Origin of the sequence: Neptunitalea chrysea (genome assembly GCF_027924145.1) — a bacterium.
GTDB classification, from domain to species: Bacteria; Bacteroidota; Bacteroidia; order Flavobacteriales; family Flavobacteriaceae; genus Neptunitalea; species Neptunitalea chrysea.
Genome location: NZ_BRVP01000016.1, coordinates 1 through 87,699, shown reverse-complemented (window position 1 = coordinate 87,699; position 87,699 = coordinate 1). Strand labels below are relative to the sequence as shown.

The following is an 87,699-nucleotide window of genomic DNA, read 5'->3' as shown; positions in this document are numbered from 1 at the left end:
GTTATGAATATAACTAGTATACATCATATTGCCATTATTTGTAGTGACTATACAACATCTAAGGATTTTTACACAAATATTCTAGGTCTTAAAATCATACAAGAAGTATATAGAACAGAACGAGATTCTTATAAACTAGATCTTTCTTTAAACGGTGTCTATGTTATTGAATTATTCTCTTTTCCAAACCCACCTAAAAGAGCTTCTCGTCCAGAAGCACAAGGCCTAAGACACCTTGCTTTTGAAGTAGAGGACATAGAAGAAACACATGGCTACTTACAAGACAAAAAAATCTTTACAGAAGCCATTCGCATTGATGAATTTACAGGAAAAAATTTCTTTTTTATTGAAGATCCTGATAAATTACCTATTGAATTTTATGAAAAATAACTTCTAAAAAACAACACGTTACTAGTTCAACCAAGCCTAATTTTAACATTTAAGCTAGCACGTAAAAGAGATGCTTATATTTTGTTTAGCTCTTAAAAAGGCTTCTACTTCACTCTTATTTTAGATAACAAAATCTTACTGCTTTAAGAATACTATTAGCAGAATTAATTCAAGGTATTATTATAGGAGTATATTTATCTGATTTTATGGAAATGGAGGTAGCCTCGGCACTTCCCATGAAACACCTTAAAAGTTAAAAGCTCATGACAAAAAAAACCGCCATAAGGCGGTTTCTATATAAATAACAATCTACTTTATTTCTTTGCATTATGACGCTCTCTTGCTAATAATGTATTTTTCAATAACATTGCAATTGTCATAGGGCCTACCCCTCCAGGAACCGGTGTAATAAAACTAGCTTTTGGTGACACCTCAGCAAAGTCTACATCTCCTGTAATACGATATCCCTTAGCTACTGTTTCATCAGGTACTCGGGTTATTCCAACATCAATAATCACCACCCCGTCTTTTACCATATCTGCTTTTAAGAAATCAGGACTTCCTAAAGCTGTAATAACTATATCAGCATCTTTTGTAAAAGTAGCTAAATCCTTGGTTCTACTATGCGTTAAGGTTACGGTAGCATCTCCCGGATATCCTTTTCTACTCATTAAAATACTCATTGGTCTACCTACAATATGAGAACGCCCGATAACAACAGTGTTTTTACCACTTGTTTCTACATTATATCTCTTTAACAACTCTAAAATACCAAAAGGAGTAGCCGGAATAAATGTTTGTAATTCCAATGCCATTTTACCAAAGTTGGTTGGGTGAAAACCATCTACATCTTTATCAGGGTCAATAGCCATTAATACCTTTTGCTCATCAATATGTTTAGGCAACGGCAACTGAACTATAAATCCGTCGATAGCAACATCATCATTTAATTCCTTAATTTTTAACAACAGCTCTTCTTCAGTGGTTGTATCAGGCAATTTAACAAGTGTAGACTCAAAACCAATTCTTTCACACGATCTTACTTTACTACCTACATAGGTTAAACTCGCACCATCATTACCTACCAATACCGCCGCTAAATGCGGAACCTTTTCCCCTCTTTCTTTCATAGCACTTACTTCAAGTGCTATTTCATCCTTTATTTGCTCAGAAATCTTTTTTCCGTCTAATATCTCCATACTTCGTTGTGTTGTTGCTTAGTTAATAAAAGAACGCCTGAAAATTACAGGCGTTAATATGATATTATCTTTTCATTTTTCCCATCATCTGCATCATCTGGCGGCCTCCGCCTCCTTGCATCATCTTCATCATTTTGCTCATCTGATCAAATTGCTTAAGTAACTGGTTTACCTCTTGAACAGTACGTCCGCTACCTTTAGCTATTCTCTTCTTTCTGCTTGCATTTAAGACGGTTGGTGTGGTACGCTCATCAGGTGTCATAGAATGTATAATAGCTTCTACATGTTTAAAAGCATCATCATCAATATCAATTCCTTTAAGAGCTTTCCCTGCACCAGGTATCATTTCAAGTAAATCTTTCATGCTACCCATCTTCTTAATCTGCTGAATTTGCGATAAGAAATCATCAAAACCAAACTGGTTTTTAGCAATTTTCTTCTGAAGTTTTCTAGCTTCTTCTTCGTCATATTGTTCCTGAGCACGTTCTACTAACGACACAACGTCTCCCATACCCAATATACGATCGGCCATACGAGCAGGATAGAATACATCAATAGCATCCATCTTTTCACCCGTACCAATAAACTTAATTGGTTTATCTACTACCGACTTAATAGAAATTGCTGCACCACCACGTGTATCCCCATCTAACTTGGTTAAAATAACCCCGTCAAAATTTAATACATCGTTAAAAGCTTTAGCTGTATTCACAGCATCTTGCCCTGTCATTGCATCAACCACAAATAATGTTTCCTCTGGAGTAATTGCCTTATGAATTTCAGCAATTTCTTTCATCATTTGTTCGTCTACTGCTAAACGACCTGCGGTATCTATAATAACTACATTATTTCCGTTTTGCTTTGCATGTGCAATACCAGCCTTTGCAATAGCAACCGGATCAGTATTTCCTTTATCAGAATATACTTCTACTCCAACTTGTTCTCCTACCACATGTAACTGATCTACCGCCGCTGGACGGTATACATCACAGGCTACTAATAATGGTTTTTTGGTTTTTTTATTTTTAAGAAAACTAGCTAATTTTCCTGAAAAGGTAGTCTTACCAGACCCTTGTAAACCAGACATTAAAATTACAGAAGGATTTCCTGAAAGGTTTATACCTTCCGCATCACCTCCCATTAATTGGGTAAGTTGGTCTTTAACAATCTTAACCATTAACTGCCCTGGCTGTAAGGTAGTCAATACGTTTTCTCCAAGCGCTTTTTCCTTTACACGATTGGTAAACTCCTTGGCTATCTTAAAGTTAACATCGGCATCTAAGAGCGCTCTACGAACTTCTTTTATCGTTTCAGCAACATTAATTTCGGTAATTTGCCCATGTCCTTTTAATACATGTAGGGCTTTATCTAACTTTTCACTTAAATTATCAAACATAAAACTGCTCTTTTTAGAGAATGGCAAAGTTAATAATTTGGTTCTTAAGTAAGAAACGCTAATTCCAGATTTTAATAGATATTGGAGATTAAATACGTTTATACCTTTATAAAACTAATCTTTTAAAAGAAAAAGAGGCTGTCCTAAATACTTTTAAGACGGCCTCTTTACTAATTGATAAACAATAATAATTAGAAACGAACCAATTCTAAACACTATAAACGCTGTTTACCTCTTTATTTTAATACAACTTTTTTAGTTATAGACGTATCTCCGGTTTGAAATTTAAGTAAGTACATCCCATTAGTTAAAGAAGACAAATCCAGGTCTGTATTATAAAAACCTGCAGTATCATTAATTGTTTTCTCAAAAACAACCGCTCCATTAACTGAATAAATAGTTACTTTATTTTCAGTATTCACCCCTGTTGGTATATCATATACAAGACTTACCTGCTTGTTGATTGTTGGATTAGGGTAAATTCCAAAAGAAATATCATTATCAAAAGTTTCGGTATCTAACGCATTGGTAACATCGCTATAATTGAATGTTATAACTCCTGTTAAACTTCCTTCATAAGTTGCAAATACCAACCTGTAAATAGTTCCATCTGCATATTTCACATAGTAAGCCATTCCTGTTGCTACTACATAAGTACTCCCAGTGTAATTTTTCCAGTCATACCCAATAGTATTAATATCGGCATTATATGTTAAGTTCGAAGTATCTGTAGAAGTTGTCTCATCATTTTTGGCAACTTCAATATCTGGGTGATGTAAAACACCAATTACAGGGTACATCATAGAACCATCTCCCATAATATCTGTATTGTATTTTGTAAACAACAAATCCCAATCGGTACTTGCTGGTTCAACAGTTACCTCAGAAGAAGTTTCTAAATTATAATAATTAAATAAATTAGATGTATTAGTAGTATTACTAATAGTATGTGTAGTATCTGCACTCCAGTTGGTTCCATCCCATGTAGCAAATTTAAAGGTATAACCACCATAATAATCTTCAATCATAAATTTACGGTAGGTTCCATCTGCATACTCTAAAACAAAAATTACTTTACCAGTTATATGGTGAGTAGTAAAGTTATATTCACCCCAACCATATCCGAACGTATATCCATTTGCTGGACTATACGAACCGTTATCAAAAGCACCGGTTGTCCATTCTGTTTCACTATTATACAACTGTGTCCAGTTATCAATATTAGCTACATCAATAGTTGACCAATCACTCGGAGCTATAGAAGCTTCAAAAACACTTATTGCTTTATGATCATTTATTCTCACCGCAGCATCATAATTATTTTCTCTATAAAAAGCTATATCCCAAGTAGAAGCATCTAAAGAAGCTTCGGTAGAAGTAGATAATTTATAGTACGATTCATTCACATATGCTGCCCCTAAAGTTACAGAGCCAGACACCTGAGTTTGCGCTTGTAAAGTAGAACAAAGCACCCCCAATACAATTAATAATGGTAGTATTCTCTTCATAATTTCAATTTATTTTGGTTTTATATTTACTGTTAATTAATTAATTTATATTCAAATTTTGGATATCCGCGTTCCCCACTTTCACTAAGTAATTCTAGCATTTTTATTTTGTAATAATTACCATCTACATCTTTTAACACATAATATTTATCGGTGTATACACTTCCCGAAAATACATCTCTCCAATCGGCTCCTATTACACGCTGATCATTTTCAAATAAGCTTTCATCTATAGCTGCAACATCAAAATCAGCGTACGTTACATCTGTAGTTTCAACCTCATACACCTTAACTCCTGCTTTTATATTGTTGATTACAAAATCGGAGTACCCGTAAGAACCAGCACCATCAATAACATTGGTAAATACGGTAAAACTTAAATCCCATAAGGCTTTTTCAGGCTCAACAGTAACTTCCATTTCATTTTCCAGACTAAAGAAGATAAAGTTGTACGCTGAATCTTTAGCGATTGTCACCTCTTGATGGGTAGTAGCATCTATATCTGCATATTGTAATATGTACCCTTCTCCACTTCTTAGCACACGTATTTTTTTCCATCCTCTATGATCCCCTGCTATAGCAACACTTCCCGTAAGCGCTTCATCAGTTCCTATGTAATACCCCATATTTACCAGATATACTTTATTCTCTGAGTCTACATCTGATATTTCATCTATAGCCGTTCCTGTAATAAGTCCATCAGGACTATCTATATAGGCTTCATTAGTTGGATCGAAAGTACCAACTGCCACCTGACTTTGAAGTGTAGCAACGTCATCTGCTGTAACAGCATCAATATCTGTTGCATCAATAGCACCTGCCGCCATATAAATAGATCCGTTGATACCTACTCTAAAGTCACTTCCCCCATAGAAACCTAAGTCCCATGAATCTCTTTGAGCAGTAGTTACCACTTCGGTACTTAAATCAATAAACACCTGATCACCTTCATTAGGGCCGCCAACCTCAGCAATTGTTGTTGCTCCAAGGGAAGTTTCAAAAGAAACAACTGCGCTTGTATATCCCTGAATATTATGATACCCGGTATACGATATATCTATAATCTCAAAAGTCACCGATTTATCATTATCAGTTACTTCATAAGGATAGATTAAACTTCCAAAATTGAATGATATAGATTCATCTCCTTTTGAGAAACTAATAGTTAGCTGACTATTTTCTGCTGATGGAGTAGTCGTAAAATCTGTTCCGTAAGTTGTATTCTCAGTGATTACTTGTATAGTAACCTGACCATCATAAGATGCAGCCTCAGAAAAAACAATAGTTACATCCTCACTACTTGTTATAGCCGAAAAATTGACCGATAACTTCTCAAAAGCAGCTACAAATGGTTGTGCCGGTATATCATCATTCTCTTTACAGCTTATGAATGCTAGTATGAAAAATATATATGTAATGTATCTTTTCTTCATTTATTAAAAATTGAATTTGTATAAGAGTTTTATAAAGTATGATCTACCGTAACCTAATAATTGCGAAGAAGCCGGATCTGAATGCGCTGCTCCCTCTACAGCTGTAGTTCTCACAGAAGTTATATCGAGTAGGTTTCGGGCTCCTAGAGTTGCCTCTAGTTTATTATCATAAAATGATTTCTTTACAGTTGCATCTACCCAAGTAAATTCAGACTGTTTCCCCTTAATCACAATAGTTTCCCCTGCATCATTCGTATTTTGTACATATTGATATTGCGGTCCGGTATATTTTAAATATGCAGAAAAGGTTGTGTTCCATTTAGGAACCGTATAAGAAGCATTGGTATTCAATTGAAGCCCATACAAATAATCATCGTTATAATCTTCTTCAGAAGCAATCACTTTAGAAATTCCTGAAAAAGTAGCTCCGGCATTGATTCTAAAATTATGCAACATAGCCCCTTCAGTAAGGGTTAACCCCCAAGCATTATAGGTATCTATATTACTGTATTGGTACTGTAAGGGAGAACTATTAATAATAATTAACTCAATACGATCTTTTACATTCATAAACCACCCTGAAAGCTTCGAGCTTAAATACCACTCTTTTACTTTATACTTTTTCTTTAAGTGAAGAAAAGCTGAAACACCTTGCTCAGGATTAAGATTTGCATTTCCTCTTACATCATGGTTTACATCAACAAAATAGGTATACAATTCTTCATAGCTAGGTAAACGAGGAGAAGTTCCTAAGATTCCTCTCAACTCCAACCCATTTTTAAAAATGTATTTGGTACTTAAAGATAGTGCTGCTTGTGTATTAAAATTTGAAGAAAACAATACACGAGCCCCAGGACGAACAGAAAATTGATCAGACACAACCCATTCCGACGAAGCAAATACATCGTATGAATCTAATGTTCTTGAAATGTTTTCTGAAGAATACAACCCAGATATAGCAGAAGCAAAACCTTTTATACTAGTAATTTCATATCCTAATTGAATATCCGATTGTTTTGTAGGTAATAAATTGCTTAGATTCCCCTTAGAATACCAAGCCTTTCTAGATTCGTATTCATAAGATTCTATATCAAATTGCTCACCAGTTCGAATTCTATAATTATAGTTTTCTACATTTCGTTTTTGTTGCTGATATGAAAGTGACACATCATAATGTGCAGTACCCCATAGTTGACCACTCGCATTTAAATGGTTTAAAATTCTTTGGGATGTAAAAATTTCATCAGTGGCTACCGGCTGGTTAGTTTCTGTAGCAGGATTATAATTTTCTCTTACCTCTTCGGCATACTTATTTGTAGTTTCATCAAAATACTCAAACTTGTAAAATAGTTTAAACTTATCAGTTGTATAATTCCACAATGATTTTACGGTATATTGCTCTTTTGGCAACCACTCATACCCTCTTAATTCATCATTATACAAGTAACTCTTTCCTTTTTTGCTTCCCCAGTAGCCATTAAAATTGTTACGAGTAACAATACCATTGACATATAATTTATCAGAAAAGTTATGTCCTATTTTAATAGACTGAATATGGCGCCCTTCATCTACCCAGTCATATTCATCTCCAATAGTTTCCTCTTGTATGTAAGGCACTACTTCCCATTTAGATTTGGCAGATTTTTTAGTAATAATATTTATGATACCCGAAACTGCATTAGCTCCGTATTGTACTCCCATAGCTCCTTCAACAATCTCTACGCGTTCTATATCATCCAAATTAATTTGTGTGAGATCTGTATTATTACCCATCCCTTCATCATTAATAAGTGGAATATTATCTACTAATATCTTAAAGTATTGCGCATCTAACCCAAAGAGCTGAACCCCAGATTTACCCGTTGAAGCATTAGGTATAATAGTTATGTTAAGTGTTTGGTTTAATATATCGGCAAGATTATTACCTCCTCTTAAGGCAATCTCTTTTTGGGTAATTACTTTAACTTCAAAAACCGACTTGTTTACAGATTGCGGGTTATACTGTCCGCTAACCACTACCTCTTCCAAATCTTTTACATTTTCTGGTATGCTATCATTCGTTTGTGCTTGCAATACATTTAATACCCCACACAGCATGAATATTAGATAAACCTTAGAAATACATTTGCTCATTAATGTTATTTTTATTTAGATCCATTTTCAATAACCGTGCAAATATATTTATTATTTTTATTGAATCTAAATAAAATTATTATTTTTGTCACAGAAATCTAAAATATAAATTAATTTCATTACTATGAACCGAAAATTATCCAACATCTTTTTCGCACTGATTATCAGTACACTTGGAGCATACGCTCAAGAAAAGAAAGCAGAAGACATAAAATCTATTAAGAGTATGTGCGGATGCTATGAAGTACAATTTAATTTTGCAGAAACCTTTAGCTATTCTAAAGATTCACTTTACTTACCTTCTAAAACTAAACACGACCGTGGTTTAGAATGGGTACAACTAGTAGAAGACTCTAATGACAAAATTTCTATGCAGCACCTTTTAATTGTTGGTGACAATATGATTATTAAGCACTGGAGACAAGATTGGTTATTTGAGAACACTAAGTTTTACCAATTTGACAAAGAAACTACATGGAAGTTTGAGGAACTTTCTAAAAAAGATGTTACCGGACAATGGACTCAAAAAGTTTATCAGGTAGATGATAGCCCAAGATATGAAGGTACTGCTACTTGGGTACATGTAGACGGAAAACACTATTGGGCAAATACAACCGATGCTCCTCTACCAAGAAGAGAATACACAAAACGCCATGATTATAACGTTCTTAACAGAAGAAACATTCATGCTATCACCGATTTTGGATGGACTCATGAGCAAGATAACAAGAAACTAATTAGAGAAACTAACAAGCCTGATTTTCTGTTAGCTGAGGAAAAAGGATTTGACGTATATACTAAAGTAGACGATTCTAAATGTAAAGCTGCTCAGGAATGGTGGGCTAAAAACAAAGACTTATGGGCTAACGTTCGCGTTAAATGGGCCAAAGTATTTGATAAAAACCAAGACCTTACGCTACAAAAAATAGTTGAAGGTAAGCCTCTATATAAGCATTTATTTAGTTTACCTGCAGATGCTTCTAAAAAAGAAACCGATAAAATTATTGACAGTTTTGTAGAATAATCACTTTACTTATTCTATTTTTTATTGTTTAAATAACAGAAAACCATCGTTTTAAAACGGTGGTTTTTTTATGATTCTAATTTTAACTTCAAATAACTTACCAACCCTTCTAGATTGTTTTTAGAAAACTTAGCTCCTTTTAATTTATTCAGCTCAGGGTTTATTGCAAAATTTGTTGCCGTTCTAAAATCGGCCCCCTCTAAATTACATTGTTCAAAAATAGTTCCGGTTAAATCTGTAGTATCAAATTGGGCACTGCTTAGGTTTGCTTCACTAAAATCGCTCATCGTAAGTTTACAACCTGTAAAGAATCCTTTTTTTAAATTCAATTTATAAAAACTGCAATGCGATAATATACAATGGGAAAAAGACATCTCAAGATTAAACAAATCGCATTTATCAAATGGTAACCCCAATAGCTTACAATCGGCAAAGTTCACTTGTTTAAAAGCAGTATCAGTCAAACTTATATTACTGAGGTTACACCCTTCAAATTCACACTCCAAAAATTTGAATCCAGCTAAGCTGGTTTCACTAAAGTCACAATTTATAAAGGTGCAATATTCATATTCCGCTTTTTCAAAAGGTTGTTGACTCGCCTTAATACTTTTATATGTTTTATCTTCTATATACATCCGCTTGGTTTAATTCCTAAAACAAATCTACACAGAGAAAATAAAAAAGGGAAATAGACTTTCTCTATCTCCCTCAATATATTTTATTTATAGTTATCTATAACTTACATTCTATCAGGCACCTGAATACCTAATAAAGCAAAACCATTTTTAATAGTTACCCCTACTAATTTAGATAACTGCACTCTAAAGATCTTTAAGTGTTCATTTTCTTCTCCAAGTATCGATACATTTTGGTAGAACGAGTTAAACTCTTTCACCAAATCATACGTATAGTTAGCAATTAATGCCGGACTATAATTATCTGCCGCGTTTTGAACTACTTCAGGGAACAATTGTAATTGCTTTAATAATTCTTTCTCTTTCTCGTGCAATTCAATCCCTTCTACAGTCGTATTTAACTCAAAATCAGCTTTTCTAAGTATCGATTGAATTCTAGCATGTGTATACTGAATAAAAGGTCCTGTATTCCCTTGAAAATCTATAGACTCTTTAGGGTCAAACAAAATTCGTTTTTTCGGGTCTACTTTTAATATGTAATATTTAAGTGCTCCTAAACCAATAGTTTTATACAACTCTTTCTTTTCTTCTTCTGTAAAACCATCAAGTTTACCAAGCTCTCTAGAAATTTCCTCAGCTGTACCAGCCATTTCAGTTACTAAATCATCTGCATCTACTACAGTACCCTCTCTACTCTTCATTTTTCCACTAGGTAAATCAACCATACCATAGCTTAGGTGATATAATTTTTCCGCCCAATCAAACCCCAGTTTTTTAAGTATTAAAAACAATACCTTGAAGTGGTAATCTTGCTCGTTACCCACTGTATATACCATACCTCCAACATCCGGATGATCTTTTACTCGTTGTATAGCAGTACCAATATCTTGAGTCATGTACACTGCAGTTCCATCTGCTCTAAGTACAATCTTTTCGTCTAATCCTTCCTCTGTAAGATCGCACCAAACAGAACCATCTTCTTTTTTATAGAACACCCCTTTTTCTAATCCTTCTGCTACAAACTCTTTCCCTAACAAATACGTATTACTTTCATAGTAATAAGAATCAAAATCAACCCCAAGGTTGTTATAGGTTACAGTAAAACCATCATATACCCATTGATTCATGGTTTTCCATAAAGAAACTACTTCTTCGTCTCCAGCCTCCCACTTTCTAAGCATGTCCTGAGCTTCTAAAAGTAAGGGAGCTTGCTTTTCAGCTTCCTCTTTAGTCTTTCCTTCATCAACTAAGGCAGCTATTTCTTTTTTGTATTCAACATCAAACTTAACATAGTAATTACCTACTAGCTTATCCCCTTTTAATCCGGTAGATTCTGGCGTCTCTCCTTCTCCAAACTTTTGCCAAGCCAACATACTTTTACAAATATGTATCCCTCTATCATTAATAATTTGGGTTTTATACACCTTATTACCCGCTGCCTTAATAATTTCAGCAACAGAATATCCTAATAAGTTATTTCTAATATGCCCTAAGTGCAATGGCTTATTTGTGTTTGGCGAAGAATACTCTACCATAACAGCCTTTGCATCGTCTGCTGCCGTCAACAATCCATAAGCAACATTGTCTTTTGCTGCATTAAAGAAATTAAGATAAAAAGAAGTATCAATGGTTAAGTTTAAAAAACCTTTAACTACATTAAAATCACTCACCTCAGCAACTTGCTCTTTAAGGTAGGTACCTATTTGCTCTCCTATCACTTGCGGATTTCCTTTTACAAAGCGTAACATAGGAAATACTACTACTGTTATATCTCCTGCAAATTCTTTTCGTGTAGCCTGAAATTCTACTGACTCCAATTCTACATCAAAAACAACCTTTACGGCTTCCTGTACCTTTTTAGTTAACAAATCCTGAATATTCATGAGTATTTACGTTTTTCGAGCTGCAAAGATAAGGTTTACTTATAAAAATCTAAATGGTTCGTTAATAGAATATATAGAAACCTTTTTATGTTGTATCTTTAAGAGAAAAGATGCTTGCAAACGTTTCTATAAAACGACTTCTCTAACTCAAACCATTAATAGTTTAGTTGGCAAGCCTTTAACTATTAGACAACGTAACCTGATAGGAGGTGCACTGTCTCCTAAGTTATTAATCACTAAATGTAGTAGTAACCTGCACAACCTTTTAATTCTAGATGCTAACTCCATTAAAACCTGCTGGATTGAATTACGCCCTAAAGGGATCATAGCACATTTTGTAAATCTACTAAACAAGTATATGTTTATAGCTCCTTACTATAACCTAGATATTAAAAAACAAACGGCAGGAGAATATACCCTAGCGTTAAAACACAACTATATCAATGTTTTAGTTTCAGGGAAATCACAAGACTTTATGGAAAAGCTCATCCAACAAAAATTAATACAACCCACTAAAAAACCGGAAGACTTTTAAACAACTATTTCTTAACTATCCGATAAAGCTACATCTGTGTTTTCTGTTCATTTTTGCGCAAAAAAAATGGAACTATTCATTTATACATTTGCAGCACTATTTTCGGTAATCAATCCCTTAGGTACAGTTCCTGTTTTTGTGGGTTTAACTCAGGAAGACAGTCCTAAAGAACAATCTAGAATCTCTTCATGGACGGCTATTAACACCCTTATTATTTTAGTACTCGCTTTCTTCTCTGGAAAGTATATTTTAGGATTCTTCGGAATTACTATAGACTCTCTGCGTATTGCAGGCGGACTTATTATTGTAACCTCCGGCTTTGCTTTACTAACAGGTACCTTCTCTAAACACAAGGGAATGGAGAAACCAAGAGTTAAAGAAGACATTAAAGACCGAAATGATATTGCCCTTACTCCACTAGCTATACCCATGCTGGCTGGCCCAGGTTCTATTTCGTTATTAATTACCCTTAACCAAACGTATACAGAAATAATAGATAAGGGAATTACTGTTCTTGCGATTATAAGTGTTTGTACAGCCGTTTACATTATGCTAAAATTTGCACACCCTATTGTAAAGTTCTTAGGTGCTTCGGGGATTAATGCAATCTCAAGAATTATTGGTTTTATAGTTATAGCTATTGGGATAGAATATATAAGCAGCTCTGTACTAGCCTTATTATCCAGTATTAAATAATTTATTGGTATCTTAGAAAAAAAAGATACTATGAACATATTGCTTACCGGTGCCAATGGTTATATAGGCATGCGACTACTTCCTTATTTACTTGAAGCTGGGCATACAGTTATTTGCGCGGTAAGAGATGCCAATAGGTTTGCTCTTGATGACAATACAAAAAAACAGGTGACCATTATTGAGGTTGATTTTTTATCTCCTGAAACCTCTAATCCTATACCCAAGGATATAGATTACGCCTACTATCTTATACATTCCATGACTTCATCAACTACAGATTTTGATGAAAAAGAAGCTCAAGCTGCCCATAACTTTATTGCAATGGTAGCCAAAACAAATGTTCAGCAAGTAATTTATCTAAGTGGAATTGTAAATGAAAAAAAACTTTCTAAACATCTTTCTTCAAGAAAAAACGTAGAAGATATTTTGAGTAAAGCAGATTTCAATCTTACCGTCTTAAGAGCGGGTATCATAGTAGGTTCTGGTAGTTCTTCTTTTGAAATAATAAGAGATTTATGTGAAAAGCTTCCTATAATGATTACCCCAAAATGGGTGCTTACCAAAACACATCCCATTGCAATACGAGACATTCTTTTCTATCTAACCAATGTATTAGGAACATCTTTTTGTTTTAATAAATCATTTGATGTGGGAGGTAAAGATATACTCACCTATAAAGAAATGATTAAACAATACGGTAAAGTACGCGGGATAAACATTTATATAATTACCGTTCCGGTTATGACACCTAAACTATCTAGTTATTGGTTATACTTTGTAACAGCTACCTCTTATAAACTAGCAGTAAATTTGGTAGACAGCATGAAAATGGAAGTAATAGCAAAAGACAATGAGCTAGAGAAGTTCTTTAAACATACGCCAATAGGATATGAAGATGCTATTAAAGCTGCATTTACCAAAATAGAACAAAACGAAGTTATTAGTAGCTGGAAAGATTCTATGTCAAGCGGTCGCGTTAAGAAACAACTAGGCAAATACATTCAAGTCCCTAAGAACGGAGTAATCACAGATAAAAAACAAATACCTATAGAAGATCCTGAAAAAGTTTTAAAAAACATATGGAAAATTGGTGGTGATAACGGTTGGTATTACGGTAACCAATTATGGCACCTAAGAGGTTTTCTAGATAAACTAGTGGGTGGTGTTGGTTTACGACGTGGTAGAACACACCCTGATAAAATAACCCCTGGTGATGCTCTTGACTTTTGGCGTGTTCTACATGCAGATAGTAAAGAAAAAAGATTGCTTCTTTTTGCAGAAATGAAATTACCCGGAGAAGCTTGGTTAGAGTTTAAGATAGATAAAAACAATGTATTGCACCAAACAGCTACCTTTAGACCTAAAGGTATATGGGGCAGACTATACTGGTACAGTCTGCTACCCTTTCATTTTTTTATATTTGACGGTATGATTAAGAATCTAGCAACTAGATAAGGTCGGCAAGCGTTTTGTTTTCCAATACAGCTAAGGTACTATCTCTAACCTCAATCATTACCTTATTTAGCATGCAGGTTTCTTCACTTTTACAATCATCACACTTTTCGTAATAATTAAGACTTACACAAGGTAGTAATGCTATAGGTCCTTCTAGAATACGATACATAGATGCCAATCGTATATCAGCTGGCTCCTTGAGTAGATAATAACCGCCTCCTTTTCCCATTTTAGAACCCAAAAAACCATTGTTCTTAAGTTGAAGTAAAATAGACTCTAAAAACTTTTTAGATATATTTTCATCTGTCGCTATTTGGGAAATAAGCACCGGTGTACCTTTACCTTTTTTTGCCAAATAGGACAGCGCTTTTAATCCGTATTTTGTCTTTTTACTAAGCATTATATAAAGATACTTTAAAATTTACTCGATTAGAAAAATTGTATTGCATAGGTGACTAAATAGCTATACTTCTTTTGGTAAAAACACCTCAGCCAACATACATCTAGCACTTCCACCTCCACAGGTTTCAATAGTTTCTAAATTCGTATGAAGAATTTTGCTATGTTTTTCTATAGTTGTTATTTGTTCTTGATTTAAACTCTTATAAGCCGTTGTACTCATTACCAAAAAAGGACGGTTATCGCTTCCCATAACCTGCAACATATTCCCTGCAAATTGGTGCATTTGAGCTTCCGTAATAGCTATAATTTCCTTACCAGATTCCTTTAAATGCTTAACCACCTCTTTCTTTTCCTTCTTATCATCAATAGCGTCCAGACAAATTACCGCAAAGGTTTCTGCTATAGCCATCATTACATTGGTATGGTAAATAGGCTTTCTTATATTTTCTACTGTTTGGTAGGCCGAAAATACCACCGGGAAATATTCAAAATCTTCACAGAACTCAATAAACAACTCTTCATCTGCTCTATCCGATAAAGCACAATATGCTTTGTGATTAACCCTATCTAACACAATGCTTCCTGTACCTTCTAAAAATAGCTTCTCATCCTCTGCCTCGGTATAGTCTACAATATCATTTATTGCAAATCCATTCGATTCAACAATAGATAACACATCTTCTCTACGTTCTAACCTTCTATTTTCTGCAAACATTGGATATACACCCACTTCTCCGTTCTCATGAAAAGATATCCAGTTATTAGGAAATACAGCATCTGGAGTATCAGGTGCAGTCGTATCTTGTACTACAATTACGTTTACCCCAATCATTTTAAGCTTCTGAACAAATTCATCAAACTCATCAAACGCTCTATTAGCTATTTCTTCGGCTGAATCCTGAGTGGTTTCTTGAAAATAATTATTTATAGCCGTTTGCTCGTTCATCCTAAAATTTGCAGGACGAATCATTAATACCGTATTTGTTATTTGTGACATTTTATTCTCTTATTAAAGGCATCGTAGAACATCTTAATAAACCTTCTTGCTTAGAAATTTCAGCATACGGAATTTCTTCCACAGTCATTCCATGCTCTCTTAACCAGTTGTTCAATCTTGTGAAATTACGCTCTGTTATTACCACATCAGGAGCAATGGAAAATACATTACTATACATATGGTACATTTCTTCTCTATCTATATGAAACAGATTTTCTTTTCCAAAGAGCTCTACTAAATACATATAATCTTGCTCCTCTCTAAATCCATTTTTAAAAATAATACCTTTATTGCTACCAATAGGCTGAAAACAACAATCTAAATGCAATGCATTGTCTCTAGGCTCCAATTTAGATTTTACTAAATCGAACTCCTTTACTGTTTTATTAGGAAACAATTCCTTTATAAAATCTACGCCATACATATTGGTACGTGCAGTGATATAATTTTTATAATCGCTCCCCTTATAGGTTCCAACAAAAATATGATCATCCCAAAGCATTACATCACCACCTTCTATATGTACTTTTTCAGGCGGAGTTATCACTTTAGAGGTGTCTATCTGATCTATTATATATTGTATAGCCTCTACTTCTTGCTCTCTATCTGGTAATATATTAGCCTTTATAAACAAATCATCTATTACAAAAGCTATATCTCTAGCAAATATCTGATTGTAATCCTTTATAAGATGCGGTCTATAGACATCTACACCATATTTTTCAAAAACACCGTTTAAAGCTTTCATCTCTTTTACCATATCTGACTCTACAGGATACGTACCAGCCAAGATGTGTTCTTTAGACTTGGGGTCATAAGCTTCCTCTAACTTGGGTGTTGGACCATTACTGTTGGCAATACCTAACACCACAGCTTTTAATCTGGAAGTTTCATTTTTTACATTTAACTCTAACATAATTTTGTTTTGCAGTTGGGCAAATATAAAAAAAGCCTTGCTAAGTTAGCAAGGCTTTTATATATCGTTAGCTTCAAATATTATCTATCGGCTATATCTTTATAATCTCTGGCGTTTTCACCAATATAAACCTGTCTTGGTCTTCCAATAGGTTCATTACGTAAACGCATCTCTCTCCATTGAGAAATCCAACCAGGTAGTCTACCAAGAGCAAACATAACGGTAAACATTTCTACCGGAATTCCTAAAGCTCTATAAATAATACCAGAGTAGAAATCTACGTTCGGATATAATTTTCTATCTACAAAGTACTGATCTTCTAAAGCCTCTTTTTCAAGTCCTTTAGCAATATCAAGAATAGGATCACTTACTCCTAAACTTTCTAGTACTTCATCTGCAGCTTTTTTAATGATACGAGCACGAGGATCAAAATTTTTGTAAACTCTGTGTCCAAATCCCATTAAACGGAACGGATCATCTTTATCCTTAGCCTTAGCCATATATTTTTTAGTGTCACCACCATCTGCTTTAATAGCTTCAAGCATTTCTAATACTGCTTGGTTAGCACCACCATGAAGTGGCCCCCAAAGAGCAGAAATACCTGCCGAAATAGAAGCAAAAAGACCCGCATGAGAAGAACCTACGATTCTCACTGTAGATGTAGAACAGTTTTGTTCGTGGTCACCATGCAAAATTAATAACTTTTGTAAAGCATCAATTACTACCTGATTTGGTTCATAAGCACGGTTTGGCTTCTGGAACATCATTTTAGCGAAGTTCTCTACATAACCTAAACTAGAATCCCCATAATCTAATGGCAAACCAGTTCTTTTATGATATGTCCAAGCTACTAAAATAGGGAACTTAGCTAACAATTTCACAATTGCTTTATACATATCACCTTCTGAAGCTACATTCACAGAAGATGGGTTAAAAGCAATAAGCGCGCTTGTTAACGAAGATAATACCCCCATTGGGTGTGCATACTTAGGGAAACCATCGATGATCTTCTTCATATCCTGATCAACAATAGCCTCATCATCTATATCTGATTTAAATTTTTTCAGCTGGTCTGAAGTTGGTAGCTCCCCAAATATTAATAGGTAAATTACTTCTAAAAAGGTAGCTTTCTCGGCTAAGTCTTCAATAGAGTACCCTCTATATCTCAAAATACCTTTTTCCCCATCTAAGTAGGTAATGGCACTTTCACAAGCTCCAGTATTTTTATACCCAGGGTCTATAGTAATTATACCTGAACCAGCACGTAATGTTTTAATATCAACAGCTATTTCATCTTCAGTTCCTTTAATTATGGGAAATTCAAATTTTTCACCATTGTATTCTAACGTTGCTTTATCTGACATTTTTTTATTTAAAAATTTTTAGTGAAGTATTTTATAAAAGATTTCTATTGCGAATTTACGAAAATAAACTGAATTGAATTGCGTATTCAAATCGTTCTTTGCTAATTTAGAATACAATATGTTTATTATCTCACAATATTCTCCTTAGAATTGCTTTCTGCACGGGGTTTTCTGCGCTTATTCTGTATTGGGGCATGATACGCCATTTTATACAACAACGTATAATAACGCTCTACAGAATTTTCCCAGGTGAATTTTTGACGTTTTGCAGCTCTAGATATACTTCTCCATCTAGTTTTATCATTAAAAAACAAATTAAGTAGCTCATCAAAAACTTGCATAAAGTTTATCTTCTTTTCCTCAAAGGTATCTCCTTCAAAAACAAAACCTGTTTTTTGATGTACAACAGTATCTTTTAACCCACCTGTATTATGTACTAAACATGGCTGTCCGCTTCTCATTGCCAACATCTGACTAATACCGCAAGGTTCAAATAAACTCGGCATTAAATAAAGTTTAGATTCCAGATATAAAGAATCTATCACCTCCTCAGACTGAACATTTACAAAAATAAAGTTATCATGTGCATAACTAAAGCTTCTAAACAACTCCTCGTAGTCTGGAGCACCTGTTCCTAAAAGGATATATATACCCTCATCCTTTTTGAGCCTTCTAAGCATACTTTCAAGCAGTGCAGGGTCTTCTTTAAAGAAATAAAACTTCTGCTCTGTTAATCTAGCCACACTAGAACAAATGAAAGCAGGCTTAACCTCTATTAGATTTACTACTTTTTCTGCGGTATGTTTTAAAAAGTCATGCTTATAAGATTTCTCTTCATCGTCTAAGCCCTTAAACAAAGCTCTTAAAATGTTTGGGTATAACTTACCTCTTTTAGCTATCGTATAGTTTTTGTAATTACATCCATTCAATATACCAAACAACCTACCCTCTAACTGAGCATTCTTTAAATCATTCTCTAAACCTTCGCCTCCTATAAAATGAGGAAAGTTACTAGGCTCTTGAATATTTTCTTTATAGGAATCAGAAACAGTATGTACAGTATCTGCAAACCTAATACCAACTGCCATTAAATTTATACAATCAGGATACCTAGGATCCTTCAATTTATCGTTATCGAAACTTATATATGGAAAGAACGCCTTCATAGATGAATAATTCCCATCAAAAGGACGAATTCCTTGTATGGCTAAATTATGTATGGAATACACAAATCTAATGTCATTTAAGGTCTGTTGATAATCTGGATGATATCTTCTCAATAATAACAATAAACTGGTATGCCAATCATGCAAATGGCAAATATCAAGTACATTAAAACTTTTCTGCTTTATAGCTTGAGCAACGGCGACCGTAAATAATGAAAAGGTACATGCATCAGTAAAAAATGGTTGGGTAAAATCATTCATATAGATGTCTGCTATATTTCCAGATTTAATATCTGGATGATCTATAACATAGTGACGTATATTTGGAATCTTTTTTTTACCCGGAACTTCATATAAATATGCTACAGTAGGCTGCCCTCTGTAAACAAAATGTAATTCTTCTATAAAGGTTCCTTTTAAATGCAATCTCCCATAAGCAGGAGTAACAACACTAACCATATCACCAGAAGCAGCTATATGGCGTGGAATGTCTCTAACTACGTCGCCCATCCCTCCAGCTTTACATAAAGGTATGGCATCATTTTCAGCGGATACAAATAAAAAATTTCGTTGCAAGATAACAGATTTTGAGTTTGATTTACAGCTCCGTTAAATTATTGATTATAAATCAAATAAAAAACCTTCTCACTATTAAAAAACTATTAAATACTAAATTTTAACGTTTTAAAATAAAAAAGCCTCTTAACAAGAGGCTTTTCATTAATTCTATGTACAATATTTCTTATTGCTGAACTTTAAAAGCTTTGGCTTGAGGATAGTAAGCTACCTTACCTAACTCTTCCTCAATTCTTAACAATTGATTGTATTTAGCCATACGGTCAGATCTTGAAGCTGAACCAGTTTTAATTTGACCACAATTTAAAGCAACTGCTAAATCTGCAATAGTATTATCTTCTGTTTCACCAGATCTGTGAGACATTACTGAAGTATACCCAGCGTTTTTAGCCATATTTACGGCAGCAATTGTTTCTGTTAAAGTACCAATCTGGTTTACTTTAATTAAGATAGAGTTACCAATACTTTGATCTATACCTCTTTCTAATCTTTCAACGTTAGTTACAAATAAATCATCACCTACTAATTGAACTTTATCCCCAACTTTTTCAGTTAAGTATTTCCAACCTTCCCAGTCGTTTTCATCCATACCATCTTCTATAGATAGAATTGGATATTTTTCACTAAGCTCAGCTAAATAATCTGCTTGCTCTTTAGAAGTTCTTACAACACCGGTTTCTCCTTCAAATTTAGTATAGTCATATTTTCCATCTACAAAAAACTCAGAAGCAGCACAGTCTAACGCAATTTTAATATCATCACCAAAAGTGTATCCTGCATTAGAAACAGCTTTAGCAATAGTATCAATAGCGTCTTCAGTACCTTCAAAAGTAGGAGCGAAACCTCCTTCATCACCTACAGCAGTACTTAAACCTCTGTCATGTAAAACTTTTTTAAGGTTATGGAATACTTCAGACCCCATTTGCATAGCATGTGTAAAGCTAGTTGCTTTAACAGGCATAATCATAAACTCTTGGAATGCTATAGGTGCATCAGAGTGAGAACCACCATTAATAATGTTCATCATAGGAACAGGAAGTGTGTTTGCACTAACACCACCTACGTAACGATAAAGCGGCATACCTAACTCATTAGCTGCAGCTTTAGCTGTTGCTAAAGAAACACCTAAAATAGCGTTAGCTCCTAATTTTCCTTTGTTAGGAGTACCGTCTAAAGCAATCATAGTATCGTCAATAAGATTTTGTTCAAATACCGACATACCTACTAATTCTTCAGCAATTACTTCATTAACATTTTTAACAGCGTTTAAAACACCTTTACCCATATAGTCTTTACCACCATCACGCAACTCAACAGCTTCGTGCTCTCCAGTTGATGCTCCTGATGGAACAGCAGCTCTACCAAGAATACCATTTTCTGTAACTACATCTACTTCTACAGTAGGGTTACCTCTTGAATCTAAAATTTGACGAGCGTGTACATTTACTATAATACTCATATTATTGTTATTTTAGTTAGTTTTAATATTTTCCAAAAATTGATCGAATAAATAAGAAGCATCGTGTGGTCCCGGACTAGCCTCAGGGTGGTATTGTACCGAGAATACTTTCTGATTCTTCATTTTTAATCCTGCAATTGTATTATCATTTAAATGTAAATGAGTAATCTCAACTTCAGGATGTTTTTCGGTTTCTTCACTACTTACAGCAAAACCGTGGTTTTGAGAAGTAATTTCTCCTTTTCCGCTTTCAAGATTCTTAACCGGGTGATTAATTCCTCTGTGTCCGTGGTGCATTTTATAAGTAGATATCCCATTTGCCAAAGCAATAATTTGGTGCCCTAAACAGATTCCAAACATTGGTGCATCTTCCTTAATCACCTCTTTAGCTACATTTATAGCCCCAGATAACGGTTGAGGGTCACCAGGTCCATTAGACAAGAAATAACCATTAGGCTCCCATGCCTTCATTTCTTCAAATGGAGTGTTGTACGGAAATACTTTTATATAGCAATCTCTTTGAGCTAAATTTCTTAGAATATTAGTTTTAATACCCAAATCTAGCGCAGCCACTTTATACGTAGCATCTTCGTTACCATAAAAATAAGGCTCTTTAGTTGATACTTTAGAAGCCAACTCCAAACCATTCATATCCGGTACTTGGGAAAGTTTTTCTCTTAATGCTTCTAACTGATCAACTTCTGTAGAAATAACAGCATTTTGTGCTCCATTATCTCTAATATATGCCACTAACGCTCTGGTGTCAACGTCTGATATAGCAAACAAATTATTATTTTCTAAAAAATCCTCTAAAGAAAGATCGGCAGCTACTCTTGAATAATCAAAACTGAAATTTTTACAAACCAGACCAGCAATTTTAACGCCGTCAGATTCAATTTCGTCTTTATTAGTTCCGTAATTACCAATATGGGCATTTGTAGTAACCATTATTTGCCCAAAATAAGAAGGATCGGTAAAAATTTCCTGATAACCGGTCATTCCGGTGTTAAAACAAACCTCTCCAAATGCAGTACCTTCTCGGCCTACAGCTTTTCCATAAAAAACAGTACCATCTGCTAATAATAGAACTGCCTTTTTTCTCGCTTTATATTTCATCTATATAGGTCTAAAAGTGATGTTTGAAATATGATACAAAATAACACAAAAAAAAGGATAAACTAAAAAGTTTATCCTTCTAAAATTTAATAATATTTAAAAACAAATGTTATTCATTCGTTTTGTCATTAGCTTCTTCGTTAGTAGCCTCTGTAGCTGGTTGCTCAGCACCTTCTTCAGCTTTTTTAGATCTACCTCTACGAGTAGATTTCTTCTTAGCTGGTTTACCTGCATTGTAAAGTTCGTTAAAATCAACTAACTCTATCATTGCCATATCAGCGTTATCCCCTAAACGATTACCTAGTTTAATAATTCTAGTATATCCTCCTGGTCTATCACCAACTTTATCAGCTACAGCACCAAATAATTCAGTAACTGCATATTTACTTCTTAATTCACTAAAAACAATTCTTTTATTGTGAGTGCTACCAGCAATCTCCTTATTGTTTTCAGTTTTAGCCTTAGTAATAAGAGGCTCCACAAACTGCTTAAGTGCTTTAGCTTTGGCAACAGTAGTATTAATACGCTTATGTTCTATTAAAGAACATGCCATATTAGCTAGCATAGCTTTTCTATGAGCAGTTTTTCTTCCTAAATTATTGATCTTATTTCCGTGTCTCATTTTCCTATGTATTACACTTTAGCCAACAGCTAATCTTTATCTAATTTATATTTTGATAAATCCATTCCGAAGTGTAGGCTCTTATTATGAACAAGCTCTTCTAACTCTGTTAAAGATTTTTTACCAAAGTTTCGGAATTTCATTAAGTCATTCTTATTGAAAGATACTAAATCTCCTAGTGTATCAACTTCTGCAGCTTTTAAACAGTTTAATGCTCTTACAGAAAGATCCATATCTACCAACTTAGTTTTAAGTAACTGGCGCATATGTAATGATTCTTCATCATATGTTTCTGTTTGTGCAATTTCATCTGCTTCTAATGTTATACGTTCATCTGAGAATAACATGAAGTGGTGAATTAATGTTTTTGCAGCTTCAGTTAAAGCATCCTTTGGATGAATAGAACCATCGGTGATGATTTCAAAAACTAATTTTTCATAATCAGTTTTTTGTTCTACACGATAGTTTTCTATACTATATTTTACGTTCTTAACAGGAGTGTAGATAGAATCGGTAGCTATAACACCTAGCGGCGCATTTGGCTTTTTGTTCTCTTCAGCAGGAACATAACCTCTACCTTTTTCTATAGTGATTTCCATGTTTAGTGTAATATCAGATTCCATATTACAGATAACTAAATCCGGATTCAAAACTTGAAATCCGGAAATAAATTTTTGGAAATCGCCAGCAGTTAATTGTTCTGTTCCTCCTACTGAAATAGACACTGTTTCATTGTCAATATCTTCAATCTGTCTCTTAAAACGTACTTGTTTTAAATTCAGAATAATTTCTGTAACATCTTCAACTACTCCGGGAATAGTAGAGAACTCATGCTCTACTTTATCAATTCTTATCGAACTGATAGCGAACCCTTCAAGCGAAGATAATAGAACTCTTCGTAATGCGTTACCAACGGTCAATCCATATCCAGGTTCTAAAGGGCGGAATTCAAACTTCCCTTCAAAATCTGAAGAATCAATCATTATAACTTTATCGGGCTTTTGAAAATTAAATAATGCCATAGTATGACTGCTGTCTTTTATTTATTATTTAGAGTATAACTCGACGATTAACTGTTCTTTAATGTTTTCAGGAATCTGAAGTCTTTCAGGAACAGCTACAAATGTACCTTCTTTCTTTTCCGTATTCCAAGTAATCCATTCGTAAACAGTACTGTTCGCAGCTAATGAGTTTTCAATTACCTCTAAAGATTTAGATTTTTCTCTTACACCTACAACATCACCTGCTTTCATTGCATAAGATGGTATATTTACAATCTCTCCGTTAACTGTAATGTGACGGTGTGAAACTAATTGACGAGCACCTCTTCTTGATGGAGCTACTCCCATTCTGTAAACAACGTTATCTAAACGAGACTCGCATAATTGTAATAATACCTCACCTGTAACCCCTTTGCTACGGTTAGCTTTTTCGAATAGGTTTCTGAACTGACGCTCTAATATACCATATGTATATTTTGCTTTTTGCTTCTCCATTAACTGGATTGCATATTCAGATTTTTTACCTCTTCTACGGTTATTACCATGTTGACCTGGAGGATAATTTCTTTTTTCGAAAGATTTATCATCTCCAAAAATTGCTTCACCAAACTTACGAGCAATTTTAGTTTTTGGACCAGTATATCTTGCCATTTCTTTAAAAATTATTAAGGGCGATTATGAATTAAGGCTATCCTTCGATAATCGTATCAGCGCCCTTAAATGTTATGAATTATAATTAAACTCTTCTTCTTTTTGGAGGACGACATCCATTATGAGGTAGTGGAGTAACGTCTATTATTTCTGTAACTTCAATCCCTGTGTTATGAAGAGATCTGATTGCAGATTCTCTACCATTACCAGGTCCTTTTACAAAAACTTTAACCTTGCGTAAACCAGCTTCATTTGCAACTTTAGCAGCATCTTCGGCAGCTACCTGAGCAGCGTAAGGAGTATTCTTTTTAGAACCTCTGAACCCCATTTTACCGGCAGATGACCAAGAAATAACGTCACCTTTCTTATTTGTTAAAGAAATAATGATATTATTAAAAGTAGCAGAAATGTGTGCCTCACCAACTGATTCTACTATAACTTTACGCTTTTTAGAACTTTTTGCAGTTTTATTCGACTTTGCCATTGTAACTACTTATTATTTGGTTGCCTTCTTCTTGTTAGCAACAGTTTTTCTTTTACCTTTTCTAGTTCTAGAGTTATTCTTAGTACGCTGACCACGTAACGGTAAACCAGCTCTATGACGAATTCCTCTTTGACATCCAATATCCATTAAACGTTTAATGTTTAATTGAATTTCTGAACGTAATTCTCCTTCTATTGTGAAAATACCAACAGCATCACGAATACGACCTATTTCGTCATCATTCCAATCTGATACTTTTTTATTCTCATCTACTTGAGCTGTTTCTAAGATTTCTTTAGCTCTACTTTTACCTATACCAAAGATATATGTTAAAGATATAACACCTCTTTTGTTGTTTGGTATATCTACACCTGCGATTCTAGCCATAATTATCCTTGTCTTTGTTTAAATCTAGGATTCTTTTTGTTAATTACGTACAATCTCCCCTTACGACGCACAATCTTGCACTCGGGACTTCTCTTTTTCAGTGATGCTCTTACTTTCATCTAACTACTATTTAATATCTATAAGTAATTCTTGCTTTTGAAAGATCATATGGGCTCATTTCAAGCTTCACTTTATCTCCAGGTAATAACTTAATGTAATGCATACGCATTTTACCAGAGATGTGTGCTGTTACCACATGACCATTTTCTAACTCTACTCTAAACATTGCATTAGACAATGCTTCAATAATGGTTCCGTCTTGTTCTATTGCCGACTGTTTTGCCATATTATGCTGATACTTTTCTGTTTTTACCAGTTTTCATTAAACCATCATAATGTCTATTCAACAAGTATGAATTCACTTGTTGCATCGTATCTATAGCAACACCTACCATAATTAACAAGGAAGTACCACCATAAAACATAGCCCAAGCTTGTTGAATACCAGCATTATTTGCTAATGCAGGCAGAACCGCTATACAAACTAAGAATAATGAGCCAGGGAATGTGATTAACGACATAATTTTGTCTAAATAATCAGCTGTTTCTGTACCAGGACGTACTCCAGGAATAAACCCTTGACTTCTCTTAAGATCATCTGCCATTTTACTAGTTGGCACCATGATAGCTGTATAAAAGTATGTGAAAATGATTATCAACAATGCAAATACTAAGTTATACCAAAACCCGAACATGTTACTGAAGGCTGTTTTAACCCCCTGTGCTGTTTCAGAATCTGATAAACCTGCTAATAAGCCTGGCACAAACATAATTGCTTGAGCAAAGATAATTGGCATAACCCCAGAAGAGTTAAGTTTAAGAGGGATAAACTGACGAGCTCCACCCATCACATTTTTCTCCTCATATCCTCCAGTTGCAGTTCTTCTTGCATACTGAACACCAATTTGCCTAACAGCCATTACCAGCATAATACTTAGTAATATAACCACAAACCAAACAATAACTTCAATTAAAATTACCATCCATCCACCGTTGTTCTCGGTAACTCTAGAGGCAATTTCTTGCATGAATGCTTGTGGAAGTCTAGCAATAATACCTACCATGATTAATAAAGAGATACCATTACCAATACCTTTATCCGTAATCTTTTCACCCAGCCACATTGCAACAATGGTACCCGTTACTAAGATAATTACAGAAGGTATAATGAAATCAAGACCTTGACCTTTAACAAAAGCTGATTCTGGAACACCTAATTGTTTTAATCCCCAAAGGTAAGCTGGTGCCTGAACAATACAAATACCAATAGTTAACCATCTGGTAATTTGGTTGATTGTTTTTCTTCCGCTTTCCCCTTCATTTTGTAATTTTTGAAGATAAGGAATTGCAAGGCCCATTAACTGTACTACAATTGAAGCCGAAATATACGGCATAATACCTAACGCAAACACAGATGCTTTTGCAAATGCCCCACCAGTAAAGGCGTTAAGAATATCTAACAATCCTCCACCACTGGTTTTATTTGTAAGTTCAGATAATTGCGCAGTGTCAATACCTGGAAGAGCTACATGAGATCCAAATCTATACACTAATAACAAAGTTAATGTAAGAATTACTCTCTCACGCAATTCTTTAATGTTCCAAATATTGGTTAATGTCTCAAAAAATTTTTTCATGGTTGCTTATTGGTTATAAACTCACAGCTTCACCACCAGCCGCTTCAATAGCAGCTTTAGCGCTAGCAGTAAATTTATGAACGGTTACTTTTAATTTAGATTTTAATTCTCCTCCTCCAAGGATTTTAACTAACTCAGTTTTCTTGGCTAAACCATTAGCTACAATAACATCTAAATCTACAGTGTCTGTTACAACACCGTTATCAACCATTTCTTGTAATTTACCTAAATTGATACCAACATACTCCTTGCGGTTAAAGTTTTTAAACCCAAACTTAGGAACACGTCTTTGAAGTGGCATTTGCCCACCTTCAAAACCAATCTTTTTAGAATAACCAGAACGAGATTTAGCTCCTTTATGACCTCTTGTAGCTGTGCCTCCTTTTCCGGAACCTTCACCTCTACCAACTCTTTTTCCGTCTTTGTGAACTGAACCTTCTGCCGGTTGTAAGTTACTTAAACTCATAATACACTATCTATTATTAAGCTTCCTCAACAGAAACTAAGTGTTTAACTTTATTTACCATACCAAGGATATTTGAAGTAGCTTCATGTTCCACTACCTGACCAATACCTTTAAGACCAAGTGCCTCAAGCGTTCTTTTTTGGTTTTCAGGACGCTTAATTTTACTTTTTACTTGTGTAACTTTAATCTTTGCCATTTTATCCTTGTTTTATCCTTTAAAAACTTTTTCTAAAGAAACTCCTCTTTGAGCTGCTATCGTACGAGCGTCTCTTAATTGTAATAAAGCATCAAAAGTTGCTTTTACAACATTGTGAGGGTTAGATGATCCTTGAGATTTCGATAATACATCGTGTACACCTACAGCTTCTAATACTGAACGTACTGCACCACCTGCAATTACCCCAGTACCATGAGAAGCCGGTTGAATATAAACTCTTGCTCCACCGTATTTACCTTTTTGCTCATGAGGTAATGTACCTTTATTTAAAGGAATTCTTACTAAGTTCTTTTTAGCATCCTCAACCGCTTTAGAAATAGCGTCTGCAACTTCTTTAGATTTACCTAAACCATGTCCTACAACACCATTCTCATCACCTACTACTACAATAGCAGAAAATCCGAATGCTCTACCACCTTTGGTTACTTTGGTAACTCTTTGTACGCCTACTAAACGATCTTTTAATTCAAGCCCGCTAGGTTTAACTAGTTCTACGTTTTTATAATTCTGATACATAATTTCTTAGAATTTAAGTCCTGCTTCTCTAGCTCCTTCAGCTAATGATTTAACTCTACCATGGTATAAATATCCACCTCTATCAAAAGAGATTGAATCTACACCTGCTTTTAAAGCCTTCTCTGCAATCGACTTACCTACAAGCGCAGCTTTCTCACTTTTAGTTGCTTTTACAGAACTGATATCTTTATCTCTTGAAGATGCAGCAGTAATGGTAACACCATTTACATCATCCACTAATTGAGCATAGATCTCATTATTACTTCTAAAAACAGCCAATCTTGGTTTCTCAGTGGTTCCATTAACCACTTTTCTGATTCTGTTCTTAATACGTTGTCTTCTTTCAGTCTTTGATAATGCCATATTGCTAATTATTAAGCTGATTTACCTGCTTTTCTTCTTATTACTTCACCTACAAACTTAACACCTTTACCTTTATATGGTTCTGGCTTACGGAATGAACGGATTTTAGCCGCTACTAAACCTACTAATTGTTTATCGTGTGAAGTTAATTTAACGATTGGGTTTTTACCTTTTTCAGATACGGTCTCCACTTTTACTTCTGGCGCTAACTCTAATACAATATTATGAGAAAAACCTAAAGCTAAGTCTAACTTCTGACCTTGATTACTAGCTCTGTAACCTACCCCAACTAATTCTAATTCTTTAGTAAAACCTTCTGAAACTCCAACAACCATATTATTGATTAAAGCTCTGTACAAACCATGTTTAGCACTATGAGCTTTTGTTTCTCCATTTGGTTCTAAAACTAATTGTCCATCCTCTTGCTTTACAGCAACGTCTTTAACTTCCTGAGTTAATTCGCCTAATTTCCCTTTTACTGTAATTAGTTCACCATTAATGGTTACTGTAACACCTGCAGGTACTTTAATTGGACTTTTACCTATTCTTGACATTTCTTCTTGTCTTTAAATTTTAGTAAACGTAACACAAAACTTCACCACCAACATTATCAAGCTTAGCTTGTTTGCTTGTCATTACCCCATGAGAAGTAGAAACAATAGCAATACCTAAACCATTTAAAACTCTTGGCAATTCCGATTTACCAGCATATTTACGTAAACCTGGTTTACTAACACGCTCAATCTTTCTAATTACAGGCTCTTTAGTAGCTTTATTATATTTCAAAGCAATTTTAATAGAACCTTGTACTGAATTATCTTCAAACTTATAGCTTAAGATATACCCCTGATCAAATAAGATCTTAGTAATTTCTTTTTTAAGGTTTGAAGCAGGTATTTCTACCACTCTGTGCCCTGCGCTATTAGCGTTTCTAATTCTTGTTAAATAATCTGCAATAGGATCTGTATACATCTATATTAATTTGCGGTAATAGTTTTCTAAAAGAACTTACTACCAATTTATAATCTTACCAACTTGCCTTTTTAACTCCAGGAATTAACCCTTTGTTAGCCATTTCTCTAAACATTACACGAGAAACGCCAAAAGTACGCATATACCCTTTTGGTCTACCAGTTAATTTACAACGATTATGTAAACGAACAGGTGAAGAATTTTTTGGTAATTTTTGTAATGCTTCGTAATCTCCAGCTTCTTTTAAAGCTTTTCTTTTCTCTGCATATTTATCTACCAATGCCTGTCTTTTAACCTCGCGGGCTTTCATTGATTCTTTAGCCATACTTAATTCTTTTTAAAAGGTAATCCTAATTCGGTTAATAGTGATTTAGCTTCTTTATCTGTTTCTGCAGATGTAACAAATGTTATATCCATACCAGAAATTCTGTGAATTTTATCAATATTGATTTCTGGGAAAATAATTTGCTCAGTAACACCTAAGTTATAATTTCCTCTACCATCAAATCCGGTAGCGTTAATCCCATGAAAATCTCTTACCCTTGGTAGTGCAGATGTAATAAGTCTATCTAAAAACTCATACATTCTTTCACCACGTAAAGTAACTTTTGCACCGATAGGCATACCTTTACGTAATTTAAAAGTAGCAACGTCCTTTTTAGAAATAGTAGCAACCGCTTTCTGGCCAGTGATTTTAGTTAACTCTTCAACAGCATAATCAATCATCTTCTTATCAGCAACTGCTGCACCAACACCACGGCTAACAACTATTTTGTTAAGAACAGGAACCTGCATCACGTTCTTATATCCGAATTCTTCTGTAAGAGCAGCAACAACTTTGTCCTTATACTCTTGTTTTAATCTTGGAACGTAAGCCATAATTATAATACTTCTTTAGATTTTTTTGAAAATCTTACTTTCTTACCATCACGTTCTTCAAAACCAACTCTGGTAGCCTCGTTTGACTTAGGATCTAACAAAGATAAGTTTGAAATATGTATTGGTGCTTCCTTCTCTACGATTCCACCTTGAGGATTAGTAGCACTAGGCTTTGTATGCTTAGACACTTTGTTTAACCCTTCAACAATCGCTTTATTCTTTTCACGATCTACTTTTAGTACAGTACCTGTTTGACCTTTATGATCTCCGGCAATAACTTTAACAGTATCTCCTGATTTTATTTTAAGCTTTATCATTTCTATACATCAGTATTAAAGCACCTCTGGTGCTAATGATACAATCTTCATAAATTGTTTATCACGAAGTTCTCTGGCAACAGGACCAAATACACGTGTACCTCTCATTTCGCCAGCAGGGTTTAATAAAACACAAGCATTATCATCGAAACGGATATAAGAACCATCAGGTCTTCTTACTTCTTTTCTGGTACGTACAACAACTGCAGTAGAAACTTGTCCTTTTTTAACGCTACCGTTAGGAGTTGAATCTTTTACTGTAACAACTATCTTGTCACCTACAGAAGCATATCTTCTTTTTGTACCACCTAAAATACGGATTGCTAAAACCTCTTTAGCTCCAGTATTATCAGCTACTTTTAATCTAGACTCTTGTTGTACCATAATTACTTCGCTCTTTCAAGGATTTCAACTAACCTCCAACATTTGGTTTTACTCAATGGACGAGTCTCCATTATTTTTACTGTATCACCAATATTGCAATCGTTCTTTTCGTCGTGTGCAACATATTTTTTTGTTTTCAACACGAACTTACCGTACATAGGGTGTTTAACACGTTTAACTTCTGAAACCACGATAGATTTCTCCATTTTATTGCTAGTAACTACCCCTACTCTTTCTTTTCTTAAATTTCTATTTTCCATCATAAAGCAGAATAGAATTATTGTAATTCTCTTTTTGTAAGCTCTGAAGCTAATCTTGCCACTGTTTTTCTTACACTTCTAATTTGAAGTGGGTTCTCTAACGGTGTAATAGCATGAGCCATTTTTAAATCTGCATAATTTTTCTTGTATTCACCAAGCTTCTCTTGTAGCTCAGCAACAGATAATTCTTTGATCTCTGACTGTTTCATAATTAAAAAAAATTAAGCTGAATAATCTCGTGCTACAACAAACTTTGTTCTTACCGGCAGTTTCTGAGCTGCAAGACGTAAAGCTTCTTTAGCTACATCCATAGGCACTCCACCTACTTCAAACATAATTCTACCTGGTTTCACAACAGCTGCCCAGTATTCCGGAGCACCTTTACCTTTACCCATACGTACCTCTAGAGGCTTCTTAGTAATAGGTTTATCTGGAAATATCTTAATCCACAATTGACCTTCTCTCTTCATGTAACGAGTTGCAGCAACACGAGCCGCCTCTATTTGACGTGAAGTTATGAATGAAGAATCCATTGATTTAATACCAAACATACCATTTGAAAGCTGAAAACCTCTCTGAGAGATCCCTTTCATACGGCCTTTCTGCTGTTTTCTAAATTTGGTTCTTTTTGGCTGTAACATTTTTACCTTTCTTTATAAAATTACTTTCTACGGCGAGATTTTCTTTGCCCGGAATTATTATTTCCACCTTTTCCGCCTTGCTTCTTAGACATTCCTACAAGCGGAGACAACTCTCTCTTACCGTACACTTCGCCTTTCATAATCCACACCTTAATACCCAATCTACCATAAGTAGTATGAGCTTCATCAAGTGCGTAATCAATGTCAGCTCTAAAAGTAGATAAAGGAATTCTTCCTTCCTTATAAGATTCAGAACGTGCCATCTCAGCACCATTTAAACGACCTGAAATTTGAATTTTGATACCTTCTGCATTCATACGAATAGCAGCAGCAATAGCCATTTTAATTGCTCTTCTGTACGAAATTCTATTTTCGATCTGACGAGCAATACTTGCAGCAACTAAATTCGCATCAAGCTCCGGTCTTTTAATTTCAAAGATGTTAATCTGAACCTCTTTTTCGGTAATTTTCTTAAGCTCTTCTTTTAGCTTGTCTACCTCCTGACCGCCTTTACCAATAATGATACCTGGACGAGCCGTGGTGATAGTAACGGTTACAAGCTTCAAAGTTCTTTCGATAATTACACGAGAAACACTAGCTTTAGATAAACGAGCATGAACATACTTTCTGATTTTATCATCTTCAGCTAACTTATCTCCGTAATCATTTCCTCCATACCAGTTAGACTCCCATCCTCTGATAATTCCAAGGCGATTTCCGATTGGATTTGTCTTTTGTCCCATTTCTCTATCTTAGCTTTGAGTGTTATTATTAGATCCAAGCACAACTGTTACGTGGTTGGAACGTTTTCTAATTCTATGAGCACGACCTTGTGGTGCAGGACGTAATCTTTTTAACATCGTACCACCGTCTACTCTAATTTCTTTGATGAATAAATCTGCATCCTCTAAACTTGCCTCTTCATTCTTTGCTTGCCAGTTTGCAATAGCAGACAACACAAGTTTCTCTAATTTGCGAGACGCCTCTTTACTATTGAATTTCAATATAGCAAGCGCTTTTTCTACTTTCTGACCTCTAACTAAATCTGCAACGATTCTCATTTTACGAGGAGAAGTAGGGCAGTTATTCAACTTAGCAAAAGCTAAACTCTTTTTAGCTTCTTTTATCTCTTCTGCTTTGTTTCTTTTACGAACTCCCATGGCTTACTTTATTTTTTTCCTTTATTTTTTGCACCAGCATGACCTCTAAAAGATCTTGTTGGAGAAAACTCACCCAATTTATGTCCTACCATGTTTTCTGTAACATACACAGGAACAAATTGCTTACCATTATGAACAGCTATTGTTTGACCAACAAAATCTGGAGTAATCATAGAAGCTCTAGACCATGTTTTAATAACTGTTTTCTTACCTGACTCTATATTAGCTTGTACTTTCTTATCTAAACTGTAATGTACAAAAGGTCCTTTTTTAAGTGAACGTGCCATTTCTTACTGTTTTATTTCTTTCTACGTTCTACAATATACTTATTACTAGCCTTAGTCTTAGTACGAGTTCTAAATCCTTTAGCCGGTAATCCTTTCCTAGATCTTGGGTGACCTCCTGAAGATCTACCTTCACCACCACCCATTGGGTGATCTACTGGGTTCATTACTACTGGTCTAGTTCTTGGTCTTCTTCCTAACCATCTGCTTCTACCAGCTTTACCACCAACAACTAACTGATGATCTGAATTAGACACTACCCCAACCGTTGCAAAACAATCTGCTAAAACCATACGAGTTTCACCAGAAGGCAACTTAATAGTAGCATATTTCCCGTCTTTTGCCATTAACTGAGCAAAAGCTCCTGCAGAACGCGCCATTACAGCTCCTTGACCAGGACGTAATTCAACACAAGAAACAATAGTACCTAGAGGAATATCACTTAGCGGCATTGCATTACCAATTTCTGGAGCAGCATCTGCACCCGAAACGATAGTTTGCCCTACCTGTAAACCATTTTGTGCTATAACATAACTTTTCTCACCATCAGTATACTGTACTAATGCTATGAAAGCAGTTCTGTTAGGATCGTACTGAATAGAAACAACTGTAGCCTCAACTCCAGTTTTATTTCTTTTAAAATCAATAATACGATACTTTCTCTTATGACCACCACCAATATAGCGCATAGTCATTTTTCCTTGACTGTTTCTACCTCCCGACTTTTTTAACGGAGCAAGCAAGCTTTTCTCCGGCTTATCAGCAGTAATCGCGTCAAATTCGTTTACTACTCTAAATCGCTGTCCGGGAGTAATCGGTTTTAATTTTCTAACTGACATCTTTCGTCTTTACTTATATATTACTATAAAAATCGATAGTCTCTCCTTCTGCTACTTGAACAATCGCCTTCTTAACAGCATTTGTTTTACCATGCTGAATTCCGGTTTTTGTGTAACGTGTTTTTCTCTCAGGGCCGTAATTCATAGTACGAACTTTTTCTACAGTAACCCCGTAAGTTGCCTCAACAGCTTTTTTGATCTCAACTTTGTTTGCATTAGTAGCAACAAAAAAACCATAACGGTTGTTGATTTCGCTATCAGCGGTAACTTTTTCCGTAATAATTGGTTTAATTAACACACTCATTTCGTTACTTATTTACTTAAATTCGACTCAATTCCTTCTAATGCTCCTTCTAAAAACACTAGGTTATTTGCATTTACAATCTTGTAAGTGTTTAATTCTGAAGGGGTTACAACTTCAGATCCTTTTAAATTGCGTGACGACAAATATACATTTTTATTTGAATCACCCAACACTATAAGCGATTTTTTTCCATCTAACTGTAATGCTTTCAAAACGTTAGAGAATTCTTTAGTGCTTGGAGTTTCAAAATTAAGATCTTCTAAAACTAAGATTGATTGCTCTTTCGCCTTTAAACTTAAAGCTGATCTTCTAGCAACCTTCTTAAGACTTTTACTCAATTTTTGAGTATAATCCTTTGGTCTTGGTCCAAAAATTCTACCACCACCAACAAAAACAGGAGATTTAATACTACCAGCTCTAGCAGTACCAGTTCCTTTTTGTTTTTTAATCTTTCTAGTACTACCTGCAATCTCAGCTCTTTCTTTAGCCTTGTGCGTACCTTGACGTTGATTTGCCAAATACTGCTTAACATCTAAGTAAACAGCGTGATTGTTTGGCTCTATACCAAAAACAGCATTAGAAAGCTCAACCTTTCTACCTGTTTCTTTTCCATTACTATTTAAAACTGCTACTTCCATTACTTGTCAATGATTACATAAGCATTTTTGTGACCAGGAACACACCCTTTAACAACTAAAAGGTTTTTATCTGCAACCACTTTCAATACTTTTAAGTTTTCTACTGTTACTCTTTTTGCACCAGTTCTACCTGCCATACGCATTCCTTTGAATACACGTGATGGGTAAGATGAAGCACCAACAGAACCAGGAGCTCTTAAACGGTTATGCTGACCGTGAGTTGACTGCCCAACTCCGGCAAAACCGTGTCTTTTAACAACACCTTGGAAACCTTTACCTTTTGATGTTCCCGATACAAATACAAATTCTCCTTCATTAAAGTGCTCTACCGTAATAGTATCACCTAATTTATAACCTTCTTCGAAATCTTGGAATTCAACAACTTTCTTTTGAGGAGCAACACCAGCTTTTTTAGCATGACCTAATTCAGCCTTATTAGCACGTTTTTCCTCTTTGTCATCGAAACCAAGTTGAAGAGCCTCATACCCGTCAACCTCTTTGGTTCTGACTTGGGTAACTACGCATGGACCAGCTTGAATCACTGTACAAGGAATATTTTTCCCGTTTTCATCAAAGATGCTGGTCATTCCGATTTTTTTACCAATTAACCCAGACATAGTTATTATTAATTAAACATTTGTTATTAAAAATTCAGGGTCAAAACACATTTTAACCCTGAATGTATTTTTTCCGTTTTTCCCTTGCTAACAAGCTCAGGACATGTTTAGGAAGAAGTCTTTCCTCCTATATGGTACTTATACCTTGATCTCTACTTCAACCCCACTTGGTAACTCTAACTTCATTAACGCATCAATCGTTTTTGAAGAAGAACTGTAGATATCTAATAATCTTTTATAAGAGCTTAATTGAAACTGCTCTCTAGATTTTTTGTTTACGTGTGGAGAACGTAATACAGTAAATATCTTTTTGTGAGTTGGTAACGGAATTGGTCCCGTAACAACAGCACCTGTTGTTTTTACCGTTTTAACAATCTTCTCAGCAGACTTGTCTACTAAATTATGATCGTAAGACTTTAATTTTATTCTAATTTTTTGACTCATTTCTTAAAATTTAAGCTTCAACACCTTTAGCCTTTTTAATTACCTCTTCAGAGATATTAGAAGGAGTTTCAGCATAGTGAGAAAATTCCATAGTTGAAGTTGCTCTACCAGAAGATAACGTTCTTAAAGAAGTAACATAACCAAACATTTCAGATAAAGGTACTGTAGCCTTAATAGACTTAGCCCCATTTCTATCATCCATACTACTAACTTGTCCACGACGACGGTTTAAGTCACCAACAATATCACCCATATTTTCTTCAGGAGTAATCACCTCTAACTTCATAATAGGCTCCATAACAACAGCTCTAGCAGCTTTAGCAGCTACTTTATACCCCATCTTAGCAGCCAATTCAAAAGATAAACCATCAGAATCCACAGGGTGGAAAGATCCGTCTTTTAAGGTAACCTTCATAGCATCCATTTCGAATCCAGCTAAAGGACCATTCTTCATAGCCTCTTTAAATCCTTTTTCTACGTTAGGAATATATTCTTTTGGTACGTTACCTCCTTTTACTTGATTAACAAACTCAAGTCCAACTTTACCTTCTTCAGCAGGCTCCATTGTAAACACAATATCAGCAAATTTACCACGACCACCAGACTGCTTTTTATAAACCTCTCTGTGATTTGCATCTGCAGTAATAGCTTCCTTGTACTCAACCTGTGGTTGACCTTGGTTAACTTCAACCTTAAACTCACGTCTTAAACGATCAACGATGATATCTAAGTGTAACTCACCCATTCCTGAGATAATAGTTTGCCCAGAAGCCTCATCAGTCTTAACTTGGAACGTAGGATCTTCTTCAGCTAATTTAGCTAAAGCCATACCTAACTTATCTACATCAGCTTTTGTTTTTGGCTCTACAGCAATACCAATTACCGGATCAGGAAACTCCATACTCTCTAATACAATAGGATGTTTCTCATCAGATAACGTATCTCCAGTTTTAATATCTTTAAAACCTACAGCAGCTCCAATATCACCAGCTTCAATAAAATCAATAGCATTTTGTTTGTTAGAGTGCATTTGGTAAATACGAGAAATACGCTCTTTTTTACCAGAACGGTTATTCAACACATAAGAACCAGCATCTAAACGACCAGAATACGCACGGAAGAACGCTAAACGACCAACAAATGGGTCTGTCGCAATCTTAAACGCTAACGCAGCAAACGGATCATTTACAGATGGCTTACGAGTAACCTCTTCTTCCGTAACAGGATTAATACCTACAATATCATCCTTATCAATAGGAGATGGTAAATATCTACACACAGCATCTAACAAGAACTGTACACCTTTATTTTTAAATGAAGAACCACAAGTCATTGGGATAATAGCCATATCCATAACAGCAGCTCTTAATGCAGCGTGAACCTCATCTTCAGTAATAGAGTTTTCATCTTCAAAGAACTTCTCCATTAATTCTTCATCATACTCAGCAACTGCTTCAATTAAATGAGCTCTATACTCACTTACCTCATCAGCCATATCTGCAGGGATATCAACTACATCAAAAGTAGACCCAAAGTTATCTTCATGCCATACAATAGCACGGTTTTTAACCAAATCTACAACCCCTCTAAAATCAGCTTCATCACCAATAGGCAATACAATTGGCACCGCATTAGAACCTAACATCTCTTTAACCTGCTTACACACGTTTAAGAAGTTAGAACCCTGACGGTCCATTTTGTTTACAAACCCCATACGTGGAACTTTGTAATTATCAGCTAACCTCCAGTTAGTCTCAGACTGAGGCTCTACACCATCAACAGCACTAAACAAGAAAACCAATCCATCAAGAACTCTTAACGAACGGTTTACCTCTACTGTAAAATCAACGTGACCAGGAGTATCAATTATATTAAACTGGTAACCTTTAGCATCTTCAGTAGGAACTCCATTTTCTCTTGGAAACTGCCACTCACATGTAGTAGCCGCAGAGGTAATAGTAATACCACGCTCTTGCTCTTGCTCCATCCAGTCCATAGTTGCAGCACCATCATGCACCTCTCCTATTTTATGACTAACTCCAGCATAAAACAAAACACGCTCTGTAGTTGTTGTTTTACCAGCATCAATATGTGCTGCAATCCCAATATTTCTGGTGTATTTTAAATCTCTTCCCATTTTTTATATTTTAGAATCTAAAGTGTGAGAATGCTTTATTCGCTTCAGCCATTTTATGAGTATCAACTCTTTTCTTAACAGCAGCACCTTCTTCTTTCGCTGCAGCTAAGATTTCTGAAGCCAACCTCTGAGCCATTGATTTCTCATTTCTCTTACGAGCATACCCAATCAACCACTTCATAGCCATAGAGATTTTTCTATCTGGTCTAATCTGCATAGGAATTTGAAACGTAGCACCTCCGACTCTACGACTTCTCACTTCAACGTGAGGCATCACATTAGATAACGCATCTTTCCAAATCTCTAAAGCAGTTTTTTCTTCGTCGTTTTTCTTTTGATCTACAATTTCAATCGCATCGTAGAACACTTTAAAAGCAACCGACTTCTTACCGTCCCACATTAAGTTATTAACAAAACGTGTAACTAATTGATCATTAAATTTTGGATCCGGTAAAAGTGGTCTTTTTTTCGCCTGTCTTTTTCTCATTTCTTCTAATTAAAAGTTATGATTACTTTTTATCTTTTGGGCGTTTTGCTCCGTATTTTGATCTACGTTGCGTTCTACCTTGAACACCAGCGGTATCTAAAGCACCACGAACAATGTGATACCTTACCCCTGGTAAATCTTTTACCCTTCCGCCTCTTACTAATACTATCGAGTGCTCCTGTAAATTGTGTCCCTCTCCTGGGATGTATGCGTTCACTTCATTTCCATTCGTTAAACGAACACGCGCTACTTTACGCATCGCTGAGTTCGGTTTCTTAGGAGTTGTTGTGTAAACACGCGTACAAACACCTCTTCTTTGAGGACACGAATCCAAAGCAGCCGATTTACTCTTCTTAGTAATACTGACTCTTCCTTTTCGTACTAATTGTGAAATTGTTGGCATAATTTACTTTACAATAAACATTTAATTTTAAATAAACTCTCTTTTTAGAGGGTGGCAAAGGTAAAAATTATTTTCAATTATTCAAATCTTAATCGATTAATTTTCACACCTTTATTATTCCCATCCTTAAAGAAACACTCCTTTAAAAAAAATTATCTTGATTTTCTATATAACTTTACCAACAAGAAACGTTATAACCACTAAAACAAAACAACAACACAAAGCCATGCAAGCACTTATAAAAAACACACTACTACTATCTTGCATGCTCTTCACCTATCACCCAGCCCTATCACAAGAACTAACACTTGGAATAAAAATAGCAGACAGTACAACACTCAAACAAAATAACATAGAAATCAACTACACCCAAAAACACAACAACATTAAATCACTTCAACAAGAAGTAAAAACATTTCTATCTAAACTCGAAGAACACGGATTTTACAGCCACAAAATAGACTCATTATCACAAACAAACAATATCTACCATTATTACATCTCAACAAACAACAAAATTAACACCATAATCTTAAACAGTTCTCAGCCAAACATCAACCAATACTTCCACAACATAAAATTCCCAATCCTAACAACACCAGAAAATTTAACAACCCAACTAAACAACCTCACAAAAGTATTAGATCAAAAAGGCTACCTTTTCACCAAAGTAACACTAACCAACCTATACACATCTAAAGATTCACTAACAACAACAATTAAAACAACACCTGTTGAAAAACGAAAAATAGACACCATCTTAATTAAAGGCTATACAAATTTCCCTAAAAGCTTTCTATCCTATTACGCAAGACTCAAAAAAGGAAATACCTTAAGCATTGAAGAAACGAAAACCAAAACAGAATTAATCAATCAACTCACTTTTGCCTCCATACAGAAAAACTCAGAAATTCTATTCACCAAAGACACCACCAAACTATACTTATATATAAACAAAACCACCAGCAACTATTTTGATGGTTATTTAGGATTTAGCACCAACGAAGAAACCAACAAACTAACCTTTAACGGAACCGTTAACATACAGCTCACAAACAACCTAAACACAGGAGAAGAAATAAAAATATACTGGAAAAACACAGGAGAATCGCAAAGCACTTTTACAGCATCAGGTAATTTCCCGTACCTTTTCAACACCCCTATATCCTTAAACACCTCTTTAAATATATTAAAACAAGACAGCACATATGCCACCACAACAACCAAACTCAATCCCTCATACACCATTAAAACCAATAACCACCTAGGAGGAGTATACCAACAAATAAAATCAACCAACACCCTTTCAGACAGCAACACTCAAACCCTTGCAGATTACACCACAACGTTATACGGACTAAGCTACACTTATAGTGAAAACCCAACATTAAACCCTCTAACACAAACCAAACAATTATCGCTAATCACATCAACCGGCTATCGCAAAACTAACAACACAACAACCCCACAGCAAACCATAGAATTTAACACGTATCACCAATTTAATATTACAGAAAACTCTAAATTATTCACTCAAAACAACACCCAAACACTACTTTCTAAAAACTATCTAGAGAATGAACAGTATCTTTTGGGCGGCATAAATAGCATAAGAGGATTTGACGAAAACAGCATTTCAGCTAATTTTTACACGGTAACTAACATAGAATACCGAAGCTTATTATCTAAAAATTTATACATACACTCCATCACCGATTTTTGCTACTTTGAAAACAAAAAAACATCCACCAAAAACCACCTGTTTGGCTTAGGACTTGGAATAGGAATTATTAAGAAAACTAGCATTTTTAAACTAAATTACGCCATTGGGTTAACAAATGAAACTGATGAAAAATTAAACAATTCTAAAATACATATCAGTTATTCTACATTCTTCTAATTTTTCCATTAAGTAATTCACAAAACTTTAATTATTAAAATTTTCTAAACAAAAAATTGGATATTTAACAACTATTTAAGATTTTTGATGCCAGCTAATTCAAATAATTTTAAAAAATGAGAACAAAGTTTAGTGGATTCTTAACACTTTTACTAGTGTTAATTGTGCAGCTTGGTTTTGCACAAGAAAAAACAATCACTGGTACTGTTTTAGATGGAGACGGACTACCTCTTCCAGGGGCAACCGTTCAAATCAAAGGAAAGAGTATCGGTACTCAAACCGATTTTGATGGAAAATATGAAATCACCGCTTCTACTGGTGAAGTTTTAGTTTTTACTTATGTTGGTTTTAAAACACAAGAAATAACAGTTAGTAACCAAACTACAATTGACGTTACGTTAAGTTTAGACGCGCAGACTTTAGACGAAGTTGTTGTAGTAGGATTTGGTATTAAAAAAGAAAGAAGAGAGCTTATTTACAACACTGAAACTGTAGATTCAGAAGTTATGAATATGGTTCAACCTACAACTGCTTCTTCTGGTTTAGTAGGTAAAGTTGCTGGTTTACAAATTAACATTCAAAACAACGGTGTTAAGCCTTCTACTCAGGTTATCTTGAGAGGTTTAACTTCTATTTCTGCTTCTAACGAAGCTGCCGTTGTTATTGACGGGTCTTTAACAAACCAAAATGCTTTTGATGCGTTAAACCCAAATGACATTGAGAGCATTAACGTTCTTAAAGGTGCTTCTGCCGCTGTACTATATGGATCATCAGCAGGTAATGGAGTTTTAGTTGTTACAACTAAAAAAGGTAATAAAAACAAAAAGTTTACAGTTGGTTTAAATTCTGTAGCTACATTTGAAGAAGTATCTTATATGCCAGAATTCCAAACTGAATATGGCTCTGGATGGCAAGGAGATTATAACCCAATTGAAAACACCAACTGGGGACCAAGATTTGACGGTACTATGCGTCAAATTGGACCAACATTCTCTGATGGATCTTACCAGTCAGTTAAATATGCTCCTATAGCTAATAACTTACGTGATTTTTATAACACTGGTGAAACTTATCAAAACACTGTTTATTTTAGTGGTGGAGACGAAACTTCGTCTTTCTATGCTTCTATAGGTAAGCAAAGTACAACTGGTACTGTACCAAAAGATACTTTTGAAAAAACTATGTTTAGAGTTAATGCTTCTAAAACTATTGGAAACTTAACATTAAACTTAAACACAAACTACTACAGAGATGAAACAAGCGTAGTAGGTAGCACTATTGGTTCTCAAGACAGACCTTTATACTGGTTTATATTAAACACTCCTGCTAACATTCCGTTAAGCAGATATAGTGATTGGAGAAACGATTTTTATTCTTCTCCTAACGGATACTACAACGGTTATTACCAAAACCCTTACTGGGCACTTGACACAAATAGAAACAATGACTGGACTGACAGATTCACGGCTAACTTAAGTGGTTCTTGGGATCCTTACAAGTGGTTAAACGTTGTGGTAAGATTAGGACTTAACAAAGTTCAAGGGCATGGCAAAGAATGGAGAGCTGAGCAAACGTATTCTACTGACGATATGATTGCTTTTGCTTCTAGACCAGATGCAGTTTCTTCTTTTGTAGTTGATAATTCTTCTCAGGCACTGACATATACAGCAGATTTATTAGCTACTGGTACTTTTGACTTAAATGATGATTTTAATTTAAAGACTATTGTTGGTACTACTCAAAACACCTACCACTACCATTATAACGCAATTCAGGCAAACAACTTAAGTATTCCTGGATTCTATGATGTATCTAACGGAACAGGTACCCCTGATGTAGTAGTAGACGAAGCCCACACTAGAAGATATGCTTTCTTAAGTGATATAACTTTAGGTTATAAAAAATGGTTATATGCTAATGTAAGTGCACGTTACGATTATACATCTACTCTAAGTAAAGGAGATAACAATTACCTATATCCAGGGGGAGGTATTTCTTTTGTATTAACTGATGCAGTTGAATCATTAAAATCTGATATATTATCATTTGCTAAGCTTTCCGTTAACAACTCTACAGTTTATAACGACTTAAGCGCTTACAGAATTAACGAAACTTATAGTTCTTCTAGCGGATTCCCTTTCGGTGATCTTGCTGGTTTTGCACTTAGTAGTCAAACAATTGATGAAAACATTAAGAAAGAGAAATTAAACACAAGTGAGATTACTTTAGATTTAAGTCTATTCAAAAACAGATTGAACGTAACTGCAAGTGCATATAAAATTATCACTACAGATCTTATTACTGCTATTACTCCTTCTTATGCTTCGGGTGCTACTTCTTACTTAACCAACATTGGAGAATTAGAAAACAATGGTCTTGAACTAAGTTTAAATGGTACCGTTTTAAAAACCCAAGATTTTTCTTGGAATTTAAATCTTAACATTACACACCAAGAAACTGTAGTTAACGAAATTTCAGATGGTGTTACAGAAACTGCTGTATCAACTAACGGATCAGTTGGTGTATATGCTGTTGAAGGTGAGGCATTCCCTCAGATTAAAGGAATATCTTACGAAAGAGATGACCAAGGACGTATTGTAATTGATGCTGACACAGGAAGACCAATTATTGGCGATCTTAAAAACTTGGGTAAAACTACTCCTGATTATACAGTTGGTTTAGTTTCTGTTATGAAATATAAAGGATTTACTTTATCTGCCACCTTAGATTACAGAACAGGTCACGTTTATTATTCTCAACTTGCTGATAGAATGGAATTCACAGGTAGATCTATGGCTTCTGTTTCTGCTAACAGACAAGATTTTGTGCTTCCTAATTCTGTTATTAACACAGGTACTAGTGACAATCCTGTTTATGTAGAAAACACAAATATTGCTGTTACCGGAGGTTTGCAGTCTTACTGGACAGACCATTATAACCTAATTACAGAAAACTATGTTTTTGATGCTACTGCTGTTAAATTAAGAGAATTAGCATTAAACTATTCTTTTTCTCCAAAATTATTAGACGGTACTTTCATTAATAAATTATCTTTAGGTCTTGTTGCTAGAAACCTTTTAACTTGGTTACCAAAAGAAAATAGATTTTCAGATCCTGAATTCAACAACTCCAATAGTAATGCTATAGGTATTGGTGGATATAGCCAATCACCTCCTACAAGAACATTTGGTGTTAATTTAAATGTTGAATTTTAATTGAGGTTTCACTAATATTTAGAAAGAAGAAATTATACAAATTATGAAAAGATATTTTAAATATATTCAAATTTCACTAGCATTAATCATGCTAGGGTCTTGTAGTGACGATTATTTGGCGATTAACGATGATCCAAATAACCCTACAGATGTTGCACCAGATTTAATTTTGCCGGTAGCACAAAAATATTCTGTTAGTTACAATCTAGCTGATAGATACACAAACACTTTAGGTAATCTATTTATGGTTAACTGGAGTCAATCTGATGAATACTCATGGTATTATGACGAGTTTAACTATAGTGTAAGTGCTGCTTTCTACGGTAGAATATGGAACGCGACTTACGCAAATACGTTAAAACAATATGAGGTCTTGTGTGATTTATATGTAGAAGATGAGAATTCTATCTATGACAACTATATTGGTATTGCAGAAATCATGCAAGCATACCATTTCCAAACTTTAGTTGATACATACGGTGACATCCCTTACTCTGAAGCACTTGAAAGAGGTAATAACCCAACTCCAGCTTATGATGATGCACAAACTATATATGATGATTTAATCGTAAAAATAGATAACGCTATTGCTTTAATTAAAGCTACTGATAGCGATGATGAAGTTCCTGGAGATGATGATATCATTTTTGGTGGAGATATGACTTCATGGATTCAGTTTGCTAACACTGTTAAATTAAGAATCTTAATCAGACAGTCTGATGTAACAAGCAAACAAGCTGACATTACTTCTGGTATTGCTGATATTATGTCTGAAGGTTCTGGTTTTATTTCTGCAGACGTTGTTGCTAACCCAGGATATGAAAACGATGAGAACAAGCAGTCTCCTTTTTACGCTGATTACGGTTTATCTGTTGCTGGTGAGGACACTAACAACATGTTAGCTACTTGTGCTTCTGACTACATTATTGGTTATTTAGAAGATACCAATGACTCTAGAATTGATTACCTATATTCTGTACCTTCAACAGGAACACATTTAGGTGTACCACAAGGGTTATTAGATTACCCTACAGGACTATATGTTTCTGATCAAGTTTCTTTATTAGGGCCTTCATTAGTTTCTTCTCCAGAACAAGATGCACCTGTAATGTTATTAGCTGAGTCTTATTTCTTACAAGCTGAAGCTATTCAAAGAAATTTCATGACTGGTGACGCACAAGCAATGTATGAAGCTGGTATTTCTGCATCTTTTGATTATTTAGGAGCTACTGGAGCATCTACTTACTATGCTCAAGGTATAGCAAATGTATCATGGGCTGCTACTCCTGACACAGATAAAATTGAAGCAATTATTACTCAAAAATGGTTAGCGTTAAATGGTACTAACGCACATGAGTCTTGGATAGAATATAACAGAACTGGTTTCCCTTCAGGTATTCCTGTTCCGTTAAATAATACTAACGCCGACAGACCTGTAAGATTATCTTACCCTACATCTGAGATTACTGGTAACGCAGGTAATCTACCAGATCAACCAGATGAGTTTACAGAGTACATTTTTTGGCATAACTAATTAAAAAAATTAAGATGAAAAGAGTTTATAAATTTTTACTAATGATTACATGTGCATCTATGGCTACGTCATGTCTTGTAGATGATACTGTTGACACTGATGGATATGATCAAGGACCAAACTTAGTTGGTTTTACATCTACAACTGCTGCGGCTAACTTTACTGCTACAGGAGACGAATATCCTTTCTCTCTAGATATGGAAGTTGTTGGACCAACTTCAATGACAATGACTGATGATGTTACTTTTTCAGTTTCAGTAGATGCTTCCTCTACCGCTGTAGCTGATGTAAATTACGCTCCTTTAAGTGTTACTACATTTACCTTAACAGAAGGTCAAAACTATATTGACAACTTACCTATTACTATCTTAACAGATGGTATTACACCTCCGTTAGATGAGTCACCAGTACTTGTATTAAATATTACTCAGGTTACTAGCAACGGAAATGTAGTTGCTAATGGTATAACTGCCACTTGTGCTGTTACAATTAATTACTTATGTGAATCTGCTTTAGCTGGAGACTATGCTATCTACTTCAGTAGCGGCACAAATTATGTAACTATTACAGAAGTTGAACCTGGTACGTACCATTCAGACTATTTACCAACATTTGCAAGCTGGTACTGGTTTGAATTCTCAGATGTTTGTGGTGATTTAACCATTACAGATTGGCAATACCAAGCTTCTAATCCTGTAACAGGATCAGATGGAGGAGCTGCTACAGGTACTGTTGATAGCACTACAGGTGACCTTAATTTTACTAATGTTAATTGTGCAGGTGTTAGTTGGTATGTTGATTTATCATGGACATTATACCGTCTTTAATCTAATCGTATAGATAATAAAACTTAAGAAATGAAAAAATATATATATAAAATATTCTCATTACTGGTAATTACAGGTGGTATTATTACTTCTTGTGATTACAGAAAAGCGGATCAAGATGTGGCTTCGACAATTTCACCAGATAATCCTACTGCATCATTTGCTGTTTCTACAACATCAATTAATGAAGAAGGTAATCCTGAAATTACCGTTAACATTACTTTAGATAAGGCTATTCACGAGGATCTTAACTTCGACATTGTTTCTACAGATGGTACTGCAGAAGAAGGAGTAGATTATGATATTACTGATGAAGGTACTGTAGATGCATACCAAACAACTGGTACTGCTACTATCATTATTTATCACGATATTCTTCCTGAAGACACTGAGACTTTCTCAATTGCAATTGGTGCAACTAGTACGCCATATGCTTACATGGTTGGTGGTTCTGATACATTTGATTTAAGTATTGAGAACTATACCAATGACGATTTATTAATCGAATTAAATTGGGATGGTACTTATACTGATGCATCAGGTGCTGATCAAGATCTTTGTGATATCGATTTTGATATGATTTTATATGATGATACTTTCGCTACTATAGCAACAGCTTACTATGACTGTCCTGAAGCTCTTGACCTTGCTGGTTATGCTGATGGCACTTACTACTTACAAGCTGGTCTTTACTCTCTTGGTAGTGCTACATTCCAATCTGAAACCTACTTCCCTGCTAAGTTCATCTTAACTAAAACAGGGCAATCTATCGATGAAATAGACCTTTCTACTTATTGGAATTCTACTAACGGTGGAGAAGAAGAAGGATATGCTGACGCTTACAACTACTATGTTTTAACTATTAGTAGCGGTTCATATACTTTACAAGATTTCTTTACTGGTGATCCTGTTTGGTCTGGAAAAACTAAATCTGAATTAGCAGAAATATTCCATGCTCCTAAAAAATTCTAATTTTTTAGAAGTATAACTAATAAAAAGGTTGCCAAATGGCAACCTTTTTTTATGTACTTTTGTCAAATGGACAATAACTATCAAATATTTGGCATACGTGCCGTTATAGAAGCTATAAACGCTGGTAAAACCATTGACAAAGTCTTTATTCAGAAAGGACTTCAAGGCGACCTTTTTAAAGAATTAAACAGCCTTTTAAAAAGCGAACAAATAGCCTCTTCATTTGTCCCAATTGAAAAATTAAATCGCTTATCTAAAAAAAATCACCAAGGAGTAATTGCAAACATCTCTCCCATTGAATTCCATAACTTCGAAAACTTAGTGATGAACACCCTAGAACAGGGTCATACTCCTACCTTCCTACTTTTAGACCAACTATCTGATGTTAGAAATTTTGGTGCTATCATTCGTACCGCTGAATGCACGGGTATTGATGGGATTATTATTCAAAAACAAGGTAGTGCACCTATTACCGCAGATACGGTTAAAACATCTGCCGGTGCGGTATTTAATGTTCCTATTGCTAAAGTAGAACATCTAAAAGATGCTATCTACTACCTACAAGGAAGCGGCATACAAGTAATTGCTGCCACAGAAAAAACGGATGATTCTTTATACAATGTTGACTTTACTTTACCAACAGCTATCATCATGGGCTCTGAAGGTACAGGAATATCACCTTCTATCTTAAAAACAGTAGATAAAAAGGCGAAGCTTCCTATGTACGGCTCAATTGGATCATTAAATGTATCTGTAGCCTGTGGAGTATTCTTATATGAAGTAGTAAGACAACGTTTTTAATTAATCTCTTTATTCATTATTGTCGTCTTTATTTTCTTTATAAGTATATTTATACTCAATTTGATTCCAATCATACTTGTTCAACTCCTCTTTTAATTGCTCTAATTGTTTACTTTCAGAAACAAAATTACCATCATCATCAAAATGTTTCATAAACATATCATGTTTTCGTGGTACATAATCTGGCTTCTGCCATTCATAAACAGGCTTATTCTCTTCCGGAACTTTTACAAAATAGGCCAATAATAAACCTGTAATAAAACCAGCTAAATGTCCTTCCCATGACATACCCTCCTTAATTGGCAATACATACCATATGGTACTACCATACATAAACACAACAATAAGTGAAACAGCAATTAACCGAAAGTGTTTAGAAAAAATACCCTTGAAAAAAATAAAACTACTTAGAAAGTATATAACTCCACTCATACCAATATGAAAACTGGACCGGGCAATTAGCCATGTAATAATACCAGTTAACAGATAACCACTAAGAAACACCTTCCAACTAATTTTTCTATAGAAATAAAAAAGTGCCGCACTTAAAAATAATAACGGTAATGTATTACTATATAAATGTTTTAACGAACCATGTATAAACGGGCTCAAAAACACCCCTTTTAAACCCATTAAAGTACGAGGGTATATACCATATTCGTAGGCATGTAAATTAAATATTACATCTACATAAAAAGCAACCCACATTGCCACAACCAAATACAAAGGATATAATACTACCCCACTATAATACGCATATGTTTGTTTAAATTTGCTCATATGAATAACCACACAAAAAAGTAGCCAAATACTATATACCGAAAATTTGTCATATAAATATAGTACATTTACCCCATGAATGAACCTTTGGCAGAACGTATTAGACCCACTTCACTTTCTGACTATATTAGTCAGCAGCACCTTGTTGGCCCAACCGGAACATTAACCAATCAAATAAAAAAAGGTCTTATCCCATCATTAATCTTATGGGGACCACCCGGAACAGGAAAAACAACATTAGCTACTATTATAGCAACTGAAAGTAAACGTCCTTTCTATACCCTGAGCGCTATTAACAGCGGAGTTAAAGAAGTACGAGAAGTAATTGAAAAAGCAAAGCAAAGCGGAGGTTTATTTACCACTAAGAATCCTATTTTATTTATAGATGAGATTCATAGATTTAGCAAATCACAACAAGATTCCTTACTAGCCGCAGTAGAAAAAGGCTGGGTTACGCTTATTGGTGCAACCACAGAAAACCCAAGTTTTGAAGTCATACCTGCTCTTTTATCTAGATGTCAAGTCTATGTACTAAATGCATTTGACAAAGAGGCTTTAGAAACGATGCTTACAAGAGCTATTGAGACAGATAGTGAGTTAAAATCTAAGAACATAGAATTAGCAGAAACTGAGGCACTATTAAAACTATCGGGAGGTGATGGACGAAAACTACTGAATATTTTTGAACTGGTTATTAATTCTGAAAGTACAGACACGATAAAAATAACCAATGATCTTGTTACATCTAAAATACAAAAAAACACAGTTCTTTACGATAAAACAGGAGAGCAACACTATGACATTATATCAGCATTTATAAAATCAATCCGAGGCAGCGATCCTAACGGCGCCGTATATTGGTTAGCCAGAATGATTGAAGGTGGTGAAGATGTGAAGTTTATTGCAAGAAGAATGCTCATTGCTGCAAGTGAAGATATTGGTAACGCAAACCCAACAGCATTAATAATGGCTACTAATACATTTCAGGCAGTAACCACTATTGGATATCCTGAAAGCAGGATTATACTTAGTCAATGTGCTATTTACTTAGCTACATCTCCTAAAAGCAACGCTTCTTATATGGCTATTAATAAAGCCCAGCAACTAGTGAAACAAACCGGAGATTTGTCAATCCCACTACACCTGCGTAATGCCCCAACCAAACTTATGAAAGAATTAGGGTATGGTGAAGATTATAAATATTCACATGACCACCCTAACAATTTTGCTTATCAGGAATTTTTACCTAATGAACTTTCCGGAACTAAAATATTTGAACCAGGCACTAATGCCCGTGAAAAATCACAAGCTGAATTTCTTAAAAACAGATGGAAAGATAAATATGGGTATTAAACTAAAACGAACTTTCAAATGTAATATCTAAACCATTTACTCCCATTGATTCATTACCATCATTACCTTCAATTATCCAAGTATTGTTGATTTTATGAACAATTTCATCTTTCCCTTTTACCATATATACATCTTTAATTGTTGTATATAATAATATCATGACTTCTTTACCAGCAGTATCGTAGACCTTATAATTTAACCCTTTGTATGGTTTCGCTATAAGACCACTCTTAGCTTCCTGAACCTGCTCAACATTCTTTACTTTATTAACGTCTTCAACTTTAGTAACAATTTCTTCCTTCTTTTCGTCTCCCTTTTCCTTAAAAGTCTTCACTTCTTCAACAAGTTTTACAGGCTCTGCGTTTACTTCATAACTATAATGTAACGCCTCTACATCCTTAAAGGCATCTCTTAAAGCCAAATTAAACGCTTTATCAAATTCCTTTTCTCTACTTTCTCCTATTCTACTTTCAAATACAACTACGCCACTACAATTCTTAAGTGTTACTTTAAGTTTAGTTCGTAAAAACCCAGATTCCTTGGTTACATTAGCTCGTAAACCTTCACAAGGTTGCATCCGTTTTGCCGAAGGAATATCATCTTCTAGATAGGTGGTAAAACCATATTTTTCAAATAAAAATTTGGTTAAACTATTTATATTATACTCATCTGCTTTTTTTAAAAAGCCATATTGCATAGGTACTACTACATAAGCATATTCATTTACCGATTGTTGTTGCGCCCAACTACCTAGTACACTAAACAACAGCACCAAAGTTATAAGTAACTTTTTCATTGTATTATAAATATTTTTTTAAATCATTTAAACTGTATATTGTAACCTCATTAGCTAACTCTTCTTCATTATTGGTATTAAAATGAATGGTGTGCATGCCTACCTTTTTAGCCCCAAGAATATCAGCCTCAAGACTATCTCCTATCATTAACGATTTTTGTGGCAATGTATTGGCTTTTTCTAAAGAATATTCAAAAATTAATGGATTTGGTTTTTTCACCCCTACCATTTCAGAATTTATAACACATTCAAAATAATGATCTATCATTGAATTCTTCAATTTAAAATTCTGTACTTCCTGAAAACCATTCGTAATAATATGTAATCTATATTTAGGCTGCAGATACTTTAATATTTCAAAAGTACCATCAAAAAGATTACTAAAGGTAGAAAGATAGGCTATATACTCATCCGCCAATAAATTAATAAATTCATCAGACACTATCATACCTAGTTTATCAAAAGTAGATTTTAAACGTACGTACCTAAGGTATTCTTTCCCAATTTTATCTTCTCTATACAACTTCCAACACTCATGGTTTATAGGTATATAACACACTAAAAAACTATTTAAATCTACATTAACTTTATGCTTATCAAAAATCTTTCTGTATGTTAAGGCAGAGTTTTTTTCAAAGTCCCAAAGGGTATGGTCTAAATCAAAAAAAACATCTGTTATCAATTCTCTGTACATATCTTTTTATACACTTTTAAATAAAATTTTCTAAATCCTCTTTCATTTCCATAATTCCCCATACTTTCATTAGAGAAAACAGTAATAAAATATCCGTTTACCTTTTTTACACTATCGTATAACTTATAAAATATAACCTCGGCTTTATCACTATTACCATACGCTTTTAAAGCATCATCTTGTATACAAATCGGATTCACCTTTAAAATTGTTTGCATCTCAAGACTTAAATCATAAAACCTAAATGGTGTACAAGTACCAGCTCTAAACCCTACAAAATACTGGTATCCCATAGTATAATCTTCTGTGAAGTCTGCATCTACCAAATCTTTATACGTTTGCGGCAATTCTAAACGAGCAAAGCGCAGTCTAACTCGCTTAATAGGCTGGTTAATAATATTTATAAGTCGTTTACGCTCTTCCCTTAAAACATCAATATTTTTAAAAGAATTATAAGATGCCATTAAAGAAACAATGGAATAATCGGCCACCGATTTTATTAACTCTTTAAACGACTTATTATTGATAGAAATGTTCTTATCATAGGTTCCATAATCACCAACTAAGAAAAAGAAGATCGTATCTAGATGATATTTATTTCTAAACCACAGTAGTTTCTCAAAATTATCACTAGGGTCAGGTGTTATTTTAAACAACACCTTATAACGCTCTAGAACTCTCTTGAATTTAAAATTAAGAATATCAGTAATACTACCGCCAATGCTCCTAACCAATCCTTTCTTTTTAAATGTATAAGCACAAGGCACATCTATAACCGAAAGTATTTTAAGCTGTTTTTTGGGAAACAGAGCATCGGGAAATCTTCTTAAAATCGCCTGCTTCAATCTTGCCACCCAAACATCTACCACCGGTATTTCTAAAAACCCATGCTTATACGCTAAGCTTTCCTTGGCAGGAAACCTACCATGCTCATCTTTTACATGTGGCACATACTCCTCGTATCTGCTTAATAGATAAAAAGATGCCGCAAAAATATCAAATGGAAGTACACTTTTCTCACTAGTTGGAAAGAAACAAGGAACCTCCTCCCAGTTTTGTACAGTAATTTCTATATCATCAAACCCCTGTTCAAAAAGCAACTCATTACTCTTAATATGAAATTCGTTTTGGAGTGCTTGCTTGCAGTACGTAATCTTAGGACCTTCATGGGCAATAAAATCTTCCACTTTAGTAGTAAACACAACCTGCACTCCAAGCATTTGTGTAAACACATGCTTCATTATATAGGTAAAACGTGGTGTTATTTTGTGTGTGTATACTAAAAACATAAACTACAATAAGCCCTCATCTGCAAAGCTAAAATACGTTTTTTCAGTCACAATAAGATGGTCTAACACTTTTATATCTAAACTTAATCCTGCATCGGAGATTTTCTGCGTTAGGTTTTTGTCCATCTCACTAGGGCGCAACGTACCAGATGGGTGATTATGTGCTAAGATAATAGATGTGGCTCCGTTTGACAAAGCTTGTTTAAAAATTAACCGTATATCCACCAGCGTTCCAGTAATACCTCCCTTACTCAACTGAGAAGTACTTAACACATTATTAGAATTGTTAAGAAACGCCACCCAAAACTCTTCATGCTGCAACTCTCCTATCAATGGATGAAAGACATGAAATGCCAATTTACTACTTGTAATTTTCACTTTATCAGGGAGTTCTTCAGACTTTCTTCTTCTACCCAATTCCGTAGCAGCCATAATTGCAATAGCTTTTGCTTCTCCAATACCTTTAAACTTCATGAGTTCTTGTACAGATAGCTTCCCTAAATCATTTAAAGAAAAATTTACCGAATGCAATATCCGTTTAGATAAATCTACCGCACTTTCATTTCTACTGCCGCTACCTATTAAAATAGCGACCAACTCAGCATCGGATAAAACTTCTTTACCTTTTTGAAGTAATTTTTCACGTGGACGATCATCTAAAGACCAATTCTTTATAGATAATGTTTTTGGTTTTTCTTTCACCAGATAAAAATATAAATTTGTATTTTTCATCCTATACTAAAAACCGTAAAATGAAATCTATTTTTGATGCAGATGCATACAACGAAATCTCTGAAAGATTAGGGAGCCTATCTCCGGAAAGTCAAGCAGTTTGGGGACAAATGAATGTTACACAAATGATAAAGCATTGTCAAAAACCTATTGAATTCACCTTAGGTAAAACTACTCTTAAAAAGCCTAATTTTTTAATGGGACTTTTACTTAAAAGAGTAAGTAGTAAATTATACAATGATGAACCATGGAAGAAAGGTTTACCAACAGCTAAGGAATATACCATTGTAGAAACCGATACTTTTGAAAGTGAAAAAGAAACCTTGAAAAGTTTGATTAACGAATTTTACCAAAGAAAAGATAGTGACGCTAAATTCCCAGTACACCCTTACTTTGGTAAATTCACAAAAGACCAATATGGTCAAATGACCTATAAACATTTAGACCATCATTTTACCCAATTTGGGGTATAATTAGAATAAGTCGGAAACTTCATTAAAATTTAATCCCCCATAGTTTCCGCTACTCATTAATAACAATGCTGTATTACTGATTGTAGATGAAAATAAGTATTGTTTAAATTCTACTGGATTTGTATATACTTTAAGTCTTTTATTATCAAATGCAGCTTCTATTTGTTCTACTGTAACCTCATCAAGACGCTTTATTTTAACAGCTTCCGGACTAAAGAAAACGACCGCTTCATCTGCCATATCTAAAGCTCCTTTGTACTCTTTTAAGAAATCTGCATTTAAGCTACTATAGGTATGTAACTCTAAACAAGCTACCAATTTTTTATTTGGGTACTGCTCCTTTACAGCCATGGTAGTAGCCTTCACTTTACTTGGTGAATGTGCAAAGTCTTTAAAAGCAATACTATCGGCATTTTTAGCAATTTTTTCCATACGCTTACTTGCTCCTTTAAACGTTGTAATAGCCTCATAGAAATCGGTTTCATCAACTCCCATGTGCTGACATACCCATTTAGCACCAGAAAGATTACTCAGATTATGTTTTCCAAAAACTTCAATAGGCAGAGGACCTTCAGGAGTATCTATTAAGGTTTCTCCATCTTCCACCGTATACTCGGGTGTTTGATACGCATTTTTGCGAATCGGATTTTCAGAGTGCTCTACTACTCTTTTCACCTCTTCATCCTCCTCATTATACACTACTATACCTCCATTTACAATACTATCTACAAAAATGCTAAACTGCTCTATATAGTTTTCGTATGTTGGAAATACATTAATATGATCCCAAGCAATACCACTTAACAATGCTATATTAGGGTGATATAAATGAAATTTTGGACGCATGTCTATAGGAGAACTCAAATACTCATCTCCTTCCAATACTATAAAATCATTCTCTTCCGTAAGATGCACCATATTATCAAAACCTTCTAATTGGGCTCCAACCATATAATCTACCTCAATGTCATGATAATTCAACACATGTAAAATCATAGAAGTAATGGTAGTTTTTCCATGGCTACCACCTATTACAACACGTGTTTTGTTTTTGGATTGTTCGTATAAGAATTCAGGATACGAATAGATTTTAACCCCAATCTCCTTCGCTTTCAACAATTCAGGATTATCTGATTTTGCATGCATTCCTAAAATAATAGCATCTAACTCTTCAGTTATTTTTTCAGGAAACCAACCAAAAGCTTCCGGCAACAATCCTTTTGCTTCTAACCTTGATTTTGATGGATCAAAAATAGCGTCATCGCTTCCTGTGATCTGATATCCCTTTGTATGTAATGCTATTGCCAAATTGTGCATTGCTGCCCCACCTATGGCTATAAAATGAATACGCATGCTTTATAATTTTAAAATCTTAGATTTTTCCTTTAATGCGGGTTTAAAATCCCCTTTTATAGCTAACGACTTGCCTATATAGTCAATAGCTTTTATTTTATTATTTTGATATCGTTCCAATTGTGCTAGACGTAAATACGCCCATTCCAACGGATAACTATCATTATAAGAATAATACTCAATATACTGGTTTAAACATTCTGTTCCCAGATTAAAATTCATTTTTTGTTCGGCACAAATTTTACCTATTTCATAAAGGTAATTATTCTTACCATGCTTGGAGTATGCTTCCCTTAATGTAATAATAGATTTGGTAAAATCCTCTTCAGAAGTATATAACGCTATTAATTTGTTATAACAAGTTACAGAACCACCTATTGAAACAGCAGTTTTTAAGTTTTCTTCGGCCTCTTCAAAATCGTTATACGACTTATAAACAAACCCCTTAGCAAGATACCCATCTACCTTAGAAATATCTTTCAATTCATCTGCATAGTGCAATGCCTTTGACTTAGTACCTCCTAAAATTCTAGGTAGCTCTACATAAAATTTTACTAAAGCCCATCTGGCATCAATATGGTTTTTATCAAGTTCTGCCGCCTTTATAAACTCATCTTCTATATCATCTATTAATCCAATAGAACCTAATTTGTTCTCAAGAGCTTTCATACCAAGTGCTCCACCATATTTATAATGATAATTAGCACTATTAGGCACCATCGCAACTAAGTACTTGTATTGTTCAATGGTATTATCCCAATCTTCTAGATAACCATAGGCTTCACCTAAATGTTCATGAGCTTCTAAATTGTCTTCATTTGTATTTAAATACTCCTTAAAAAAAGTCACGGCTTGTGTATACGATTTACTATCTAAAAGTTTTATCCCTTTTTCTAAATCAGTTTGAGCAAAACTCATTACGCAAAAAAAGAAACAATACCATTGGACAACTCTAAGCATATACATCACTAAATTCTACAAAGGATTGAAAACACTTTGACCCTAATTCGAAGTTTTTTCTGCATTCAACATTTGCCATAACTTATCTTTTAGCTCTACAATATGCTGTTGTGTCACCGAAGAAATAAACATATAAGGAACTCCTTTTAAGGTTTCGTCTAGCTCAGCCTTTAATTCGGTCATTAACTCATCATCTAGTAAATCTGATTTAGACACTACTACCAAACGTTCCTTATCAAGTAATTCCGCATTATATTTTTTCAATTCGTTCAACAGAATCAAATATTCTTTAGCGATATTATCTGCATCGGCAGGCACTAAAAACAATAAGGTAGAATTACGTTCTATATGACGCAAAAAGTAATGTCCTAAACCTTTACCTTCAGCTGCTCCTTCTATAATACCCGGAATATCGGCCATTACAAAAGATTGAAAGTTACGGTATTCTACAATACCTAGATTTGGTTTAAGTGTAGTAAACGGATAATCTGCTATTTTGGGTTTAGCAGAAGTAATCACAGACAGGAGTGTAGATTTTCCTGCATTTGGAAAACCTACCAATCCAACGTCTGCTAATATTTTCAACTCTAATAAATATGTGCCTTCTTTCCCCGGTATCCCAGGTTGAGCATATCGTGGAGTCTGGTTAGTTGAACTTCTAAAATTCCAGTTCCCTAAACCTCCTTTTCCTCCATCTAAGAGTATCTGTTCTTGATTATGTTCTGTAATTTCAAAAAGCACTTCCTCGGTTTCAATATCTTTAATGATTGTACCTAAAGGCACTTCAAGATACGTATCCTGACCATCGGCACCAGTACTTCTACTACTCCCGCCGTGTTCTCCGTGTCCGCCTCTAAAATGTCTCTGAAATTTAAAATGTATGAGTGTCCAAAGATTTTCATTACCGCGCACAATAACATGCCCGCCACGTCCTCCGTCACCACCGTCTGGTCCGCCTTTATCTATATATTTTTCTCTATGTAGATGCACGGATCCTTTTCCCCCATTTCCTGATTGGGCATAAATTTTTACGTAATCGGTAAAATTTCCTTCAGTCATTCAGTTATCTTAATAATTATAAACTATCTATAACAGTACTTAATCTTCCTGTAATTTCTTCTATTTCTCCTATACCATTTACACTATGGAATTTTCCTTGTGCGTTATAGTATTCAATAATCGGAGCCGTTTTAGCATTGTATTCGTCAAATCTATTACGAATTTTACTTTCGTCCTGATCATCTGATCTTCCGCTAACTTTTCCTCGTTCAATTAAACGCTGAATAAGAACTTCGTCTTCTGCTTCTAAAGCAATGGTAGCATCTACGTTCATTGCATTATCCGATAATAATTTATCTAATGCTTCTGCCTGAGCAATCGTTCTTGGAAAACCATCAAAAATAAAACCTTTAGCTCCAGGGTTTCCTTTTACCTCTGCACTTAACATGTTAATAGTAATCTCATCGGGTACTAATTCACCATTATCAATGTACGATTTTGCAAGTTTTCCTAGTTCGGTTTCATTTTTAATATTAAATCTGAATACATCTCCTGTAGAAATGTGAACTAATCCATAGTTCTCTTTTAAGATCTCGGCTTGAGTTCCTTTCCCAGCCCCTGGTTTTCCAAATAATACTATATTGATCATTATTTATCTGTTTGTTTGTAAAATTGATACACTTCTGGTAAGTTTCTCCCCAATTCATCATAATCTAAACCATACCCAACAATAAATTTGTTTGGAATACTCATACCTATATAATCAATAGTTAAATCTTTTGAGTACACTTCTGGTTTATAAAAAAGGGAAGCTATCTTAATATCTTTCGCTCCTTCATTGGCAAGTAAGTCCGCAATTTCCACTATAGTATTTCCAGTATCTACAATATCCTCTAAAACTACTACAGTTCTGTTTTTTAAAGAAGTATTTAACCCTACTAATTGTTTCACCTTTAGGGTAGAAGAAGTCCCTTCATAAGAAGCTAGTTTTAAAAAACTAATTTCACAATTAGATGGGTACTTTTTCAAAAAATCTGAAGCAAACATAAAAGAGCCGTTTAAGATAGCCACAAACACCGGGATTTCTCCCGCCAAGTCTTTAGTAACTTCTTGCACCATGTTACTAACGGTCTCATCTAACTCCCCAGAACTAATGAAAGGCTTAAAAATCTTATCGTGTAATTGTATCACTATACAAATGTTTAACTGTGAAACAAAGATAGTATTTTGATTTTAGTTGTACTATTTTTGGTTGCTGTTTACATATATATGATATTTTTGTAAAATAAAAATTTTAAGTATCTTAAAAATCCATTTATACTATACATGAATTATTTCTCATCAGACTTTAAATTAGGGATATTGGGTGGCGGACAATTAGGTAAAATGCTATTGTACGAAACTCGTAAATATGACATTTTTACGAAAGTAATTGACCCAAGCGAAGAAGCTCCCTGTAAAATTGCCTGTAACGATTTTGTTGTGGGTGATCTTATGGATTACGACACTGTTATGAATTTCGGAAAAGATATAGATGTACTGACTTTTGAAATTGAACATGTGAATGTAAATGCTCTAGAAGATCTTGAAAAAAAAGGAGTTAAAGTATACCCTTCTTCTAAAACATTACGTACCATACAAAACAAAGGTACCCAAAAGTTATTTTATACAGATCATAAAATACCAACAGCTCCTTTTAAACGTTTTGCATATACAAGCGAAATTAAAGACTCTATAGAAAACGGTAGTCTTACAACACCATTTGTTTGGAAAAGCACCCAATTTGGTTATGACGGTAATGGCGTAAAGGTCATTAGAAAAGTAACAGACCTTGACGGATTGCCAAATGTAGAGTGTATTACCGAAGAAATGATTCCGTTTAAAAATGAGCTTGCTGTTATTGTTACCAGAACCCCTAGTGAAGAGGTAGCCACATACCCTGTTGTTGAAATGGAATTTCATCCAGAGGCTAATCAAGTAGAATATGTTATTTGTCCGGCTAGAATTTCTGATGAAGTAGCACAAAAGGCGCAACAAATAGCAGTAGAAGTTTCAAAGGCTATAGGACATGTAGGGTTACTTGCTGTTGAAATGTTTCAAACACAAAACGATGAGATTTTGGTCAATGAAGTAGCTCCGAGACCTCACAATAGTGGACATTACAGTATAGAAGCAAGCTACACCAATCAGTTTGAGCAACACTTAAGAGCTATTTTAGATTTACCACTAGGCAACACAAACAGCAAAGTTGCTGGTATTATGGTTAATTTGGTAGGTGCAGAAGGACATACCGGAAATGTAAAGTACAAGAACATTGAAGAGATTATGGCATTGCCGGGGGTAACTCCACACATTTATGGTAAAAAGCAAACACGTCCGTTTAGAAAAATGGGACACGTTACTATTGTAAATGAAGATATTGCCAAAGCAAGAAGCATTGCTGAAGAAGTAAAAAACACGATTAAAGTAGTTAGTATATAAAACACACAACATGAATAAAATTGCCGTAGTAATGGGTAGCACAAGCGATATGCCCGTAATGCAGGATGCTATAGATATAATAAAAGAGTTTGGTTTAGAAGTAGAAGTAGATATTGTTTCTGCTCACCGAACCCCTGAAAAGTTATTTGATTTTAGTAAAAATGCTCATACCAGAGGTATTAGTGTTATTATAGCAGGAGCCGGTGGTGCAGCGCATCTTCCAGGAATGGTTGCTTCTATGTCTCCATTACCTGTAATTGGAGTACCTGTTAAAAGCAGCAATTCTATTGACGGATGGGACTCTGTTTTATCTATCCTACAAATGCCAGGTGGTGTTCCTGTTGCAACTGTTGCACTTAACGGGGCAAAAAATGCAGGTCTTTTAGCTGTACAAATAATCGGTTCAGCGAATTCTGAAGTTTTAAATCGTATGCTTGCGTACAAAGAAGGATTAAAAGCAAAAGTAATAGAAGGCGCTAAAAGCGTAAAACAATAATAAACAAAGCCAAGCTTAATTCACACCTATTAATTGAGCTTGGTTCTTACATCTACTTATTATAATAACTAACAATGCATAGTTTCACCTATAATTATTTACAAAATCATATATACATAAGGTTTTAAACACATTAAGTATTTTTTAATACTTTACCCTATGAAATCTTTGTATTTTTGATTTACACGTTTTTAGATTATGATTGGACAACTATTTTTTAGTTAACACCATAAAATAAAAAAAGACCTCAAAAAGAGGTCTATTGTTTATCGCTATTAATTACTTAAAATCCTAATTTAAAAGGTTTTTACCAAATAGAATCTGTAGTAATACTTGGCAAATATATCTGGTTACATTTAAAACATGTCAGATATAAAACTATTTTTTAACCTAAATCGATTAAACACCATGTTTAGCCGATGAAAAACATTAAAATGTCGTTATTTAACACACCATTTGAAACTGCTCCGTTTAGCAAAATAAAAGAAGTAGATTACCTACCACTCATTAAACAAGAAATTAGCAACACTAAAAAGGAAATTGAAGCCATAACCCAAAATTCTGACACACCTACTTTTGAAAATACTATTGAGGCTCTTGAATTTGCAGGTGACAAGTTAGACAGGTTAACAAGTATGTTTTTTAACATCAATAGCGCTGAAACCAATGAAACTATTCAAAAGCAAGCTCAAGAAATTTCTCCACTATTATCAGAATTTGGTAATGATATCCGTTTAAATGAAGCTCTTTTCGAAAGAGTAAAGGTGGTATATCAGAACAAAGAGTCGCTAAAACTTACTCCCGAACAAACTACCTTATTAGAAAAAAAATACAAGGGATTCTCTAGAAATGGAGCCAACCTACCGGAAGATAAAAAGAATACGTTGCGAGAAATAGATATGCAACTTTCTAAACTAAGTCTTCAGTTTGGAGAAAATGTATTAGCAGACACCCAAAGCTATGAGCTATTAATAACAGATAAAGAGGATTTAAAAGGATTACCGGAAGGCACCATTGAAGCTGCTGCCAACTTATCAAAAGCTAAAGAAAAAGAAGGATGGTTGTTCACCTTAGATTACCCTAGCTATGTGCCTTTTATGACCTATTCAGAAAACAGATCTCTTAGAAAAGAACTTAGTCTGGCTTTTGGCAGCAAAGCTTTTCATGATGATGACAAAGACAACTGCGAGGTACTTCTTAAAATAGCCAAGCTACGGTATGAAAGAGCCCAACTTTTAGGCTATAAAACCCATGCTCATTTTGTGCTAGAGGAACGTATGGCTAAAACACCTGAAACTGTGAATTCATTTTTAGAAGAGTTGTTAAGCAAAGCTAAACCAGCTGCTGAAAAAGAATTCGAAAAACTTGTTGCATTTGCTAAAGAAATGGACGGTATAGAGACGCTTCAAAAATGGGATGGAGCTTTCTATAGTGAAAAGCTAAAACAAAAACTGTTCGATTTAGATGACGAGAAACTGAAACCTTATTTTCAGTTAGAGAATGTGGTAAATGGTGTTTTTGATATCGCTAAAAGACTTTACGGAATCTCTTTTGAAGAAATTACAAATATTGCCAAATACCACGAAGAAGTTACCACTTATAAGGTAACCGATGCAGACGGAGCATTTGTTGCTATCTTCTATACTGATTTTCATCCAAGACCAGGCAAAAGAAATGGTGCTTGGATGACCTCTTATAAAAGTCAATATATTAAAAACGGCGAAAACAGTAGACCACACGTTTCTATAGTTTGTAATTTTACAAGAGCCACCGAAACAAAGCCCTCATTACTTACCTTTAACGAAGTAACAACGCTTTTCCATGAATTTGGACATGCATTACACGGTATGCTAGCCAACACCACCTACCCTAGTTTAAGCGGCACCAGTGTTTTTTGGGATTTTGTGGAGCTTCCTAGTCAGATTATGGAAAACTGGTGTTTTGAAAAAGAAGCTTTAGAACTTTTTGCTAAACATTACCAAACAGGAGAAGTAATTCCTATGGAGTACATTGAAAAAATAAAAGCTTCTGCCACTTTTATGGAAGGTTTACAAACCATGAGACAATTAAGTTTTGGGTTATTAGATATGAGCTGGCATGGTATTAACCCTACAGATATAACAAACGTACAGGAACACGAAAAGAAAGCTTTTGAAAGCACTAACATGTATCCCGATACTCCAGAAACTTGTATGAGCACATCGTTCTCACACATTTTTCAGGGAGGATATTCTTCTGGTTACTACAGCTACAAATGGGCAGAAGTACTAGACGCTGATGCTTTTGAGTTTTTCTTGAAAGAGGGTATCTTTAACAAAGAAGTTGCAACTAAATTTAAAGCATTTGTACTTTCTAAAGGAGGTACCGAAAACCCTATGGAACTTTACAAAAAATTCAGAGGTGCAGAACCGAACCCTGAAGCTTTACTTAGAAGAGCAGGATTATTAGAAAAATAAAATAGTAAGGTCGTTTCCTTAGGTTTCGACCTTCTTTTTTTATTAAACTTTCAATTATTTTTGAAAATTCAAAAACTTGTAATATATTTGACACATGGAATTTACAGAAGCGAAACAAAAATTCATTCAAAGTTGGGGAGCCCTAGGCTCTCAATGGGGCATAAATAAAACAATGGCTCAGATACATGCTTTCTTAATGATTTCTCCTGAGTCTGTTTCTATGGAAGAAATTATGGATGAACTTAAAATATCTCGCGGAAATGCCAGTATGAATTTAAGAGCCCTAATTGATTGGGGCATTGTATATAAAGACTATAAACAAGGAGAACGCAGAGAGTTTTTCTACTCGGAAAAAGACTTAGATGAGCTTGCAGTTAAAATAGCAAAAGAGCGTACCAAAAGAGAGATTAAACCAGCATTAAAAATTTTAAAAGAGGTTTCTGCTATTTCCGCTGAGAAGACTCAAAAAGAAATTCATTTTAAAGAACAAACATGCAAGCTTTACAAGTTTGTTTCTAAAGCCGATAACGCATTAGAAAAAATAACTGAATACAATGACAATTGGTTGGGTAAGTTATTGAAGAAACTATTTAGATAATATTTTTTTAATCAAAAGTTTCATTTTTTTCTGAAACTTTAAAAACTACAATACTATGAAAAAGAAAATAATCATTGCGGGGGGAACCGGATATTTAGGGTATGTTTTAGCGCAACACTTTAAAGCTTCCTATAACATCATTGTTTTAACAAGGCAAATGAACGGCTTTTCAGGCGGTATAAACTATATTTATTGGGATGCCAAAACACTCGATAGTTGGCAAACTGAGTTAGAAAACAGTTTTGCTTTAATCAACCTAACCGGAAAATCTGTAAACTGTAGATACACCAACCAAAATAAAGAGGAGATACGAACCTCTAGAATTGACAGTACTATCCTATTAAACAAAGCAATACTAAGCTGTAACACTCCACCAGAATATTTCATTAATGCATCAACAGCTACTATATATAAAGACGCTAGAACATACCCAATGACCGAATCAGCTGGGAGAATTGGCAACGATTTTTCAATGTCTGTAGCCAAATTATGGGAAAAAGCCTTTTTTGATACTTCTACCCCTAGAACTTTAAAAACAGCTATTAGAACCTCTATTGTTTTAGGAAATTCGGGAGGAGCCTTTCCTACTTTAAAAAAATTAGCCCATATAGGCCTTGGTGGTAAACAAGGTAACGGACAACAAATGGTGAGTTGGATTCATGAAAAAGATTTCGCAAGAGCTGTTGACCATATTTTAAGCCATCAATTAACAGGAGTCATAAACGTTACCAGTCCTAATCCTATTAAAAATGCCTTTTTCATGAAGGCTATTCAAAAAAACATAAAGACTCCATTTGTACTCTCCATGCCTATTCTTTTGCTAAAATATGGTGCAAAATTAATTGGTACTGAAACCGAATTGGTTTTAAAAAGTAGGTATGTACACCCTGAACGATTACTACATCAGAAGTTTTCATTTAAATACAATACCATAGATAAGGCTCTAAAAAATTTAACGTCATGAATTATAACATTCTATCATATCTACTCTACCTAATTATTAATTGCCTAATTATTATTAAAGTAGGATTTATGTGTTATTCAAATGGCTTGGTCTTTATTACATCTATAGCAAACCAAAACCATGAACTCTCTGTAAAAATCAATAAAATACTTTTAACAGGATACTACTTATTAAACATTGGATATTGTACAACTACTATACTCCATTGGCCGCCTATACACAACCTAACCAATCTGGCGGAAGTAGTATCCTTAAAAACTGCGTATATCCTGTTTATTATAGGCATTATGCACTACCTGAATATTACACTTATCATAAAATTTATTAATAACAAATAATTAGAATCATGGAAATTTCAAAAACAATTTTAGGGTATATAATATACCTGCCTATCGTACTTTTTTTAACCCTCTATGTTGGCAAAACTCTTTTTAAAAATAGTATCATTTACATGAATGACATCTTTAAAAACAGAGAGGAGCTTGCAGCTGCAACAAACACCTTATTTAAAATTGGATTTTATCTTTTAAACATAGGATTCGCACTTTTAATCTTAAAACTTAGCCTGCACGAGAATTCAACCCAACAACTCATTGAAGCCTTAAGTTTTAAAATAGGCAAATACACCATCTACCTTGGAATTATGTTATTTATACATCTCTTCCTATTTTTTAGAGGCAAAAAAAAATCAAAAAAGGCGATTAGTGAATCTTACGATCATTAGCATGTTCTTCTCTTAAATGATCTTATTCTATTCAAAATAATCTATTTTTGAAAAAAATTATTTATGCTTCCACATGAATTACATCCTGAGCAATGGGTTCAGCATCATGCCGATATCCTGTTCAACTATACGGTTGCTAGAGTTAGCGATGAAGAAATTGCTCAGGATATAGTTCAGGATACTTTTTTGGCCGCCTTAAAAGCAATTCCTAATTTTAAAGGAGAAGCAACAGAACGTACGTGGCTATTTGCTATTTTAAAAAGAAAAATAATAGACCATTATCGAAAAATAAATTCTTCTAAAGGCAAGGCTGAAGTCCGCATGCAATTTTCTTCTGAAGAAGATGAAAATAAAGATTGGATTAGTTTAAAAGCTACAGAAGAAGATAAAAATGCCCATGAAGTGATGGAAAATGAAGAACTTGGCATAGCTATACAAAATTGCTTAAGCAAACTACCGCAAAAACAAGCTCAGGTATTTACTATGAAAACCATTGAAGGTTTAGATACCGAAACTATTTGTAATGAATTAGGGTTAACACCGTCTAATTTATGGGTGATTATACACCGTGCCCGCACAGGCCTAGCTGACTGCCTCAAACAAAATTGGTTTTAAATTATTAAATATGAAAAATACTTTTTTATCGATCTGCGAAAAGTCATGCTATATCTGCGACCAAAGTCAGTACGCCGAAGCCTCGGCTGTAGACAAGTTTAAGCTACGTATCCATTTACTGTTCTGCAAAAGTTGTCAAGCATATAGCAAAAAAAATACTGCATTAACCAATGCTATTAAAAAATCGAAGGTTAAATGCATCTGTACTAAAGACAAACAAGAGCTTCAAAAGAAAATAAATTCAGAGATTCAGAAAGAAGGTAGCAACAAATAAATTACATACCATATAATAGGCACACTCTCTACCCAAAAACCACAATAGTACTTTGATTGCTGCTCTTTAGCAAATACAATAAATAGAGCGGTTAAGGCAGTAACACTTAAAGTTACCCCAACCTCTTTAGCTTCTATAACCGGGTTTACAAAAGTTAATAGAAAAAATAGACTTAACAATATATACCCAACCCCCTTTGATTTTGCAACCCCAAGTCTTTGTGGCAACGTTCCCAAAACTAAACCATCCTCTTTAAGGTCACGTATATCAAAAGGTATAATTAAGATTATTACCAGCAAAAAACGCTGTACAAACTCAACCCATACCCTATTATCTAACTTCACATGGTCGTCTACCACCGGAATTATTACAGTTATAAGCGCCCAACAAAATCCTACCATATAAATTTTTAACCCACTAAGATTTCTGAAGCTTTTATTCCCAGGCAATAATGGTAAGGCATAAATGGCAGTAAAAAAACTAGATAACGCTAATACTCCTAACACCTCTATACTTAAAAAGCATGCCAGCACAAGCATAGCTACAAAACAAAAAATACTTAAACCCTGTATAATTTTTAAATAGACAGTAGCAACACTAAAATACGTTTCAGCGTTGGTAGCATACTTCATAAAATTATAACTCGAAATAGTAGCTAAGAAAGAGACTGCACACAAATCTAAGTCATAACCCATATGAAATTTTTCAAAAGTGAGCGCAGTTAAGCACACCACCGATAACGCCACGTGAATACTTCCCTCTATATAAAATTTAAGTATGTTTTTTAAAAATTTCATTCCACAAAAATATTATTATTTTTAAAATATGGTGTTTAGCGTTCAAAATCACCTCTTTTCGGCGTTAATTTACCAAAAATAGTTTGTTTACAACCATCTCTTTTCAGTTTACAACTTTAACCTCACACCTATTGTAATCAAAAATTTAATATGTACTTTTGCGCCCATAAAATTCAACAATACAATTATTTACATAAAATCGAATGAGAACAGATTCTTTTGCTTTACGCCATATTGGTCCGAATGAAAGTGATTTACAAAAAATGTTGACGACTATTGGTGTTGACAGTCTGGATCAACTTATCTACGAGACTATCCCAGACGATATTAAATTAACGACTCCATTAGCCTTACCAGAAGCTATGAGTGAGCACGCATATCTAAATCATCTTCATCAACTTGGGCAAAAGAACAAGATCTTTAAATCATATATCGGACTAGGATACCACGAAAGTATTACCCCTTCTGTTATTAAGAGAAATATTCTTGAAAACCCAGGGTGGTATACCGCCTACACCCCATACCAAGCAGAAATTGCACAAGGTAGATTGGAAGCTTTATTAAATTTCCAAACTATGATTACTGATCTTACCGGTATGAAATTGGCAAATGCCTCTTTATTAGATGAAAGTACTGCCGCTGCCGAAGCTATGACTATGCTATTCGAAGTAAGGAGTCGACCACAAAAAAAAGCCAACGTAAACAAGTTCTTTGTTTCTAACGAAATTCTGCCTCAAACATTATCATTACTAAAAACAAGAGCTATTCCTTTAGACATAGAACTTGTAATAGGTAACCATACTGAGTTTGATTTTTCTAATGACTTCTATGGAGCTATTTTACAGTACCCTGGAAAATACGGCGAAGTTTTCAACTATGAAAATTTTGTAACCAAAGCCCATGAAAATGAAATTAAAGTAGCGGTTGCTGCAGATATTTTAAGCTTAGTAATGCTTACTCCTCCTGGAGAATTTGGAGCCGATGTTGTTGTGGGTACTACACAACGTTTTGGTATTCCGTTAGGATACGGAGGGCCTCATGCTGCTTATTTTGCTACAAGAGAAGAATACAAAAGAAATATTCCCGGACGTATTATTGGAGTAACCAAAGATACTGATGGTAACCGTTCTTTACGTATGGCATTACAAACTCGTGAGCAACACATTAAAAGAGATAAAGCTACTTCTAATATTTGTACGGCTCAGGTACTACTAGCGGTAATGGCTGGTATGTATGCTGTATATCACGGTCCTAAAGGACTTACTTATATTGCTGAAACGGTTCATAAATCAACCGCTACGGTTGCAACAGAACTTACTAAGTTAGGAATTGAAATTAAAAACAATTCTTATTTTGACACCCTATTGGTTACTGCTGATGCTGCCAAAGTAAAAACGTTGGCAGAAAGTAAAGACATTAATTTCTATTATGTTGATGATGCTACGATTGCTATAGCGTTAAACGAAGCGGTTAGCTTAACAGACATCAACGCTATTATTTCTGTTTTTGCTGAAACCGTTGGAGCAACTTTTGAAGAAGTAACTTCATTAACAGAAACTACTGGTATTCCAGACAGTAACAAAAGAACTTCTGAATTCTTAACTCTAGAGGTATTTAACCAATACCATTCAGAAACTGCTTTAATGCGTTACATCAAGAAATTAGAACGTAAAGATTTATCATTAAATCATTCTATGATTTCTTTAGGTTCATGTACCATGAAGTTGAATGCTGCTTCTGAAATGCTCCCTATCAGCTGGGCAGAATGGAGTAACATTCACCCATTTGCACCCATTGAACAAGCTGAAGGTTACCATACGGTTTTAACTAGTTTAGAAAAACAATTAAATGTTATTACTGGTTTTGCGGCAACCTCTTTACAACCTAACTCTGGTGCTCAAGGAGAGTACGCAGGTCTTATGGTTATTAAGGCATATCATGAAGCCAACAACAATACACATAGAAACATCTGTTTAATCCCTGCTTCTGCTCACGGTACCAACCCTGCTTCTGCGGTTATGGCCGGAATGAAAGTAGTGGTAACTAAAACTGATGAAAAAGGTAATATTGACGTAGAAGATCTTAAAGCTAAAGCTGAACTACACAAAGACAATCTTGCTGCTTTAATGGTAACCTACCCATCTACACATGGTGTATTTGAATCTTCTATTAAAGAAATCACCAAAATTATTCATGATAATGGCGGACAAGTTTATATGGATGGTGCAAATATGAATGCCCAGGTAGGCCTTACAAATCCTGCTACTATTGGTGCTGACGTTTGCCACTTAAACTTACATAAAACATTTGCCATTCCTCATGGTGGTGGTGGACCTGGTGTTGGACCTATTTGTGTAGCTGCACATTTAGCAGAATTCTTACCAGGTAACCCTGTAGTTACTACAGGAGGTAAAAATGCAATTACCGCTATTTCTTCTGCCCCTTGGGGAAGTGCTTTGGTTTGTTTAATCTCTTATGGTTACATTACCATGTTAGGCGCTAAAGGATTAACAGACGCTACTAAATATGCCATCCTTAACGCCAATTATATAAAGAATAAGTTAGAAGGGCATTTTAACACTCTATATACAGGAGAATGTGGTAGAGCTGCACATGAAATGATTATTGACTGCCGTCCGTTTAAAAAGAATGGAGTTGAGGTTACAGACATAGCGAAACGACTTATAGATTATGGTTTCCATGCCCCTACCGTTTCTTTCCCTGTTGCCGGAACCATCATGATTGAACCAACGGAGAGTGAAAACCTTGAAGAATTAGATAACTTCTGCAACTCATTAATTTCTATAAGAAAAGAAATTGATGAAACAAATACAGAAGAACCAAACAACGTACTTAAAAATGCACCCCATACATTAAAAATGTTAACCGAAAATGAATGGAATTTTCCATACACACGCCAAATGGCTGCTTATCCGCTTCCACATATAGCTGAAAATAAATTTTGGCCAACGGTAAGAAGAGTAGATGAAGCGTATGGAGATCGTAATTTAATATGTACTTGCGCTCCTATAGAATCATATATGTAAAATAAAACACCTTCCAAAACTCTTATAAACAAAGGCTTTTCTAAAAAAAGAAAAGCCTTTATTGTTTTACAATATTATATTATCCTTATTTGGGCATCGTAGCGATTATTTAAAATTTATGAAAAAACCGTGCTTTTAATATAACTTTATCAAAATTAAAAGTTCAGTTTTATGAATATTAAAATTTCGGGGGTTGGTTCGTATATTCCAACCACTGTACAACTAAACGAAGAGTTTAGTAATCACGAGTTTTTCAACAATGATGGCAGCAAATTTGAACAGGAAAATAATGTTATAATAGAGAAATTTAAAGCGATCACCGGAATTTGTGAACGAAGATATGCTAAAGAACACCACACCACCTCTGACATCGCCTATTTTGCAGCCGACAATGCTATTAAAAATGCCGAAATAGACCCTGAAACAATAGACTATATAATTGTAGCCCATAACTTTGGAGATGTAAAACACAATACCATACAAAGTGACATGGTACCTAGTATAGCCGCCAGAGTAAAACATTCTTTAGGTATTGAGAATCCTAAATGTGTTGCATATGATCTTATATTTGGATGCCCGGGTTGGGTAGAAGGTGTAATACATGCAAAGGCCTTTATTAAAAGTGGCATGGCCAAAAGATGCCTTGTAATTGGTGCTGAAACTCTTTCTAGAGTAGTTGACAAACACGACAGAGATGCAATGATATTTTCTGATGGCGCAGGGGCTACTATCATAGAAGAGACTTCAGAAGACTGTGGTATACTATCAAACGAAACAGCGACTTTCTCTAGTAAAGAAGCTTATTATCTAGAAATGGGATCCTCTTATAACTCATCTAGTTCTCATGACGATGTACGCTATATTAAAATGTTAGGTAGAAAAATTTATGAATTTGGATGTTTGAAAGTTCCTCAAGCAATGAAGGAATGCTTAGATAATTCAGGGTATACCATTTCCGATGTTAAAAAGATTTTTATCCATCAAGCTAATGAAAAAATGGATGAAGCTATCATTAAGCGTTTTTATAAACAGTATAAAGAATCCGTACCAGAAAACATTATGCCTATGTGTATTCAAAAACTAGGTAATAGCTCGGTAGCAACAATACCTACACTGTTAGACTTAGTAAACCAAGGGAAAATAGAAGGACATAGTATAGAAAAAGGAGATATTATTATGTTTGCCAGTGTTGGTGCAGGGATGAATATTAATGCGATAACATATAAGGTTTAAATGAATTAACTTGTATATTAGCATCCAATGATTTTGTATTGTAAAATATGTACAAGTATTATCCCAAAAAAAGATATAACGAAACCTTAAGTTTCCTTAAAAAACATATAACCACAACCGAAAGTATATTAGACCTAGGGATAGTAAATCCTTTTTCTGAAATAATGAAAAAGGAAGGCTACCATGTTACCAATACTTCAGGTGAAGATTTAGATGAAAATAGAGAAAAGGTTCAAGCAACTACTACAGATTTAGTAACCGCTTTTGAAATCTTGGAACATCTATTAAACCCATACACATTACTGAAGGATATACCAGCAGAAAAGTTGATTATCTCAATTCCATTAAGACTTTGGTTTTCGAGTGCCTATCAAAGTAAAACAGATAAATGGGATCGACACTATCATGAATTTGAAGATTGGCAATTAGATTGGTTATTAGAAAAAACGGGATGGACAATTATCGACTCTAAGAAATGGACTAATCCTGTTAAAAAAATAGGTATACGACCATTCCTAAGACTCTTTACTCCTAGATATTACATTGTATATGCTATAAGAAAACAATGTTAGTTTATTTACATTCGTTTTATCCGCTATACTCATGCATTGTCAAAATCTAAATCAGAACTCACTGTTGAAGTATAAATTTAATAGTGAGTATAACAATCGTAACTCCAATGGTTATAACGCTACCAATTTTGGTGCTACTTCAACTACTACCAAAAATAGGCTAACTAATTCAGTAGTTCATTTTCATTGGAAAAATGATTTCCCTAATTTCAAAATCTGTCTAGTTTAATACCAAACCTCTAGACCTTTTGTCTCCCAGATTAAATACAAAAATACAAGTTATATATACAGAGATGTGTTTAATACCGCATTTAAAAAAGATATAATCACCCATAAACATTATTAGTTACCCGCACAATAAAACAAAATTACCAGGCAAATAAAAAAGGATGCTCTTATAAAAGCATCCTTTTTTATTTTTAGTAAACTACTTCGGGACAAGCCCACGAAGTATTTAATCTTAATTATTAAATAAAGCTCTAAAATTTATCTTTTCAATGTAAAATGACTATTAAACTCTTTTACTTCTCCAGTGTTTGGTTCTGTGTATACCACCTTAAACCAATAATCGCTGGATGGCAGCATATTACCATTGTAAGTACCATTCCACCCATCACTGGTAGAACTCATTTGCTTTACAAGTTTACCTTGTCTGTCAAATATAAATATCTGTGCATTGGTTTGGCTCTCCAATCCAATCACCCTCCAAGTATCATTGACACCATCCCCGTTCGGAGTAAAGTATTTCATATAGTCTATCACACTTATCTCTAAAGTTAAACTACCACAACCATTCATCTCTGTTATCGTTATTGTATGTATTCCCGGCTCTATTCCAGTAAACAATCCACTACTCTGCATCGGTTCATTATCTAACTGATATTCGAAATCTGATACCCCTACTCCTTCCGATATAACCTCTACTCGATTCTCTCCATTAAACATCTCAGATTGCAGCACCATAGGGGTCACAGATGGCAACGATGCTTCTTCTAAATACACATGGTTACTCTCATAACTACACTGGTTATAACTGTTAATATCAGTTATGGTAACATAATATTCACCTCCTTCGGTAATCTCTATTGTTGGAGATGTAGCTCCGGTATTCCATGCATAAGTATAACCCGCTCCTAAATCCGTTCCTATTATAGGATTGTTCGTAGCATCTACACATACAATGCCTCCTAACTCATCTAATACCACCTCAGGTAACGACTCCACTTCAAGTACAATTGTAATTGGATCTCCATTTATACATCCTGTACTATTATTAGTTACTATAGCATACAAAGTATTACTTCCCGTTTCATATGCATCCCATTCATCTACAGGCAGCTCATTTTGTTGATTTTCTGCATCGGCATAGGTTTCATATAAGGTTACTGTATAAACAGTGGCATCCTGCCCCCCTAACACCGCTGCTGCAGAAAGTGTTAAGTTAAACACCTCTACCCCATCATTGTTATAATAACCATCAGTTCCTAAGCTCTCACAGAGTGCATATACATCAGGAGGAGTAGCTAATGGTGCTTGTTCTATATCTATCGTATAGGCAAGTGTTTGCACACAACCGGTAAGGGTATCTTGCACACGTACTGCTATACTCTCTGTACCATATACCGTAATATTAGGTCCTGCATACTGATATTGGTCTGCGATAGCATCGGACTCTGTTTCGTAATAAGAGATTTCATAACCTCCGGTGGCAGCCCCGGCTAACACCCAACTATCCATATCGGTAAGTGGAACAACCTCCTCATCGTTATTATCAAGCTCACATAAATAATACGTAGGCTCTACTGTTAACTCAGGCAATGGGATAACGATTAGATCAAAATCTACAATCGTTAAACAACCTGTGTTATCATTGGTAACAGCTACATATATAGTTTGTTGGTATGGCGTAATATTATAATATGCAGATGGGTTCCCTATAGCATTTAATCCGTTAAATGCATCATTATAAGTTTCATAATACATTGCTGTTACACCGGACTCCCCGTTTAATAAAACCACCTCATCTATCGTTAAATCAAATTCAACCTGTCCATTGTTTTCATCGCCATCCAAGTCGTCGTCACAACTCTCTAAAGGTTCAATAGCTGATAGCGGAGTCGGATTGTTCAACACGCGTAGCGTTACTGTTGAAGTAGAGTAACACCCCGTATTTAAGTCCTCTACCCTAATATACATCGTATAAGGATTTCCAAGCACATTGGTATATGCTGTATCATCAGGTACTGCATTAGTCCCGGCCTTTGCATCAGCTAGGCTTTCATAATACGTAACTCCATAACCTGTAGCACCACCTGTTACCTCATCGTTCTCTACCGTTAAATCAAATACTGTAGTCTCATCATTAGCTTCTCCAAAATCATCACATAACGATAGTGTATGGTCATATGAAGAACTAATTACAGGATTAGGATTTACAATAATAAAAAAACTACGGATAGTAGAACAACCTGTTAAATTGTTCTCTAACCGTACAAAAATTTCTTGTTGATATTGAATTATATTGGTATAATAAGACGTAACCAATGCGCCAAGCCCCATCTCTGCGCCTGTTTGTGATAAATAATAACTAATTGTATAATCGGAAGTACTTAGACCATCATATACATTAGCATCCTGTTCACTTAAATCAAACTCTGTATAACCATCTGCTACAACATCATCACAATATTCTAAATCTGGCAAATTCATAGGTACTACAGGGGTAGGCTCTACTATTAAATCTAAAGCAACTACATCATAACAACCCGTGGTTTCGTTTTCTACTCGTACATAAATAGTTTGTGCATCCTGCACTATATTCTCATAAGGGCTACTAAAATTGTTTACCCCATTCTGGGCATCTACCTCGGTTCCATAAAACGTTACTAGATACGTATTCCCATCATTAGGGGTTACCTCATTATCTACATAGGTTAAATCAAAAGAACCAAAACCATCATTGTCATTATCACAAAGCTGTATAGAAGATGGTACCGTAGCTACTGGTGGAGCGACTACAATCAAGTCTAAGGCCGTTACGTTGTAGCAGCCAGTATCGGCATTGGTTAATTTTACATATATCGTTGTTGAAGTCGACTGATATACATTACTTAAAGGAGCATTATTATCCACTAAATCGGTCATGGTTTCAAAATAAGTTACCATTATAGCGGTTTGCCCATTAATAATCTCATTATTCTTTTCATTTAAATAAAATGTAACCAACCCGTCTCCATCATCATCACAACCGTAAAATGGTGTTGGTGTTACTATTCCCGGAAGCTGATTTACTATTACAGTAAAACTAACCACATCATAGCACCCAGAAACATTATTTTCTACACGTACAAAAATAGTTTGCGATCCAGAATTAGTATTGGTAAAAGCATCTGGAGTACTAATAGATTCTGACAAAGTACCACCTTCCGCAAAAATCTGATTCGTATAATATGATATGGTATAATCTGAAGGAGTTGTGATAGCCGACATTACTTCATCTTCAACTACTGTTAAATCAAATTCTTCAAAACTATCATTCGGAGTTACTTGATCACACACTTCTAAATCATCAGGTGTATTTACAATAACACTAGACACTAATAAATCAATTGTATTTACAGAAACACAACCAAAAATATCATCTTCTAATCGCACATAAACCGTTTGTGTATATTGATTCGTATTTATAAATGCAGCAGGATTACTAATCAAATAAGCACTTAAATCTTCTTCGGCCCCTTGCTCCGTTAGGTAATACGACAAACTCACATCTGTTTGCCCCCCTAAAATTGCACCTTGCATAGAAGTTAAATCAAATGTTTCATAACCATCATCTATATCTTCACATATCAAATACACATCAACAGAATTCACGGTTGGTAAATCTGCGAATTCAATTAAAACATCATCCTCTATAGTACTAGAACATCCACCTGCACCTCCTTGTAAAGCTTGTAAACCATATGTACCGGTGCCTAAACCTCCATTAGAAATAGATTGTACCGTATAACTGCTATTGGTTTCTCCTGGTATTGGATTACCTTCAAAATACCATTGAAAAGTAGTATTACCATCATCTGTGGAAGACAAAACAACTTCTTCATCTTCACAAGGAGCTGTTAAATCTGTAAGAGTTAAATCTGGTCCTAGTGGATCTCCAATATTGAAGGTTCCAGCTCCTAAAAATACTGCTGAATTAAGACTAGCATCACCGGCATCGGCAATGGTTAATTTTATATGATACGTTTCACCAACAGTAACATTTGAAGAAGCCGTTAAAACTGTGGTATACCCATTAAAATTAATAGAGCCACTTCCTACGGCTATATAATCATTAAAATAAGCTGCATTGGCAGGCCCACATGATCCAACACCACCATGAACACTTACAACCGTAACAGGTTGCGGCGGAGATGTACCTGGTATAACCGCTAAATTAGTAGACACCCCATTAGGGTCGGTTAAGACAAAAGCAAATACATCCGAATATGTACATTCAAATGCCGCCTGATACTCCATAGAAGCAAATACGAAATCAAAACTTATAAAATCGGTCTGTGGAACAAAATCAAATTCCAAATAAGACTCGTTATAAGTAGTGGTGGGGTTAGGTAAAACCTGAGAAGCTAATGTAGTTAAGTATGGATCTCCTAACCACCCTAGTGTTCCTCCAGAATTATTCCCAGTATTTGGTCCCGGAACGTCATCTATATCTCCCGTAGACAAAACTACCCCAGAAGTAAAATCAAAATTATCCGAATTGTAAAAATATCCTATTCCATTATAATCAACCCCATAATTAAGCCCTGTAGACCCTTGAACATTATATACCTCCGAGCACTCATACCCAATTAAAACCTCTTTTACCAGCTCTTCATAAGTATACTCAGTTTCACTAGTACTCATTGGCGGACAAGTAGTCTGCGTAAGAACATCACTTTCTACAAAACACAATGGATTATCTCCATTCGTAACGGTAACTTCTACATTTGTTCCGTTTGCATATGGCCCTATTTTATACAAGTCGGCCACTGTAGCTACCTCTACAGCACTCCCCTGATCATCTTCAATTAGTAAGGTTGTTGCAGACCCCATATCATTAATCAATACGTTTACGTAAAAACCAGGAGCATTATCGCAATCATTAAAAACTTCAAAAACAACATCTTGTGGCGTACACGTAGCACAAGAAACACTCATATCTAAAGAACCAAAAATTTCACCTGTAGCACAACTGTTAGCACCATCGGATAAAATTTCAACATAAATACCAGCACCTGAAGAGGAAAAAGACAATCCGGCTAAATCACCCAAATTTCCATATCCTGAATACAATACTGTTGTTCCATCACTATCATATACATTAATAACATCTACATTATCTTCTACCAGACCATCATTGAACACTACATTTAAGATGGTATATGCTGTTGTTGTAGAAAAGTAAAACAACGTATCATCGTTATTGTCATAGCAATAAATTACGTCTGTACCACCAGTAGTACAATCAACTATATAATCTGTTTGAATCGTAGTCGTAAAATTAATAGGCCCAACCCAACTACCGTAATTACCAGAACCACAATCTGATCTTACGTAAATTTCATAGTTTGTTTCAGCAGTTAACCCAGACAATGTCACACTATTGCTACCTGACGAGACACCACTACCACCTGGAGTACCTGTACCGGCTAGTTGCACTACATATTCCCAGTTATTCTCTGCGCCTGCTACATCCCATACAACATCTGCATCTACATCTGTTATATCACTAACCACTATATTAGATACATCTCCACATAAGGTAGTAAAGTTTACGGGCCCAATCCAGTTACCATAACCACCAGAACCACAATCTGATCTTACATAAATTTCATAATCTTCACCAGCTACTAAACTTCCTTCATTTACAGATGTACTACCAGCAGCTGCACCGTTTGCAGTAGGCACTCCAGTTCCTGCAACCTGCACAACATACTCCCATGCAGTTTCTGTTCCACCTTGAGTCCATGTAAAATCAACCGATGTTTGAGCTATTGAAACTGTTGTTATATTAGATACATCATCACACACATACACCTCCGAGGAAGTACCTCCTATGGCTTTATGAATTGGTAAAGTAGGATTAAAAGATGTTAAACTTCCACTCTTACCAATTGTTTTTGATATTTTTGGTATTTTAAAATGGTTGGCCTTTATTTCCTGATGGCTTAAAACCATAAGAAAAAGACACAACAGAAAGATTGTTGAAAGGTAGTTTTTTTGCATTGCTTCGAGTTTTTGAAATTTAAATATAATAATAACTACATTTATTTAACTGTTTTTTTACAATTACAACGAAAATAATAATAAATCAGCACAATAACCCCTAATTATTACAAATAAACTATGCAAATTCTAATCATTATTCCTGCTTATAATGAAGAGAAAAGTTTAAAACTATCATTAGACAGTTTAACTCATCAAACCGTACTCCCTAAAAAAGTTATTATAGTTAACGATAACTCCACCGATACCACGGAAAATATTATTGATGAGTTTTCTAGAAATTTCGCTTTCATTCAAAAAGTAACTACTCAAGAAAAAAGTGAGCATATTCCAGGAGCAAAAGTAGTTCAGGCTTTTTATAAAGGGCTATCCAAAGCTCAGCTTAACGAGTATGATATTGTATGCAAATTTGATGCAGATATAATTTTTCCAGAAAATTATTTAGAAGAGATTTCTGCAGCATATAAAAACAATAAATATTTAGGTATGTGTAGTGGTTTATGCTATATAGAATCAAAAGATGGGATATGGGTATATGAACCGATAGCTGACAAGGATCATACCCGAGGCCCTATTAAATCGTACTCGGTTGAATGTTTTAATAAAATGAACGGTTTAAGAACTTCTATAGGATGGGATACTGTTGACGAACTTTTAGCCCATTACCATAATTTTGAAACTAAAACGCTAAAAGATTTAAAAGTTAAACACCTTAGACCCACCGGAAACTCATACAACAAAAAAGCCATTAGAATGCAAGGAGAAGCTATGTATAAAATAAGATATGGCATTATTATAACCGTTATAGCATCTTTAAAAATGGCCCTAAAAAAAAGAAGCTACAGCGTATTTTACAACAATATAGCAGGCTATCTAGAGCATTCCATAAAAAAAACACCTTACATTGTTACCAATGAAGAAGGTGTTTTTATTAGAAAATATCGTTATGCCGGAATTTTAAAAAAATTAACCGGTAAACATTAATTCAACGCTTTATCTATAGGATTTCCTATAGCACCATCAGGAAAAGAAATACCTAATAATGCACAAATTGTTGGTGCTAAATCGGTTATTTCTGTTTGCTCATAAGTCTTACCAGGTTTAATCCCAAATCCATACAATAATAAAGGCACATGAGTATCATATCTATAGGCAGAACCATGTGTTGAACCCGTAGTACTATAACTTATAAAAGCCGGATCAAAAACAATAAGCACATTTCCAGATCTGGTATGATTATATCCTTTTTGTAATCTAGAAGGAATCCCCTGAGTATAATTGTTTGTTCTCATTTCTGTTCCTGTATACACCTGTGCAATAGTCTCATATGTTCTTAGTTCAGCTGCAATCTCATTTTCAACCTGAGTTACATCTAAGTTTAACTTAGTAAGCTCTTCCATATTCAAAAATAGCTGATTATTTGAGGCATTTTCAATTACCTTAGCGGTACCATATTTATCCGTTAAAAAAGTGGTTAACTTTTCTTTTATGGCTTTATTATCGATATATCCTGCAGGAATATTTCTTGATTGTAAATAAGATGGTGGATACACAGCTGCATGGTCAGCAGTAAGGAAAACAGTATAATTTCCTTTTCCTACTTGAGCATCTAAGAAATTTAAGATTCTTTCCAAATCCTTATCTAATCGTAAATAGGTATCTTCCACTTCAATTGAATTTACTCCAAATTTATGCCCCACGTAATCTGTAGAAGAAAAACTAACTGCTAAAAAATCAGTAATATCATCGGCACCCATTTCCTCATTTTTGATAGCTTCAATAGCAAAATCTGCCGTTAAGCTATTTCCGTAAGGAGTTGCTTTAATAATATCAAACCCTTTATTCAACAACCAAAGTTTTTTTAATTCATGAGGAAAAACAGGTCTTTCCTCCCCTGTAAACTTTCCTTCAAAATCATTATCATCAGTTCCACTTTCTACATAGGTATTGATATTATACAAAGTATTCCATGGCTTTTTATATACTTCGGCTGCTTTAGATTTATTAAACTTAGCAACCCATTTAGGCAATTCATTTGTATAGAAACTACTAGTAATCCAAGCCCCCTCGTCTTTCCCTTGAAACCAAAATGCGTAATCCGCAGCATGACCTGCTGGTAATATAGCTCCTCTATCTTTTAATGAAACACCAATAACTTTACCTCTACCTTGCGTAGCAAGTTTTAACTGGTCTGTCATAGTAGTTGCTATTAAACGCATAGGAGACATTTTATGAGACATACTGGTAGTACCTACAGGTTGTACACTATCATCTTGCGCACAATAAACGGTTGTTTTAGTTACTTTATCATACCAATCATTTCCTATAATTCCATGTGTTGCAGGCGTAGTTCCTGTGTAAATAGAAGCATGGCCAGGACCTGTTTTAGTAGGAGCATAATTGTACTGATTATTTTTACAATTAAACCCTTCTGTTACCAAGCGCTTAAAACCTCCTTCTCCGTATCTATTCCAAAACCTCGGAATATAATCGTATCGCATTTGATCTACTACAATACCCACAACTAACTTAGGTTGTTCATAAGTCTCTTTTTGCGCATACAAGCTCATCGTACAAACCAAAAAAAGTACTACTAAAATATTTCTTTGCATTTTACTATATTTTTAAGCAAATGTAATCTATTCAGTTTTCTGAAACTTTAAAACAAGGTTAAAACAGTTAAACTGTAATTTTTTTTTACTTTAGCATCGTAACTTAGACAAATGAAATATTTACACGCAATTGGAAGCTATTTCTTAATGATTGGAAATGTTTTCTATAAGCCTACAAAATGGTCTATCACAAAAAACCTTATTTTAAAAGAAGTAGAAGACCTTATTTATGGCTCTCTAGGTATTGTTATATTTATTTCCTTTTTTATTGGAGGGGTAGTTGCTATACAAACTGCTCTTAATATAGACAATCCTTTAATTCCGAAATACTTAGTTGGTTTTGCTACCAGACAATCGGTTATTTTGGAGTTTGGTCCCACCTTTACTTCTATAATTATGGCTGGAAAAATGGGATCTTACATTACCTCTAGCATAGGAACCATGCGTGTAACAGAACAAATAGATGCTTTGGAGGTTATGGGTATAAACCCTCTTAATTATCTTGTATTACCAAAAATTGTTGCGCTTATGCTATATCCTTTTATGGTAGCAACCAGTATGTTTTTAGGTATTTTAGGAGGATGGGCTGCTTCTGTATACGGAGGATACACTAACAGCGCCGACTTTATTCAAGGGGTTCAGTCAAATCTTATTCCTTTTCACATTACTTATGCTTTTATAAAAACAATTGTTTTTGCTTTTATTCTAGCGACTATTCCATCATATCATGGATATTACATGAAGGGAGGAGCACTTGAAGTTGGAAAAGCAAGTACAACTTCATTTGTATGGACAAGTATAGTTATCATTCTACTTAACTATTTTATCACTCAATTACTCTTAGGATAAACAATTATGATTACAGTTGAAAATTTACATAAATCGTTTGGAGAATCACACATCCTAAAAGGAGTTAGTACCACTTTTGAAAGTGGTAAAACTAATCTTATTATAGGTCAAAGTGGATCTGGTAAAACTGTTTTTCTAAAATCTTTACTAGGATTATTTACTCCTGAACAAGGAACCATATATTACAACAATCAACCCTATTCTCAAATGACTGCCGATGAACGTATCGAACTCCGTCAGAAAATGGGAATGGTGTTTCAAGGTAGTGCTTTATTCGATTCTATGACCGTAGAGGAAAATGTTATGTTTCCGCTTAAGATGTTTACAAATCAATCTAGAAGCGAAATGCAAGACAGAGTTGATTTTGTATTAAAACGCGTAAATCTAGTTGATGCTCACAATAAACTTCCTGCCGAAATATCAGGTGGGATGCAAAAAAGAGTTGCAATAGCACGTGCTATTGCCAACAAACCAAAATATTTATTTTGCGATGAACCCAACTCTGGGCTAGACCCTAAAACAGCCATCGTAATTGATAACCTTATTCATGAAATTACTAATGAGTATAACATTACTACCGTAATTAATACACACGACATGAACTCGGTTATGGAAATTGGAGAAAAAATAGTTTTTTTAAGTAAAGGACTTAAAGAATGGGAAGGCTCTAACAAAGAAATATTTAAAACCGATAACGAAGCCGTTACCGACTTTGTTTATTCTTCCGAGTTATTCAAGAAAGTTAGACAAATGTATATAGAGGAAAGAGATTAATTCTTAATCGCTCTCCATTTGTTTTACCTCTATACGAGTATCTTTTAGTCGTTGGCGCAAGTAAGCCTGTATCTTAGCCATTCTATCAGCTGAGGATTCCGAAAGTTTTATTGAATCATTCCATTTTACGTTAAACACAGTAACCGTATCTAATTTCTTAAAATTATTAGATACAAAATTACCATAACTAAGGATTCCTATTTCAGGATAATTAATTTTTAGTTCTTTAGATACATCTTCAAACGGAATATGTTTTCCTATATTTTTTTGGGCTTTCACCAGCTCTTCTCTTAGATAAACAAGCTCCTCATCTTTGGTTTTAATTTGCTCTTTGTTATACTCATTAATTTTTTTCATATAACTAAGCTCTAACCCCGCTCTATCTTTTCCTCCCCCCTTTATTTCGAGCTTTGCCTCTTTTAATCTCGGATATTTATCTTTTTGAGTAATCCAAGTTTCTACCACTTTCTGTGGAATTTCTTCATCACCTCCAAAAACAAGCTCTATTGTTGAATCTTCACCATCATTATAAGAGATTGTAGAAAACTTATCAATAAAAAAACCTTGATCGTCAAACGTATACGTTTTAATATGTTCATCTATAAATTTAGAAGCCTGGTTAACAAATACTGCTTCTTGAAATACTTTATAAAAAGTATAGATAGCAGGTGCCATAACAATTAATGCAACTACAGAAGCTAGCTGCATAGTACGCTTTCTCCTTTTAGAATTAGCATAGCGCACCATAGGAAGCTTAAGCACCTTAAGTACCAAATAAGTTGCCAAGCCAATAAAAATGGTATTAATTACAAAAAGATATAAAGCACCTAAAAAGAAATCTGGTTGCCATACTGCCAAGCCATACCCTACAGTACACAAAGGAGGCATCAATGCCGTTGCAATAGCTACTCCAAAAATTACACTTGCAATGGTACCTCTTTTAGCACGGGCAATAACAACCGCCATACCTCCAAAAAAGGCTATTAAAACATCTCTAATATCTGGTTGTGTTCTGGCTAATAATTCTGAAGATTGATCTTTAAGTGGAAAAAAACTAAAAAATAAAAAGGCTGTTAGTACACTTAGCCCCACCATGACCAAAAAGTTATTTAGCGACCTTTTTAGCGTATCAATATCGTTAATAGCAAGTGATAGTCCCATTCCTAAAATAGGCCCCATTAAAGGCGAAATTAACATCGCCCCTATCACTACGGGATTAGAATTAGCATTTAACCCAATAGACGCTATAAAAATAGAGCATACTAAAATCCATGCAGTATGTCCTTTAAAAGGTATATCAGCCTTAATACCCTCTATGGTACTTTTGCTATCTGTATTCTCTCGAATATCTAGAAGATCTACCAAAAACTTTTTAAGACTCCCAATAAAACCTGTAAAATCTTTTTTTACTTCGGTAGTAGAATTATCTAATTCACCTTCAACTTCATCATTCTTTTCAGACGTTCTCTTCATACTACGCTAAATGCTCTCCAAAGATATCTTTTACTTCGTTTCTTATTTTTTTAATATCCTGTTCTTTCTTTTTAGGATAAATAATTAGCACATCATCCTTATCTACAATAATATAATCAGAAAGGCCATCTACCACCACTATTTTATCCTTACTGCTCGTTCTAATAATATTATTAGAAGCCTCAATAAGTAATGTCTTGGCATTAACAACAGCATTATCGTTATGATCCTTTTCTAATTTTGCGTGCAAAGAACCCCAAGTACCTAAATCGTTCCAATCAAATGAAACCGGTAGTACATATACGTTAGGTGCATTTTCAAGAATAGCATAATCAATTGAGATATTCTCTGCCTTCGGATAGTTCTCATCTATAAAAGCCTGTTCTCCATCCGTATTGTAATCATCGATCCCTTTTCTGAAAAGAGCCGTCATTTCATCCTGATACTTTTCAAATGCACTAACAATACTTTTAGCACTCCAGATAAAAATACCAGCATTCCATAAATAACTCTTTGTTATTAAAAATTTCTTTGCCGTTTCATAATCAGGTTTCTCAGTAAACTGAGCTACCTTTTTAATAGCATCTTCACATTCCTTTTCAAACTTTATATATCCATACCCTGTATTAGGAAATGTTGGCTTAATTCCTAGTGTTACTAATATATCTGTTTTCTCACAAGCCTCAAAACACTCATTTACATCATTTATGAAAGTATCTTCATCCTCTATCCAATGATCACTTGGTGCCACAATCATTACAGCATCCGGATTTTCTTTTTGAATTTTCATAGAAGCATACAAAATACAAGGAGCAGTATTCCTCATTGCAGGTTCTAGCAATACTTGTCTTTCTGTTACCTCAGGCAATTGTTCAAGTACTAAATCATTATACTTTTCATTAGTTAATATTAAGATATTTTCACTTGGAATTAATTTACTTAACCTCCCAAAAGTTTTTTGTATCAATGTTTCACCTGTCCCTAGCATATCGTGAAACTGTTTTGGAAAGTCATTTTTGCTTACTGGCCAAAATCGTGATCCTACGCCACCCGCCATTAAAATTGCATAATAATTCTTATTCATAATTAGTTGTTAGATGTTTGTTGTCAAAACAAAAGCTCAACTTCTGCATGAGGCTGAAAAAGATATATTTTACCTGAAGAAATTTCTACACACTCATAACGCTTTATGCGTTTATTCCCTTTTTTGAATATTTTTCCGTTATATATTCTGAATTTTTCTCCATATGGTACTTCAAATATATAATTTTTATCAGTCTTTTTATCGTACTGATGTAAACTTAATGCTAATTTAGCATCTGTATCACTGCTAGCCGTGGGATTTTTAAAATGATTTGCCACTACCGATAATAATTTAGATGGAAAAATTGCCGGATGTATAAATGGCAACATAAGCTCTCTAAAGGTATGCTTCCACTCTTTTCCATGCGGTTTTATTGTATTTCCATACTTTTTAAAGGCTACCAAATGTGCTATTTCGTGAATTAATGTAATTAGAAATTTATATTTATTTAAACTTGAATTTACTGTAATTTGATGACTCCCATCAGGGTTCTTTCTATAATCGCCATGCCTTGTCAATCTTTCATTTACTATCTTTAAATGCACATGATTTGTCTTTATCAACTCCAAACATGCAGCAACAGCTTTTTCAGGTAAATATTTTTCTAAAACCGTATCCATTTATTTAAGGCGTTGAGCTAGAAACTTGTAAAACTTTACCATTATAAAATTTTGCACCCTCAAGAGCAAACGTCTTTATATATGATGCCATTTCATTTGCTGTTATAGGAGCCTTATAACCCGGAAATGCTTCTTCTAACATCTCCGTTTGAACTGCTCCTAATGCCAATACATTAAAAGATGGTCCTTTCTCTTTATACTCCTCTGCAAGTAATTCAGACAATGTAATAACAGCTCCTTTACTAGAACTGTAAGCTGCTAGTCCGGCAAACTTAAAACTGCCCTGAATACCTCCCATAGAACTAATAGTAACCACATGTCCGTCAGAGCTCATAAATGGAAGTACAGTCTGAATCATTTGGGCAACTCCAAAAACGTTTACGTCATAAACCTTCATAAAATCATCCTTGGTAAGCTCTTGAAAAGGTTTATTTATTAAAAACCCAGCATTATTTATAAGAACATCTACTTTGCCTTCCCAAGCCTCTTCAATAAAACTTACCACACTATTAAACCCCTCTTCTAAGGTGATATCAAGTGCCATTCCTTTAACCGTTTCTATATTTAATTCCTTAATTCTAGATTGATCTCGGGAAATAGCCAATACGTTGCAATCTGATTGAGCTAGTAACTGAATTAATCCATAACCAATACCTCTACTAGCTCCTGTTACAATAACATTTTTCATTCTATTTTAATTTAACCACATTCGCTGTTTCATTACACACATAGGTAATGGCAGGAATAAATTGATTAATAAATTGAGTCATATGCAGATAATCCATTTGATCGGCCTCATCATTAACGCCATGATAATGATCGAAATTTGTAAAATCGAAGGTGCTAAAAGTATGAGAAGGCACGGCAAATACCGAATAAAACGAAAAATTATCTGACCTTTTAAACAATTGATATTTTTTAGCCGTTGGTAAAAAACCAGCTAATTTGGTGTCCGCCTTTTTATTAATTACTTCTGCGATATTAGACATATCATATCCGGTTACATAACTCATTGCATCACCTTTCATAGGTACTCCAATCATCTCAAAATTAAGCATACAATAAACATTAACATTCTGCTCTCGTAGTCTATCAGCAAAATATTCAGATCCTAAAAGTCCCATTTCCTCTGCTGTAAACAACACAAATATTATACTTCTTTTGTTTGTATGCTTTTTAGAAAAATATTTAGCAAACTCCAAAACCGCAGCCGTACCAGAAGCATCGTCATTGGCTCCGTTTGCAATACTATCCTGACTATTCGCTTCCTTTTTAAAACCTATATGATCGTAATGTGCCCCAATAACCACATATTCGTTTTTTAGCTCCTCATCAGTACCAGGTACAACCCCTACAACATTAAAAGCTACCTTTCTTAAATTCCCCAAAGTATCTCTATAGCTAGAGAAAAATGGTTTCACTTTATTTTTTTTAAAATACCTCTCAATATAAGTAGCTGCCTTTTCTATCCCTTTGGTTCCTACATTACGCCCTTGCAACTTATCAGAAGCCAAATACTCAACATGTTTTTTAACAACAGTTTTCTTTGTTTGTGCAACTACATAAACATGCAAAAACCCCAAGAAAAATACAAAAATCAATTTCTTCATAAGATATTTTTTTCTAAATAAC

Annotated in this window: 89 protein-coding genes and 1 pseudogene; 27 read left to right on the top strand and 63 right to left on the bottom strand. The window is 34.6% G+C overall.

Annotation, left to right across the window (positions count from 1 at the left end; genetic code table 11):
- Positions 1 to 3 precede the first annotated feature (3 nt).
- Positions 4 to 390 (top strand): SMU1112c/YaeR family gloxylase I-like metalloprotein, encoded by a 387-nt coding sequence (gene gloA2 / locus NBRC110019_RS12255; RefSeq protein WP_281755264.1) that lies wholly within the window; start codon positions 4 to 6, stop codon positions 388 to 390.
- 314 nt (positions 391 to 704) lie between these two features.
- Here the strand turns inward: gloA2 and NBRC110019_RS12250 are convergent, their stop codons facing one another.
- The 5 genes from NBRC110019_RS12250 to NBRC110019_RS12230 all read right to left on the bottom strand — a co-directional run bounded on the left by NBRC110019_RS12250 (position 705) and on the right by NBRC110019_RS12230 (position 8,059).
- Positions 705 to 1,589, bottom strand: coding sequence for a bifunctional 5,10-methylenetetrahydrofolate dehydrogenase/5,10-methenyltetrahydrofolate cyclohydrolase (locus NBRC110019_RS12250; protein WP_281755261.1), 885 nt, complete (start codon positions 1,587 to 1,589; stop codon positions 705 to 707).
- Positions 1,590 to 1,653: 64 nt separating this feature from the next.
- Positions 1,654 to 2,985: a signal recognition particle protein gene (gene ffh / locus NBRC110019_RS12245; RefSeq protein ID WP_281755259.1), complete on the bottom strand. Its 1,332-nt coding sequence runs from the start codon at positions 2,983 to 2,985 to the stop codon at positions 1,654 to 1,656.
- 236 nt (positions 2,986 to 3,221) lie between these two features.
- Positions 3,222 to 4,493: a T9SS type A sorting domain-containing protein gene (locus NBRC110019_RS12240; RefSeq protein WP_281755257.1), complete on the bottom strand. Its 1,272-nt coding sequence runs from the start codon at positions 4,491 to 4,493 to the stop codon at positions 3,222 to 3,224.
- A 32-nt stretch (positions 4,494 to 4,525) separates the two neighbouring features.
- Positions 4,526 to 5,926 (bottom strand): HmuY family protein, encoded by a 1,401-nt coding sequence (locus NBRC110019_RS12235; RefSeq protein WP_281755255.1) that lies wholly within the window; start codon positions 5,924 to 5,926, stop codon positions 4,526 to 4,528.
- Positions 5,927 to 5,929: 3 nt separating this feature from the next.
- A complete protein-coding gene (locus tag NBRC110019_RS12230) occupies positions 5,930 to 8,059 on the bottom strand; it encodes a TonB-dependent receptor plug domain-containing protein (RefSeq protein ID WP_281755254.1) in 2,130 nt (709 codons plus the stop codon).
- A 124-nt stretch (positions 8,060 to 8,183) separates the two neighbouring features.
- Between NBRC110019_RS12230 and NBRC110019_RS12225 the strand changes: the two genes are divergently transcribed.
- Positions 8,184 to 9,083, top strand: a complete 900-nt coding sequence (locus tag NBRC110019_RS12225; protein ID WP_281755251.1) for a DUF6607 family protein — start codon at positions 8,184 to 8,186, stop codon at positions 9,081 to 9,083.
- A 68-nt stretch (positions 9,084 to 9,151) separates the two neighbouring features.
- Here NBRC110019_RS12225 and NBRC110019_RS12220 read toward each other — a convergent pair whose 3' ends face one another.
- Both NBRC110019_RS12220 and argS read right to left on the bottom strand, forming a co-directional pair.
- Positions 9,152 to 9,718 carry a pentapeptide repeat-containing protein gene (locus NBRC110019_RS12220; RefSeq protein ID WP_281755250.1) on the bottom strand — a complete coding sequence of 189 codons (567 nt, stop codon included), beginning with the start codon at positions 9,716 to 9,718 and terminating at the stop codon, positions 9,152 to 9,154.
- Between the two features lie 104 nt (positions 9,719 to 9,822).
- Positions 9,823 to 11,601: an arginine--tRNA ligase gene (gene argS, locus NBRC110019_RS12215; protein WP_281755248.1), complete on the bottom strand. Its 1,779-nt coding sequence runs from the start codon at positions 11,599 to 11,601 to the stop codon at positions 9,823 to 9,825.
- Here argS and NBRC110019_RS12210 point away from each other — a divergent pair.
- The 3 genes from NBRC110019_RS12210 (at position 11,600) to NBRC110019_RS12200 (ending at position 14,287) form a co-directional block, all read left to right on the top strand.
- Positions 11,600 to 12,136 carry a hypothetical protein gene (locus NBRC110019_RS12210; RefSeq protein WP_281755247.1) on the top strand — a complete coding sequence of 179 codons (537 nt, stop codon included), beginning with the start codon at positions 11,600 to 11,602 and terminating at the stop codon, positions 12,134 to 12,136. The genes argS and NBRC110019_RS12210 overlap by 2 nt on opposite strands.
- A 66-nt stretch (positions 12,137 to 12,202) precedes the next feature.
- Positions 12,203 to 12,832, top strand: coding sequence for a MarC family protein (locus tag NBRC110019_RS12205; protein ID WP_281755246.1), 630 nt, complete (start codon positions 12,203 to 12,205; stop codon positions 12,830 to 12,832).
- Positions 12,833 to 12,862: 30 nt separating this feature from the next.
- On the top strand, positions 12,863 to 14,287 hold the full coding sequence (locus tag NBRC110019_RS12200; protein ID WP_281755244.1) for an SDR family oxidoreductase: 1,425 nt from the start codon (positions 12,863 to 12,865) through the stop codon (positions 14,285 to 14,287).
- On the opposite strand, the gene NBRC110019_RS12195 is transcribed toward NBRC110019_RS12200, so the two are convergent.
- The 39 genes from NBRC110019_RS12195 to rpsL form a co-directional block, all read right to left on the bottom strand.
- Positions 14,280 to 14,687: an RrF2 family transcriptional regulator gene (locus NBRC110019_RS12195; RefSeq protein WP_281755242.1), complete on the bottom strand. Its 408-nt coding sequence runs from the start codon at positions 14,685 to 14,687 to the stop codon at positions 14,280 to 14,282. The genes NBRC110019_RS12200 and NBRC110019_RS12195 overlap by 8 nt on opposite strands.
- A 63-nt stretch (positions 14,688 to 14,750) precedes the next feature.
- Positions 14,751 to 15,686 carry a citrulline utilization hydrolase CtlX gene (gene ctlX / locus NBRC110019_RS12190; RefSeq protein WP_281755240.1) on the bottom strand — a complete coding sequence of 312 codons (936 nt, stop codon included), beginning with the start codon at positions 15,684 to 15,686 and terminating at the stop codon, positions 14,751 to 14,753.
- Position 15,687: 1 nt separating this feature from the next.
- A complete protein-coding gene (locus NBRC110019_RS12185) occupies positions 15,688 to 16,602 on the bottom strand; it encodes a dimethylarginine dimethylaminohydrolase family protein (RefSeq protein ID WP_281755238.1) in 915 nt (304 codons plus the stop codon).
- Positions 16,603 to 16,682: 80 nt separating this feature from the next.
- Positions 16,683 to 17,966, bottom strand: coding sequence for a citrate synthase (locus tag NBRC110019_RS12180; RefSeq protein WP_281755236.1), 1,284 nt, complete (start codon positions 17,964 to 17,966; stop codon positions 16,683 to 16,685).
- A 125-nt stretch (positions 17,967 to 18,091) separates the two neighbouring features.
- Positions 18,092 to 19,708, bottom strand: coding sequence for a glycogen synthase (locus tag NBRC110019_RS12175; protein WP_281755233.1), 1,617 nt, complete (start codon positions 19,706 to 19,708; stop codon positions 18,092 to 18,094).
- 166 nt (positions 19,709 to 19,874) lie between these two features.
- The gene (eno, locus tag NBRC110019_RS12170) at positions 19,875 to 21,167 is read right to left on the bottom strand and encodes a phosphopyruvate hydratase (RefSeq protein WP_281755231.1); all 1,293 of its coding nucleotides are present in this window, start codon (positions 21,165 to 21,167) and stop codon (positions 19,875 to 19,877) included.
- Between the two features lie 12 nt (positions 21,168 to 21,179).
- Positions 21,180 to 22,283 carry a glutamine-hydrolyzing carbamoyl-phosphate synthase small subunit gene (carA, locus tag NBRC110019_RS12165; RefSeq protein WP_281755228.1) on the bottom strand — a complete coding sequence of 368 codons (1,104 nt, stop codon included), beginning with the start codon at positions 22,281 to 22,283 and terminating at the stop codon, positions 21,180 to 21,182.
- 109 nt (positions 22,284 to 22,392) lie between these two features.
- Positions 22,393 to 22,905: a 50S ribosomal protein L17 gene (gene rplQ, locus NBRC110019_RS12160; protein ID WP_281755227.1), complete on the bottom strand. Its 513-nt coding sequence runs from the start codon at positions 22,903 to 22,905 to the stop codon at positions 22,393 to 22,395.
- A 29-nt stretch (positions 22,906 to 22,934) separates the two neighbouring features.
- Positions 22,935 to 23,927, bottom strand: coding sequence for a DNA-directed RNA polymerase subunit alpha (locus NBRC110019_RS12155; RefSeq protein WP_281755225.1), 993 nt, complete (start codon positions 23,925 to 23,927; stop codon positions 22,935 to 22,937).
- Between the two features lie 24 nt (positions 23,928 to 23,951).
- Complete coding sequence (gene rpsD, locus NBRC110019_RS12150; protein WP_281755224.1) at positions 23,952 to 24,557, bottom strand: 30S ribosomal protein S4; 606 nt, start codon at positions 24,555 to 24,557, stop codon at positions 23,952 to 23,954.
- Between the two features lie 85 nt (positions 24,558 to 24,642).
- Positions 24,643 to 25,041, bottom strand: coding sequence for a 30S ribosomal protein S11 (rpsK, locus tag NBRC110019_RS12145; RefSeq protein WP_281755222.1), 399 nt, complete (start codon positions 25,039 to 25,041; stop codon positions 24,643 to 24,645).
- A 12-nt stretch (positions 25,042 to 25,053) separates the two neighbouring features.
- Positions 25,054 to 25,428 (bottom strand): 30S ribosomal protein S13, encoded by a 375-nt coding sequence (rpsM, locus tag NBRC110019_RS12140; RefSeq protein WP_281755220.1) that lies wholly within the window; start codon positions 25,426 to 25,428, stop codon positions 25,054 to 25,056.
- A gap of 2 nt (positions 25,429 to 25,430) precedes the next feature.
- Positions 25,431 to 25,547, bottom strand: coding sequence for a type B 50S ribosomal protein L36 (gene ykgO / locus NBRC110019_RS12135; protein WP_074978891.1), 117 nt, complete (start codon positions 25,545 to 25,547; stop codon positions 25,431 to 25,433).
- An 11-nt stretch (positions 25,548 to 25,558) separates the two neighbouring features.
- The gene (infA, locus tag NBRC110019_RS12130; RefSeq protein ID WP_006988529.1) at positions 25,559 to 25,774 is read right to left on the bottom strand and encodes a translation initiation factor IF-1; all 216 of its coding nucleotides are present in this window, start codon (positions 25,772 to 25,774) and stop codon (positions 25,559 to 25,561) included.
- Position 25,775: 1 nt separating this feature from the next.
- A complete protein-coding gene (gene secY, locus NBRC110019_RS12125; protein WP_281755203.1) occupies positions 25,776 to 27,125 on the bottom strand; it encodes a preprotein translocase subunit SecY in 1,350 nt (449 codons plus the stop codon).
- A 13-nt stretch (positions 27,126 to 27,138) separates the two neighbouring features.
- On the bottom strand, positions 27,139 to 27,591 hold the full coding sequence (gene rplO / locus NBRC110019_RS12120; protein ID WP_281755201.1) for a 50S ribosomal protein L15: 453 nt from the start codon (positions 27,589 to 27,591) through the stop codon (positions 27,139 to 27,141).
- A gap of 16 nt (positions 27,592 to 27,607) precedes the next feature.
- The gene (gene rpmD / locus NBRC110019_RS12115; protein ID WP_281755198.1) at positions 27,608 to 27,787 is read right to left on the bottom strand and encodes a 50S ribosomal protein L30; all 180 of its coding nucleotides are present in this window, start codon (positions 27,785 to 27,787) and stop codon (positions 27,608 to 27,610) included.
- Positions 27,788 to 27,799: 12 nt separating this feature from the next.
- Positions 27,800 to 28,324 carry a 30S ribosomal protein S5 gene (gene rpsE, locus NBRC110019_RS12110; protein ID WP_281755196.1) on the bottom strand — a complete coding sequence of 175 codons (525 nt, stop codon included), beginning with the start codon at positions 28,322 to 28,324 and terminating at the stop codon, positions 27,800 to 27,802.
- 6 nt (positions 28,325 to 28,330) lie between these two features.
- Positions 28,331 to 28,687: a 50S ribosomal protein L18 gene (gene rplR, locus NBRC110019_RS12105; protein WP_281755194.1), complete on the bottom strand. Its 357-nt coding sequence runs from the start codon at positions 28,685 to 28,687 to the stop codon at positions 28,331 to 28,333.
- Positions 28,688 to 28,698: 11 nt separating this feature from the next.
- Positions 28,699 to 29,241 (bottom strand): 50S ribosomal protein L6, encoded by a 543-nt coding sequence (gene rplF, locus NBRC110019_RS12100; RefSeq protein WP_281755192.1) that lies wholly within the window; start codon positions 29,239 to 29,241, stop codon positions 28,699 to 28,701.
- 19 nt (positions 29,242 to 29,260) lie between these two features.
- A complete protein-coding gene (gene rpsH / locus NBRC110019_RS12095; protein ID WP_281755190.1) occupies positions 29,261 to 29,659 on the bottom strand; it encodes a 30S ribosomal protein S8 in 399 nt (132 codons plus the stop codon).
- A 55-nt stretch (positions 29,660 to 29,714) separates the two neighbouring features.
- On the bottom strand, positions 29,715 to 29,984 hold the full coding sequence (rpsN, locus tag NBRC110019_RS12090; protein WP_281755188.1) for a 30S ribosomal protein S14: 270 nt from the start codon (positions 29,982 to 29,984) through the stop codon (positions 29,715 to 29,717).
- Between the two features lie 2 nt (positions 29,985 to 29,986).
- The gene (rplE, locus tag NBRC110019_RS12085) at positions 29,987 to 30,538 is read right to left on the bottom strand and encodes a 50S ribosomal protein L5 (protein ID WP_281755186.1); all 552 of its coding nucleotides are present in this window, start codon (positions 30,536 to 30,538) and stop codon (positions 29,987 to 29,989) included.
- 2 nt (positions 30,539 to 30,540) lie between these two features.
- Positions 30,541 to 30,855 carry a 50S ribosomal protein L24 gene (rplX, locus tag NBRC110019_RS12080; protein WP_281755184.1) on the bottom strand — a complete coding sequence of 105 codons (315 nt, stop codon included), beginning with the start codon at positions 30,853 to 30,855 and terminating at the stop codon, positions 30,541 to 30,543.
- Between the two features lie 15 nt (positions 30,856 to 30,870).
- On the bottom strand, positions 30,871 to 31,239 hold the full coding sequence (gene rplN, locus NBRC110019_RS12075) for a 50S ribosomal protein L14 (RefSeq protein WP_281755182.1): 369 nt from the start codon (positions 31,237 to 31,239) through the stop codon (positions 30,871 to 30,873).
- Between the two features lie 2 nt (positions 31,240 to 31,241).
- Positions 31,242 to 31,499, bottom strand: coding sequence for a 30S ribosomal protein S17 (gene rpsQ / locus NBRC110019_RS12070; protein WP_281755263.1), 258 nt, complete (start codon positions 31,497 to 31,499; stop codon positions 31,242 to 31,244).
- Positions 31,500 to 31,516: 17 nt separating this feature from the next.
- Complete coding sequence (rpmC, locus tag NBRC110019_RS12065) at positions 31,517 to 31,708, bottom strand: 50S ribosomal protein L29 (RefSeq protein ID WP_281755180.1); 192 nt, start codon at positions 31,706 to 31,708, stop codon at positions 31,517 to 31,519.
- A gap of 12 nt (positions 31,709 to 31,720) precedes the next feature.
- Positions 31,721 to 32,140, bottom strand: a complete 420-nt coding sequence (gene rplP / locus NBRC110019_RS12060; protein ID WP_281755178.1) for a 50S ribosomal protein L16 — start codon at positions 32,138 to 32,140, stop codon at positions 31,721 to 31,723.
- 20 nt (positions 32,141 to 32,160) lie between these two features.
- A complete protein-coding gene (gene rpsC / locus NBRC110019_RS12055) occupies positions 32,161 to 32,883 on the bottom strand; it encodes a 30S ribosomal protein S3 (protein ID WP_281755176.1) in 723 nt (240 codons plus the stop codon).
- Positions 32,884 to 32,892: 9 nt separating this feature from the next.
- Positions 32,893 to 33,300 (bottom strand): 50S ribosomal protein L22, encoded by a 408-nt coding sequence (gene rplV, locus NBRC110019_RS12050; RefSeq protein WP_281755175.1) that lies wholly within the window; start codon positions 33,298 to 33,300, stop codon positions 32,893 to 32,895.
- 8 nt (positions 33,301 to 33,308) lie between these two features.
- The gene (gene rpsS / locus NBRC110019_RS12045; RefSeq protein WP_281755173.1) at positions 33,309 to 33,587 is read right to left on the bottom strand and encodes a 30S ribosomal protein S19; all 279 of its coding nucleotides are present in this window, start codon (positions 33,585 to 33,587) and stop codon (positions 33,309 to 33,311) included.
- An 11-nt stretch (positions 33,588 to 33,598) separates the two neighbouring features.
- Positions 33,599 to 34,423, bottom strand: a complete 825-nt coding sequence (rplB, locus tag NBRC110019_RS12040) for a 50S ribosomal protein L2 (protein WP_281755171.1) — start codon at positions 34,421 to 34,423, stop codon at positions 33,599 to 33,601.
- 13 nt (positions 34,424 to 34,436) lie between these two features.
- Positions 34,437 to 34,727 (bottom strand): 50S ribosomal protein L23, encoded by a 291-nt coding sequence (rplW, locus tag NBRC110019_RS12035; RefSeq protein WP_281755169.1) that lies wholly within the window; start codon positions 34,725 to 34,727, stop codon positions 34,437 to 34,439.
- 8 nt (positions 34,728 to 34,735) lie between these two features.
- Positions 34,736 to 35,365 (bottom strand): 50S ribosomal protein L4, encoded by a 630-nt coding sequence (rplD, locus tag NBRC110019_RS12030; protein WP_281755167.1) that lies wholly within the window; start codon positions 35,363 to 35,365, stop codon positions 34,736 to 34,738.
- Complete coding sequence (gene rplC / locus NBRC110019_RS12025) at positions 35,365 to 35,982, bottom strand: 50S ribosomal protein L3 (protein WP_281755165.1); 618 nt, start codon at positions 35,980 to 35,982, stop codon at positions 35,365 to 35,367. Before rplC ends, rplD begins: the two co-directional genes overlap by 1 nt.
- A 138-nt stretch (positions 35,983 to 36,120) precedes the next feature.
- Complete coding sequence (gene rpsJ, locus NBRC110019_RS12020) at positions 36,121 to 36,426, bottom strand: 30S ribosomal protein S10 (RefSeq protein WP_007094989.1); 306 nt, start codon at positions 36,424 to 36,426, stop codon at positions 36,121 to 36,123.
- Between the two features lie 10 nt (positions 36,427 to 36,436).
- Positions 36,437 to 38,563: an elongation factor G gene (gene fusA, locus NBRC110019_RS12015; RefSeq protein ID WP_281755160.1), complete on the bottom strand. Its 2,127-nt coding sequence runs from the start codon at positions 38,561 to 38,563 to the stop codon at positions 36,437 to 36,439.
- 10 nt (positions 38,564 to 38,573) lie between these two features.
- Positions 38,574 to 39,050: a 30S ribosomal protein S7 gene (gene rpsG, locus NBRC110019_RS12010; protein ID WP_281755158.1), complete on the bottom strand. Its 477-nt coding sequence runs from the start codon at positions 39,048 to 39,050 to the stop codon at positions 38,574 to 38,576.
- Between the two features lie 22 nt (positions 39,051 to 39,072).
- On the bottom strand, positions 39,073 to 39,453 hold the full coding sequence (gene rpsL, locus NBRC110019_RS12005) for a 30S ribosomal protein S12 (protein WP_281755156.1): 381 nt from the start codon (positions 39,451 to 39,453) through the stop codon (positions 39,073 to 39,075).
- Positions 39,454 to 39,610: 157 nt separating this feature from the next.
- Here rpsL and NBRC110019_RS12000 point away from each other — a divergent pair, with 157 nt between their 5' ends.
- The 6 genes from NBRC110019_RS12000 (at position 39,611) to rlmB (ending at position 48,702) form a co-directional block, all read left to right on the top strand.
- On the top strand, positions 39,611 to 41,353 hold the full coding sequence (locus NBRC110019_RS12000) for a BamA/TamA family outer membrane protein (RefSeq protein WP_281755154.1): 1,743 nt from the start codon (positions 39,611 to 39,613) through the stop codon (positions 41,351 to 41,353).
- Between the two features lie 116 nt (positions 41,354 to 41,469).
- Positions 41,470 to 44,568: a SusC/RagA family TonB-linked outer membrane protein gene (locus NBRC110019_RS11995; protein WP_281755152.1), complete on the top strand. Its 3,099-nt coding sequence runs from the start codon at positions 41,470 to 41,472 to the stop codon at positions 44,566 to 44,568.
- Positions 44,569 to 44,611: 43 nt separating this feature from the next.
- Entirely contained in the window at positions 44,612 to 46,102 is a 1,491-nt protein-coding gene (locus tag NBRC110019_RS11990) for a SusD/RagB family nutrient-binding outer membrane lipoprotein (RefSeq protein WP_281755150.1), read from the top strand.
- 14 nt (positions 46,103 to 46,116) lie between these two features.
- Positions 46,117 to 46,929: a hypothetical protein gene (locus tag NBRC110019_RS11985; RefSeq protein ID WP_281755148.1), complete on the top strand. Its 813-nt coding sequence runs from the start codon at positions 46,117 to 46,119 to the stop codon at positions 46,927 to 46,929.
- 30 nt (positions 46,930 to 46,959) lie between these two features.
- Positions 46,960 to 47,901: a hypothetical protein gene (locus NBRC110019_RS11980; RefSeq protein WP_281755146.1), complete on the top strand. Its 942-nt coding sequence runs from the start codon at positions 46,960 to 46,962 to the stop codon at positions 47,899 to 47,901.
- Positions 47,902 to 47,967: 66 nt separating this feature from the next.
- A complete protein-coding gene (gene rlmB, locus NBRC110019_RS11975) occupies positions 47,968 to 48,702 on the top strand; it encodes a 23S rRNA (guanosine(2251)-2'-O)-methyltransferase RlmB (protein WP_281755144.1) in 735 nt (244 codons plus the stop codon).
- Between the two features lie 9 nt (positions 48,703 to 48,711).
- Here rlmB and NBRC110019_RS11970 read toward each other — a convergent pair whose 3' ends face one another.
- Complete coding sequence (locus NBRC110019_RS11970) at positions 48,712 to 49,482, bottom strand: rhomboid family intramembrane serine protease (protein WP_281755142.1); 771 nt, start codon at positions 49,480 to 49,482, stop codon at positions 48,712 to 48,714.
- Positions 49,483 to 49,557: 75 nt separating this feature from the next.
- Here NBRC110019_RS11970 and NBRC110019_RS11965 point away from each other — a divergent pair, with 75 nt between their 5' ends.
- The gene (locus NBRC110019_RS11965; protein WP_281755141.1) at positions 49,558 to 50,835 is read left to right on the top strand and encodes a replication-associated recombination protein A; all 1,278 of its coding nucleotides are present in this window, start codon (positions 49,558 to 49,560) and stop codon (positions 50,833 to 50,835) included.
- Position 50,836: 1 nt separating this feature from the next.
- Here the strand turns inward: NBRC110019_RS11965 and NBRC110019_RS11960 are convergent, their stop codons facing one another.
- From NBRC110019_RS11960 to radC, 4 genes are read right to left on the bottom strand one after another with little or no spacing between them, the layout of a single operon-like run.
- Positions 50,837 to 51,631: a hypothetical protein gene (locus NBRC110019_RS11960; protein WP_281755139.1), complete on the bottom strand. Its 795-nt coding sequence runs from the start codon at positions 51,629 to 51,631 to the stop codon at positions 50,837 to 50,839.
- Between the two features lie 4 nt (positions 51,632 to 51,635).
- Positions 51,636 to 52,325 carry a YjjG family noncanonical pyrimidine nucleotidase gene (locus NBRC110019_RS11955; RefSeq protein ID WP_281755137.1) on the bottom strand — a complete coding sequence of 230 codons (690 nt, stop codon included), beginning with the start codon at positions 52,323 to 52,325 and terminating at the stop codon, positions 51,636 to 51,638.
- Positions 52,310 to 53,614, bottom strand: a complete 1,305-nt coding sequence (locus NBRC110019_RS11950; protein WP_507764020.1) for a polysaccharide deacetylase family protein — start codon at positions 53,612 to 53,614, stop codon at positions 52,310 to 52,312. The genes NBRC110019_RS11955 and NBRC110019_RS11950 overlap by 16 nt, the downstream gene beginning before the upstream one ends.
- Positions 53,615 to 53,617: 3 nt before the next feature.
- Positions 53,618 to 54,316 carry a RadC family protein gene (gene radC / locus NBRC110019_RS11945; RefSeq protein WP_281755133.1) on the bottom strand — a complete coding sequence of 233 codons (699 nt, stop codon included), beginning with the start codon at positions 54,314 to 54,316 and terminating at the stop codon, positions 53,618 to 53,620.
- Positions 54,317 to 54,366: 50 nt separating this feature from the next.
- Between radC and NBRC110019_RS11940 the strand changes: the two genes are divergently transcribed.
- Complete coding sequence (locus tag NBRC110019_RS11940) at positions 54,367 to 54,819, top strand: DUF1569 domain-containing protein (RefSeq protein ID WP_281755131.1); 453 nt, start codon at positions 54,367 to 54,369, stop codon at positions 54,817 to 54,819.
- Here the strand turns inward: NBRC110019_RS11940 and NBRC110019_RS11935 are convergent, their stop codons facing one another.
- The 4 genes and pseudogenes from NBRC110019_RS11935 to NBRC110019_RS16905 all read right to left on the bottom strand — a co-directional run bounded on the left by NBRC110019_RS11935 (position 54,820) and on the right by NBRC110019_RS16905 (position 59,322).
- Positions 54,820 to 56,172, bottom strand: a complete 1,353-nt coding sequence (locus NBRC110019_RS11935; protein WP_281755130.1) for a UDP-N-acetylmuramate--L-alanine ligase — start codon at positions 56,170 to 56,172, stop codon at positions 54,820 to 54,822.
- Positions 56,173 to 56,175: 3 nt separating this feature from the next.
- Complete coding sequence (locus NBRC110019_RS11930) at positions 56,176 to 57,132, bottom strand: tetratricopeptide repeat protein (RefSeq protein ID WP_281755128.1); 957 nt, start codon at positions 57,130 to 57,132, stop codon at positions 56,176 to 56,178.
- A 42-nt stretch (positions 57,133 to 57,174) separates the two neighbouring features.
- Positions 57,175 to 58,191 carry a GTPase ObgE gene (obgE, locus tag NBRC110019_RS11925; protein ID WP_281755125.1) on the bottom strand — a complete coding sequence of 339 codons (1,017 nt, stop codon included), beginning with the start codon at positions 58,189 to 58,191 and terminating at the stop codon, positions 57,175 to 57,177.
- 16 nt (positions 58,192 to 58,207) lie between these two features.
- Positions 58,208 to 59,322, bottom strand: a pseudogene (locus NBRC110019_RS16905) (adenylate kinase).
- A 135-nt stretch (positions 59,323 to 59,457) separates the two neighbouring features.
- On the opposite strand from NBRC110019_RS16905, the gene NBRC110019_RS11910 reads away from it, so the two are divergent.
- The 8 genes from NBRC110019_RS11910 to NBRC110019_RS11875 all read left to right on the top strand — a co-directional run bounded on the left by NBRC110019_RS11910 (position 59,458) and on the right by NBRC110019_RS11875 (position 66,739).
- Positions 59,458 to 60,612 (top strand): 5-(carboxyamino)imidazole ribonucleotide synthase, encoded by a 1,155-nt coding sequence (locus NBRC110019_RS11910; RefSeq protein WP_281755119.1) that lies wholly within the window; start codon positions 59,458 to 59,460, stop codon positions 60,610 to 60,612.
- 10 nt (positions 60,613 to 60,622) lie between these two features.
- Entirely contained in the window at positions 60,623 to 61,108 is a 486-nt protein-coding gene (gene purE, locus NBRC110019_RS11905; RefSeq protein WP_281755117.1) for a 5-(carboxyamino)imidazole ribonucleotide mutase, read from the top strand.
- Positions 61,109 to 61,527: 419 nt separating this feature from the next.
- Complete coding sequence (locus NBRC110019_RS11900; protein ID WP_281755115.1) at positions 61,528 to 63,564, top strand: M3 family metallopeptidase; 2,037 nt, start codon at positions 61,528 to 61,530, stop codon at positions 63,562 to 63,564.
- Between the two features lie 94 nt (positions 63,565 to 63,658).
- A complete protein-coding gene (locus NBRC110019_RS11895; RefSeq protein WP_281755113.1) occupies positions 63,659 to 64,162 on the top strand; it encodes a GbsR/MarR family transcriptional regulator in 504 nt (167 codons plus the stop codon).
- Positions 64,163 to 64,217: 55 nt separating this feature from the next.
- Positions 64,218 to 65,126: a TIGR01777 family oxidoreductase gene (locus NBRC110019_RS11890; RefSeq protein WP_281755112.1), complete on the top strand. Its 909-nt coding sequence runs from the start codon at positions 64,218 to 64,220 to the stop codon at positions 65,124 to 65,126.
- Between the two features lie 346 nt (positions 65,127 to 65,472).
- On the top strand, positions 65,473 to 65,850 hold the full coding sequence (locus NBRC110019_RS11885) for a hypothetical protein (RefSeq protein WP_281755111.1): 378 nt from the start codon (positions 65,473 to 65,475) through the stop codon (positions 65,848 to 65,850).
- 63 nt (positions 65,851 to 65,913) lie between these two features.
- Positions 65,914 to 66,465, top strand: a complete 552-nt coding sequence (locus tag NBRC110019_RS11880) for a sigma-70 family RNA polymerase sigma factor (RefSeq protein WP_281755110.1) — start codon at positions 65,914 to 65,916, stop codon at positions 66,463 to 66,465.
- A 10-nt stretch (positions 66,466 to 66,475) separates the two neighbouring features.
- Positions 66,476 to 66,739: a glycine dehydrogenase gene (locus NBRC110019_RS11875; protein ID WP_281755109.1), complete on the top strand. Its 264-nt coding sequence runs from the start codon at positions 66,476 to 66,478 to the stop codon at positions 66,737 to 66,739.
- On the opposite strand, the gene NBRC110019_RS11870 is transcribed toward NBRC110019_RS11875, so the two are convergent.
- The gene (locus tag NBRC110019_RS11870) at positions 66,715 to 67,536 is read right to left on the bottom strand and encodes a UbiA prenyltransferase family protein (RefSeq protein WP_281755108.1); all 822 of its coding nucleotides are present in this window, start codon (positions 67,534 to 67,536) and stop codon (positions 66,715 to 66,717) included. The two genes, NBRC110019_RS11875 and NBRC110019_RS11870, sit on opposite strands and share 25 nt — an antisense overlap.
- A 203-nt stretch (positions 67,537 to 67,739) precedes the next feature.
- Here NBRC110019_RS11870 and gcvP point away from each other — a divergent pair, with 203 nt between their 5' ends.
- The 3 genes from gcvP to NBRC110019_RS11855 all read left to right on the top strand — a co-directional run bounded on the left by gcvP (position 67,740) and on the right by NBRC110019_RS11855 (position 72,388).
- On the top strand, positions 67,740 to 70,583 hold the full coding sequence (gcvP, locus tag NBRC110019_RS11865; RefSeq protein ID WP_281755107.1) for an aminomethyl-transferring glycine dehydrogenase: 2,844 nt from the start codon (positions 67,740 to 67,742) through the stop codon (positions 70,581 to 70,583).
- Between the two features lie 171 nt (positions 70,584 to 70,754).
- Positions 70,755 to 71,816, top strand: coding sequence for a 3-oxoacyl-ACP synthase III family protein (locus tag NBRC110019_RS11860; RefSeq protein WP_281755105.1), 1,062 nt, complete (start codon positions 70,755 to 70,757; stop codon positions 71,814 to 71,816).
- 47 nt (positions 71,817 to 71,863) lie between these two features.
- Positions 71,864 to 72,388 carry a class I SAM-dependent methyltransferase gene (locus NBRC110019_RS11855; protein ID WP_281755103.1) on the top strand — a complete coding sequence of 175 codons (525 nt, stop codon included), beginning with the start codon at positions 71,864 to 71,866 and terminating at the stop codon, positions 72,386 to 72,388.
- Between the two features lie 486 nt (positions 72,389 to 72,874).
- Here the strand turns inward: NBRC110019_RS11855 and NBRC110019_RS11850 are convergent, their stop codons facing one another.
- Positions 72,875 to 78,655, bottom strand: coding sequence for a T9SS type B sorting domain-containing protein (locus tag NBRC110019_RS11850; protein ID WP_281755102.1), 5,781 nt, complete (start codon positions 78,653 to 78,655; stop codon positions 72,875 to 72,877).
- Between the two features lie 120 nt (positions 78,656 to 78,775).
- On the opposite strand from NBRC110019_RS11850, the gene NBRC110019_RS11845 reads away from it, so the two are divergent.
- Positions 78,776 to 79,639, top strand: a complete 864-nt coding sequence (locus tag NBRC110019_RS11845) for a glycosyltransferase family 2 protein (RefSeq protein ID WP_281755101.1) — start codon at positions 78,776 to 78,778, stop codon at positions 79,637 to 79,639.
- Here the strand turns inward: NBRC110019_RS11845 and pafA are convergent.
- Positions 79,636 to 81,267, bottom strand: a complete 1,632-nt coding sequence (gene pafA / locus NBRC110019_RS11840) for an alkaline phosphatase PafA (protein ID WP_281755100.1) — start codon at positions 81,265 to 81,267, stop codon at positions 79,636 to 79,638. The two genes, NBRC110019_RS11845 and pafA, sit on opposite strands and share 4 nt — an antisense overlap.
- A gap of 111 nt (positions 81,268 to 81,378) precedes the next feature.
- Here pafA and NBRC110019_RS11835 point away from each other — a divergent pair, with 111 nt between their 5' ends.
- The gene (locus NBRC110019_RS11835; RefSeq protein ID WP_281755099.1) at positions 81,379 to 82,116 is read left to right on the top strand and encodes an MlaE family ABC transporter permease; all 738 of its coding nucleotides are present in this window, start codon (positions 81,379 to 81,381) and stop codon (positions 82,114 to 82,116) included.
- Positions 82,117 to 82,122: 6 nt separating this feature from the next.
- Positions 82,123 to 82,890: an ABC transporter ATP-binding protein gene (locus NBRC110019_RS11830; protein ID WP_281755097.1), complete on the top strand. Its 768-nt coding sequence runs from the start codon at positions 82,123 to 82,125 to the stop codon at positions 82,888 to 82,890.
- Positions 82,891 to 82,893: 3 nt separating this feature from the next.
- On the opposite strand, the gene NBRC110019_RS11825 is transcribed toward NBRC110019_RS11830, so the two are convergent.
- The 5 genes from NBRC110019_RS11825 to NBRC110019_RS11805 all read right to left on the bottom strand — a co-directional run.
- The gene (locus NBRC110019_RS11825) at positions 82,894 to 84,363 is read right to left on the bottom strand and encodes a DUF389 domain-containing protein (RefSeq protein ID WP_281755095.1); all 1,470 of its coding nucleotides are present in this window, start codon (positions 84,361 to 84,363) and stop codon (positions 82,894 to 82,896) included.
- A gap of 1 nt (position 84,364) precedes the next feature.
- On the bottom strand, positions 84,365 to 85,447 hold the full coding sequence (locus NBRC110019_RS11820) for a mannose-1-phosphate guanylyltransferase (RefSeq protein WP_281755093.1): 1,083 nt from the start codon (positions 85,445 to 85,447) through the stop codon (positions 84,365 to 84,367).
- Between the two features lie 23 nt (positions 85,448 to 85,470).
- Positions 85,471 to 86,067 (bottom strand): SprT-like domain-containing protein, encoded by a 597-nt coding sequence (locus tag NBRC110019_RS11815; RefSeq protein ID WP_281755091.1) that lies wholly within the window; start codon positions 86,065 to 86,067, stop codon positions 85,471 to 85,473.
- 4 nt (positions 86,068 to 86,071) lie between these two features.
- Positions 86,072 to 86,755, bottom strand: coding sequence for an SDR family NAD(P)-dependent oxidoreductase (locus NBRC110019_RS11810; RefSeq protein ID WP_281755089.1), 684 nt, complete (start codon positions 86,753 to 86,755; stop codon positions 86,072 to 86,074).
- Position 86,756: 1 nt separating this feature from the next.
- Positions 86,757 to 87,699 (bottom strand): M28 family metallopeptidase (locus tag NBRC110019_RS11805; protein WP_281755086.1); only part of this gene is annotated, 943 nt, incomplete at its 5' end.

Bases quoted from the DNA above. Each gene is read 5' to 3' on its own strand.
- gloA2 (WP_281755264.1), top strand. From the start codon at position 4: ATGAATATAACTAGTATACATCATATTGCCATTATTTGTAGTGACTAT.
- NBRC110019_RS12250 (WP_281755261.1), bottom strand. From the start codon at position 1,589: ATGGAGATATTAGACGGAAAAAAGATTTCTGAGCAAATAAAGGATGAA.
- ffh (WP_281755259.1), bottom strand. From the start codon at position 2,985: ATGTTTGATAATTTAAGTGAAAAGTTAGATAAAGCCCTACATGTATTA.
- NBRC110019_RS12240 (WP_281755257.1), bottom strand. From the start codon at position 4,493: ATGAAGAGAATACTACCATTATTAATTGTATTGGGGGTGCTTTGTTCT.
- NBRC110019_RS12235 (WP_281755255.1), bottom strand. From the start codon at position 5,926: ATGAAGAAAAGATACATTACATATATATTTTTCATACTAGCATTCATA.
- NBRC110019_RS12230 (WP_281755254.1), bottom strand. From the start codon at position 8,059: ATGAGCAAATGTATTTCTAAGGTTTATCTAATATTCATGCTGTGTGGG.
- NBRC110019_RS12225 (WP_281755251.1), top strand. From the start codon at position 8,184: ATGAACCGAAAATTATCCAACATCTTTTTCGCACTGATTATCAGTACA.
- NBRC110019_RS12220 (WP_281755250.1), bottom strand. From the start codon at position 9,718: ATGTATATAGAAGATAAAACATATAAAAGTATTAAGGCGAGTCAACAA.
- NBRC110019_RS12210 (WP_281755247.1), top strand. From the start codon at position 11,600: ATGAGTATTTACGTTTTTCGAGCTGCAAAGATAAGGTTTACTTATAAA.
- argS (WP_281755248.1), bottom strand. From the start codon at position 11,601: ATGAATATTCAGGATTTGTTAACTAAAAAGGTACAGGAAGCCGTAAAG.
- NBRC110019_RS12205 (WP_281755246.1), top strand. From the start codon at position 12,203: ATGGAACTATTCATTTATACATTTGCAGCACTATTTTCGGTAATCAAT.
- NBRC110019_RS12200 (WP_281755244.1), top strand. From the start codon at position 12,863: ATGAACATATTGCTTACCGGTGCCAATGGTTATATAGGCATGCGACTA.
- NBRC110019_RS12195 (WP_281755242.1), bottom strand. From the start codon at position 14,687: ATGCTTAGTAAAAAGACAAAATACGGATTAAAAGCGCTGTCCTATTTG.
- ctlX (WP_281755240.1), bottom strand. From the start codon at position 15,686: ATGTCACAAATAACAAATACGGTATTAATGATTCGTCCTGCAAATTTT.
- NBRC110019_RS12185 (WP_281755238.1), bottom strand. From the start codon at position 16,602: ATGTTAGAGTTAAATGTAAAAAATGAAACTTCCAGATTAAAAGCTGTG.
- NBRC110019_RS12180 (WP_281755236.1), bottom strand. From the start codon at position 17,966: ATGTCAGATAAAGCAACGTTAGAATACAATGGTGAAAAATTTGAATTT.
- eno (WP_281755231.1), bottom strand. From the start codon at position 21,167: ATGAGTATTATAGTAAATGTACACGCTCGTCAAATTTTAGATTCAAGA.
- carA (WP_281755228.1), bottom strand. From the start codon at position 22,283: ATGAAATATAAAGCGAGAAAAAAGGCAGTTCTATTATTAGCAGATGGT.
- rplQ (WP_281755227.1), bottom strand. From the start codon at position 22,905: ATGAGACACGGAAATAAGATCAATAATTTAGGAAGAAAAACTGCTCAT.
- NBRC110019_RS12155 (WP_281755225.1), bottom strand. From the start codon at position 23,927: ATGGCATTATTTAATTTTCAAAAGCCCGATAAAGTTATAATGATTGAT.
- rpsD (WP_281755224.1), bottom strand. From the start codon at position 24,557: ATGGCAAGATATACTGGTCCAAAAACTAAAATTGCTCGTAAGTTTGGT.
- rpsK (WP_281755222.1), bottom strand. From the start codon at position 25,041: ATGGCAAAGTCGAATAAAACTGCAAAAAGTTCTAAAAAGCGTAAAGTT.
- rpsM (WP_281755220.1), bottom strand. From the start codon at position 25,428: ATGGCTAGAATCGCAGGTGTAGATATACCAAACAACAAAAGAGGTGTT.
- ykgO (WP_074978891.1), bottom strand. From the start codon at position 25,547: ATGAAAGTAAGAGCATCACTGAAAAAGAGAAGTCCCGAGTGCAAGATT.
- infA (WP_006988529.1), bottom strand. From the start codon at position 25,774: ATGGCAAAACAGTCGGCAATAGAACAAGACGGAACCATTATTGAAGCA.
- secY (WP_281755203.1), bottom strand. From the start codon at position 27,125: ATGAAAAAATTTTTTGAGACATTAACCAATATTTGGAACATTAAAGAA.
- rplO (WP_281755201.1), bottom strand. From the start codon at position 27,591: ATGAGTTTAAGTAACTTACAACCGGCAGAAGGTTCAGTTCACAAAGAC.
- rpmD (WP_281755198.1), bottom strand. From the start codon at position 27,787: ATGGCAAAGATTAAAGTTACACAAGTAAAAAGTAAAATTAAGCGTCCT.
- rpsE (WP_281755196.1), bottom strand. From the start codon at position 28,324: ATGTATCAGAATTATAAAAACGTAGAACTAGTTAAACCTAGCGGGCTT.
- rplR (WP_281755194.1), bottom strand. From the start codon at position 28,687: ATGGCATTATCAAAGACTGAAAGAAGACAACGTATTAAGAACAGAATC.
- rplF (WP_281755192.1), bottom strand. From the start codon at position 29,241: ATGTCAAGAATAGGTAAAAGTCCAATTAAAGTACCTGCAGGTGTTACA.
- rpsH (WP_281755190.1), bottom strand. From the start codon at position 29,659: ATGTATACAGATCCTATTGCAGATTATTTAACAAGAATTAGAAACGCT.
- rpsN (WP_281755188.1), bottom strand. From the start codon at position 29,984: ATGGCTAAAGAATCAATGAAAGCCCGCGAGGTTAAAAGACAGGCATTG.
- rplE (WP_281755186.1), bottom strand. From the start codon at position 30,538: ATGGCTTACGTTCCAAGATTAAAACAAGAGTATAAGGACAAAGTTGTT.
- rplX (WP_281755184.1), bottom strand. From the start codon at position 30,855: ATGATAAAGCTTAAAATAAAATCAGGAGATACTGTTAAAGTTATTGCC.
- rplN (WP_281755182.1), bottom strand. From the start codon at position 31,239: ATGGTACAACAAGAGTCTAGATTAAAAGTAGCTGATAATACTGGAGCT.
- rpsQ (WP_281755263.1), bottom strand. From the start codon at position 31,499: ATGGAAAATAGAAATTTAAGAAAAGAAAGAGTAGGGGTAGTTACTAGC.
- rpmC (WP_281755180.1), bottom strand. From the start codon at position 31,708: ATGAAACAGTCAGAGATCAAAGAATTATCTGTTGCTGAGCTACAAGAG.
- rplP (WP_281755178.1), bottom strand. From the start codon at position 32,140: ATGTTACAGCCAAAAAGAACCAAATTTAGAAAACAGCAGAAAGGCCGT.
- rpsC (WP_281755176.1), bottom strand. From the start codon at position 32,883: ATGGGACAAAAGACAAATCCAATCGGAAATCGCCTTGGAATTATCAGA.
- rplV (WP_281755175.1), bottom strand. From the start codon at position 33,300: ATGGGAGTTCGTAAAAGAAACAAAGCAGAAGAGATAAAAGAAGCTAAA.
- rpsS (WP_281755173.1), bottom strand. From the start codon at position 33,587: ATGGCACGTTCACTTAAAAAAGGACCTTTTGTACATTACAGTTTAGAT.
- rplB (WP_281755171.1), bottom strand. From the start codon at position 34,423: ATGTCAGTTAGAAAATTAAAACCGATTACTCCCGGACAGCGATTTAGA.
- rplW (WP_281755169.1), bottom strand. From the start codon at position 34,727: ATGAGTGTGTTAATTAAACCAATTATTACGGAAAAAGTTACCGCTGAT.
- rplD (WP_281755167.1), bottom strand. From the start codon at position 35,365: ATGGAAGTAGCAGTTTTAAATAGTAATGGAAAAGAAACAGGTAGAAAG.
- rplC (WP_281755165.1), bottom strand. From the start codon at position 35,982: ATGTCTGGGTTAATTGGTAAAAAAATCGGAATGACCAGCATCTTTGAT.
- rpsJ (WP_007094989.1), bottom strand. From the start codon at position 36,426: ATGAGTCAAAAAATTAGAATAAAATTAAAGTCTTACGATCATAATTTA.
- fusA (WP_281755160.1), bottom strand. From the start codon at position 38,563: ATGGGAAGAGATTTAAAATACACCAGAAATATTGGGATTGCAGCACAT.
- rpsG (WP_281755158.1), bottom strand. From the start codon at position 39,050: ATGAGAAAAAGACAGGCGAAAAAAAGACCACTTTTACCGGATCCAAAA.
- rpsL (WP_281755156.1), bottom strand. From the start codon at position 39,453: ATGCCAACAATTTCACAATTAGTACGAAAAGGAAGAGTCAGTATTACT.
- NBRC110019_RS11995 (WP_281755152.1), top strand. From the start codon at position 41,470: ATGAGAACAAAGTTTAGTGGATTCTTAACACTTTTACTAGTGTTAATT.
- NBRC110019_RS11990 (WP_281755150.1), top strand. From the start codon at position 44,612: ATGAAAAGATATTTTAAATATATTCAAATTTCACTAGCATTAATCATG.
- NBRC110019_RS11985 (WP_281755148.1), top strand. From the start codon at position 46,117: ATGAAAAGAGTTTATAAATTTTTACTAATGATTACATGTGCATCTATG.
- NBRC110019_RS11980 (WP_281755146.1), top strand. From the start codon at position 46,960: ATGAAAAAATATATATATAAAATATTCTCATTACTGGTAATTACAGGT.
- rlmB (WP_281755144.1), top strand. From the start codon at position 47,968: ATGGACAATAACTATCAAATATTTGGCATACGTGCCGTTATAGAAGCT.
- NBRC110019_RS11970 (WP_281755142.1), bottom strand. From the start codon at position 49,482: ATGAGCAAATTTAAACAAACATATGCGTATTATAGTGGGGTAGTATTA.
- NBRC110019_RS11965 (WP_281755141.1), top strand. From the start codon at position 49,558: ATGAATGAACCTTTGGCAGAACGTATTAGACCCACTTCACTTTCTGAC.
- NBRC110019_RS11960 (WP_281755139.1), bottom strand. From the start codon at position 51,631: ATGAAAAAGTTACTTATAACTTTGGTGCTGTTGTTTAGTGTACTAGGT.
- NBRC110019_RS11955 (WP_281755137.1), bottom strand. From the start codon at position 52,325: ATGTACAGAGAATTGATAACAGATGTTTTTTTTGATTTAGACCATACC.
- NBRC110019_RS11950 (WP_507764020.1), bottom strand. From the start codon at position 53,614: ATGTTTTTAGTATACACACACAAAATAACACCACGTTTTACCTATATA.
- NBRC110019_RS11940 (WP_281755131.1), top strand. From the start codon at position 54,367: ATGAAATCTATTTTTGATGCAGATGCATACAACGAAATCTCTGAAAGA.
- NBRC110019_RS11935 (WP_281755130.1), bottom strand. From the start codon at position 56,172: ATGCGTATTCATTTTATAGCCATAGGTGGGGCAGCAATGCACAATTTG.
- NBRC110019_RS11930 (WP_281755128.1), bottom strand. From the start codon at position 57,132: ATGCTTAGAGTTGTCCAATGGTATTGTTTCTTTTTTTGCGTAATGAGT.
- obgE (WP_281755125.1), bottom strand. From the start codon at position 58,191: ATGACTGAAGGAAATTTTACCGATTACGTAAAAATTTATGCCCAATCA.
- NBRC110019_RS11910 (WP_281755119.1), top strand. From the start codon at position 59,458: ATGAATTATTTCTCATCAGACTTTAAATTAGGGATATTGGGTGGCGGA.
- purE (WP_281755117.1), top strand. From the start codon at position 60,623: ATGAATAAAATTGCCGTAGTAATGGGTAGCACAAGCGATATGCCCGTA.
- NBRC110019_RS11900 (WP_281755115.1), top strand. From the start codon at position 61,528: ATGAAAAACATTAAAATGTCGTTATTTAACACACCATTTGAAACTGCT.
- NBRC110019_RS11895 (WP_281755113.1), top strand. From the start codon at position 63,659: ATGGAATTTACAGAAGCGAAACAAAAATTCATTCAAAGTTGGGGAGCC.
- NBRC110019_RS11890 (WP_281755112.1), top strand. From the start codon at position 64,218: ATGAAAAAGAAAATAATCATTGCGGGGGGAACCGGATATTTAGGGTAT.
- NBRC110019_RS11885 (WP_281755111.1), top strand. From the start codon at position 65,473: ATGGAAATTTCAAAAACAATTTTAGGGTATATAATATACCTGCCTATC.
- NBRC110019_RS11880 (WP_281755110.1), top strand. From the start codon at position 65,914: ATGCTTCCACATGAATTACATCCTGAGCAATGGGTTCAGCATCATGCC.
- NBRC110019_RS11875 (WP_281755109.1), top strand. From the start codon at position 66,476: ATGAAAAATACTTTTTTATCGATCTGCGAAAAGTCATGCTATATCTGC.
- NBRC110019_RS11870 (WP_281755108.1), bottom strand. From the start codon at position 67,536: ATGAAATTTTTAAAAAACATACTTAAATTTTATATAGAGGGAAGTATT.
- gcvP (WP_281755107.1), top strand. From the start codon at position 67,740: ATGAGAACAGATTCTTTTGCTTTACGCCATATTGGTCCGAATGAAAGT.
- NBRC110019_RS11860 (WP_281755105.1), top strand. From the start codon at position 70,755: ATGAATATTAAAATTTCGGGGGTTGGTTCGTATATTCCAACCACTGTA.
- NBRC110019_RS11855 (WP_281755103.1), top strand. From the start codon at position 71,864: ATGTACAAGTATTATCCCAAAAAAAGATATAACGAAACCTTAAGTTTC.
- NBRC110019_RS11850 (WP_281755102.1), bottom strand. From the start codon at position 78,655: ATGCAAAAAAACTACCTTTCAACAATCTTTCTGTTGTGTCTTTTTCTT.
- NBRC110019_RS11845 (WP_281755101.1), top strand. From the start codon at position 78,776: ATGCAAATTCTAATCATTATTCCTGCTTATAATGAAGAGAAAAGTTTA.
- pafA (WP_281755100.1), bottom strand. From the start codon at position 81,267: ATGCAAAGAAATATTTTAGTAGTACTTTTTTTGGTTTGTACGATGAGC.
- NBRC110019_RS11835 (WP_281755099.1), top strand. From the start codon at position 81,379: ATGAAATATTTACACGCAATTGGAAGCTATTTCTTAATGATTGGAAAT.
- NBRC110019_RS11830 (WP_281755097.1), top strand. From the start codon at position 82,123: ATGATTACAGTTGAAAATTTACATAAATCGTTTGGAGAATCACACATC.
- NBRC110019_RS11825 (WP_281755095.1), bottom strand. From the start codon at position 84,363: ATGAAGAGAACGTCTGAAAAGAATGATGAAGTTGAAGGTGAATTAGAT.
- NBRC110019_RS11820 (WP_281755093.1), bottom strand. From the start codon at position 85,447: ATGAATAAGAATTATTATGCAATTTTAATGGCGGGTGGCGTAGGATCA.
- NBRC110019_RS11815 (WP_281755091.1), bottom strand. From the start codon at position 86,067: ATGGATACGGTTTTAGAAAAATATTTACCTGAAAAAGCTGTTGCTGCA.
- NBRC110019_RS11810 (WP_281755089.1), bottom strand. From the start codon at position 86,755: ATGAAAAATGTTATTGTAACAGGAGCTAGTAGAGGTATTGGTTATGGA.